Source organism: Pseudomonas sp. PvP027 (assembly GCF_017833005.1).
Lineage (GTDB): Bacteria > Pseudomonadota > Gammaproteobacteria > Pseudomonadales > Pseudomonadaceae > Aquipseudomonas > Aquipseudomonas congelans.
In genome coordinates, this window is sequence record NZ_JAFIBK010000001.1 from 2,886,241 (window position 1) to 3,001,583 (window position 115,343).

Annotated in this window: 103 protein-coding genes and 1 other RNA gene (1 of these 104 running past the window's edge); 63 read left to right on the forward strand and 41 right to left on the reverse strand. The window is 60.2% G+C overall.

Translation table 11 applies throughout. The annotated features are described in order from the left end of the window. The first annotated feature begins 34 nt into the window (after positions 1-34). The 5 genes from argS (at position 35) to JOE33_RS12115 (ending at position 5,027) form a co-directional block, all read left to right on the forward strand. Entirely contained in the window at positions 35-1,771 is a 1,737-nt protein-coding gene (gene argS / locus JOE33_RS12095) for an arginine--tRNA ligase (RefSeq protein ID WP_054992532.1), read from the forward strand. 1 nt (position 1,772) lies between these two features. Continuing rightward, a complete protein-coding gene (locus tag JOE33_RS12100) occupies positions 1,773-2,468 on the forward strand; it encodes an SPOR domain-containing protein (RefSeq protein ID WP_002551645.1) in 696 nt (231 codons plus the stop codon). A 154-nt stretch (positions 2,469-2,622) separates the two neighbouring features. Continuing rightward, on the forward strand, positions 2,623-3,153 hold the full coding sequence (hslV, locus tag JOE33_RS12105) for an ATP-dependent protease subunit HslV (protein WP_003392345.1): 531 nt from the start codon (positions 2,623-2,625) through the stop codon (positions 3,151-3,153). Between the two features lie 66 nt (positions 3,154-3,219). Then, positions 3,220-4,557 carry an ATP-dependent protease ATPase subunit HslU gene (gene hslU / locus JOE33_RS12110; RefSeq protein ID WP_003316641.1) on the forward strand — a complete coding sequence of 446 codons (1,338 nt, stop codon included), beginning with the start codon at positions 3,220-3,222 and terminating at the stop codon, positions 4,555-4,557. Positions 4,558-4,649: 92 nt separating this feature from the next. Further along, positions 4,650-5,027 (forward strand): DUF971 domain-containing protein, encoded by a 378-nt coding sequence (locus JOE33_RS12115; protein ID WP_010437548.1) that lies wholly within the window; start codon positions 4,650-4,652, stop codon positions 5,025-5,027. Between the two features lie 1,038 nt (positions 5,028-6,065). Here JOE33_RS12115 and JOE33_RS12120 read toward each other — a convergent pair. Together JOE33_RS12120 and JOE33_RS12130 are read right to left on the reverse strand one after the other, a co-directional pair. After that, the gene (locus tag JOE33_RS12120; protein ID WP_010435827.1) at positions 6,066-6,752 is read right to left on the reverse strand and encodes a phasin family protein; all 687 of its coding nucleotides are present in this window, start codon (positions 6,750-6,752) and stop codon (positions 6,066-6,068) included. Positions 6,753-7,026: 274 nt separating this feature from the next. Next, positions 7,027-7,305: a polyhydroxyalkanoic acid system family protein gene (locus tag JOE33_RS12130; RefSeq protein WP_010435829.1), complete on the reverse strand. Its 279-nt coding sequence runs from the start codon at positions 7,303-7,305 to the stop codon at positions 7,027-7,029. 144 nt (positions 7,306-7,449) lie between these two features. Here JOE33_RS12130 and ubiE point away from each other — a divergent pair, with 144 nt between their 5' ends. The 11 genes from ubiE (at position 7,450) to JOE33_RS12185 (ending at position 17,707) form a co-directional block, all read left to right on the forward strand. After that, a complete protein-coding gene (gene ubiE / locus JOE33_RS12135) occupies positions 7,450-8,220 on the forward strand; it encodes a bifunctional demethylmenaquinone methyltransferase/2-methoxy-6-polyprenyl-1,4-benzoquinol methylase UbiE (protein ID WP_002551635.1) in 771 nt (256 codons plus the stop codon). After that, positions 8,220-8,843, forward strand: a complete 624-nt coding sequence (locus JOE33_RS12140) for an SCP2 sterol-binding domain-containing protein (protein WP_010435834.1) — start codon at positions 8,220-8,222, stop codon at positions 8,841-8,843. Before ubiE ends, JOE33_RS12140 begins: the two co-directional genes overlap by 1 nt. Continuing rightward, entirely contained in the window at positions 8,840-10,459 is a 1,620-nt protein-coding gene (gene ubiB / locus JOE33_RS12145) for a ubiquinone biosynthesis regulatory protein kinase UbiB (protein ID WP_010435836.1), read from the forward strand. Before JOE33_RS12140 ends, ubiB begins: the two co-directional genes overlap by 4 nt. A gap of 67 nt (positions 10,460-10,526) precedes the next feature. Next, positions 10,527-10,919, forward strand: a complete 393-nt coding sequence (gene hisI, locus JOE33_RS12150) for a phosphoribosyl-AMP cyclohydrolase (protein ID WP_003414224.1) — start codon at positions 10,527-10,529, stop codon at positions 10,917-10,919. A 2-nt stretch (positions 10,920-10,921) separates the two neighbouring features. Further along, complete coding sequence (locus JOE33_RS12155; RefSeq protein WP_187625006.1) at positions 10,922-11,254, forward strand: phosphoribosyl-ATP diphosphatase; 333 nt, start codon at positions 10,922-10,924, stop codon at positions 11,252-11,254. A 44-nt stretch (positions 11,255-11,298) separates the two neighbouring features. Continuing rightward, entirely contained in the window at positions 11,299-11,574 is a 276-nt protein-coding gene (locus JOE33_RS12160) for a twin-arginine translocase TatA/TatE family subunit (protein ID WP_003316632.1), read from the forward strand. Positions 11,575-11,578: 4 nt separating this feature from the next. Continuing rightward, positions 11,579-12,055, forward strand: a complete 477-nt coding sequence (tatB, locus tag JOE33_RS12165) for a Sec-independent protein translocase protein TatB (protein ID WP_010435973.1) — start codon at positions 11,579-11,581, stop codon at positions 12,053-12,055. Further along, entirely contained in the window at positions 12,052-12,852 is an 801-nt protein-coding gene (gene tatC, locus JOE33_RS12170; RefSeq protein ID WP_010435976.1) for a twin-arginine translocase subunit TatC, read from the forward strand. The genes tatB and tatC overlap by 4 nt, the downstream gene beginning before the upstream one ends. Then, a complete protein-coding gene (locus JOE33_RS12175; protein WP_010435978.1) occupies positions 12,849-13,556 on the forward strand; it encodes a 16S rRNA (uracil(1498)-N(3))-methyltransferase in 708 nt (235 codons plus the stop codon). Before tatC ends, JOE33_RS12175 begins: the two co-directional genes overlap by 4 nt. An 89-nt stretch (positions 13,557-13,645) precedes the next feature. Then, positions 13,646-15,562, forward strand: a complete 1,917-nt coding sequence (locus JOE33_RS12180; RefSeq protein WP_010435981.1) for a methyl-accepting chemotaxis protein — start codon at positions 13,646-13,648, stop codon at positions 15,560-15,562. A 201-nt stretch (positions 15,563-15,763) separates the two neighbouring features. Continuing rightward, positions 15,764-17,707, forward strand: coding sequence for a methyl-accepting chemotaxis protein (locus JOE33_RS12185; RefSeq protein WP_187625005.1), 1,944 nt, complete (start codon positions 15,764-15,766; stop codon positions 17,705-17,707). A gap of 857 nt (positions 17,708-18,564) precedes the next feature. Here the strand turns inward: JOE33_RS12185 and mdoH are convergent. From mdoH to pip, 4 genes are all read right to left on the reverse strand, one after another. Continuing rightward, complete coding sequence (gene mdoH / locus JOE33_RS12190; protein WP_025991069.1) at positions 18,565-21,147, reverse strand: glucans biosynthesis glucosyltransferase MdoH; 2,583 nt, start codon at positions 21,145-21,147, stop codon at positions 18,565-18,567. Continuing rightward, positions 21,140-23,068: a glucan biosynthesis protein G gene (locus tag JOE33_RS12195; protein ID WP_209924075.1), complete on the reverse strand. Its 1,929-nt coding sequence runs from the start codon at positions 23,066-23,068 to the stop codon at positions 21,140-21,142. The genes mdoH and JOE33_RS12195 overlap by 8 nt, the downstream gene beginning before the upstream one ends. A 263-nt stretch (positions 23,069-23,331) precedes the next feature. Next, positions 23,332-23,769, reverse strand: coding sequence for a D-aminoacyl-tRNA deacylase (gene dtd / locus JOE33_RS12200; protein ID WP_010435991.1), 438 nt, complete (start codon positions 23,767-23,769; stop codon positions 23,332-23,334). Between the two features lie 39 nt (positions 23,770-23,808). Then, complete coding sequence (gene pip / locus JOE33_RS12205; RefSeq protein ID WP_187625003.1) at positions 23,809-24,780, reverse strand: prolyl aminopeptidase; 972 nt, start codon at positions 24,778-24,780, stop codon at positions 23,809-23,811. Positions 24,781-24,857: 77 nt separating this feature from the next. On the opposite strand from pip, the gene JOE33_RS12210 reads away from it, so the two are divergent. The 7 genes from JOE33_RS12210 (at position 24,858) to JOE33_RS12240 (ending at position 34,320) form a co-directional block, all read left to right on the forward strand. Next, on the forward strand, positions 24,858-24,995 hold the full coding sequence (locus tag JOE33_RS12210) for a hypothetical protein (protein WP_157769325.1): 138 nt from the start codon (positions 24,858-24,860) through the stop codon (positions 24,993-24,995). A gap of 65 nt (positions 24,996-25,060) precedes the next feature. Continuing rightward, a complete protein-coding gene (locus JOE33_RS12215; protein ID WP_010435994.1) occupies positions 25,061-27,511 on the forward strand; it encodes a glycogen/starch/alpha-glucan phosphorylase in 2,451 nt (816 codons plus the stop codon). 386 nt (positions 27,512-27,897) lie between these two features. Then, positions 27,898-30,711: a DUF2339 domain-containing protein gene (locus JOE33_RS12220; RefSeq protein WP_187625002.1), complete on the forward strand. Its 2,814-nt coding sequence runs from the start codon at positions 27,898-27,900 to the stop codon at positions 30,709-30,711. A 26-nt stretch (positions 30,712-30,737) separates the two neighbouring features. Further along, positions 30,738-32,087, forward strand: a complete 1,350-nt coding sequence (locus JOE33_RS12225; RefSeq protein WP_032613579.1) for a DUF3999 domain-containing protein — start codon at positions 30,738-30,740, stop codon at positions 32,085-32,087. A 134-nt stretch (positions 32,088-32,221) separates the two neighbouring features. Continuing rightward, the gene (locus JOE33_RS12230) at positions 32,222-33,232 is read left to right on the forward strand and encodes a class 1 fructose-bisphosphatase (RefSeq protein ID WP_010436010.1); all 1,011 of its coding nucleotides are present in this window, start codon (positions 32,222-32,224) and stop codon (positions 33,230-33,232) included. Between the two features lie 251 nt (positions 33,233-33,483). After that, positions 33,484-33,738 carry an outer membrane protein assembly factor BamE gene (gene bamE, locus JOE33_RS12235; protein ID WP_003403102.1) on the forward strand — a complete coding sequence of 85 codons (255 nt, stop codon included), beginning with the start codon at positions 33,484-33,486 and terminating at the stop codon, positions 33,736-33,738. 3 nt (positions 33,739-33,741) lie between these two features. Then, positions 33,742-34,320 (forward strand): lipocalin family protein, encoded by a 579-nt coding sequence (locus JOE33_RS12240; protein ID WP_010436016.1) that lies wholly within the window; start codon positions 33,742-33,744, stop codon positions 34,318-34,320. A gap of 523 nt (positions 34,321-34,843) precedes the next feature. On the opposite strand, the gene JOE33_RS12245 is transcribed toward JOE33_RS12240, so the two are convergent. After that, positions 34,844-36,208 (reverse strand): formimidoylglutamate deiminase, encoded by a 1,365-nt coding sequence (locus JOE33_RS12245; protein WP_187625001.1) that lies wholly within the window; start codon positions 36,206-36,208, stop codon positions 34,844-34,846. Between the two features lie 204 nt (positions 36,209-36,412). Here JOE33_RS12245 and hutC point away from each other — a divergent pair, with 204 nt between their 5' ends. The 6 genes from hutC (at position 36,413) to JOE33_RS12275 (ending at position 40,953) form a co-directional block, all read left to right on the forward strand. Next, complete coding sequence (hutC, locus tag JOE33_RS12250; RefSeq protein WP_161420743.1) at positions 36,413-37,123, forward strand: histidine utilization repressor; 711 nt, start codon at positions 36,413-36,415, stop codon at positions 37,121-37,123. Continuing rightward, positions 37,120-37,716: a HutD family protein gene (locus JOE33_RS12255; RefSeq protein ID WP_054994450.1), complete on the forward strand. Its 597-nt coding sequence runs from the start codon at positions 37,120-37,122 to the stop codon at positions 37,714-37,716. Before hutC ends, JOE33_RS12255 begins: the two co-directional genes overlap by 4 nt. Positions 37,717-37,764: 48 nt before the next feature. Continuing rightward, entirely contained in the window at positions 37,765-38,940 is a 1,176-nt protein-coding gene (gene nhaA / locus JOE33_RS12260) for a Na+/H+ antiporter NhaA (protein ID WP_187625000.1), read from the forward strand. A 105-nt stretch (positions 38,941-39,045) separates the two neighbouring features. Beyond that, positions 39,046-39,579: a DUF3455 domain-containing protein gene (locus JOE33_RS12265; RefSeq protein ID WP_096125840.1), complete on the forward strand. Its 534-nt coding sequence runs from the start codon at positions 39,046-39,048 to the stop codon at positions 39,577-39,579. 103 nt (positions 39,580-39,682) lie between these two features. Next, the gene (locus JOE33_RS12270; protein WP_096101864.1) at positions 39,683-40,249 is read left to right on the forward strand and encodes a sigma-70 family RNA polymerase sigma factor; all 567 of its coding nucleotides are present in this window, start codon (positions 39,683-39,685) and stop codon (positions 40,247-40,249) included. Beyond that, positions 40,246-40,953 (forward strand): anti-sigma factor, encoded by a 708-nt coding sequence (locus tag JOE33_RS12275; protein ID WP_187624999.1) that lies wholly within the window; start codon positions 40,246-40,248, stop codon positions 40,951-40,953. The genes JOE33_RS12270 and JOE33_RS12275 overlap by 4 nt, the downstream gene beginning before the upstream one ends. Positions 40,954-40,964: 11 nt before the next feature. Here the strand turns inward: JOE33_RS12275 and epsC are convergent, their stop codons facing one another. Then, positions 40,965-41,918, reverse strand: coding sequence for a serine O-acetyltransferase EpsC (gene epsC, locus JOE33_RS12280; protein ID WP_032613592.1), 954 nt, complete (start codon positions 41,916-41,918; stop codon positions 40,965-40,967). 197 nt (positions 41,919-42,115) lie between these two features. On the opposite strand from epsC, the gene JOE33_RS12285 reads away from it, so the two are divergent. From JOE33_RS12285 to JOE33_RS12340, 12 genes are all read left to right on the forward strand, one after another. Beyond that, positions 42,116-43,114, forward strand: coding sequence for a D-cysteine desulfhydrase (locus JOE33_RS12285; protein ID WP_010429774.1), 999 nt, complete (start codon positions 42,116-42,118; stop codon positions 43,112-43,114). A gap of 220 nt (positions 43,115-43,334) precedes the next feature. Continuing rightward, on the forward strand, positions 43,335-44,132 hold the full coding sequence (tcyJ, locus tag JOE33_RS12290; protein ID WP_010429771.1) for a cystine ABC transporter substrate-binding protein: 798 nt from the start codon (positions 43,335-43,337) through the stop codon (positions 44,130-44,132). Then, positions 44,129-44,797, forward strand: coding sequence for a cystine ABC transporter permease (tcyL, locus tag JOE33_RS12295; RefSeq protein WP_003341471.1), 669 nt, complete (start codon positions 44,129-44,131; stop codon positions 44,795-44,797). The genes tcyJ and tcyL overlap by 4 nt, the downstream gene beginning before the upstream one ends. Positions 44,798-44,800: 3 nt before the next feature. Then, positions 44,801-45,544, forward strand: a complete 744-nt coding sequence (gene tcyN, locus JOE33_RS12300) for an L-cystine ABC transporter ATP-binding protein TcyN (protein ID WP_187624998.1) — start codon at positions 44,801-44,803, stop codon at positions 45,542-45,544. A gap of 597 nt (positions 45,545-46,141) precedes the next feature. Further along, entirely contained in the window at positions 46,142-46,870 is a 729-nt protein-coding gene (locus JOE33_RS12305; protein ID WP_096140734.1) for a hypothetical protein, read from the forward strand. 527 nt (positions 46,871-47,397) lie between these two features. After that, positions 47,398-48,570, forward strand: coding sequence for an SfnB family sulfur acquisition oxidoreductase (locus JOE33_RS12310; RefSeq protein ID WP_240034081.1), 1,173 nt, complete (start codon positions 47,398-47,400; stop codon positions 48,568-48,570). Positions 48,571-48,596: 26 nt separating this feature from the next. After that, positions 48,597-49,802, forward strand: coding sequence for an SfnB family sulfur acquisition oxidoreductase (locus tag JOE33_RS12315; RefSeq protein WP_187624997.1), 1,206 nt, complete (start codon positions 48,597-48,599; stop codon positions 49,800-49,802). Further along, a complete protein-coding gene (locus tag JOE33_RS12320; protein ID WP_187624996.1) occupies positions 49,802-51,157 on the forward strand; it encodes an LLM class flavin-dependent oxidoreductase in 1,356 nt (451 codons plus the stop codon). Before JOE33_RS12315 ends, JOE33_RS12320 begins: the two co-directional genes overlap by 1 nt. Positions 51,158-51,249: 92 nt before the next feature. Continuing rightward, positions 51,250-52,038, forward strand: coding sequence for a MetQ/NlpA family ABC transporter substrate-binding protein (locus JOE33_RS12325; protein WP_187624995.1), 789 nt, complete (start codon positions 51,250-51,252; stop codon positions 52,036-52,038). Beyond that, complete coding sequence (locus JOE33_RS12330; RefSeq protein ID WP_209924076.1) at positions 52,035-53,165, forward strand: methionine ABC transporter ATP-binding protein; 1,131 nt, start codon at positions 52,035-52,037, stop codon at positions 53,163-53,165. Before JOE33_RS12325 ends, JOE33_RS12330 begins: the two co-directional genes overlap by 4 nt. Further along, entirely contained in the window at positions 53,155-53,799 is a 645-nt protein-coding gene (locus tag JOE33_RS12335) for a methionine ABC transporter permease (protein WP_010429748.1), read from the forward strand. The genes JOE33_RS12330 and JOE33_RS12335 overlap by 11 nt, the downstream gene beginning before the upstream one ends. 56 nt (positions 53,800-53,855) lie before the next feature. Further along, positions 53,856-54,479, forward strand: a complete 624-nt coding sequence (locus JOE33_RS12340; protein WP_010429746.1) for a class I SAM-dependent methyltransferase — start codon at positions 53,856-53,858, stop codon at positions 54,477-54,479. Positions 54,480-54,548: 69 nt separating this feature from the next. On the opposite strand, the gene JOE33_RS12345 is transcribed toward JOE33_RS12340, so the two are convergent. The 9 genes from JOE33_RS12345 to JOE33_RS12385 all read right to left on the reverse strand — a co-directional run bounded on the left by JOE33_RS12345 (position 54,549) and on the right by JOE33_RS12385 (position 65,833). Continuing rightward, positions 54,549-57,650 (reverse strand): efflux RND transporter permease subunit, encoded by a 3,102-nt coding sequence (locus JOE33_RS12345; RefSeq protein ID WP_010429743.1) that lies wholly within the window; start codon positions 57,648-57,650, stop codon positions 54,549-54,551. After that, positions 57,647-58,732: an efflux RND transporter periplasmic adaptor subunit gene (locus tag JOE33_RS12350; RefSeq protein ID WP_122694586.1), complete on the reverse strand. Its 1,086-nt coding sequence runs from the start codon at positions 58,730-58,732 to the stop codon at positions 57,647-57,649. Before JOE33_RS12350 ends, JOE33_RS12345 begins: the two co-directional genes overlap by 4 nt. Further along, complete coding sequence (locus JOE33_RS12355; RefSeq protein ID WP_010429737.1) at positions 58,729-59,847, reverse strand: efflux RND transporter periplasmic adaptor subunit; 1,119 nt, start codon at positions 59,845-59,847, stop codon at positions 58,729-58,731. The genes JOE33_RS12350 and JOE33_RS12355 overlap by 4 nt, the downstream gene beginning before the upstream one ends. Positions 59,848-60,292: 445 nt before the next feature. Beyond that, entirely contained in the window at positions 60,293-61,240 is a 948-nt protein-coding gene (locus tag JOE33_RS12360; protein ID WP_187624993.1) for an RHS repeat-associated core domain-containing protein, read from the reverse strand. A gap of 105 nt (positions 61,241-61,345) precedes the next feature. Further along, a complete protein-coding gene (locus JOE33_RS12365; protein ID WP_025990892.1) occupies positions 61,346-61,561 on the reverse strand; it encodes a hypothetical protein in 216 nt (71 codons plus the stop codon). A 479-nt stretch (positions 61,562-62,040) separates the two neighbouring features. Then, positions 62,041-63,060: an ABC transporter substrate-binding protein gene (locus JOE33_RS12370; RefSeq protein WP_010437565.1), complete on the reverse strand. Its 1,020-nt coding sequence runs from the start codon at positions 63,058-63,060 to the stop codon at positions 62,041-62,043. Between the two features lie 38 nt (positions 63,061-63,098). After that, on the reverse strand, positions 63,099-63,965 hold the full coding sequence (locus tag JOE33_RS12375; RefSeq protein WP_010437567.1) for an ABC transporter permease: 867 nt from the start codon (positions 63,963-63,965) through the stop codon (positions 63,099-63,101). 91 nt (positions 63,966-64,056) lie between these two features. Further along, on the reverse strand, positions 64,057-64,920 hold the full coding sequence (locus JOE33_RS12380) for an ABC transporter ATP-binding protein (RefSeq protein ID WP_187624992.1): 864 nt from the start codon (positions 64,918-64,920) through the stop codon (positions 64,057-64,059). A 16-nt stretch (positions 64,921-64,936) separates the two neighbouring features. Then, the gene (locus JOE33_RS12385; protein ID WP_010437570.1) at positions 64,937-65,833 is read right to left on the reverse strand and encodes a TauD/TfdA family dioxygenase; all 897 of its coding nucleotides are present in this window, start codon (positions 65,831-65,833) and stop codon (positions 64,937-64,939) included. Between the two features lie 218 nt (positions 65,834-66,051). Between JOE33_RS12385 and JOE33_RS12390 the strand changes: the two genes are divergently transcribed. Continuing rightward, on the forward strand, positions 66,052-69,150 hold the full coding sequence (locus JOE33_RS12390) for an autotransporter domain-containing protein (protein ID WP_187624991.1): 3,099 nt from the start codon (positions 66,052-66,054) through the stop codon (positions 69,148-69,150). A gap of 101 nt (positions 69,151-69,251) precedes the next feature. On the opposite strand, the gene JOE33_RS12395 is transcribed toward JOE33_RS12390, so the two are convergent. The 5 genes from JOE33_RS12395 to JOE33_RS12415 form a co-directional block, all read right to left on the reverse strand. Then, positions 69,252-70,499 (reverse strand): MFS transporter, encoded by a 1,248-nt coding sequence (locus tag JOE33_RS12395; RefSeq protein ID WP_187624990.1) that lies wholly within the window; start codon positions 70,497-70,499, stop codon positions 69,252-69,254. Between the two features lie 311 nt (positions 70,500-70,810). Continuing rightward, the gene (locus JOE33_RS12400) at positions 70,811-71,593 is read right to left on the reverse strand and encodes a MetQ/NlpA family ABC transporter substrate-binding protein (RefSeq protein ID WP_003403204.1); all 783 of its coding nucleotides are present in this window, start codon (positions 71,591-71,593) and stop codon (positions 70,811-70,813) included. 202 nt (positions 71,594-71,795) lie between these two features. Then, entirely contained in the window at positions 71,796-72,746 is a 951-nt protein-coding gene (locus JOE33_RS12405; protein ID WP_054994434.1) for a sigma 54-interacting transcriptional regulator, read from the reverse strand. 83 nt (positions 72,747-72,829) lie between these two features. After that, positions 72,830-73,411 (reverse strand): alpha/beta hydrolase, encoded by a 582-nt coding sequence (locus JOE33_RS12410; RefSeq protein WP_054994433.1) that lies wholly within the window; start codon positions 73,409-73,411, stop codon positions 72,830-72,832. A gap of 213 nt (positions 73,412-73,624) precedes the next feature. After that, on the reverse strand, positions 73,625-74,908 hold the full coding sequence (locus JOE33_RS12415) for an MFS transporter (protein WP_187625093.1): 1,284 nt from the start codon (positions 74,906-74,908) through the stop codon (positions 73,625-73,627). Between the two features lie 626 nt (positions 74,909-75,534). Between JOE33_RS12415 and JOE33_RS12420 the strand changes: the two genes are divergently transcribed. Continuing rightward, positions 75,535-76,527: an AraC family transcriptional regulator gene (locus JOE33_RS12420; protein WP_010437586.1), complete on the forward strand. Its 993-nt coding sequence runs from the start codon at positions 75,535-75,537 to the stop codon at positions 76,525-76,527. Positions 76,528-77,169: 642 nt separating this feature from the next. On the opposite strand, the gene JOE33_RS12425 is transcribed toward JOE33_RS12420, so the two are convergent. From JOE33_RS12425 to JOE33_RS12440, 4 genes are all read right to left on the reverse strand, one after another. Further along, the gene (locus tag JOE33_RS12425; RefSeq protein ID WP_010431213.1) at positions 77,170-78,399 is read right to left on the reverse strand and encodes a 2-octaprenyl-3-methyl-6-methoxy-1,4-benzoquinol hydroxylase; all 1,230 of its coding nucleotides are present in this window, start codon (positions 78,397-78,399) and stop codon (positions 77,170-77,172) included. Between the two features lie 51 nt (positions 78,400-78,450). Next, positions 78,451-79,638 (reverse strand): 2-octaprenyl-6-methoxyphenyl hydroxylase, encoded by a 1,188-nt coding sequence (gene ubiH / locus JOE33_RS12430; RefSeq protein WP_096124756.1) that lies wholly within the window; start codon positions 79,636-79,638, stop codon positions 78,451-78,453. Further along, positions 79,635-80,969 carry a Xaa-Pro aminopeptidase gene (gene pepP, locus JOE33_RS12435; protein ID WP_010431220.1) on the reverse strand — a complete coding sequence of 445 codons (1,335 nt, stop codon included), beginning with the start codon at positions 80,967-80,969 and terminating at the stop codon, positions 79,635-79,637. The genes ubiH and pepP overlap by 4 nt, the downstream gene beginning before the upstream one ends. A gap of 75 nt (positions 80,970-81,044) precedes the next feature. Continuing rightward, the gene (locus tag JOE33_RS12440; RefSeq protein WP_032614328.1) at positions 81,045-81,599 is read right to left on the reverse strand and encodes a YecA family protein; all 555 of its coding nucleotides are present in this window, start codon (positions 81,597-81,599) and stop codon (positions 81,045-81,047) included. Positions 81,600-81,749: 150 nt separating this feature from the next. Here JOE33_RS12440 and JOE33_RS12445 point away from each other — a divergent pair, with 150 nt between their 5' ends. The 4 genes from JOE33_RS12445 to JOE33_RS12460 all read left to right on the forward strand — a co-directional run bounded on the left by JOE33_RS12445 (position 81,750) and on the right by JOE33_RS12460 (position 83,200). Continuing rightward, positions 81,750-81,959 (forward strand): TIGR02449 family protein, encoded by a 210-nt coding sequence (locus JOE33_RS12445; RefSeq protein WP_002551573.1) that lies wholly within the window; start codon positions 81,750-81,752, stop codon positions 81,957-81,959. After that, positions 81,956-82,285 (forward strand): cell division protein ZapA, encoded by a 330-nt coding sequence (locus JOE33_RS12450; RefSeq protein WP_003317331.1) that lies wholly within the window; start codon positions 81,956-81,958, stop codon positions 82,283-82,285. Before JOE33_RS12445 ends, JOE33_RS12450 begins: the two co-directional genes overlap by 4 nt. A gap of 30 nt (positions 82,286-82,315) precedes the next feature. Then, positions 82,316-82,494: non-coding RNA, 6S RNA (ssrS, locus tag JOE33_RS12455), on the forward strand. Positions 82,495-82,588: 94 nt separating this feature from the next. Beyond that, positions 82,589-83,200, forward strand: a complete 612-nt coding sequence (locus JOE33_RS12460; protein ID WP_187624989.1) for a 5-formyltetrahydrofolate cyclo-ligase — start codon at positions 82,589-82,591, stop codon at positions 83,198-83,200. 45 nt (positions 83,201-83,245) lie between these two features. Here JOE33_RS12460 and JOE33_RS12465 read toward each other — a convergent pair whose 3' ends face one another. Next, positions 83,246-83,398 carry a hypothetical protein gene (locus tag JOE33_RS12465; RefSeq protein ID WP_003317333.1) on the reverse strand — a complete coding sequence of 51 codons (153 nt, stop codon included), beginning with the start codon at positions 83,396-83,398 and terminating at the stop codon, positions 83,246-83,248. 193 nt (positions 83,399-83,591) lie between these two features. On the opposite strand from JOE33_RS12465, the gene JOE33_RS12470 reads away from it, so the two are divergent. Beyond that, on the forward strand, positions 83,592-84,041 hold the full coding sequence (locus JOE33_RS12470; RefSeq protein ID WP_096244338.1) for an EVE domain-containing protein: 450 nt from the start codon (positions 83,592-83,594) through the stop codon (positions 84,039-84,041). Between the two features lie 6 nt (positions 84,042-84,047). Here the strand turns inward: JOE33_RS12470 and JOE33_RS12475 are convergent, their stop codons facing one another. Then, on the reverse strand, positions 84,048-84,455 hold the full coding sequence (locus tag JOE33_RS12475; protein ID WP_003403230.1) for a flagellar basal body-associated protein FliL: 408 nt from the start codon (positions 84,453-84,455) through the stop codon (positions 84,048-84,050). Between the two features lie 130 nt (positions 84,456-84,585). On the opposite strand from JOE33_RS12475, the gene JOE33_RS12480 reads away from it, so the two are divergent. Next, positions 84,586-85,569 carry an NADPH:quinone oxidoreductase family protein gene (locus JOE33_RS12480; RefSeq protein ID WP_187625092.1) on the forward strand — a complete coding sequence of 328 codons (984 nt, stop codon included), beginning with the start codon at positions 84,586-84,588 and terminating at the stop codon, positions 85,567-85,569. A 396-nt stretch (positions 85,570-85,965) separates the two neighbouring features. Here the strand turns inward: JOE33_RS12480 and JOE33_RS12485 are convergent, their stop codons facing one another. Beyond that, the gene (locus JOE33_RS12485; protein ID WP_122529271.1) at positions 85,966-86,613 is read right to left on the reverse strand and encodes an energy transducer TonB; all 648 of its coding nucleotides are present in this window, start codon (positions 86,611-86,613) and stop codon (positions 85,966-85,968) included. 292 nt (positions 86,614-86,905) lie between these two features. Between JOE33_RS12485 and glpT the strand changes: the two genes are divergently transcribed. Next, positions 86,906-88,255 carry a glycerol-3-phosphate transporter gene (gene glpT, locus JOE33_RS12490; protein ID WP_187624988.1) on the forward strand — a complete coding sequence of 450 codons (1,350 nt, stop codon included), beginning with the start codon at positions 86,906-86,908 and terminating at the stop codon, positions 88,253-88,255. Here glpT and JOE33_RS12495 read toward each other — a convergent pair whose 3' ends face one another. The 6 genes from JOE33_RS12495 to JOE33_RS12520 all read right to left on the reverse strand — a co-directional run bounded on the left by JOE33_RS12495 (position 88,256) and on the right by JOE33_RS12520 (position 94,338). After that, positions 88,256-88,924: a gamma-glutamylcyclotransferase gene (locus JOE33_RS12495; protein ID WP_003317342.1), complete on the reverse strand. Its 669-nt coding sequence runs from the start codon at positions 88,922-88,924 to the stop codon at positions 88,256-88,258. It lies immediately after the preceding gene. A 206-nt stretch (positions 88,925-89,130) separates the two neighbouring features. Next, positions 89,131-90,099, reverse strand: a complete 969-nt coding sequence (locus JOE33_RS12500) for a CDP-6-deoxy-delta-3,4-glucoseen reductase (RefSeq protein ID WP_054994425.1) — start codon at positions 90,097-90,099, stop codon at positions 89,131-89,133. After that, positions 90,099-91,565, reverse strand: a complete 1,467-nt coding sequence (gene ubiD / locus JOE33_RS12505) for a 4-hydroxy-3-polyprenylbenzoate decarboxylase (protein ID WP_010431263.1) — start codon at positions 91,563-91,565, stop codon at positions 90,099-90,101. The genes JOE33_RS12500 and ubiD overlap by 1 nt, the downstream gene beginning before the upstream one ends. A gap of 127 nt (positions 91,566-91,692) precedes the next feature. Further along, positions 91,693-92,952, reverse strand: a complete 1,260-nt coding sequence (gene rho, locus JOE33_RS12510; RefSeq protein ID WP_002551560.1) for a transcription termination factor Rho — start codon at positions 92,950-92,952, stop codon at positions 91,693-91,695. Between the two features lie 231 nt (positions 92,953-93,183). Continuing rightward, positions 93,184-93,513 carry a thioredoxin TrxA gene (gene trxA, locus JOE33_RS12515; RefSeq protein WP_010431266.1) on the reverse strand — a complete coding sequence of 110 codons (330 nt, stop codon included), beginning with the start codon at positions 93,511-93,513 and terminating at the stop codon, positions 93,184-93,186. Between the two features lie 120 nt (positions 93,514-93,633). After that, positions 93,634-94,338: a FadR/GntR family transcriptional regulator gene (locus tag JOE33_RS12520; RefSeq protein ID WP_004409077.1), complete on the reverse strand. Its 705-nt coding sequence runs from the start codon at positions 94,336-94,338 to the stop codon at positions 93,634-93,636. A gap of 250 nt (positions 94,339-94,588) precedes the next feature. Here JOE33_RS12520 and JOE33_RS12525 point away from each other — a divergent pair, with 250 nt between their 5' ends. The 5 genes from JOE33_RS12525 to ppx all read left to right on the forward strand — a co-directional run bounded on the left by JOE33_RS12525 (position 94,589) and on the right by ppx (position 99,229). After that, positions 94,589-95,374 carry a transporter substrate-binding domain-containing protein gene (locus JOE33_RS12525; protein WP_010431270.1) on the forward strand — a complete coding sequence of 262 codons (786 nt, stop codon included), beginning with the start codon at positions 94,589-94,591 and terminating at the stop codon, positions 95,372-95,374. Between the two features lie 29 nt (positions 95,375-95,403). Beyond that, complete coding sequence (locus tag JOE33_RS12530) at positions 95,404-96,069, forward strand: amino acid ABC transporter permease (RefSeq protein WP_003317350.1); 666 nt, start codon at positions 95,404-95,406, stop codon at positions 96,067-96,069. Further along, positions 96,066-96,716: an amino acid ABC transporter permease gene (locus tag JOE33_RS12535; protein WP_032619528.1), complete on the forward strand. Its 651-nt coding sequence runs from the start codon at positions 96,066-96,068 to the stop codon at positions 96,714-96,716. Before JOE33_RS12530 ends, JOE33_RS12535 begins: the two co-directional genes overlap by 4 nt. Next, positions 96,703-97,437, forward strand: a complete 735-nt coding sequence (locus tag JOE33_RS12540; RefSeq protein ID WP_003432251.1) for an amino acid ABC transporter ATP-binding protein — start codon at positions 96,703-96,705, stop codon at positions 97,435-97,437. The genes JOE33_RS12535 and JOE33_RS12540 overlap by 14 nt, the downstream gene beginning before the upstream one ends. Positions 97,438-97,726: 289 nt before the next feature. Beyond that, on the forward strand, positions 97,727-99,229 hold the full coding sequence (ppx, locus tag JOE33_RS12545; protein ID WP_122589640.1) for an exopolyphosphatase: 1,503 nt from the start codon (positions 97,727-97,729) through the stop codon (positions 99,227-99,229). Here the strand turns inward: ppx and ppk1 are convergent. Both ppk1 and hemB read right to left on the reverse strand, forming a co-directional pair. Beyond that, the gene (gene ppk1 / locus JOE33_RS12550; RefSeq protein WP_003392490.1) at positions 99,216-101,426 is read right to left on the reverse strand and encodes a polyphosphate kinase 1; all 2,211 of its coding nucleotides are present in this window, start codon (positions 101,424-101,426) and stop codon (positions 99,216-99,218) included. The two genes, ppx and ppk1, sit on opposite strands and share 14 nt — an antisense overlap. Before the next feature lie 16 nt (positions 101,427-101,442). Beyond that, positions 101,443-102,453, reverse strand: a complete 1,011-nt coding sequence (gene hemB / locus JOE33_RS12555) for a porphobilinogen synthase (protein WP_010431281.1) — start codon at positions 102,451-102,453, stop codon at positions 101,443-101,445. 231 nt (positions 102,454-102,684) lie between these two features. Between hemB and JOE33_RS12560 the strand changes: the two genes are divergently transcribed. From JOE33_RS12560 to JOE33_RS12580, 5 genes are all read left to right on the forward strand, one after another. Next, positions 102,685-103,347: a DedA family protein gene (locus JOE33_RS12560; protein WP_010431285.1), complete on the forward strand. Its 663-nt coding sequence runs from the start codon at positions 102,685-102,687 to the stop codon at positions 103,345-103,347. A gap of 225 nt (positions 103,348-103,572) precedes the next feature. Beyond that, positions 103,573-104,241: an isoprenoid biosynthesis glyoxalase ElbB gene (gene elbB / locus JOE33_RS12565; RefSeq protein ID WP_122578882.1), complete on the forward strand. Its 669-nt coding sequence runs from the start codon at positions 103,573-103,575 to the stop codon at positions 104,239-104,241. Positions 104,242-104,360: 119 nt separating this feature from the next. Further along, positions 104,361-105,419 carry a PA0069 family radical SAM protein gene (locus JOE33_RS12570; protein ID WP_187624987.1) on the forward strand — a complete coding sequence of 353 codons (1,059 nt, stop codon included), beginning with the start codon at positions 104,361-104,363 and terminating at the stop codon, positions 105,417-105,419. Positions 105,420-105,626: 207 nt separating this feature from the next. Next, complete coding sequence (locus JOE33_RS12575; RefSeq protein WP_003432243.1) at positions 105,627-106,367, forward strand: carbonic anhydrase; 741 nt, start codon at positions 105,627-105,629, stop codon at positions 106,365-106,367. 104 nt (positions 106,368-106,471) lie between these two features. Continuing rightward, positions 106,472-108,001 (forward strand): SulP family inorganic anion transporter, encoded by a 1,530-nt coding sequence (locus JOE33_RS12580; RefSeq protein WP_096103177.1) that lies wholly within the window; start codon positions 106,472-106,474, stop codon positions 107,999-108,001. Positions 108,002-108,121: 120 nt separating this feature from the next. Here the strand turns inward: JOE33_RS12580 and JOE33_RS12585 are convergent, their stop codons facing one another. After that, positions 108,122-108,772: a hypothetical protein gene (locus tag JOE33_RS12585; protein WP_010431296.1), complete on the reverse strand. Its 651-nt coding sequence runs from the start codon at positions 108,770-108,772 to the stop codon at positions 108,122-108,124. A 278-nt stretch (positions 108,773-109,050) separates the two neighbouring features. Between JOE33_RS12585 and JOE33_RS12590 the strand changes: the two genes are divergently transcribed. After that, a complete protein-coding gene (locus JOE33_RS12590; protein WP_032614344.1) occupies positions 109,051-109,545 on the forward strand; it encodes a cytochrome c oxidase assembly protein in 495 nt (164 codons plus the stop codon). Between the two features lie 63 nt (positions 109,546-109,608). Beyond that, entirely contained in the window at positions 109,609-110,241 is a 633-nt protein-coding gene (locus tag JOE33_RS12595; protein ID WP_054992829.1) for an SCO family protein, read from the forward strand. A 172-nt stretch (positions 110,242-110,413) separates the two neighbouring features. Here the strand turns inward: JOE33_RS12595 and JOE33_RS12600 are convergent, their stop codons facing one another. The 3 genes from JOE33_RS12600 to JOE33_RS12610 are packed head-to-tail and all read right to left on the reverse strand — an operon-like array spanning position 110,414 to position 112,920. After that, positions 110,414-111,187, reverse strand: coding sequence for a MetQ/NlpA family ABC transporter substrate-binding protein (locus JOE33_RS12600; RefSeq protein ID WP_010431304.1), 774 nt, complete (start codon positions 111,185-111,187; stop codon positions 110,414-110,416). Positions 111,188-111,238: 51 nt separating this feature from the next. Further along, positions 111,239-111,913 (reverse strand): methionine ABC transporter permease, encoded by a 675-nt coding sequence (locus JOE33_RS12605; RefSeq protein WP_003317371.1) that lies wholly within the window; start codon positions 111,911-111,913, stop codon positions 111,239-111,241. Beyond that, positions 111,913-112,920, reverse strand: a complete 1,008-nt coding sequence (locus JOE33_RS12610; RefSeq protein WP_010431307.1) for a methionine ABC transporter ATP-binding protein — start codon at positions 112,918-112,920, stop codon at positions 111,913-111,915. The genes JOE33_RS12605 and JOE33_RS12610 overlap by 1 nt, the downstream gene beginning before the upstream one ends. 307 nt (positions 112,921-113,227) lie before the next feature. Between JOE33_RS12610 and katE the strand changes: the two genes are divergently transcribed. Further along, positions 113,228-115,343, forward strand: the 5' portion of a protein-coding gene (gene katE, locus JOE33_RS12615) for a catalase HPII (RefSeq protein WP_187624986.1). It continues 35 nt past the right edge of the window; the window shows 2,116 of its 2,151 coding nt (coding positions 1-2,116); the start codon lies at positions 113,228-113,230; its stop codon lies off the right edge, out of view.

Genomic DNA, 115,343 nt, shown 5'->3' on the forward strand with positions numbered 1-115,343 from the left:
AAGCGCCACCGCGCTTGCGGTCGAAGAGAGCACCATGAAAGACACGATTCGCCAGCTGATTCAACAAGCCCTGACCCGTCTCGTCACCGAGGGCGTCTTGCCAGAAGGGCTGACGCCGGCGATTCAGGTGGAAAACGCCCGCGACAAGACGCACGGCGACTTCGCCAGCAATATCGCGATGATGCTCGCCAAGCCTGCCGGCATGAAACCACGCGATCTGGCTGAAAAGCTGATCGCCGCGCTGCCGGCCGACGAGCAGGTCAGCAAGGTCGAAATTGCCGGGCCGGGCTTCCTGAACTTCTTCCAGAATACTGCCGCGCTGGCCGCGCGCCTCGACGCTGCACTGGCCGACGCGCACCTGTCAGTCCGCAAGGCGGGCGCTGCACAGCGCGTGGTCGTCGATCTGTCGGCACCGAATCTGGCCAAGGAAATGCACGTTGGCCATTTGCGCTCGACCATCATTGGCGACGGCGTGGCGAACGTCCTGACGTTTCTCGGCGACACGGTCATTCGTCAGAACCACGTGGGCGACTGGGGCACCCAGTTCGGCATGCTGCTGGCCTATCTGCAGGAAAAGCCGGCGACCAGCGACGAGCTGTCCGACCTGGAAAACTTCTACCGCGCCGCCAAGCAGCGCTTTGACGAATCCGAAGAGTTCGCCGAGCGCGCCCGTGGCCTGGTGGTCAAGCTGCAGGCCGGCGATGCCGAGTGCCTGGCGCTGTGGACGCGCTTCAAGGACATCTCGCTGTCGCACTGCCAGGAAACCTACGAGCGCCTCAACGTCAAGCTGACCCCGGCCGATGTGATGGGCGAAAGTGCCTATAACGATGACCTGGCCAATGTGGTCAACGACCTGAAAGCCGCGGGCCTGCTGGTCGAGAGCAATGGCGCGCAATGCGTGTTCCTCGAAGAATTCCGCACCGCCGATGACACGCCGTTGCCGGTCATCGTGCAGAAGGCCGGTGGCGGTTATCTGTATGCCACCACCGATCTGGCCGCGATCCGCTATCGCAGCAAGGTGCTCAAGGCCGACCGCGTGCTGTATTTCGTCGACCAGCGTCAGGCCCTGCACTTCCAGCAGGTGTTCGAAGTGGCTCGCCGCGCCGGTTTCGTGCATGACGGCATGCAGCTGGAGCACATGGGTTTTGGCACCATGAACGGCGCCGATGGCCGCCCGTTCAAGACCCGCGATGGCGGCACGGTCAAGCTCATAGACCTGCTCGATGAAGCCGAAGAGCGCGCCTACACGCTGGTCAAGGAAAAGAACCCGGAAGTGGCCGAAGCGGAATTGCGCAGCATTGCCAAGGCCGTGGGCATCAGTGCGGTGAAATACGCCGACCTGTCCAAGCACCGCGCCAGCGATTACAGCTTCAACTTCGATCAGATGCTCAGTTTCGAAGGCAACACCGCGCCCTATCTGCTGTACGCCTACACCCGTGTGGCAGGCGTGTTCCGCAAGCTGGGCACACCTTTCGACGCCAGCAAGGGGCAGATCGTCCTCGAGGCGCCGCAGGAGCAGGAACTGGCCGCACGCTTGGCGCAGTTCACCGAAACACTGAACAACGTCGCAGAAAAAGGCACACCGCACGTACTTTGTGCTTACCTGTATGACCTTGCGGGTCTGTTTTCGAGCTTTTACGAAAACTGCCCGATCCTTGGTGCGGAAAACCCCGATCAGCAACAGAGCCGTCTGCGTCTGGCTGCACTGACCGGCCGCACCCTCAAGCAAGGCCTGGACCTGTTGGGTCTGGAAACTCTGGAGCGTATGTAAGTTGGCAGTTGCGAAGAAGAAACCGGCACCCAAGCGGGGCGCCAGCCGTTATCAGGCACCCGCGAAGAAGCCGATTCCAGGATGGTTATGGCTGGCGATTGGCTTGACCGTGGGCGCATTCGTGGTCTTTTTGATGAAGCTCGAACCCGGTGGCGAAGACGTCAAACGGGTCAAGGCAGACGCCAAGGCTGCAAAGATCGCCGAAGCGAACAAGACACCGCCGAGCCCTACGGCGCCGGTCAAACCCAAGTACGACTTCTATACATTGCTGCCGGAATCGGAAGTGATCGTGCCGAACGAAGCCGTGCCGGAGAAGACCCCGCCGCCCGTGGCACCGACAGCACCGGTCTCGCCGGAACAGGCAGCCAAGATCGACACGGCACGTGCCCAGGCGGCCCTCAGCGGTCTGACGCCACCACCGGCGCCGCCGGTTGCGACGACCAAGCCGGCCGCGGTGACGACGTTCTTCCTGCAGGCGGGCTCGTTCCGCAAACAGGCTGACGCCGAGAAAGTCCGTGCGCAAATCATCCTGCTGGGCCAGACCTCTACCGTCGAGTCGGGCACCGTCAAGGATGAAACCTGGTATCGCGTACTGGTCGGCCCGTTCAGCAACCGCGAACAACTGACCACGGCCCAAAAACAACTGGCAAGCGGCGGCTTTAGTAACCTGTTGTTGCAACAGCGTCAGAGCCGGTAATACGTACCCCTTGAGACGACCTCGTGCCCATGCTCCGTGCTGGCACGAGGGTCATCTCGACCCCGCTCTTCACCCCCAAGGTTGAAATACTCACCCACACCCCCATATGAGTTTGCATCAGGGCATTTTCGCCCCGCAGTGTGGAGACTCTCCCTTGACCACCATCGTTTCAGTGCGCCGCCACGGTAAAGTCGTCATGGCTGGCGACGGCCAGGTTTCTCTGGGCAACACCGTCATGAAAGGCAACGCCAAGAAGGTACGCCGCCTGTATCACGGTGAAGTGATCGCCGGATTCGCTGGCGCCACCGCCGATGCATTCACGCTGTTCGAACGTTTCGAGGCCCAACTGGAAAAACACCAGGGGCATCTGGTTCGTGCAGCTGTCGAACTGGCCAAGGACTGGCGCACCGACCGCTCGCTTAGCCGTCTGGAAGCAATGCTGGCCGTCGCCAACAAGGACGCCTCGCTGATCATCACCGGCAACGGTGACGTGGTCGAGCCCGAGGACGGCCTGATCGCCATGGGCTCCGGCGGCGCATTCGCCCAGGCCGCAGCCCGCGCCCTGCTGCTCAAGACCGACCTGTCGGCCCGCGAAATTGCCGAGACTTCCCTGCATATCGCCGGCGACATTTGCGTGTTCACCAACCACAACATCACCATTGAGGAGCAGGACCTCGCCGGCTAAGCCGCTGCCGGGCCGCACAGCCTGCGGCCCCAGCGACTTGCCCGCAACAGAGGACCGTGAATAACCATGTCAATGACTCCCCGCGAAATCGTCCATGAACTCAACCGCCATATCATCGGCCAGGACGATGCCAAGCGCGCCGTGGCCATTGCCCTGCGCAATCGCTGGCGCCGCATGCAGTTGCCTGAAGAACTGCGTGTCGAAGTAACCCCCAAGAACATTCTGATGATCGGCCCGACCGGTGTCGGCAAGACCGAAATCGCCCGTCGCCTGGCCAAGCTCGCCAACGCACCGTTCATCAAGGTCGAAGCCACCAAATTCACCGAGGTGGGTTATGTGGGCCGCGATGTAGAGTCGATCATCCGCGATCTGGCCGATGCCGCGATCAAGCTGCTGCGCGAACAGGAAATCGTCAAGGTGCGTCACCGCGCCGAAGATGCTGCCGAAGAGCGCATCCTCGACGCCCTGCTGCCACCTGCCCGGGTGGGCTTCAACGAAGACCCGGCGCAGAGCAGCGATTCCAACACCCGTCAGCTGTTCCGCAAGCGCCTGCGCGAAGGCCAGCTGGATGACAAGGAAATCGAGATCGAGATCAACGAAGCGGTTGGTGTCGATATCTCCGCGCCGCCCGGCATGGAGGAAATGACCAATCAGCTGCAGAGCCTGTTTGCCAACATGGGCAAGGGCAAGACCAAGAGCCGCAAGCTCAAGGTCAAGGAAGCACTCAAACTGGTGCGCGAAGAAGAAGCTGGCCGTCTGGTCAACGAAGAAGAGCTGAAAGCCAAGGCGCTGGAAGCGGTCGAGCAACACGGCATCGTGTTCATCGACGAAATCGACAAGGTTGCCAAGCGCGGTAATTCGGGCGGTGTCGACGTGTCACGCGAAGGCGTGCAACGCGATTTGCTGCCGCTGATCGAAGGTTGCACCGTGAACACCAAACTGGGCATGGTCAAGACCGACCACATCCTGTTTATCGCGTCGGGTGCGTTCCATTTGAGCAAACCGAGTGATCTGGTCCCCGAGCTGCAAGGCCGTCTGCCGATCCGCGTTGAACTCAAGGCGCTGTCGCCACAGGACTTCGAACGCATCCTCAGCGAGCCGCATGCGTCGCTGACCGAACAGTACCGTGAGCTGCTCAAGACCGAAGGCCTGAAGATCGAGTTCAAGCCTGAAGGTATCAAGCGTCTGGCCGAGATTGCCTGGCAGGTCAACGAGAAGACCGAGAACATCGGTGCCCGCCGCCTGCATACGCTGCTTGAGCGCCTGCTCGAGGAAGTCTCGTTCAGCGCCGGTGACCTGGCCATCAGCCCTGACGCAGCGCCGATCGAGATCGACGCGGAATACGTCAACAGCCACCTCGGTGATCTGGCGGAAAACGAAGACCTGTCGCGCTATATTCTCTAAGCCACAAGCGGTTGGCATTTCAGGCTGCAAGAGGTTGTTCACTCTTGCAGCTTTTTGCTTCTGCCCGAAGCTTAAAACCCGAGACTGCAGCCATGCCCGCTCTGCCCACTGCCATCCAGTTGCACAAGGCCTCCAAGACCCTGACGCTGAAATACGCGCCGGATGAGGAATACCATTTGCCCGCCGAATTTCTGCGGGTGCACTCCCCTTCTGCCGAGGTTCAGGGCCACGGCCGGCCGATCCTGCAATTCGGCAAACTGGGCGTCGGCCTGACCAAGGTCGAGCCCGCCGGTCAATATGCGCTGAAACTGACCTTCGATGACGGCCATGACAGCGGCCTGTTTACCTGGGAATACCTGTACGAACTGGCCACACGCCAGGCGTCGCTTTGGGAAGACTATGTGCAGGAGCTCGAGAAAGCCGGCAAATCCCGCGACCCTTCCGAGCACGTAGTCAAACTGATGCTCTGATCCGTCTTGCAGGTGCCGGCAAGAACCCCTTCGTGCCCATCGTCATATACAAGTCCGCGTTTGATTCTGGCCGGAGGCCGTGGGAGCGAACTTGTTCGCGAAAGGGGCTGCCTGATCGCCGAAAATGCATCCAATGAAACGTCATCTTCGTGAAAAACCCCTCTATTCCTATTGGTACTCCGTGGGGTATGCCGGTCTGGAAGCTCTGCGTCCGATCCAGAGGGTGAGGTGCAGCGTAGATTTGTGACGCAGAGCGTCACGAAAGGCATTCCCACGCTGGAGCGTGAGGAACGATAGTCGTCAGGTGGACCACTATCGTGCCCATGCTCCGCGTGGGCATGCCGTTCTGGACGCTCCGCGTCCGGTCCAGAGGGTGAGGTGCAGCGCAGATTTGTGACGCAGAGCGTCACGAAAGGCATTCCCACGCTGGAGCGTGAGGAACGATAGCCGTCAGGGAGACCACCATCGTGCCCATGCTCCGCGTGGGCATGCCGTTCTGGACGCTCTGCGTCCGGTCCAGAGGGTGAGGTGCAGCGTAGATGTGTGACGCAGAGCGTCACGAAAGGCATTCCCACGCTGGAGCGTGAGGAACGATAGTAGTCAGGGAGACCACCATCGTGCCCATGCTCCGCGTGGGCATGCCATTCTGGACGCTCCGCGTCTGGTCCCGAGGGTGCGGTGCGGCGTAGATTTGTGACGCGGAGCGTCACGAAAGGCATTCCCACGCTGGAGCGTGAGGAACGATAGTCGTCAGGTAGATCACTATCGCGCCCATGCTCCGCGTGGGCATGCCGTTCTGGACGCTCTGCGTCCGATCCAGAGGGTGAGGTGCGGCGTAGATTTGTGACGCAGAGCGTCACGAAAGGCATTCCCACGCTGGAGCGTGAGGAACGATAGCCGTCAGGTAGATCACTATCGTGCCCATGCTCCGCGTGGGCATGCCGTTCTGGACGCTCTGCGTCCGGTCTTCTTTGTGCCGTTTAGCGACAAAAAGCCCGACCTGTGTGGCAGGGCGGGCTTTTTGTTGCAGCCGGGTTATCAGGACTGGCTGGCGGGCTTTTCCGATGCGGTCGACGCTGAGGTAGCTGCAGTCGAATTGCTGGCCGACTTGGAGGGTTTGGCAGCCGGCTTTCTTGCCGCTGGTTTTTTCGCTGCTGCAGGCTTGGTCGCGGTGCTGGTTTTGCTGGTGCTCGCAGCCGCAGGCTTTTTGCTAGCCTCGACGGGCCTGGCCGCTGCTTTCTTCACAGTCGGCTTGGCCGCGGCCTTGACCAACGGTTTCGCCGCCACAGTGCGCGAGGCTGCCGGTTTGGCTTTCGCGCGCGCCAATAGCTCGATCTGCCGTGTCAGCTGATCGACCTTGCTGTGCAGCGCCTGTACTTCACTGCGACTCGGCACACCCAGGCGCGAAATCGCGCTGTTCAGACGCTTGTCGACAGCCTCTTCCAGCTCGTTCCACTTGCCAACCGCGAGGTCTTTCACGTCGTCCACACGGGACTTGGCCGACTTGCTGGTGTTCTTGACGTCATCGAGCTGCTTCTGCGCTTCGACCTTGGTCAGCTTCTCGGCTTTTTCGCCGTCCTTCACCAGCGTCTCGAAAAGCTTGCTGCCGTCATTGCTTATCTTGGAATAGGCGCCCAAACCCGCCAGCCAGATCTGACGAGAGTACTTCTCGACCTCGCCCATCCAGGAGCTGCCATCTTTGTCGGTTTTTTTCTTGCCAGCCATCCTGTTCTCCTTATCGTCCAGACTTGGAACGCCCGAGTCGTTTCGGCACGCAGCGTTCGAGCTTTTTGTCGGCACGACACGTTCAAGCAATACCGGCAGCTCATCGAGCCTGGCAAAGAGCGTGTCTACATCATGTTTAGACGGGATACCGATCCGGTTCAAGGTCTTTGCGACTCGAAGGTCGAACGCGCGCTCGATTCTGTCGATTTGCGCTCATAAAAGAGCGCATGGACATACGGCGGCAAAGAAAAATCAGCAGGACTGCGTACTGCGCTCAGGCAGCGAGCGCCTTGTCCAGAACGCGCTCGACTTCTGTCTTGATCGAACCGCTCATGGCCGACAGGATGAAGTTCAGCTCGATGTTGACGCGGATCAAAGCCTCTTCGACCTCGACCTCGCCCTTGGCCCCCTTGCCCTCCAGTTTTACGGTATCGCCAGCCCATTCGTGAGCCAGTCCGTATCGGGTGGAAAGCTTCTCGACCAGTTGCTCGGCCTTTTCGCGAGCCTTCTCCCGGCCCAGGGCGTGCGGGCGTTCAACGGTTATCTTGGCCATCGGAGGCTTCCTTGATCGTCATGTGAAATGCGGCGCAACTATATACACCCGCCCGCATCCAAGAAAGCGTTGCTGGTGAGCCTTGTCAAGACAAAGCCGGCCTTGGCGATTAGAATGACCCGCACTCTATTCCGGTGAAGCGATATGAACGATCAGCGCAAAGGCAGCGATGCCGAACCTACGACTCACTTCGGTTACAAAAATGTACCGGAAAGCCAGAAGGCAGAAAAAGTCGCTGAGGTTTTCCATTCGGTGGCGGCCAAGTACGACCTGATGAACGACCTGCTGTCCGGCGGCATGCATCGCCTGTGGAAGCGTTTCGCAATCGAGCTGTCCGGCGTCCGCACCGGCAACCGCGTGCTGGACATTGCTGGCGGCACGGGCGACCTGACCCGCAAATTCTCCAACCTGGTCGGTCCGACTGGCCAGGTGGTACTGGCTGACATCAACGCCTCCATGCTCAAGGTCGGCCGTGACCGCCTGCTGGACCTGGGCGTGTCGGGCAACGTCGAGTTCGTCCAGGCAGACGCCGAGAAGCTGCCGTTTCCGGACAACCATTTCGACTGCGTGACCATCGCCTTCGGCCTGCGCAACGTGACGCACAAGGAAGACGCCCTGCGCTCCATGCTGCGCGTGCTCAAGCCCGGTGGTCGCCTGCTGGTGCTGGAGTTCTCCAAGCCGACCAACAAGCTGATGTCCAAGGCCTACGACGCTTACTCGTTCGCATTCATGCCGTTGATGGGCAAGCTGGTCACCAATGACTCGGAAAGCTACCGCTACCTGGCCGAATCGATCCGCATGCACCCCAACCAGGAAACCCTCAAGTCGATGATGGTAGAAGCCGGTTTCGACCGCGTGACCTATCACAACATGACAGCGGGCGTCGTGGCCCTGCATCGCGGTATCAAACCCTGATGTTGCTCAGGGGGCTGCTCGCCAGCATCGAGCACGGCATCAATCGGGTGCTGCGCCTGGACAGCACTGCGCTGCCACGCATGGCACGTCTGTCCGGACGTGTCATTGCGGTGGACTGTCGCGATCCGTCCCTGAAGCTCTTCATCCTGCCCAGCGACGAAGGTTTGCTGCTGGCAGCTGAATGGGCTGCCGACGCTGACTGCACGCTGCGCGCGCCGGCTTCCAGCCTGGTGCGTCTGGCCCTGAGCAAGGACAAGACCGCCGTGCTGCACGGCCCGGATGTCGAACTCGACGGTGACAGCGGCGCACTGCTGGAACTGGTCGGCATTCTTCAGGATCTGGAGCTGGACTGGGAGCACGAACTGTCCAACTGGATCGGCCCGGTGGCCAGCCAGTTGTTCAGCAGCCACCTGCGCAACAGTGGGCGCTGGACGCGGGAAAGCTTCAACAGCCTCAGCCAGAACGTTGCCGACTACCTCAGCGAAGAATCGCGCACGCTGGTGGGCAAACACGAAGCCGAAGCACGATTCGCCGAACTCGATCAGATCAAGCTCGATCTGGAACGCCTCGAGGCGCGCTTTGCCCGCCTTGCCCACTCCCTCAATACCAGCGATAACGCATGAAGCTGCTTGCCGTCCGCCGTCTGTTTCGCATTCAACGTGTCGTTATCCGCTATCGCCTTGATGACCTGTTGTTCGCCCTGCCCCTGCCGTGGTGGATGCTCGCGCTGCGTTTCGTGCTGCCCTGGCGCTGGCTGCCACGGCGCAAATCCGAGCTGAGCCGTGGCGTACGCTTTCGTCTGGCGCTCCAGGACCTGGGGCCGATTTTCATCAAGTTCGGTCAATTGCTGTCCACCCGGCGCGACTTGCTGCCCGAGGACATCGCCGACGAACTGATGCTGCTGCAGGACCGCGTACCGCCGTTCGATCAGCAGTTGGCAATCAAGCTGATCGAAGAACAGCTCGGCGCACGTATCTGTGACGTTTTCAGCCGCTTCGACGAGACGCCGTTGGCATCCGCTTCGGTCGCACAGGTACATGCCGCCTGCCTGAAGACCGGCGAAGAAGTCGTGGTCAAAGTGGTACGCCCCGGCCTCAAGCCGATCATTGGCCAGGATCTGGCGTGGCTGTTCATTCTCGCCCGCACCGCCGAGCGCGTGTCTGCCGATGCGCGCCTGCTGCATCCAGTGCAGGTGGTGATGGATTATGAAAAGACCATCTACGACGAACTCGACCTGCTGCGTGAAGCGGCCAACTCCAGCCAGCTGCGGCGCAACTTCGAAGGCTCGGACCTGCTTTACGTGCCACAAGTCTACTGGGACTGGTGCCGCCCGAAAGTGCTGGTCATGGAGCGTATCTACGGCCTTCAGGTAACCGATCTGGCCGCTCTGGCCGATCAGCGCACCGACATGAAACTGCTTGCCGAGCGCGGTGTGGAGATCTTCTTCACGCAGATATTTCGCGACAGCTTCTTCCACGCCGACATGCACCCCGGCAACATTTTCGTCAGCACGGTCAATCCGTGGGCGCCGAAGTACATTGCCATCGACTGCGGCATCGTCGGCAGCCTGACCCCGGAAGATCAGGATTATCTGGCGCGTAACCTGTTTGCCTTTTTCAAACGTGATTATCGTCGCGTTGCGCAACTGCACATCGATTCGGGCTGGGTGCCGGCAGAGACCAAGCTCAATGAGTTCGAAGCGGCCATCCGCACGGTCTGCGAGCCGATTTTCGAGAAGCCGCTCAAGGATATTTCCTTTGGCCAGGTGCTGATGCGCCTGTTCCAGACCGCACGCCGCTTCAATATGGAAGTCCAGCCGCAACTGGTTCTGCTGCAAAAGACCCTGCTCAACATCGAAGGGCTGGGTCGTCAGTTGTACCCTGATCTGGACCTGTGGAGCACCGCGCAGCCTTATCTGGAGCGCTGGATGCGTGAACGGGTCAGCCCGAAGACCCTGCTGAGCAATCTGCAATCACAGGTCGAGCAACTGCCGCACATCGCAGGCATGACCCGTGATCTGCTGGAGCGCATGTCCCGCCCGCACGCCTCGGATCCGCCGCGCCCGTGGCACGATCGCAAGGACGAGCCGGTCCTGCGGCTGATCGGTGCAGCATTGCTGGTGGGCGGCGCGATACAGGGCTGGGTGATGAGCGAGGCCGCCACCCAGTTGCTGACGCTCACCGCGTGGCCGGCAGCGATCATGCTGATCGCCGGACTGTATCTGATCGTTCGCCGATAGCCAGCAGCGAGTGGCGCTGGCACACTGTTCAATCCGCCGGGCATGAAAGCCGGCTGCCGGAGTAGATATGAAAGACTGGCTGGACGAGATTCACTGGAACAGCGACGGTCTGGTGCCTGCAATCGCTCAGGATCACAAGACCGGCCGGGTATTGATGATGGCCTGGATGAACCGCGAGGCCCTGAGCCTGACGGCATCCGAGAACCGTGCCATCTATTGGTCGCGTTCGCGTGGCAAACTCTGGCGCAAAGGTGAAGAATCGGGTCATGTGCAAAAGCTGCATGAACTGCGCCTGGACTGTGATGCCGACGTCATTATCCTGATGGTCGAGCAGATCGGTGGCATCGCTTGCCATACTGGCCGCGAAAGTTGCTTCTACCGAGTGTATGAAAATTCAGGCTGGAAGACCGTAGACCCGGTTTTGAAAGATCCTGATGCTATTTACCATGCAGGCCATTGAACATGACTGATACGTTGTCCCGTCTGGCCGAAGTGCTGGAATCCCGCAAGGACGCCGCTGCCGACAGTTCCTATGTCGCAAGCCTGTATCACAAGGGCCTGAACAAGATTCTGGAAAAGCTCGGCGAAGAGTTGATCGAAACCATCATCGCGGCCAAGGACGCTGCGGTCAGCGGTGATTGCAGTGACGTGATTTACGAAACCGCTGACCTGTGGTTCCACAGCATGGTGATGCTCGCCGCGCTGGGTCAGCATCCACAGGCCGTGCTCGATGAACTGGACCGCCGATTCGGCTTGTCCGGCCACGCGGAAAAAGCCGCTCGCACGGCAGAGTAACGCTCTCCCCTTTCAAGCTTGAAATCTTTTACGAGGACTGTTTCATGGGTATTTTTGACTGGAAACACTGGATCGTCATCCTGATCGTCGTTGTACTGGTTTTCGGGACCAAGAAACTCAAGGGCCTGGGCAGCGACGTCGGCGAATCGATCAAAGGCTTTCGCAAGGCAATGAATGATGACGACAAGCCAGCCGAACAGCCTGCGCCTCAACCCCAGCAGGCCCAGCCAGCCCCACAGGGCTCGCCGCTGAATCAGCCACACACCATCGACGCTCAGGCGCACAAAGTCGACGAGCCGATCCGCAAAGACCAGGTTTAAGCCCATGTTCGGTATCAGCTTCTCTGAACTGCTGCTCGTTGGCCTGGTTGCCTTGCTGGTACTGGGTCCCGAGCGCCTGCCGGGTGCTGCACGCACCGCAGGCTTATGGATCGGCCGGTTGAAGCGCAGCTTCAATGCGATCAAACAGGAAGTTGAACGTGAAATCGGGGCTGACGAGATTCGTCGGCAGCTGCACAACGAGCACATTCTTTCGCTGGAAGACGAAGCGCGCAAAATGTTCGCGCCCAATCAGCCGCCCGAGAACAGCTCCGAGCAGGCGAACCCGTCGCCAGCACCGGCAGCGGCCGAAGCTGCAAGCCCGGCGCACGATGACGCCGCACACCACGAAATAGGCCCTGCACAACCTGCGGCACCGAAGACCGAGCTGTCGCTGGAGAAAACCGCGAAACCGGCTGACGCCGGCACACCGGTCCCGACGCCTTCCGCCCACGATTCGTCATTGCCACCGCGAGCACCATGAGCGCTGATATCCCGGAAAACGATCAGCAAATGCCGCTGATCTCGCACCTCACCGAGTTGCGTACACGTCTGTTGCGCTGTGTTGCGGCAGTCTTCCTGATTTTCGCCGGCCTGTTCTACTTTACGCAGAAGATATACACACTGGTTTCGGCTCCGCTGCGCGTCTATCTGCCTGAAGGCGCAACGATGATTGCCACCGATGTGGCTTCGCCGTTCATCACGCCGTTCAAGCTGACCATGATGGTCGCGCTGTTTCTGTCCATGCCGGTCATCCTGCATCAGATATGGGGCTTCATCGCGCCGGGTCTGTACAAGCATGAAAAGCGCGTTGCGGTGCCCTTGCTGGTGTCGAGCATCATCCTGTTCTACGCAGGCATGGCGTTTGCCTACTTCCTGGTCTTCCCGCTGATTTTCCACTTCTTCGCCAGCGTGACGCCGGAGGGCGTTTCGATGATGACCGACATCGCCAGCTACCTGGACTTCGTGATGACGTTGTTCTTCGCCTTTGGCGTGGCCTTCGAAATCCCGGTGGCGGTGGTGTTGCTGGTGTGGATCGGCATCGTCGACGTCAAGTACCTGAAGAAGATCCGCCCTTACGTGATTATCGCCTGCTTCGTGGTCGGCATGATCCTGACGCCGCCGGACATCTTCTCGCAAACGCTGCTGGCGGTGCCGATGTGGCTGCTTTTCGAGCTGGGCGTACTGTGCAGCACGATGATCAAGAAGCGTGGCGAACATCCGGACGATGAGGCCGAGGACGCTGACAAGCAGGACCAGCCGCCCGCGACCACACCTTGAACCTGCTGCTGCTTGAGGAAGCCGACTTCATTGCGGCTGACAGGGTGGTCCTGCGTGACCGCCGCCTGAAGCACATGCAGGAGGTGCACCGCGCAGAGGTCGGTGACACTGTGCGGGTGGGCCGTGTCAACGGCCTGCTGGGCAATGCCGAACTGCTGCGCCTTGAAGCCCATGAAGCAGAGCTGCGTGTCGAGCTGCAGAGTGCGCCTCCGGCAAAACTGCCGCTTACCCTGTTGCTGGCGTTGCCACGCCCCAAGATGTTACGCCGGGTGTTTCAGACCGTTGCGACCATGGGCGTGCCCAAAGTCATCCTGCTGAACAGTTACAGAGTGGAAAAAAGCTTCTGGCAAACGCCGTTTCTGGAGCCTGACGCCATCCGCGAGCAACTGATTCTGGGCCTGGAACAGGCGCGCGATTCGGTGCTGCCTGAAATCGTGATCGAAAAGCGCTTCAAGCCTTTCGTTGAAGATCGCTTGCCGCAGATCGCGCTCGATACCCTGGGCCTGGTCGGCCATCCCGGTGATTTCCCCGCCTGTCCCCGTGCGGTCACCCAATCGGTCACGCTGGCCATCGGCCCCGAAGGTGGCTGGATACCCTACGAAATCGATCTGTTGCGTCAGTCGGGTTTGCAGCCCGTGCAACTGGGCGAACGCATCCTGCGTGTCGAAACCGCTGTAACGGCCCTTCTTGCCCGTTTGTTCTAAGTTGTTAATGTCGACTCAATCGCTTCAGTTAACCGATAGCTGGCCGATGCAGTCGGATACTTAGGAACAAAAGCCGTCAAGGAGAGATCATGTCTGGTGCGTTATCCAAAAGCCTCGCCAATGCGAGTGTCAGCCTGAAATTGGCGATCGGCTTTGGCCTGGTGCTGTTGATGACGCTGATGATTTCAGCCACCGGCTGGTTCAGCAATCAAGCCCTGATCGATCGTGGTGACCGTGTCACTGCGATTGCAGAGGTCAGTGAGCTGACCCTTCAGTTGCGCATCAACCGTATGAGCTACGAGGTGTTGTACAACGCAGAGACCGCAGCGAAGGTCAGAAGTACACTCGATGAGCTCGACGCTGCACTGCAAACCGCCAAAAACCTGCTGCGATCCCCCGAGAACCTGCAGTTGCTGGACGTCCAGATTCAGGCAACGCGGGACTATCGGCAGTCGTTCGAGGACATGAGCAAGGCGATCGAAACCCGCGAAGCGAGCCGCAGCCAGATGGGCGAAAACGCCGACAAGGCAGTGGATCAGTCCAACAGGATCGAAGCCGAACTGCTCAAGGAAGATAACATTCTGGCCTTCAATGGCATCGTCGGCGTCAGCAAGCTGATTCAGCAGGCGCGCTTTCAGGTACGTGGCTACACCTACAGCGGCCGTCCCGATTTCGAAAAGGACGCCAATAAGGCCATCGATGATGCTGTGACCGGGATCAACACGCTGGCTGGCGACATTTCTTCCAGTTATTCGCCCATGCTGCAGCAGGCCATCGCCGGGCTGAATGGCTACCGCGCGGCTGTGGGCAAGTATCGCGATGCCCAGGCCGCCTCCAGGGCCGCACTGGATAAAATGACCACGCTGGGCGCCAGCATGCTCGCCACCAGCAACGACCTGATTACCCGACAGAACAAGAGCCGCGACGCAGACAGCGCCAAGTCGGTCCAGATGATCATCGCCGCGACCGCGCTGGCAATGGTGCTTGGCATTCTCGCGGCGTGGGTCATCACCCGCCAGATCACCACGCCGCTGCAAGAGACCCTCGAAGTGGTAGAGCGGGTGGCCTCGGGCGACCTGAGCCGCAACCTCAACGTGGACCGCAAGGACGAACTGGGCAAGCTGCAGGCCACGATTCAGCGCATGACGGTCAGCCTGCGGGAACTGGTTGGCGGGATTCGCGATGGCGTCACCCAGATTGCCAGCGCCGCGGAAGAGCTGTCGGCAGTTACCGAGCAGACCAGTGCCGGGGTCAACAGCCAGAAGGTAGAGACCGATCAGGTGGCCACCGCCATGCATGAAATGACGGCAACGGTTCAGGAGGTCGCGCGCAACGCCGAGGAAGCCTCGGAAGCTGCAGTGACGGCGGACCGTCAGGCCCGTGATGGCGAACGGGTGGTCAACGAGGCCATTTCGCAAATCGAACGCCTCGCCTCTGCGGTGAGTAATTCGAGCGAAGCCATGGGCGCGCTGAAACAGGAGAGCGACAAGATCGGCAGCGTGCTGGACGTTATCAAATCGGTCGCCGAACAGACCAACCTGCTGGCCCTCAACGCCGCTATCGAGGCCGCACGCGCCGGTGAGGCCGGTCGGGGCTTTGCGGTGGTTGCCGATGAAGTGCGCAGCCTGGCGCAGCGCACGCAAAAATCCACCGAAGAGATCGAAGCACTGATTGTCCGCCTGCAAAGCGGTACCCAACAGGCTACAACCGTCATGGACAGCAGCCGCGAGCTGAGCACCAGCAGCGTGGAACTGACCCGTCGGGCCGGTGGATCGCTGGAGAACATCACCAAAACCGTCTCGGCGATCCAGGCGATGAATCAGCAGATTGCGGCCGCCGCCGAAGAACAGAGCGCGACCGCGGAAGAGATCAATCGCAGCATCATCAATGTCCGTGACGTGTCCGAGCAGACGTCTGCGGCCAGTGAAGAAACCGCGGCTTCCAGCGTAGAACTGGCAAGACTGGGCAACCACCTTCAGGTGCTGGTGAGCCGCTTTACCGTCTGACCTGTCAGGACAAAGCCCGCGCGAGTAAACGGCGCGGGCCATTTCTTTCGACAAAATGTGACACCTTTCACCCCTCCTTGGTGCTCGGAAATCTCCTACGACCTTCTCAGGTCACGCAATGAATCGCCACGCCGATGCGCTCACAACGCACGTCCCGGCTGGCTGGAGCGTGCTTTTGTTCGCTCATTGCAGGAGATTCCAATGTTCCGACTGACCAATCAAGCGCTCGGCAATATGAACGTCAGGGTCAAACTTTCCCTGGGCTTCGGCCTGGTGCTGTTATTGACGCTTATCATCGCACTGACAGGCTGGCATGGCCTGAACACCATGATCGACCGCTCGGAGTCGCTCTCGGACATCGCCCAGCTCAACGGCCTGACCAAAGACCTGCGTGCCGAGCGAATCACCGACCGCGTCGAAAATACCGCGCAGAGCACAGCGCTGGTGACCGAAAAACTAAACGAAATGAAAACCCAGCTCACCCGGCTGCACAGGCTGAGTGATGAGCAGGCAACCGTCACACTGCTCAACGGGCAGTTCGAGACGCTCAACAGGATCGAAAAGGTCTTCGCCAACGTTCGCAGCAACAGACAAACGCGCGACCAGATCCGGACGCGCCTGGAGCAGACGTCCGAACAAGCCCTGCAAGCCATCGCGCAGGTTGAGGTAGAGGTGCTCAAGAGTGTCAGCCAGGAACAGGACAGCAGCGAGCGGATGGAGGAGTTCACCAATATTTCCCAACTGAGGCAGCAGGTCCAGACCGCTCGTTATCAGGTGCAGACGTATACCTTCACCACTAAGGACGCGGATGAAAGCGCAGCCATTGCAGCCATCGACGAAGCGCTCAAGGAAATCGGGCAGATCGCTCAGGACCAGGACGGCGAAAGCTTTCAGGGCCTGACACCGGCCACCGCTGCTCTGCAGAGTTATCGGGAACGACTTGGCGAGTTCAAGCAGATACAGACCAAGTCCGAAGCGGATCAGGAAATCATGGAAGGTCTTGGCGCAACGCTGCTGGACTCCGTCGCTGCGTTGAATCGCCTGCAGAACGCCCAGCGTGACAGCGAGGCAGCCAACTCCAGCGCCATGCTGGGCAGTGTGGCAGGCCTGGCGTTACTGTTCGGGTTGCTGGCTGCCTGGATCATGACCCGGCAGATCACCGTGCCCTTGCAGCAGACACTGAGCAGCGCAGCACGCATTGCTCAGGGGGATCTGAGCCATGACATACCGGTCACGCGGCGTGACGAGATGGGGCAGTTGCAAGGCAGCATGCAGACCATGACCGTCAGCCTGCGTCAACTGGTGGGCGGCATAAGCGAGGGGATATCACAGATCGCCAGCGCGGCCGAGCAGCTCTCGGCAGTGACCAAGCAGACCTGCACCGGGGTCAACAGCCAAAAAGACGAAACTGACCAAGTGGCCACGGCCATGAATGAAATGGCCGCGACGGTGCAAGAGGTCGCTCGCAATGCGCAAGCGGCTTCCCAGGCGGCCTTGCAGGCAGATCAACAGGCGCGCAGCGGCGATGAAGTGGTCGGGCAGGCAATCATTCAGATCGAACAACTGGCCCGCGAAGTCCTGAACTCTACCCAGTCGATGAATGCGCTCAAGCAGGAAAGCAACAAGATCGTCGGCGTTCTTGATGTGATCAAGTCCGTTTCCCAGCAAACCAACCTGCTGGCGCTCAATGCGGCCATTGAGGCAGCACGCGCCGGAGAGGCCGGACGCGGCTTCGCGGTGGTTGCCGATGAAGTTCGGGGTCTGGCGCAACGCACGCAAAAGTCCACCGAGGAAATCGAAGAGCTGATCGCCGCCCTGCAAACCGGGACACAACAGGTCGCAGCCACCCTGGATAGCAGCCGTACCCTGACTGACAACACGGTCGAACTGAGCCGCCGCGCGGGAGGCGCACTGGAGCAGATCACCCGGACCGTGGCGACGATCCAGCACATGAACGAACAGATCGCTACCGCCAGCGAGGAACAGAGCGTGGTCGCCGAACAGATCAACCGTAACGTCATCAGCGTGCGTGACATCTCCGAACAGACCGCTGCAGCCAGCGAGCAAACCGCCGCCTCCAGCGTCGAACTCGCGAGGCTGGGAACGCACCTGCAGACACTGGTGGGGAAATTCAGGGTGGGTTGAATCCATAACATCAGGCCCGTAGACGTCCGGAGAACGTCATCGTGCCCATGTTCCAGCGTGGGCATGCCGGTCTGGACGCTCCGCGCCCTCTTTCGACGCAGAGCGTCGTGAACTGCATTCCCACGCTGGAGCGTGCGGAACGAGTGGTGTTCTGGAGATCCCCCGTTTCCGCAGGTGGCCCGCAGAACACCATCGTGCCCATGCTCCGCGTGGGCATGCCGGTCTGGACGCTCCGCACCCTCTTTCGACGCAGAGCGTCGTGAACTGCATTCCCACGCTGGAGCGTGCGGAACGAGCGGTGTTCTGGAGATCCACCGTTTCCGCAGGTGGCCCGCAGAACACCATCGTGCCCATGCTCCGCGTGGGCATGCCGGTCTGGACGCTCCGCGCCCTCTTTCGACGCAGAGCGTCGTGAACTGCATTCCCACGCTGGAGCGTGCGGAACGAGCGGTGTTCTGGAGATCCACCGTTTCCGCAGGTGGCCCGCAAAACACCATCGTGCCCATGCTCCGCGTGGGCATGCCGGTCTGGACGCTCCGCACCCTCTTTCGACGCAGAGCGTCGTGAACTGCATTCCCACGCTGGAGCGTGCGGAACGAGCGGTGTTCTGGAGATCCCCCGTTTCCGCAGGTGGCCCGCAGAACACCATCGTGCCCATGCTCCGCGTGGGCATGCCGGTCTGGACGCTCCGCGTCCTCTTTCGACGCAGAGCGTCGTGAACTGCATTCCCACGGGAAGGAGCGGTGTTCTGGAGATACCGGCTTGCACATTCGCCCTTGTACTGATGCGCCATGAAGCCCAATAAAAAAGCCCCTGACGCCATAGACGTCAGGGGCTCTTTTCGTAGCCGGAAGGTCTTAGACCTGGACCGGCTCCGACGTTTTACCTACAGGCTGCAAAGGCAGCAAGGGCGCATGTGGGTCAGCTTCGATGGAAGCTCTCCACGCGGCCAGCCACTCTTCGTGACCTTCGCTCCAGACACGCTCATGCAAGCGGCCAAGGGCAACCGGGTCGCTCAGCAGCATCAGGCGTTCCTGATTGCCGAGTTTTGCCGGACCGACCTTGAGTGCCTGATCGACACGCTCCATACGCACCACTTCAATCGGCTGAGCCTGACGGTGACGCGACGTGGCAAGGGCGCAGGCCAAGGCGTTCTGTCGAGGGTCGACCACAGCCCGGATGAAGCCCTGTTTCAGGGCATGCCAGCGGTTCTCGTAGGTGTACTGATCCGTCGAGATCAGCTCTTGCGGCGGCTCGAACTCTTCAGGAATCAGGAAGAACTTCTCGTCACGCGCCTTGACGCCCAGATTGGTACGGCTGGAAATCACCGACACCGGAATCGACAGCATCAACGACACCACGATCGGTGCAAGCCACCACAGGAAGCTCGGGTTCAACCAGAACACCAGCAATGCCCAGCACGCGCCCAACAGGGTTTGCGGACCGTGGCGCTTCACAGCCTCGATCCACGGCGTGGAGTCATCGTCGCGTTGCGGCGAGTTCCAGGTCGCGGCCCAGCCCAGGAAAGCGGCCAGTACGAAGCGTGTGTGGAACAGCATGCGCACCGGAGCCAGCAGCACCGAGAAGAGCATTTCCAGCAGCATCGAAACGGTGACCTTGAACTTGCCACCGAAGCCTTTCGCGCCCTTGGCCCAGATCAGAATGACGCTGAGCAGTTTAGGCAGGAACAGCAGGACGATGGTGGTCGAGAACAACGCAACGGCTTTTTCCGGGTGCCATTGTGGCCACAGCGGATACAGCTGGCGCGGTTCAAGGAAGTAGGTCGGCTCCATCAGCGTGTTCACTGCCAGCAAGGCCGTGGACAGCACGAGGAAGAAGAACCACAACGGCGCCGACAGGTAAGACATCACACCGGTCAGGAACACCGCACGGTGAACCGGGTGCATGCCCTTGACCAGGAACAGCCTGAAGTTCATCAGGTTGCCGTGGCACCAGCGGCGGTCACGCTTGAGTTCGTCGAGCAGGTTGGGCGGCAACTCTTCATAGCTGCCTGGCAGGTCGTAGGCAATCCACACGCCCCAGCCGGCACGGCGCATCAGCGCAGCTTCGACGAAGTCATGGGAGAGAATCGCACCGGCGAACGCGCCTTTGCCGGGCAACGGCGCCAGGGCGCAGTGCTCGATGAAAGGCTTCATGCGGATGATCGCGTTGTGACCCCAGTAGTGGGATTCACCCAGCTGCCAGAAGTGCAGACCGGCGGTGAACAGCGGACCATAGACCCGGGTAGCGAACTGCTGCATGCGTGCATACAGCGTGTCCATGCCCGACGCACGTGGCGCGGTCTGGATGATACCGGCGTCCGGCGTGGCTTCCATCAGGCGAACCAGACTGGTCAGACACTCACCGCTCATGACGCTGTCGGCGTCCAGCACGACCATGTAGCGGTAGTCACCGCCCCAGCGCCGGCAGAAGTCGTCGAGGTTGCCGCTTTTGCGTTTTACGCGACGGCGACGGCGACGATAGAAGATCTTGCCGAAGCCTTTGGTCTCGCGGCACACGTCCAGCCACGCCTGTTGCTCGGCAACAGCGATGTCGGTTTCGTTGGTGTCACTGAGCACGAAGAAATCGAAACGATCCAGGTCACCCGTGGCAGCTACCGACTCGAACGTGGCGCGCAGACCGGCGAAAACCCGGGGCACGTCCTCGTTGCAGATCGGCATGACCAACGCAGTACGTGCGCCCTTTTCGATCGGCTCATTGCCAGCACTGGCACCCGAGATGCGGTATTTGTCACGACCGGTGAGCAGCTCCAGGAAGCCCATCAGCGCGGTCCAGAAACCGGCCGATACCCAGCAGAACAGAATCCCGAACAGCAACAGAATACTGGTCTGCAAGGCATAAGGCATGACCTGCAAGGCGGTCTGCACAAAGGTCTGACGGGTGATTTCGTCGAGCGAAACCAGCGACCAGCCCTGATACGGCAGGATACCCTTCATGTACCAGCCAGCCACGATCGTCTGACCCAGCATGAGGATCAGCAGGATGTAGCGACGGATCGAACCGACGGTGCGCCAGCGCGCCTTCGGCAGATCACGCGGCAGATCATCATGCTCGGGCTTGGGCGGGTTGCCCTTGCCGGTCAGGCGACGCCAGCCGCGCACCAGAATGTTGGTGCGCCATGGCTCTGGCACGACCTTGGTCCGGCGAATCGGCGGTGTAGCCTTCAGGCACAGGCGACCACTGGCGTCGACGCCGAGCATCTCGGCGTCCTCCAGCTGATCTGCGGTGGTCAGCGTCAGACGACGACCCACCGAAGCCTGAGCGGCCTCGGCAGGGTCATTGACCGGCTGCGCGGACAGTCGCTCATGCAACTCGGCGAAGGTCGTGCAGCCGGCAAGTTCTGCCCGCTGCTCGTCGCTCATCGGTAAATGCGCCAGGTACTCGTTCAGAGACATTGGCACCGGTAGAGAATTACTCATCGCTCGGCAACTGATAGCTCCAGGTCTCGGTCATGACTTGCAACGTCTTGGCCGGTTCCGGATGGGTGGGTGCTGCCTCGGTTTCAGGCTGCTGAATTTCCTTACCGTCCTTGTCCTTGGCTACGTCAGCCTTGGATGCGTCGGCTTTGCCTGCATCGGCCTTGGCGACTTCGCCTTTGCCTTTTGCTGCGTCGGCCTTGCCAGCTTCAGGCTTGGCGGTCTCCGGCTTGACAGCTTCCGGCTTCGGCGCGTCGGACTTGGCGATTTCTACCTGGTCGTTGGCGGACTCCTTGGCAACTGTCGGCTTGGCAGCTTCCTTGGCAGCGGCCTTTTTCTCTTCGGCTTTGTCAGCCACAAGCAGCGCAGGTTCCTTGCCCGGTTCGGCAGGGATTTCACGCAACAGGTAGGCACGCATTTCGGTCGGCTTGCTGGAGTCCTTGACCTTCACCCGCAGGGTCAGGCGGTAGCCTTTGGTGACCGGGTTGTAGCGCAGGTTGTTTTCCACCAGCTCGACGTTGTCGTCAGTGGTCACCTGGCTGCGAATGGTCTTGTCTTCCGGCAGTGCGGCCAGAACCGGGCCCACGAAGTCGACCAGGAAGGCAAGGCTGCCGTCCGGCTGACGGATCAGGTTGGACTGACGCACGTCACCGATGGAGCGTTGAGTCTGTTTGACCCAGCCCAGATCCGGCGAGTGAATCGAGTTTTCCTGCATGGTCCAGTGCAGACGGTAGTCGAACGCCATCTCCTGGCCAGGCTCTGCCAGCGTTTCAGGCTTCCAGTAGGCCACGATGTTGTCGTTGGTCTCGTCGGCAGTCGGAATTTCGACCAGCTCGACAGTCCCTTTACCCCAATCGCCCTTCGGCTCGATCCAGGCACTTGGGCGCTTGTCGTAACGGTCATCCAGGTCTTCGTACTGGCTGAAGTCGCGGCCACGTTGCAGCAGACCGAAACCACGCGGGTTCTCGACCGAGAAGCTGCTGATGGACAGATGTTTAGGGTTGTTCAGCGGACGCCACAGCCACTCACCATTGGCTGCCTGAATCGACAGACCGCTGGAATCGTGCAGTTCGCGACGGTAGTTAGGCACACGCGAAGGCTGGTTGGCGCCGAACAGGAACATGCTGGTCAGAGGAGCAACGCCCAGCTTGTTGACCTTGTCACGCAGGAACATGCGCGACTTCACGTCAACCAGGGTGTTGGTACCCGGACGCAGGGTCAGCTGATAGGCACCGGTGGCACGCGGCGAGTCGAGCAGTGCGAAGATCACCAGATGGTTGTCATCCGGGCCTGGCTTCTCGATCCAGAATTCCTTGAAGCGCGGAAATTCTTCACCGGACGGCGATGCAGTGTCGATCGCCATGCCGCGCGCGGAAAGGCCATAAACCTGACCCTTGCCGATCACGCGGAAGTAGCTCGCGCCCAGCATGGTCATGATTTCGTCCTGCTTGTCATCCTTGTTGATCGGATACAGGACACGGAAACCGGCATAACCCAGTTTCTCGGTGGATTTCGGGTCGATCTTCAGATCGCCGAAATCAAAACGATTCGGGTCGTACTTGATCTCGTCGACGCTGGTCGCGGTCACTTCGTTGATCTTGACCGGTGTATCGAAGTGCATGCCCTGGTGGTAGAAAGACACTTTGAACGGAGTCTTTTCACCCGCCCATTCGGCCTTGTCATCACGGAAGCGGATCTTCTGATAATCGGCGAACTTCATGTCGCGCAGCTCGTTCGGCAGATTGCTCCTCGGAGCCTCGAACTTCTGCCCGGCCATTTCTTTGGCCTTCGCCGCTACATCATCAAGGTTGAACGCCCATAGCTGACCTGCACTGAACAGGCATACAAGGGCCGAGCTTGCCAGAAGTGCACTACGCAACCGCTTGACAGGTGTCTTTGGAGCATCACAGGGACTAACAATCACGAGCAACCCTCGCCGAAAAACAGATGAAAAAACCAACGGCCAGCTATCAATGCCGGGTTGGCGAGCATTGTTCCGACTCCGAATGGGCTTAATGATTCCCCAACCAGGTGTCAGAACCGCTTTTGTCATACCAAATGGACCAACAGTGTCGATCCCAGTAGCGCGCGATTATCCAGTAGCGCGCGCCACAACGCATCAGGTATGACAAAGAAATTTATCCCCGCAAGACAGATGAATTCAGGGGAACAACATGAAATCGTAGCTTATGTATCAAACAAAAATGTCACCGGGCCATCATTTATCAGGTGCACCTGCATGTCTGCACCAAACTGGCCCGCAGCTACCGTGGGATGCGCGATTCTGGCCTGACTCAACAGATAGTCGAACAGCTCGGCACCCAGCGCTGGAGGTGCGGCTTTAGAAAAGCCCGCACGCAACCCGCTTTTGGTGTCCGCAGCCAGCGTGAACTGGGAAACCAGCAACAAGCCGCCCCCCACCTCGCGCAAAGACAGATTCATCTTGCCCTCGGCATCGCTGAACACTCGATAATTGAGCAACTTGTGCAGCAACTTATCGGCACTGGCGCGGGTGTCTTGAGGTTCTATTCCCACCAATACCAATATGCCCTGTTCAATAGCACCGACAACCTCGGTGCCCACCTCGACGCGCGCATTCCGCACGCGCTGCAACAAACCTTTCATAGATGCCTTTCCGGTTTCAAAACCAATACCGAATGACTGTCACGCCTCTTCGGGCGGCAGGTCGAGCAGGTTGCGCGCAACTTCTGCAGCAGCCCGCACCAGCGCGTCGGCGATACCCGGTTCGGCTGCCGAATGTCCGGCCTCGCGAATCACCTGCAGCTCACTGCCAGGCCAGTTCTGGTGCAGCTCCCACGCATTATCCAGCGGACAGATGACATCGTAACGACCGTGGACGATGATTGCCGGCAGGTGCGCGATCTTCGGCATGTTGCGAATCAGCTGGTTGTCTTCCAGAAAGGCGTTGTTCATGAAGTAATGGCATTCGATACGCGCGATAGACAGCGCACGGTGCGGCTCGGCGAAGCGATCGACCACTTGTGGATTGGGGCGCAAGGTTGCACAACGCCCTTCCCAGGTCGACCAGGCCTTGGCGGCGTGCATCTGGGCGATCTGATCCGGACCGGTGAGCCGCTTGTGGAAGGCGGCCAGAATGTTGTCACGCTCGTCCAGCGGGATCGGCGCGACATAATCCTGCCAATAGTCCGGGAACAGTCGGCTGGCGCCCGCCTGATAGAACCAGTCGATTTCCTGCTGACGGGCCAGGAATACGCCACGCAGGATCAGTGCGTGCACGCGATCGGGATGGGTCTGTGCATAGGCCAGGGCGAGGGTCGACCCCCACGAACCGCCGAACAACACCCATTTGTCGATCCCGAGGTGCTCGCGAATCGCTTCAAGGTCTTCCACCAGTTTCCAGGTGGTGTTGTTTTCAAGGCTCGCGTGCGGTGTGGAACGCCCGCAGCCGCGCTGGTCGAACGTGACGATGCGATACAGGTTGGGATCGAAATAGCAGCGACTGTGCGCATCGCATCCCGATCCCGGGCCGCCGTGGATGAACACCACCGGCAATCCTTCTGGCGAGCCACTTTCATCGACGTAAAGCACATGCGGTTGTTCCACGGCCAGATCGTGCCGGGCGTAGGGTTTGATCTGCGGGTACAAAGTCTGCATAAGTGCTCCATAAGTCCAGTTCAGAGGCTTCTATCATTCTGCCGTGGGGCATCATAAACCCGAAACGAAGAATCAGCATGCTGCACGTCATTGATCAGGATGGAACGAACGATGCAAGCGTTTTGCCAATTTCAACGGTCCGCGAACCAGAGCTGTTGCGCTGGGTCGAAGCGAGAGCTGCACCGGCAATTATTTCTCTTTTTTTCAGGAAATAATTGACGACACGCCTACAGTCTAAGAATCCCGTTTTCCATTCGTCAGACTACTTGAGGTTTTACCGATGTCTCAGGAACCACTTGTTCGTGACGCTGATGTGGCCGCTTTCCGCGCCGCTGTGCTCGCCAAACTCACCTATTCGGTGGGCAAGGACCCCGACCATGCGTTTGAGCATGACTGGTTTGAAGCTGTTGCCCTTGCCGCCCGCGACCACATGGTCGAACACTGGATGGACCATACGCGGCAGATCTATCGCAAGGTTCAGAAGCGCGTTTACTACCTGTCTCTCGAATTCCTGATAGGCAGGCTGCTGTACGACAGCCTCAGCAACCTCGGCCTGCTCGAAGTCGCTCGCGAGGCGCTGACCGAGCTGGGCGTGGACATCGAGCGTATCCGCCTGCTTGAGCCGGATGCGGCGCTGGGTAACGGCGGTCTGGGTCGCTTGGCCGCGTGCTTCATGGAAAGCATGTCTACTCTGGGCATCGCGGGTCACGGTTACGGCATTCGTTACGAGCACGGCCTGTTTCGTCAGGGCATCGTCGATGGCTGGCAGCAGGAGCAGACCGAGAACTGGCTGGACTTCGGTAACCCATGGGAATTCGAACGCCCTGAGGTGGTGTACTCCATCGGCTTCGGCGGCAGTGTCGACACCGTCCCGACCGAAGCCGGCGACTCGCGCCAGGTGTGGCGTCCGGGCGAGACCGTTCGGGCCATCGCCTATGACACCCCGGTAGTCGGCTGGCGCGGCAAGAGCGTCAACACGCTACGCTTGTGGCGCGCCCGTGCAGTAGAAGACCTGCACCTGGAACGCTTCAATGCCGGCGATCACTTCGGCGCCGTTGCCGAAGTGGTGCGCGCAGAAAGTATTTCCCGCGTGCTTTACCCGAACGATGCGACCGAAGCAGGTCAGGAACTGCGCCTGCGTCAGGAATACTTTTTCGTTTCCGCGTCGCTGCAGGACTTGCTGCGCCGCCATCTGAACCAGCACGCCACGCTGACGGACCTGTCCGAGCACGCGGCGATTCAGATGAACGATACGCACCCCTCGATCGCCGTGGCCGAGCTGATGCGTCAGTTGATCGACAACCACAACATCCCGTGGGACACCGCCTGGAAAATCACCGTCGGCACCCTCGGCTACACCAACCACACTCTGCTGCCTGAAGCACTGGAAACCTGGTCGGTCGGCCTGATGGAGCGGATGCTGCCGCGCCACATGCAGATCATCTACCTGATCAACGCACAGCACATCGACACACTGCGCGCCAAAGGCGTCGACGACGTCAACGTGCTGCGTGCCGTATCGCTGATCGAAGAAGACAACGGTCGCCGGGTACGCATGGGCAACCTGGCATTCCTCGGCTCGCACAGCGTGAACGGCGTTTCGGCGCTGCACACCCAACTGATGCGCAAGACAGTGTTCGCCGAGCTGCACAAGATCTATCCGGAGCGGATCAACAACAAGACCAACGGCATCACCTTCCGCCGCTGGCTGTTCCAGGCCAACCCGAAGCTGACCGAGATGCTTGTCGAGTCGCTTGGCGAGGATGTTCTGGACAACGCCGAGACGCGCCTAAAAGAGCTCGAGCCGTTCGCCGAGAAATCGTCGTTCCGCAAGCAGATGGCCGATCAACGCCTGCACAGCAAGCGCGCGCTGGCGGCGATCATTCACGAGCGCCTGGGCATTGCCGTCAACCCTGCCGCGATGTTCGACGTGCAGGTCAAGCGAATTCACGAATACAAGCGCCAGTTGCTGAACCTGTTCCACACCGTCGCCCTGTATCAGGCCATTCGGGCCGAGCCAGGTACCGATTGGGTGCCACGGGTGAAGATCTTCGCCGGCAAGGCGGCGGCCAGCTATCACTCGGCCAAACTGATCATCAAGCTGACCAACGACATCGCGCGGACCGTGAACAACGATCCGACCGTACGCGGTCTGCTGAAAGTGGTGTTCATGCCCAACTACAACGTCAGCCTGGCGGAGAGCATCATTCCGGCGGCCGACCTGTCCGAGCAGATTTCCACCGCAGGCCTGGAGGCATCCGGCACCAGCAACATGAAGTTCGGCCTCAACGGCGCACTGACCATCGGTACGCTGGACGGTGCCAACGTGGAAATGAGCGAGCAGGTCGGGCTTGAGCACATGTTCATCTTCGGCATGTCTTCGCAACAGGTCGAAGCCCGCAAGCAGGCAGGTGAGTTCAGCGCGCATGACGACGTGGCCGCCTCCGGACGTTTGAACGATGTGCTGCAGGCGATCCGTGGCGGTGTGTTCTCGCCGGATGATCCGAACCGTTATGTGGGCCTGATCGATCAGTTGCTGGCGTATGACCGCTTCCTGGTCTGCGCTGACTTCGACTCGTACTGGGCGGCCCAGGCCAAGGTCGAAGAGCGCTGGCACGACTCGAAGGAATGGTGGCGCTCGGCGGTCCTCAATACCGCACGCATGGGCTGGTTCTCCTCGGACCGGACCATCCGCGAGTACGCCGGAGACATCTGGAAGGCGCTGGACTGACCTCAGGGCCTGAACATACTCACAAACCCTGTGGCTCTCGTTACCACGCTCCGGCGTGGTAACGCAGTTCTGGACGTACCGCGTGCGATCTGAAATGCGCGGTGCGGCGCATATCTGTGACGCAGAGCGTCACCCAAGGCATTCCCATGCTGGAGCGTAAGGAACGACAGGCATCCAGTGACACACGACTATCGTGCCAATGCTCCGCGTTGGCATGCAGTTCGTGACGCTCTGCGTCACACATCTTCAGCACGCCTGAACCTCGTGAGCCCTGAGGCAGGCGTCCAGTGCCCCATTGCCCCTGCATAAAACATTACAAGCGATGTCCGCCAGCCCCTATATACTGCGCTTGATAAACCTTCACACATCGAAAAGGATGTCGTCGCGTGCTTTGGATTTGTCTGGTGGTGGGCGGTGCGGTATTGGGCTACTCGCTCAGTTATGACGAGTGGGCAGGCACGCTGATTGGTGCCGTCATGGGCTGGGTTTTCTGGGCTGGCATTCGCGTGCGTCTGCTTGGCAGGCAATCCGCTGATCAGCTGCAGCAACTGCTCGCCACCCGCGAATCCCTCGATCTCCTTCAGCAGCGCCTCAGTGTACTCGAACGTCAGTCCGCGCCCGGCGTGCCGCCTGCGCAGGACCCTGCACCGCTTCCCCTCGATGCGATCATTGTCGAAGCACCCACCGACGGCCCCGAACTGATCTGGGACCTGCCGGGCGAGGCGCCCCAGGCAGCAACGCCTGTCGAGCCCGCCCCGCAGATACACCAGCCAACCAGGACAGCAAAACCCAATCTGCTGGACAGCGCGATCAATGCCGCAAAAGACTGGCTGCTGGGCGGTAATACAGTGCTGCGCGTGGGTGTCGTGGTGCTGTTCCTCGGCCTGGCGTTTTTGCTGCGCTATGCCACCGAGGGCATGGTCGTGCCGCTTGAAGCGCGCTACGCCGCAGTCGCCGCCAGTGCGCTGGCCCTGCTCGGTCTGGGCTGGTGGCTGCGGATGCGCAACGGCCCTTACGCCCTGATGCTGCAAGGCGCTGGCGTGGGGGTGCTGTACCTGACCGTCTTCGCCGCGATGAAACTGCATACCCTGCTGGACCCGACGCCGGGATTTGCGCTGCTGGTGGCGATCACCAGCTTTTCAGCCATCCTGGCGCTGACGCAGAATTCACTGGCACTCGCCTGCGCCGCTGCGCTGGGCGGCTTCGCGGCGCCGTTGCTGGCCTCGACCGGACAAGGCAGCCATATCTCGCTGTTCAGTTACTTTGCGCTGCTCAATGCGGGCATCATCGCCATCGCCTGGTTCAAGGCCTGGCGCATTCTCAACCTGATCGGCTTCTTCGGCACCTTCGGCATCGGCTTTGCCTGGGGACTCCAGGCCTACACACCCGCCTTGTTCTGGAGCACCGAGCCCTTTCTGGTTGTGTTCTTCCTGATGTATCTGGCGATCGGCCTGCTGTTTGCCCGCCGCAAACTGCTGGATCTGGACAGCGCGCCGCCTGACCACACTCGCGAATCCCTGCTGCGCTGGGCTGCGCGCCAAGGCGATTACGTCGACGGCACGTTGTTGCTTGGCACGCCGATAGTCGGGTTCGGCCTGCAATATGCGCTGGTCGAGCATCTGGAATTCGGCGCTGCGTTCAGCGCGCTTGCGCTCGGCCTGATCTACATGGGGCTGGCACGCTGGCTGGCTGCACGTGCACCAGGCCAAACAGTCTTGCTGATGGAAACCTGCCTGGCGCTGGGCGTGGTATTTGCCACGCTGGCAATTCCCTTGGGCCTGGGCTCGCAGTGGACGACGAGCGCGTGGGCCGTGGAAGGCGCGGCGATTTTCTGGCTGGGTCTGCGTCAGCAGCGCAGGCTGGCACAGGCTTTCGGCCTGCTGCTGCAACTGGGCGCCAGCGCGATCCTGATCAGCGGCGGCACCGACAGCTCGGGGCAGGCCTTTGCCAATGATTACTGGACGCCGATGATCCTGGCGGTCGCAGCCATGGTCAGTGCCTGGTGCGTGTTCCGCCTCGATTCGCTGAGCCTCATCGATCAGCGCACCGCTCGAACGCTGCTGGTCATCTGGGGCGCGTTCTGGTGGATGGTCTCGCTGACCAGCGCTGTGATGCTGCACGCGCCAGAGGCCTATCTGGCTGCAGCGTTTTTGCTAGCCCTAGCACTAAGCGTGGCGCTCTGGGCCGCAATCGCCATCCGTTTGCGCTGGCCGGATCTGGCCGCGCTGTGCAGCGTACTGACGCCACTCAGCGCCGTTTTGCTGATGATCTCGGTGGACCTGCACAACCATCCCGCAGGCCGCCTGGGCTGGCTGGCCTGGTTGGTGGTGTTCGCCGTGCATCTGCTGACCCTGCGCTATCTGACCGGCATGCAATCCATCCTCGCCCGACGCGTCGCTCACACCGTGGGCTGCCTGCTGATCATCACCGTACTGGCACTGGAACTGCGCTTCGGCCTGCTGCAACTGTCCGAACATTACAACGCCTGGCGCTGGCTGGGCTGGGCGATTCTGCCGAGCCTGTTCCTGCTGGCGATGAGCTCGACGCGGCAATGGCCGTGGCCGGTCACAGCCTGCCCCGAGGCCTATCATCTCGGTGCCGCTGCGCCGCTGGCAGTGTTGATGCTGGCGTGGTTCTGGCTGGCGAATACCTTCAGCGACGGCGCGGCGGATCCGCTGCCGTACATCCCGCTGCTCAACCCGCTGGAAATCGGTTTGCTATTGTCACTGGCAGGTGTCTGCCTGTGGCTGCGCAGGCATGTCGTACGCCTTGGTAACGCAGTCTTGCTGGTCGCTGGCGCGTCCCTGTTCGCGCTGGTCACGGCCATGGTCATGCGCACAGCGCATCATTGGGCTGATGTACCGTGGAACACCGGGGCGCTGCTCGACTCGATGCGCGTCCAGGCCGGGTTGTCGATAGTCTGGACACTGATGGCACTGGCCTTGATGATCGGCGGTCACATGCGCTCCAACCGCCAGCTGTGGCTGGGCGGCGCAGCGTTGATCGGGGTGGTGGTGGTCAAGCTGTTCTTCGTCGAGCTGAGCAATCGCGGCGGCATGGAGCGCATTGTCTCGTTCATCGGTGTTGGCATTTTGCTATTGGTGGTGGGATATTTCGCACCCTTACCGCCGAAACTCTCTGTCACAGAGGTCGGCGAAGAACCCGGCCCAGGCTCGACTGCCGCGCCGGAAACGCTATGAGGAAACCGTTCTTGAGTCATCCTGCCATGAAGATCGCCGTGCTTGGCCTGGCCTTGTGCACGGCGATTACCGCCCTCGCTCAGGACAAACCGGCGGACTTTGCCAGCCAGACGCCCTTGAGCCTGAGCGGCGAAGGGCCGTGGTATCGCATCGAGTTGCCGCTTGCCGTCCAGTTGAATGCGCGGCAAACCGATCTGAGCGATGTACGCGTATTCAATGCCGAGGGCCAGCCGCAGGCTTACTCGATCAGGCCGCGCCAGCCCGCGCCCGAACAGGAGCCCGCGCCGATCGAGGTCAACTGGTTCGCGCTGTACAGCACCCAGGAGGCAGGCGACGCCGCGCCGGTCATCCGTATCGAACGCTCCAGCAACGGCAGCGTGATCGAGGTCCAGCCACAAAGTGATATCGAAGCGGGCGAAGAAGTGCTGCGCGGCTGGCTGCTGGACACCAGCGCAATCAAGGCGCCGCTGGAACAGTTGGTCATCGACTGGAGCACCGAGCGTGAGGGCTTCCAGAATTTCAGCATCGAAGCCAGTGACGACCTGCAGCACTGGCGCAACTGGGGCGAAGGCCAGGTTGCACGGCTGTCGTTTGCCGACGAAGTGGTCGAACAGCGTGAAGTCGGCCTGCCCGGCCAGAGCGCCCGCTATCTGCGCCTGCTGTGGCGCTCCCCGCACAGTGCGCCGCTGCTGATCTCCGCACACCTGCTGAGTGCCAGCAGCGACACTCCAGCCACGCCGCTGACCTGGTCGCCACCGGTCAAGGGCAGCGTCGAAAGCCCCAACGAGTATGTCTGGCAACTGCCGACCGGCTTGCCGATAGGCCGCGTCAAGGTCGACATTACCCAGCCCAACAGCCTGGCACCGGCGACACTCTACGGCCGGCTCGATGCCGGGCAGCCCTGGCAGCCGATCAGCAGCGGCCTGCTGTATCGGTTGTCGCAGAACAACAGCGACGTCTTGCAGGACCAGTTGCAACTGTCCGGGCGCATCGTTCAGCAGCTCAAGCTGGTGGTGGATGATCGCGGCGGCGGACTGGGTGGTGAAGCGCCGCAGTTGAGTGTGGCCGTGCCAGCCACGGAGGTGGTGTTCCTGGCACGCGGTAACGGGCCATTCACCCTGGCAATCGGCAACCCGACGGTCAAGGCTGCAAACCTGTCGCTGGCCACCCTGATTCCTGATCTGAGTCCGGAAAAGCTCGCCACCCTTGGCACAGCGAGCCCAGCCACGGCCAGCGTGGCCAACATGGCAGCGCCACCGATGGTCGTGTCACAAGGCACCGACTTCAAACGCCTGGGGCTATGGGCCGTGTTGCTGCTTGGCGTGGTGTTCCTCGGCTGGATGGCGTTCAGCACGCTGCGCGCTGCAAAACGCTGAAACAGGCGGCCTGTCAGGCACGGTTCGCCTGACATCTGAACTGAAACAGTCATAAGCCAGTCTCATAGCAGTATTACGTCGCCACTCGCGTTAAACTGCGCGGGTTTTCATACCCCCTATTTTCGGAGCTATCCATGTCCCGCGTCACACTAAGTCGTTACTTGATTGAGCAGACTCGCAGCAACAACACCCCTGCCGATCTGCGCTTCCTGATCGAAGTTGTGGCGCGCGCATGTAAGGAAATCAGCCACGCCGTCTCCAAAGGCGCGCTGGGCGGCGTACTGGGCAGCATGGGCACCGAAAACGTTCAGGGCGAAGTGCAGAAAAAACTCGATGTGATCTCCAACGAGATTCTGCTCGAAGCCAACGAGTGGGGCGGTCACCTGGCAGGCATGGCGTCCGAAGAAATGGACAACGCCTACCAGATCCCGGGCAAATACCCGAAGGGTGCGTACCTGCTGGTTTTCGACCCGCTGGACGGCTCGTCGAACATCGACATCAACGCACCGGTCGGCACGATCTTCTCGGTACTGCGCTGCCCGAACGAATACCTGAGCCAGAACGAAGCGCTGAATGAAAAGGCCTTCCTGCAGCCAGGCACCGAACAGGTCGCCGCCGGTTACGCCATCTACGGTCCGCAAACCATGCTGGTCCTGACCCTGGGCGATGGCGTGAAAGGCTTCACTCTGGACCGCGAGATGGGCAGCTTCGTGCTGACTCACGAAGACATCACCATCCCGGAGTCCACTCAGGAATTCGCGGTCAACATGTCCAACCAGCGCCACTGGGAAGCCCCGGTACAGCGCTACGTGAGCGAGCTGCTGGCCGGTGAAGAAGGTCCGCTGAAGAAGAACTACAACATGCGCTGGGTCGCGGCGATGGTTGCCGACGTGCACCGTATCCTGACCCGTGGCGGTCTGTTCATGTACCCGCGCGACAGCCGCGAGCCTTCCAAGCCGGGCAAGCTGCGCCTGATGTACGAAGCTAACCCGATGTCTTTCCTCGTCGAACAGGCTGGCGGCGCGTCCACTGACGGTCACCAGCGCATTCTCGACATTCAGCCCGAAGGCCTGCACCAGCGCGTCGCGGTGTACCTGGGTTCCAAGGAAGAAGTCGAGCGCGCCACCGCGTATCACAAGGCGTAAGACGTCTTCTGCACCGGTGGTGATGGGGCCATGCCCGATCACCACCGAGTGAGCCAATGCTCGGAAAAGCGAGCAGTCTGCCATTGCGCCAGCCCCTTCTGCGGGCTAACTGTCTGATCCACGGCACAAATCCTTGCGCCGTCCGGGAACCAGATTGCCTTTTTCTCTTCTAAGCTTGCGGTACTGCGCCAGCGCCAGACTGCACCGGCTTGCACTGCGACGCGACCCCCTTCCGTTCAGGAGCTACATCCATGTCCTTGCGTTCTGTCGCGTTACTCTCGTTCTGCGTCCTGCTGGCTGCCTGCAGCAAGATCACTCAGGAAAACTATTCCAAACTGTCCGCTGGCATGCCCAAGGCTCAAGTCGAGTCGTTGCTCGGCAGCCCGACCGAATGCTCCGGTGCGCTGGGCATGTCGAGCTGCACCTGGGGCGACCAGAACACCTTTATCAGCGTGCAGTATGCGGCGGACAAGGTTGTACTGTTCTCGGGTCAGGGTCTGAAATAAAACATGATCAAGGTACTGGTACGTTTTGGAATTTTTGTCATGGCCAGCTTCCTGGCCATTGGTTTTGCCCACTCGGCTGACAACCTCGAACCAAAGACTGTCGACAGCGTTGACCTCAAGCAGTATCAGGGCACCTGGTACGAGATCGCCCGGCTGCCGATGTTCTTCCAGCGCAAGTGTGCTCAGTCCGAGGCGCGTTACACGCTCAAGGATGACGGCAACATCGCGGTGACCAACCGCTGCCGTACGATTGAAGGCAAGTGGGAAGAAGCCACCGGGACCGCCTCGCCGCAGGTTCCGGGCAAGACCGACAAGCTGTGGGTCGTGTTCGACAACTGGTTCTCACGCCTGCTGCCGAGCGTTGCCAAAGGTGATTACTGGATCCTGGACGTCAGCGAAGGCTACCGTACCGCTGTGGTCGGCAACCCGGATCGCAAATACCTGTGGCTGTTGTCGCGTACACCGACCGTGTCTGCCTCGGTCAGGGAAGACATGCTGAGCAAGGCCCGCCAGCAAGGCTACGACACCTCACGCCTGATCTGGCGCGAGGATGACTCGAAGATCGGCCAGGGCGAGAAGTAAGCAGGCTTACAGATCTTAGTGTGCAGCGCGGCGAAGATTTGTGACGCGGAGCGTCACCCAAGGCATTCCCACGCTGGAGCGTGAGGAACGATAGGTGTCTGGGCTGGAACAGGCGCCCGCAAGAACACTCTCGTGCCCATGCTCCGCGTGGGCATGCCGTTCCGGACGCTCCGCGTCCAATCTTCAGAGGGCGTGACGGCGCAGATTTGTGACGCGGAGCGTCACCCAAGGCGTTCCCACGCTGGAGCGTGAGGAACGATAGGTGTCTGGACTGGAACAGGCGCCCGCAAGAACACTATCGTCCCCATGCTCCGCGTGGGCATGCAGTTCTGGACGCTCTGCGTCCAATCTTCAGAGGGCGTGACGGCGCAGATTTGTGACGCGGAGCGTCACCCAAGGCATTCCCACGCTGGAGCGTGAGGAACGATAGGTGTCTGGGCTGGAACAGGCGCCCGCAAGAACACTCTCGTGCCCATGCTCCGCGTGGGCATGCCATTCCGGACGCTCTGCGTCCTCTCTTGCATCAGCCCAGCAACTCCCTCAACACCTGCGCGAATTCGCGGTTGCTTTGTTCTTCTGCGGCGTGTCGCCCTTCACGTATGACCCATCGCCCGTTGACCGCCACGTCGCGGATCTGCCGGTCGCTGCCGGCGAACAGCCAGCGGTTGAGGATGGCGTCATCCGAGGCCGTGGCGATGTACGGGTCGTTGCCATCCAGCACCAGCCAGTCGGCGCGTTGCCCCACTTGCAGCGTGCCAATCTGCTGCCCGAGCGCCTGGGCGCCACCGGCGAGTGCAGCGTCGTATAGCGTGCGGCCGACCATGGGCTGATCGCTGCGATACAGCCGGTTGCGGCGCTGATCGCGCAGACGCTGGCCGTATTCCAGCCAGCGCAGTTCTTCGACCACGCTGAGCGAGACGTGACTGTCCGAACCGATCCCCCAGCGACCACCCTGAGCAATGTAGTCCACCGCCGGAAAGATCCCGTCGCCGAGGTTGGCTTCAGTGGTCAGACACAGCCCGGCCACTGCGCCGCTTTGCGCCATCAAGGCCACTTCATCCGCCTCGGCATGGGTCGCATGGACCAGGCACCAGCGGTTATCCACAGGGGCATTTTCGTACAGCCACTGCAGTGGGCGTCGACCGCTCCAGCTCAGGCAGTCATCGACTTCCTTCTGCTGCTCCGCGATATGAATGTGCACCGGACACTGCCGGTCGCTGGCCGCCAGCACCTCACTGATCTGCTGCGGCGTCACAGCACGCAGCGAGTGAAAACACAGCCCCAGCTGCTGCGCGGGCTGAGCCGCCAGAACCGGGCGCAGACGAGCCTGCACATCCAGATAGCTGTCGGTGCTGTGGATAAAACGCCGCTGGCCCTCGTTGGGCGCCTGCCCGCCAAAGCCGGAATGGCTGTACAGCACCGGCAGCAAGGTCAGACCGATACCCACCGAGCTGGCCGCCTGACTGATCTGCAAAGCGAGCTCGGCAGGGTCGGCATAAGGCTTGCCATCGCTGTCCTGGTGCACGTAATGAAATTCGGCAACCGAGGTGTAGCCACCCTTGAGCATCTCGATGTACAGCTGGCGAGCGATGACGCCCAGCTGCTGCGGGCTGATGCGCCCTACCAGGCGATACATGAGGTCGCGCCAGGTCCAGAAACTGTCGTTGGGGTTGCCCGCCACTTCCGCCAGCCCGGCCATTGCACGCTGGAAGGCGTGAGAGTGCAGGTTCGGCATGCCAGGCAGCAGAGGCCCGCCGACTTTCTCGGCGCCCTGCTGATCGGCATCGGCCTCGACGCGGGTCAAAATGCCGTCCTGGCTGACCTCCAGACGCACGTTGCTGGCCCAGCCGTCGGAGAGTAACGCGCGCTCGGCAAAGAAGGCTGACATTGACTTCACACCTCATCACTGTAATTTGTATATACATATACAGACGTTTAAGCGACCGGTAAACCTTCTGCACGCTTGCCGAGCCGCAGGTTAATGGTTAGCGTGAGCGCTTTGCAGCGCCTGAATGCTCTCGAAAACACCGTCTCGAACAACAAGGATTCCCACGTGTCGACTCCGCCCGCCGCTTCTTCCCTGGCAGCCCAGATGGGCGAAAGTCCCGCACCCTTGTACGCCCGCGTGAAACAGATGATCGCCTTGCAGATCCAGAACGGCACTTGGCCGCCGCACCATCGTGTGCCGTCGGAAAGCGAACTGGTGACGCAACTGGGCTTCAGCCGCATGACCATAAACCGGGCACTGCGTGAGCTGACGGCCGAGGGCCTGCTGGTGCGCATGCAGGGCGTCGGCACCTTTGTCGCCGAGCCCAAGAGCCAGTCGGCGCTGTTCGAAGTGCACAACATTGCAGACGAGATTGCTGCGCGCGGCCATCGCCACACCTGCAAGGTCATGGTCCTCAAGGAGGAAGCCGCCGGCTCCGAGCGCGCCCTGGCGCTGGACATGCGCGAAGGGCAGCGGGTCTTCCACTCGCTGATCGTGCATTACGAGAACGACATCCCGGTGCAGATCGAGGACCGCTTCGTGAACGCCCAGGTCGCGCCCGACTACCTCCGGCAGGACTTCACCCTGCAGACGCCTTATGCCTACCTATCGCAGGTTGCGCCGCTCACCGAAGGCGAGCATGTGGTCGAGGCGATTCTCGCCGAAGCCGATGAATGCAGGCTGTTGCAGATCGAGGCGGGAGAACCCTGCCTGCTGATTCGCCGCCGTACCTGGTCAGGCCGTCAGCCGGTCACCGCTGCGCGGCTGATCCACCCCGGCTCCCGTCATCGCCTGGAAGGACGCTTTACCAAATGAACCAGACCCGCATTTTGCGCGCCGCCGACTACCCGCGCATGCCATGGAAGAACGGCGCTGGCAGCACTGAAGAAATCGCTCGCGACGCAGGCCAGGAGCTGGACGGTTTCGGCTGGCGGCTGTCGATTGCCGACATCGAAACCTCGGGCGGCTTTTCAGTGTTCGCCGGCTATCAGCGCATCATCACCGTCCTGCAGGGTGCGGGCATGACGCTGGACGTGGATGGCCTCGACAGTCGCCCGCTGCTGCCATCGGACCCGTTTGCATTCAGCGGTGACAGCCAGGTCAATTGCACCTTGCTGGACGGGCCGATTCGCGATTTCAACCTGATCTATGCCCCACACCGTTACACTGCACGCCTGCACTGGATAGACGTGCGTCACCCGCAACGCCTGTTCAGTTCAGCCAGCACCCTCGTGCTGTTCAGCATGGCCGAGCAAGTGGCGATCAGCGTCGACAGCCAGCCTTGGGAAATCCTCGGCAAACACGATTGTGCTCAGGTCGACAACGCTGGCGGTCTGCTGGAAGTCGAACTGCAATCACCTGGCGCCAGCCGTTGCTGCCTGATCGAGCTTACTGCCACAGGCCAGTAAGCGCATCGCTGCCACCTGATATCAACAGCTTTTCGTTCAAGGACGACCATGACTCAAGTTCCGAACCGGGAAACGCCCAGAGGCATTGCCATCCTCGCCGGCTTCCTCGCCTCCGAATCAGCCGGCGGCATCGTGTTGATGGGCGCTGCACTGGCGGCATTGATTGTTGCCAACTCGCCTCTTTCTGCCGGTTATTTCTCGATCCTGCACAGCGTCTGGCTGGGCCTCTCGGTCGAGCTGTGGATCAACGACGGGCTGATGGCGATCTTCTTCCTGATGGTCGGCCTGGAGATCAAACGTGAAGTCCTCGCCGGTGGTCTGGCGACCTGGGGGCAACGTGCCCTGCCCGGCTTTGCAGCCGCGGGCGGCATGCTCGTGCCTGCGCTGATCTACATCGCGATCAATTGGGGCAATCCGCAGACCCTGAGCGGCTGGGCGATCCCGGCGGCCACCGACATCGCCTTCGCCCTCGGTGTGCTGTCGCTGCTCGGCAATCGGGTGCCGACCTCGCTGACGGTCTTTCTGGCCGCACTGGCGATCCTTGACGATCTGGGTGCCGTGACGATCATCGCCTTCTTCTACAGCTCCGGTCTGAACCTGCCGATGCTGGCCGCTGCCTTTGTGACACTGGCGGTGCTGATCGTCATGAACCGTTTGAACGTGCGCCGCTTACTGCCCTATCTGCTGCTCGGCGCGCTGCTGTGGTTTTTCGTCCTGCAGTCGGGTGTGCACGCCACGCTGGCCGGTGTCGCGCTGGCGCTGTGCATACCAATGGGCAAGCCCGAGGAGGAAGCCCGCTCGCCACTGCTGTTCCTCGAAGAAAAGATGCACTCCTGGGTGGCCTTCGCCGTGGTGCCGATCTTTGGTTTTGCCAATGCCGGCGTTTCGCTGTCCGGCATTACCCTGGGCAATCTGGTCGATCCTGTGCCGCTGGGCGTTGCCCTGGGCCTGTTCGTGGGCAAGCAGATCGGCGTGTTTCTCGCCGCTGTACTGGCCATACGGGCCGGGCTGGCGGTATTGCCGGAGGGCAGCAACTGGGCGCAACTGTATGGTGTGGCGATTCTGTGCGGCATCGGTTTCACCATGAGCCTGTTCATCGGCAACCTGGCGTTCCCCGGCTCGCAACACCTGATCGACGAGGTAAAAGTCGGCGTACTGATCGGCTCGGGGCTGGCCGCGATTGCCGGAATTGTGCTGCTGCGCAGCCGTTTCAGCCGGTCCTGAAAAAATATTTTCAAATCACTGCATCCAGATGGGTTTCTCGCGGGTAGTACATTCAGCAGCCACTTCGAGTTGCTGAGCGCGGTCAAACCTTCTGGAGATTTCTGCATGAACGCAAAACGCTTGCTCTGCCTTGCTGGTACTACTCTGGCCTTCACTTGCCTGTCGTCCGTGGCCATGGCTCAGACCGACCTCCCCGAAAGCGTCCGAGTGCCGGCCGGCAACAAGGTCAGCCTGCAAACCACCGGGGTGGGCGAGATCACCTACGAGTGCCGCGCCAAGGCCAACATGCCGAGCGAAATGGAGTGGGCGTTCGTCGGCCCCAAAGCGGTGCTCAACGACAAGAGCGGCAAGCAGGTCGGCACCTACTACGGCCCGCCTGCCACCTGGGAAGCCAAAGACGGTTCCAAAATAACCGGCACCCAGGTTGCCGTGGCCCCTTCGAGCACTGGCAACCTGCCGTACCAACTGGTCAAGGCCAACCCGGCCGAAGGCAAGGGCGCAATGACCGGCGTAACCTACATTCAGCGTGTGGCCCTGAAAGGCGGCGTTGCCCCGGCCAAAGCCTGCGCAGAGAGCAACAAGGGTGCGAAGGAAGTGGTCAAGTATCAGGCCGACTACCTGTTCTGGACCGCAAGCTGATAGCCATCACTAACCGGGTGACCGCGCGCCAGTGAGCTATGCTGCTGCGCGGGAGCCTCGTGATGTCAACGAGGCAGTAGTCTTCCATTGATGGCGGATCATTTTGTCCTCGCACGAATCTCTCTTTGATTACGAAGCCACGTTGCAGGCCTGCGCTCGCGGTGAAAAGCAGGCCTTGCAGCGTCTCTATCAACAGGAAAGCGCCCGACTGCTCGGCGTCGCTCAGCGATTGGTGCATGATCGCGCGCTGGCCGAAGACATCGTGCATGACGCGTTCCTGAAAATCTGGTCCCACGCGGCGAGCTTCGATGCCTCACGCGGTTCGGCACGTGGCTGGGTATTCAGCGTGACCCGCCACCTGGCGCTCAACACGTTGCGCAATACGGCTCGCGAGGTGCGTGTCGAAGACGACGGCAGTGAAGATCATCATCAACAGGCGACACTGGAAGGCTGGCAGGAAATCGGCGATGCCTTCGATTGGCGGGTCAATCCAGGACGGATTACTTCATGCATGGAGCAACTGGAACCAGTAAGACGCAACTGTATTTTTCACGCTTACGTAGACGGTTATTCGCATCAGGAAATCGCGCAGAAAATTGGCGCGCCATTGGGTACGGTCAAAGCCTGGATCAAGCGCAGCCTGACGGCTTTGCGGGAGTGCATGGGATGACCCGGCCTTTAGACGACAACATTCACGAGCTGGCTGGCGAGTATGTACTCGGCACCCTCTCGGGGCAAAAGCGGCTCGACGTACAGCGTCGCCTGGCGCGCGAGCCCGATCTGCAGGCCGCCGTCGATGCGTGGGAGCAGCGGCTGCTGCCCCTGACCGAACTGGCCGAACCGGTGACGCCCTCTCCTGGCCTGTGGGATCGCATCGAACGTAGCCTGCTGGACATGACCACGCCTGCCAGCACGCCGCAAAGACCGCGCGTTCGCTGGTGGGACAGCCTGTCGATCTGGCGCGGTCTCGCCGGGGCAGGCCTGGCTGCCTCGCTGGTGCTGGGCATGACGCTGCTGACCCGCGCACCGGCGCAACCGTCTTATCTGGTGGTTCTCGTAGGACCGCAGGACAAGGCTCCCGGCTGGGTGGTGCAGGCCAGTAACTCGCAGGAGATACAGCTTATCCCGCTGGGTGTGTTCGAGGTGCCGAACGACAAGGCGCTGGAGTTCTGGACCAAGGGTGACGACTGGCAAGGCCCGGTTTCGCTTGGCCTGGTCAAACCGGGAGAGAGCCTGCATGTGCCGCTGGATAAACTGCCGCCGCTGCAACCCAACCAGTTGTTCGAGCTGACACTGGAAAAATCCACCGGCTCGCCAATCGGCAAACCCACCGGGCCGATTCAGTTCATCGGCCGGGCGGTGAAGGTGATCTGACGCGCAGCAGCCTACTTGCGGCTGCAGTCGTCCTGCTGCAGCAGGTTGGCCTGGGTCAGGTTGCAGTCTGCCGGTACGCTGCGCGTCAGCCAGACATTGCCGCCGATGGTCGAACCCTTACCGATGGTGATACGGCCCAGAATCGTCGCGCCAGCGTAGATCACCACGTCGTCTTCAACGATTGGATGACGTGCATGGCCTTTCTGCAACTGGCCGTCCTCGTCCGCCGGGAAGCGCTTGGCGCCCAGGGTCACGGCCTGATAGATCCGCACCCGCTCGCCGATGATCGCGGTTTCGCCAATCACCACGCCTGTTCCGTGATCGATAAAAAAGCTCGGGCCGATCTGCGCGCCCGGATGAATATCGATACCGGTCGCAGAATGGGCGATCTCCGAGCTGATACGCGCCAGCAACGGCAAACCGGCGCGATACAGGTAATGCGCCAGCCGATGGTGGATCACCGCCAGAATGCCGGGATAGCACAGCAGCACTTCATCGACACTGCGCGCCGCAGGGTCGCCGTGATAGGCGGCCAGCACGTCGGTGTCCAGCAACAGACGAATACCCGGCAGTGCCATGGCGAAACCCTGAATCAGCTCGAGCGCTCGCGCGTCGATGCTCTTGAGGTCAGCGCCCTGCTGATGGGCGACATAGCGCAATTCAAGCCGGGCCTGGGCCAGCAAAGCGTTGAGCGCCACATCCAGCGTATGGCCGACATAGAAGTCCTCGCTTTCCTCGCGCAGGTCCACCGGGCCGAGGCGCATCGGGAACAGTGCGCCGCTCAAGGCCTCTAGAATCTCGCCCATGGCCGCACGCGAAGGCAGTTCACGTCCACCGTGCTCACCGCTCACTCGCCTGTTGCGAGCCCGCCAGTCTTCACGCGCGCTGCGCAACTGGCTGACGATCCGCTGCAACTGCCAGTGGCTGGAGCGGCCATCGGCGGACGCTTCTGGAATATCGCTCACGCTTGACTCTCCTTGATGTGAAGGGTGGCGGCCGACAGTGCTGGCCGCTGCTATGGCCACTCTACGGCAAACATTCAGACGAAAAAAATAACAATTTCTGTCGGAATACGCGAAGAGAGCCGGGCGCACAGATAAGTTGCCGTGCGAGAAACGTCTGCCTATAGTCCGGTGACTCTTCACACGGCTTATCGACCACCATGATCAAAAATCAGCTTGCCCGCTTCAATCGCCTGGACCTGATCAGCGCGCCAACGGCGCTGGAAAAGCTCGAGCGCCTGTCGATCTGGGCAGATCGTGATATCTACATCAAGCGGGATGACACCACAACGCTGGCGCTGGGCGGCAATAAAGTGCGCAAACTCGAGTACCTGGCCGCCGATGCGCTGGCCCAGGGTGCCGACACACTGATCACCGCCGGTGCCATTCAGTCCAACCATGTCCGCCAGACCGCTGCATTGGCCGCGCGCCTGGGCCTTGGCTGTGTGGCGCTGCTGGAAAACCCTATCGGCACCGAAGACCCCAGTTACCTGAAAAACGGCAATCGCCTGCTGCTGGAGCTGTTCGATGCTAAGGTAGAGCTGGTGGAAAACCTCGACAACGCCGACGAGCAACTCCAGGCCTTGGCTGCGCGCCTGAGTTCCAGCGGCAAAAAGCCTTATCTGGTCCCCATCGGTGGCTCAAGCCCGGTGGGTGCGCTGGGCTATGTGCGCGCCGGGCTGGAACTGGCCGAGCAGATCAAGCAGACCGGTATCGATTTTGCGGCCGTCGTTCTGGCCTCCGGCAGTGCCGGCACGCACAGCGGTCTGGCGTTGGCACTGGCTCACGAACTGCCGCAATTGCCGGTCATCGGCGTGACCGTATCGCGCAGTGAAGAAGCACAGCTGCCCAAGGTGCAGGGCCTGGCCGAGCGCACCGCAGAGTTGCTCGGCGTTGCGCTGCCTGACCACTTCAAGGTCGAACTGTGGGATGAGTATTTCGCCCCACGGTACGGCGAACCGAACGCCGGCACGCTGTCAGCGATCAAGCTGGTGGCCAGCCACGAAGGGCTGTTGCTCGACCCAGTCTATACCGGCAAGGCCATGTCCGGTCTGCTCGATGGCATCGGCCGTCAACGCTTCAACGACGGCCCGCTGATCTTCCTGCACACCGGCGGTGCGCCGGCACTGTTTGCATATCCGGATGCATTTGACCAGTGACGTTTCAGCCGACGGGTCCTTTATGCTTTCGTGGAGGAAAAATAACTTTTTTTGTTATTTTTCCTCATAAGCAGATGGCTATATAGTCGCGCCCGGCAGACCACAACGCTTAACCTCACACCTGACGTAACTGCCTGAAAAAAAGCTGAATAATCAGCACGAAGTTGCTTGAGTCGGGTCAGAAAATGGCCAGACACTTTCATACCAACAAGGGGCTCGCATGAACATTTCCGCTATTCGTCGTACGTTTCTTTTCTCGGCAATGGGCTTGATGCTCAGTGCCGGTATCGCCGGGCAAGCCATGGCTGGCGAGCAACTGCAGAAAATCAAGGAAAGCGGTACGCTCAATGTCGGCCTGGAAGGCACTTACCCACCGTTCAGCTTTGTGGATGAGAGCGGCAAGCTCACCGGCTTCGAAGTCGAGTTTTCCGAAGCGCTGGCCAAGGAGCTGGGGGTGAAGGCCAAGATCCAGCCTTCGAAGTGGGACGGCATCCTGGCCGCTCTGGACTCCAAGCGTCTGGACGTGGTGATCAACCAGGTGACCATCTCCGACGAGCGCAAGAAGAAGTACGACTTCTCTGAACCCTACACCGTCTCCGGTATTCAGGCGCTGGTTCTGAAGAAGAACGAAGACGCGATCAAGACGGCCAAAGACCTGACCGGCAAGAAGGTTGGCGTGGGCCTGGGCACCAACTACGAGGAATGGCTCAAGGCGAACGTTCCGGGCGCGATCGTCAAAACCTATGACGATGACCCGAGCAAGATCCAGGACCTGAGCGTAGGTCGTATCGATGCGATCCTCGTTGACCGCCTGGCCGCTCTGGAAATGGCTGCCAAGACGAAAAACAAACTCGTCCCTGCAGGCGACGCATTCTCCCGCCAGGAGTCGGGCATTGCCCTGCGTAAAGGCGAGCCTGAATTGCTGGCGGCCATCGACAAGGCAATCGATAAAATGCGTGCCGACGGTACGCTGAAGAAATTGTCGGAAAAGTACTTCAACGCTGATGTCACCAAATGATTGAAGAGAGCCTTCAGCTCGCGCTGGACTCCGCGCCCTTCCTGCTCAAGGGCGCGTACTACACCGTCTTCCTCAGTATTGGCGGGATGTTTTTCGGTTTGCTGCTGGGCTTCGGCCTGGCATTGATGCGCCTCTCGCGCATCAAACCGGTGAACTGGATAGCACGCATCTACGTGTCGTTCTTTCGCGGCACGCCCTTGCTGGTGCAGCTGTTCGTGATCTATTACGGCCTGCCGGAGCTGGGTATCCAGCTCGAACCGCTGAGCGCTGCGCTGATCGGTTTTTCCCTGAACATGGCCGCCTATGCCTGCGAAATCCTGCGCGCGGCCATCAGTTCCGTGGAGCGCGGCCAGTGGGAGGCGGCGGCCAGCATCGGCATGACCCGCTGGCAGACCATGCGTCGGGCGATCCTCCCGCAGGCAGCGCGCACCGCATTGCCGCCACTGGGTAACAGCTTCATCTCGCTGGTCAAGGATACGGCGCTGGCGGCTACCATTCAGGTGCCGGAGCTGTTCCGCCAGGCGCAGTTGATCACCGCACGCACCTTCGAAATTTTCACCATGTACCTGGCCGCTGCACTGATCTACTGGATCCTTGCCACGGCGCTCTCGCACCTGCAAAACAAGCTGGAAGCCAGGGTCAACCGGCACGATCTGGAGACCTGACACATGATAGTGGTTGAAAAACTCACCAAGGCATTCAAGGGCAATGAGGTGCTCAAGGGCATCGATCTGCGTATCGAAGCCGGGGAAGTCGTGGCCATCATCGGGCCCAGTGGCTCGGGCAAGACCACCCTGCTGCGCTGCCTGAATCTGCTTGAAACGCCTGACAGCGGCAGGATCAGGGTCGGTGACATCGAGATCGATGGCACCCGCTCCATGAACCAGCAACAGGGGTTGATCCGCCAGTTGCGTCAGCAGGTCGGGTTCGTGTTTCAGAACTTCAATCTGTTTCCGCATCGCACCGCACTGGAAAATGTCATCGAAGGCCCGGTGGTGGTCAAGAAGGTTGCCCGGGAAGCCGCCGAGGCGCTGGGCAGAAAGCTGCTCGCCAAGGTCGGCCTGAGTGGCAAGGAAGACGCTTACCCGCGACGCCTTTCCGGCGGGCAGCAACAGCGTGTGGCGATTGCACGGGCGCTGGCGATGGAGCCACAGGTGATCCTGTTCGACGAGCCGACCTCGGCGCTGGATCCGGAGCTGGTCGGCGAGGTGCTGACGACCATCCGGGCTCTGGCTGAAGAGAACCGCACCATGGTCATTGTCACTCACGAGATGAGCTTTGCCCGGGACGTTGCCAATCGGGTGATCTTCATCGACAAGGGCGTGATCGTGGAGCAAGGCGAAGCCAAGGCGCTGTTCGCCAACCCGAAGGAAGAACGTACCAGACATTTTCTTGAGCGCACTCGCTCCTGATCAGGCCGTTCAGCGTCAATCATGAGCAGCGCCCGTTCAGCGGCGCTGTTTTTTTCTTACATTTCAGGAGAGATTAATCGTTTCAGGGACGATTAATCGTTCCATATCCTTGCTGAATTCCTGCGTAATTCCTCGAAAAATCATCGAAATAATAAACTTGGCCTACATCTGCCGCGCTGCCTGATAGGTAGCCGAATGCCTCCGCCACGCGCCCGTCCCATCAGACATTTCCTTCGCTGCGCTTGCCTGTCGGTTATGGCCCATTGCAATGGGCAATTTGGAGTAGGACAGTTGTTTAGTGGAGGGTCAACGGTTACAAACATTCAGCGTAGGAAGCATCTGGTTTTCAAGTAAACAATCATTAAACGCAAACCGCATGTTGACAAGTGATCGCAAAGCCCATTAGCTCACCTACATCAATCAATTAGTGAAGCACCAAAAATTTCAAGTGCGCATTTCATACCATTTGTAATGTTTGCCATAACTTGGATATTTAAGGTACTTATCCCGCTGCCTGAACTGCACATTTTATTACGTCTACATGACAACTTATGACGATCCTTTACGTGAACTATTGATTCTCAGGAGCACACGAACATGAGTCAAACCACTTGCAAAGCCAGCCCCATGAGCTTGCCAACCCCTTCTGTACCGCTGTCCAGCCGCCACGGCATAGGCGTGAGAAGCGCCTCTCAACTTGCCGTTCATGTCGCCCCCTACGAGCGCATGGAAGAGGGCGACCTGATCGAACTGTTTTGGGACGGCTGTTACGTCGCGTCAACAATTTTGAAGGCATCCGACGTAGGCAACACCGTTGTCTTACGTGTGCCGGAGAGCTTTCTGCAGAATGGCAAGGCAAGAACCTACTACCGGGTCATGAAGATAGGCGGCATGCCCGTGACCTCGCCCTGCCGCAAGCTGTGGGTCAAGCTGGACGCACCGGGCGGGCAACTGGTCAGCGCCAGCACCGAAGAAAACCAGGGCCTGGCGCCGCTCCATGTGGTGCCGTCGGTTATACAACACGGTCTCTCGCGCAGGCACCTGGAAGGAGGTTTGCCGATGACCATCGAACCTTATCTGAACATGGCTGTTCACGACGAAATCACCGTGCGCTGGGGCGACTTGCGCATGGACCTGCCGCCGCTTACTGCAGACGATGTGGGTGAGCCGGTCGACCTGGTCGTACCGCCTGCGCTGATACGCGAAGGCGGCGACGAACAACAACTGGAAGTGAGTTACTGCGTGATTGACCGGGTAGGCAACAACTCGCTCTGGGCACCGCCCAGAATATTAAGAATCCAGACGACGGTATTGAATGATCAGTGACAGAAAGTTGAACAACCCGCAGTACTCAACCCTATCGCTTAATAGCTCGTGCCCTGTGAATAACCTGAAAGACAAAGTGTTATTCACCCAGCCTCAATGAGGCTATTAAACAGTGGTCGGGAGTGCCAGAAAGTGCAACATCATTCAAACGTGTGCACCGGTCTTATTCCTACCGGGTTGTGCAGGAGATCTGACGTCTCGCGTTGTATAGAGTGAGAACATTAACCAGCATTGGCGACCGACCATAACTGTCTATGCTTATTCCAAAAATCAAGTTTTAAAAAATTTTATACAAGCTTAGGGTATATGAACCGGACCACCGGACATCGTGATGTTTTCCAGCCGCACCTGATGCGGCCTACTGCTACGAGGTTCCGATGGTCCCTTTCACAACTACCCCTGTGGATAAAGCCAGGGTCGTATCGATTGACGGTGAGCGACGCGAGTCTGATCCGGCGACACTGTCGACCCACCGTGTCGAGGCCCCACAAGAGCCTGACACCGCCCCCCGCCTGCTAACGGCTGTCGTGTTGCAAAACGACACGCAAGCCATTGCGGCCGCCCACGATCTGGCAACGGCGGCACGGCTCAACGCCGCCGGTCGCGACAGGCAACGCGCCTTGCCGTGGGCTGAAATCGAACAGTTCACCCGCAGCGGACTGGGCAGTATTTCCATCCCGCGCGCGTACGGCGGCCCGCAAGTGTCGTTCGTCACGGTAGCCGAAGTCTTCAGGATCATTTCCGCTGCCGACCCGGCACTGGGACAAATTCCGCAGAACCAGTTCGGCATTCTGCACCTGCTGCAGAGCAGTGCCACCGAGCAGCAGAAGAAAACGTTGTTCCGCAGCGTGCTGGATGGCTGGCGCATCGGCAACGCCGGACCCGAGCGTGGCACCAAAAACACACTGGAACTCAAGGCTCGGATCACCGCCCATGGCGACCGCCTGACCATCACCGGGCAGAAGTTCTACTCCACCGGCGCGTTGTTCGCGCATTGGGTCGCTGTCAAGGCGCTGGATGATCAGGGCCGGCAGATCATGGCCTTCGTCAAACGTGGCACACCGGGCCTGCGCATCGTTGATGACTGGTCGGGCTTTGGCCAGCGCACCACCGCCAGCGGCACGGTACTGCTCGACAACGTGCCGGTGGACGCCGCGCTGGTGGTCGATAACTGGCGCCTGTCACTGACGCCGAACATTCAGGGCGCGGTTTCGCAACTGATCCAGGCCGCGATCGACGCAGGCATTGCACGCGGCGCCATTGACGATGCGATTGCCTTTGTCCGCGAGAAATCCCGTCCGTGGATCGATGCCAACGTCGAGCGCGCCAGCGATGACCTTTACGTGATCGCCGACATCGGTAAGTTGAAACTCGAACTGCACGCGGCAGAAGCGCTGTTGCGCAAGGCGGGCCAGGAGCTCGACGAAATCAGCGCTGCGCCTATCGATGAGCACTCGGCAGCACGCGCCTCCATCGCGGTCGCGCGGGCCAAGGTACTGACCACCGAAATCTCGCTGCTGGCCAGCGAGAAGCTGTTCGAACTGGCCGGTAGCCGCGCGACGTTGGCCGAGTTCAATCTCGACCGCCACTGGCGCAACGCGCGCGTCCACACCCTGCATGACCCGGTGCGCTGGAAATACCACGCGGTCGGCACCTGGCATTTGAACGGCACCCTGCCTGCTCGCCATTCCTGGATCTGAACCAGACCACTGGAGAACGCCCCTTCATGAGTTCCAATCCAAAAGCGCGCGAAAACGCAGCGCTGATCACCCATGACGCTCAGGCCCTGCAAACAGCCCGCGAGCTGGCCCTGCACTTCAAGACCGACAGCGCGCACCGCGACCGCGAGCGCCGTTTGCCGCATGCCGAACTCGACCTGTTCAGCCAGTCCGGCCTGTGGGGCATCAGTGTTCCGCAAGCCTTCGGCGGCGCGGGCGTTTCCAATGTCACGCTGGCCAAGGTGATCCAGCTGATTTCCGCAGCTGATGGCTCGCTGGGCCAGATTCCACAAAACCATTTTTACGCCCTGGAAGTGCTGCGTGTGAACGGCAGTCCGCAACAACAGGAGCGCTTGTACGCCGAGGCACTCGCGGGCGTTCGGTTCGGCAATGCACTGGCCGAACTGGGGACCAGAACCGCACATGACCGCACCACTCGCCTGAGCCGCGACGGGGACGGCTATCGCATCAACGGCCGCAAGTTCTACGCCACCGGCGCGCTGTATGCGCAACGTATTCCCACCTCGGTCATTGACGACGAGGGTATGCAGCAACTGGTGTTCGTGCCGCACGACAGCGAGGGGCTGAGCGTCATCGACGATTGGAGCGGTTTCGGGCAGCGCACGACGGGCAGCGGCTCGGTGGTGTTCGACAATGTGTATGTCAGCGCCAGCGATGTCGTGCCGTTCCAGAGCGCTTTCCAGCGCCCCACCACGGTCGGGCCGCTGGCGCAGATTCTCCATGCAGCCATCGACACCGGCATCGCCCGCGCCGCATTCGAGGACGCGCTGACCTTCGTTCGTACCCGCACCCGGCCATGGATCGACTCGGGTATCGAAAAGGCCGTGGATGACCCGTTGACGCTGCACAGCTTCGGCAAGCTGGGTATTCGCCTGCATGCCGCCGAAGCACTGCTCGAGCGCGCCGGTGAGTTTCTGGATGTCGCTCAGGCCGACAGCAATGCCGAGACCGTCGCCGCCGCCTCGATAGCCGTGGCAGAAGCGCGCGCGATCAGCACGGAGATTTCCCTGGCAGCCGGCAGCACGCTGTTTGAACTGGCGGGCAGTCAAGCGACGCTGGCTGAACACGGCCTGGATCGCCACTGGCGCAATGCGCGCGTTCATACGCTGCACGACCCGGTACGCTGGAAGTTTCATGCCATCGGCAATTACTACCTCAACGACACTCATCCTCCCCTGCGGGGGACGATCTGATGGCGCGTAAAAAGATCCTCCTCAATGCGTTCAACATGAACTGCATCGGCCACATCAACCATGGTCTGTGGACCCATCCACGCGACACATCGACGCAATTCAACAGCCTGGAATACTGGACTGAGCTGGCGAAGCTGCTGGAGCGCGGGCTGTTCGACGGCCTGTTCATCGCCGACATCGTGGGCGTGTATGACGTCTATCAGAACTCGGTGGACGTCACCCTCAAGGAGGCGATCCAGTTGCCGGTCAACGACCCGCTGCTGCTGGTCTCGGCCATGGCCGGGGTCACCAGACACCTGGGCTTCGGCCTGACCGCCAACCTGACCTACGACGCGCCCTATCTGTTCGCCCGGCGCATGTCGACGCTGGATCACCTGAGTCGCGGGCGGGTGGGCTGGAACATCGTCACCGGCTACCTCGACAGCGCAGCACGAGCCATGGGCCTGAGCGAACAGAACGAACATGACCGCCGCTACGATCAGGCCGACGAGTACCTGGAGGTGCTGTACAAGCTCTGGGAAGGCAGTTGGGAAGACGATGCCGTGATCAACGACCGCGAGCAGCGCGTTTATGCCCAGCCGGGCAAGGTCCATAAAGTCCGGCACAAGGGCGAGTTCTATCAGGTCGAGGGGTATCACCTCTGCGAACCGTCGCCGCAACGCACGCCGGTACTGTTTCAGGCTGGCAGCTCGGAGCGCGGTCTGCAGTTTGCCGGACAGAACGCCGAGTGCGTGTTCATCAGCGGGCAGAACAAGGCAGCGACCCGCGAGCAGGTCGACAAGGTGCGCGCCAGTGCCGTGCAGGCCGGGCGCAACCCGGACGACATCAAGGTGTTCATGGGCCTGAACGTGATTGTCGCGGCCACCGAAGCACTGGCTCGGGAGAAACACGCCGAATACCGCCGCCATGCCAGCGCCGAAGCCGGCGTGGCGCACTTCGCAGCGTCTACGGGCATCGATTTTTCTCAGTACGAACTGGACGAACCCATTCAGTACGTGAAAAACAACGCCATTCAATCGGCGACCAGAAACCTGAAAAACAACGACTGGACGCGCCAGAAACTGCTCGACCAGCACGCCCTGGGCGGCCGCTACATCACCTTGATCGGCTCGCCCGAACAGGTCGCCGACGAACTGGAGTCGTGGATCGAGGAAACCGGCCTGGACGGCTTCAACCTGACGCGCATCGTCACGCCTGAGAGTTACGCGGACTTCATCGACCTGGTGATTCCCGAGCTGCAACGCCGCGGGTCATACAAGACCGCTTACGAAGACGGCACCTTGCGCAAAAAGCTGTTCCCGGAGGGTACGAATCGTTTGCCGGAGCGGCATGCGGGGGCTGCTTTCAGAGCCTGACGCTCAGGCACCGCAGAATCAAGAGCGGACGCAGAGCGTCCAGAACGGCATTACCACGCAGAGCGTGGGAACGAGAATCAAAGGACCGCATCATGAGCAAAACCCTCGCTGCACTGGCCCTCGGCCTGTTGACCCTGACCGCTTACGCCGACGATAACCCCCTGAAAGTCGGCACCACGGCAGCCTTCGCCATACCACTGGAAGCCGCTGTCGAAGAAGCCGGCAAGCAGGGCCTGAAGGTCGAGCTGATCGAGTTCACCGACTGGATCGCGCCCAATGTCAGCCTCGCTGCTGGCGATATCGACGTGAACTACTTTCAGCACATCCCGTTCCTGACCAATGCCAACGAAGCCGCCGGTTTCGGTCTGGTGCCTTACGCGCCAGGCATCATCAACAACGTCGGGCTGTACTCGAAAAAGTACAAAAGCTTCGACGAGCTTCCGAGCGGAGCCACTGTGGCCATCGCCAATGACCCGATCAACAGCGGACGCGGCCTGCAACTGCTGGCCAAGGCCGGGCTGATCACCCTCAAGGAAGGTGTGGGCTACAAGGCCACCGAGGAAGACATCACGGCCAACCCGAAAAAACTCAAGCTCATTCAGGTCGAAGCCGTGCAATTGGTGCGGGCCTACGACGATGCCGATCTGGTACAGGGCTACCCCGCTTACATCCGTCTGGCCAAGACCTTTCCCGCCGACTCGGCGATCCTGTTCGACGGCCTGGACCACCCGGAATACGTGATTCAGTTCGTGATCAAGCCTGATCACAAGGATGACCTGCGCCTGGCGAAATTCGTCGATATCTACCAGCATTCGCCGGTCGTCCGCGCCTCACTGGACAAGGTCAACGGCAAGCTTTACCAGGCCGGGTGGAAAGAATGACCGCAACCGCGCAACGCCAACTGCCACTCGACACATCGGGCGCAGGCCAACGGGCGCAACAGGCCGAGTTGCACCCGGAGCTGAATCGCGCTCATGTGCGCTTCATCAACCTGGGCAAGACCTATCACGGCAAGCAAGGCCCGGTGGAGGCGTTGGGCAATATCGATCTGGCCGTACAGCGCGGCGAGATCTTCGGCATCATCGGCCGCAGCGGCGCAGGCAAATCCTCGTTGATCCGCACCATCAACCGCCTGGAACAACCCAGCAGCGGTCGCGTGTTGATCGATCAGGTGGACATCGGCGAGTTCGACGAAGACAAGCTGGTAGAGCTGCGCCGACGCATCGGCATGATCTTCCAGCATTTCAACCTGATGTCGGCCAAGACCGTCTGGCAGAACGTCGAACTGCCGCTCAAGGTCGCCGGCGTGCCCAAGGAGCAACGCGCGCGCAAGGTCGCACAGTTGCTGGAACTGGTGGGTTTGCAGGACAAGCACAAGGCCTATCCCGCGCAGCTGTCCGGCGGGCAGAAACAGCGTGTCGGCATCGCCCGCGCGCTGGTGCACGATCCGGCGATTCTGCTGTGCGACGAAGCCACTTCGGCGCTGGACCCGGAAACCACTCAGTCGATCCTCGGCCTGCTGCGCGAGATCAACCAGCGCCTGGGCCTGACCATCGTGCTGATCACCCATGAAATGGCGGTTATCCGAGATGTCTGCCACCGCGTCGTGGTGCTGGAACAGGGGCGAATCGTCGAGCAGGGGCCGGTATGGCAAGTGTTTGGCGACCCGCAGCACGACGTCAGCAAAACCTTGCTGGCGCCGCTGCAAACCGGGCTGCCGAACGAATGGGCCGAACGCCTGAGCGATCAGCCGCAACGACCCGATGCGGCGCTGCTGCTGGACGTGCATTTTACCGGTGTCAGTGACGAAGGGCCGGACCTGGCCGCGCTGTTCGCCGCGCTGGGCGGCCGTGTGCAATTGCTGCAGGGCGGGGTCGAGCGGATTCAGGAGCGGGCCATCGGGCATCTCATTTTGTCGGTTGCCGGCTCGCCCTACAGTCGGGACGAGCTGCTGGTACGCGCTCGCACACTGGCGCCACGCGTGGAGGTATTGGGTTATGTGGGTTGATCGCTTGCTGCAAGGCACCCTCGACACGTTTCTGATGGTCGGTGTGTCGTCATTGATCGCACTGCTGCTGGGCATCCCGCTGGCAGTGATTCTGGTGACCAGTTCCAAAGGCGGCATCTACGAAGCAGCGGGGATCAACCGGGTGCTGGGCGGCTTCGTGAACCTGTTTCGCTCGATTCCGTTTCTGATCCTGATGGTCGCGCTGATTCCGTTCACCCGGATGATCGTCGGCACCACCTATGGCGTATGGGCAGCCGTCGTACCGCTGACCATTGCCGCCACGCCGTTCTTTGCGCGGATTGCCGAAGTGAGCCTGCGCGAGGTCGATCACGGCCTGGTCGAGGCCGCGCAAGCGATGGGCTGTCGTCGCTGGCACATCATCTGGCATGTGCTGCTGCCGGAAGCGCGCCCCGGTATCGTCGGCGGCTTCACCATCACCTTGGTGACCATGATCAACTCATCGGCCATGGCCGGTGCTATCGGAGCAGGCGGGTTGGGCGATATTGCCTATCGCTATGGCTATCAGCGCTTCGACACACAGGTGATGTTGACGGTGATCGTCTTGCTGGTAGCGGTCGTAGCGCTGGTGCAACTGGGCGGCGACCGATTGGCACGCAGCTTCGACAGGCGCTGAGCAGCCGCAACGCTGCGAGGGTATATTGGCGGTCTTCCCTTACCGGACCGCCCTTGATGAAACTCGATCCACAGACTCTTGCGCAGATCACTTCCGCGACCCTCGGCAATTACAACAGCGTGGCCGACGATTTCCGCGAAGGCACCCGCGACCACGACGTCAGCCAGAATATCGACGCCCTGCTGCGACATATCGAAGGACCGGCACCGTGGCAGATTCTCGACTTCGGCTGCGGGCCGGGCCGCGACCTGAAAACGTTTACCGCGATGGGCCATGTGGCGGTCGGGCTCGACGGCTCCGAGCGTTTTGCCGAGATGGCCCGCGCCGAGACCGGTTGCGAAGTGCTGCAGCAAAACTTCCTCGAACTCGACCTGCCGCAAGGCCGCTTCGATGGCGTCTTTGCCAACGCAGTGCTGTTCCACATCCCCAAACAGGAGCTGCCACGCGTCCTGCGCCAACTGCATGCCACGCTCAAACCGGGCGGCGTGCTGTTCAGCTCCAACCCGCGTGGTGAGAATCAGGAAGGCTGGAACGGCGAGCGTTACGGCGCATACCACGACCTGGAATCATGGCGTGAATTGCTGACTGAAGCCGGCTTTGTCGAACTGGAGCACTACTATCGTCCCGCAGGATTGCCGAGAGACCAGCAGCCGTGGCTGGCGAGCGTCTGGCGGCGCTAGAGCGTCGAGAAATGCATCCCCACGCAGAGCGTGGGGATGATCATCAAAAGCGGAGCGTTGGAACGATCATCAATGCGCAGGCTGCGCGTTTTCATCCTCGTTCTTGTCTTCGGCTTCCTGACGCTGTTCGTCGGTCGGCTCCTTGATGCGGTACCAGGCCACGTATAGCGCTGGCAGGAACAGCAAGGTCAGCAGCGTGGCGATGATGATACCGCCGATCATGGCGTAGGCCATCGGCCCCCAGAACACCTCACGGGCGATTGGAATCATGCCCAGGCTGGCCGCTGCCGCCGTCAACAAAATCGGACGACGGCGATGCTCGGTGGCTTCGACCACGGCATCCCACGGCAGGTAGCCGCTTTTTTCATAGGCATCGATCTGGGTCACCAGAATCACCGAGTTGCGGATGATGATGCCGATCAGCGCCAGCACCCCGAGAATCGCCACGAACCCCAATGGCGTCCCCGTCGGGATAAGCGCCAGCACCACTCCGATAAGCCCCAGAGGCGCGACACTGGCCACCAGGAACATCTTCTGAATGCTGTGCAACTGAATCATCAGGAACGTCGCCATGAGGAACAGCATCAGCGGCGCAACGCTGGCAATCGGCCCCTGCGCCTTGCTGCTTTCTTCGACCGTACCGCCGGTTGCCACCTTGTAGCCGACCGGCAGACCCGCGGAAAACTTGTCGATTTCCGGTTGCAGCTGCTTGACCAGATCAGTCGGCTGAATCGCGTCGCGGACGGCGCCTTTCACTGTGATGGTCGGCTTGCGGTCGCGGCGCCACACCAATGGCTGCTCCAGCTCGTAACCGACAGTAGCGAACGCCAGAAGCGGGATCGACGTACCGGTCGGTGTCACAATTTGCAGGTTCTGCAGGGTTTCCGGTGTGCCGCGCTCGGCATCTTCGGCACGTCCGATCACATTGATCAGGTAGATATCATCGCGCACCTGGGTCACGGTAGAACCGCTGACAACGCTGTTCATCAGCTTGGCGACGTCTTCCGACGACAGGCCCAACTGCCGGGCCTTGTCCTGATTGATGTCGATGCGCAGGACCTTGCCCGGCTCGTTCCAGTCGTAGATCACTTCGCCCACATGCGGGTTGTGATCAAGCAGCGTGGCCAGTTCGATGGCGTGCTGACGCACCTTGTCGATGTTCTCGCCGCTGACGCGATACTGCAACGGACGCCCCACCGGCGGGCCCATTTCCAGTGCCTGCACATACGACCCGATGCCGACGAACTCGTCACGCAGGCGTTTTTGCAGACGGGCAGTCAATGCGCCACGTTCTTCCAGGCCTTTGCTGACAATGACCAGCTGGGCGTAGAACGGATTTTCCAGTTGCTGATCGAGTGGCAGGTAGAAACGCAACGCGCCCTGGCCGATGTAGGTGCTCCAGCGCTCGATGTCCGGATCGTCCTTGAGGCTTGCTTCAAACCGATCCACCACCTTGCGCGTCTCGTTGATCGAGGCGTTCTGCGGCAGATTCAGATCAACGAGAATTTCCGGGCGGTCCGAAGACGGGAAGAACTGGTTCTGCACAAACTGCATGGAGAACAGCGACGCGGCGAACAACCCTACCGTGATGGCAATCGCCAGCCAGCGATGACGCATGGCCCAGAGCATGCTGCCGTTGAATGCCCGGCCTATGCGGCCTGGCTCTTCGGATTTCGGTTTGATGTTGGCGCTCAGAATGTGCACGCCGATCACCGGCGCAAACAGAACGGCAACCACCCACGACACCAGCATCGCCACGGCAATCACGGCAAACAGCGTGAATGTGTACTCCCCCGCCGAGCTGTTGTTCAGACCGATCGGCACAAAGCCGGCCACGGTCACCAGCGTACCGGTGAGCATCGGGAACGCCGTCGAGGTATAGGCGTACGTCGCGGCCTGCTCCTTGGTTTCACCCATTTCCAGCCGTGTGACCATCATTTCCACGGTAATCATGGCGTCATCCACCAGCAGGCCGAGGGCAATGATCAGCGCGCCGAGGGAAATCCGTTGCATGGTGATGCCGCTGTATTCCATGAACACAAACACCATCGCCAGCACCAGCGGAATCGAACACGCGACCACCAACCCTGCGCGAAACCCGAGGCTGACGAAGCTGACCAGCAGCACGATGATCACCGCCTCGAACAACGCGCTGGTGAAGCCGCCCACGGCCTTGTTCACCACCTCGGCCTGATCCGACACCTTGTGCACGCCAATGCCGACTGGCAGCTCCGCCGTTGTAGCGTCCATACGCTCATGCAGCGCCTTGCCGAACGACTGGATATTGCCGCCCTTCTGCATCGCGATGGCCAGGCCGATCGCCGGTTTGCCATCGAAGCGGAACAGCGGCTTGGGCGGATCGGTGTAGCCACGGGTGATGTCAGCAATGTCGCTCAGACGGTAAAAACGGTCATTGATGCGCAGATTGACTGCAGCCAGATCCTTCTCGGAAGCGAACTGCCCGGAGGTGCGTACCGAAATCCGCTCCGGCCCGGCTTCGATCACCCCGGCAGGTGTCACCGCGTTCTGCGATTGCAGGCTTTGCACCACCTGGCTCTGGTCGATGCCCAACGCAGCGAGTTTGCGTGTCGAGAAATTCAGGTACAGCACTTCGTCCTGCTGACCGATCATCTCGACCTTGCCCAGCCCGGGCACTTCGCGGATGTCGGCGCGGACCTTCTCGACATAGTCACGCAACTGACGCATCGAGAAACCGTCTGCGGTAAACGCGTAGATCGAGCCGTACACATCGCCGAACTCGTCGTTGAACGACGGGCCTTGCAGCCCCTGCGGAAACTGGCCACGGATGTCATCGACTTTCTTGCGCACCTGATACCAGATTTCCGGTATCGCCTTGGCGCTGGTGGTGTCACGCAGGTACACAAAGACCGTGGATTCGCCCGGTCGGGTATAGCTCTTGACGTAGTCCAGCGAGTCCAGCTCTTCGAGCTTCTTCTCGATGCGGTCGGTGACCTGCTCCAGGGTCTCGTCCACCGTCGCGCCCGGCCAGCGGGTCTGGATAATCATGGTCTTGATGGTGAAGGACGGGTCTTCCTCGCGCCCCAGCTTCATGTAGGAAAACACGCCCATCAACAGCGCGACGAACATCAGGTACCAGACAAACGACTGATGCTTGATGGCCCACTCGGATAAATTGAAATTCCCTTTCATCGCGGGCTTTCCTCATCGACTTTGACTTTCTGGCCCGGCTTGAGGCTGTTGACGCCCGCGCTCACCACTTTTTCACCCGCTTTGACGCCATCGTTCAGCACGAAGGAATCGCGGTCACGGCTGGCAATAGTCACCGCTCTGGGGTTCACCGTCTGGCTTTGCGGGTCGACGATCCATATCTGGCGTTTGCCATCGACTTCCTGCAGGGCATTGATCGGCAGACGCATGCGCGGCGTGATGGTCGAGCTGAGCGTCACGCTGATCGCCGTGCCAAGCCGGAACGCCGGTGGTGTTTGCGCCAGCGACAGACGCGCACGGCGAGTACGTGTCGTGCGGTCAGCCTGGGGTTCGATTTCGCGAATGGTGGCGGTGGTGTTCACTTCCGGATTCAGTTGACTGGCGACGGTGAATACCACGTCGGCAGGCAACTGGTCGGCCAGTGTATCGGGCAGGTCGATCACCGCTTCCTTGATGTCCGGCCGCGCCAGGGTCACGACTTCCTGACCGGCTGTCACCACCTGTCCGGCTTCGACCTTCCATTCGGTGACCACGGCGTCGTGATCACTGCGCAGCTCGCTGTAACTCAATTGATCGCGGGCCTGTTGAGCCGCGGCCTTGGCCTGTTCCTGCGACGAGCTGGCGGTCTTCAGATCGGTCAGGGCGATGTCCAGTTGCGCCTGGGCACCGACACCGCGATCGAACAGCTCCTGCTGGCGGCGAGCATTGGCCTGGGCGTTGATGAACTGCGCCTGAACATTGGCCAGGTCGCCCTGCCGGGCACGCACGGCGTTCTGCTGATCGGTCGGGTCGAGGGTTGCGAGCAAATCGCCTTTCTTGACCTCAGCGCCTACGTCAACGTCGCGCCGGGCGATGCGACCCGCGACACGAAAGCCCAGCACACTCTGATAACGCGCCTGGATATTACCGGCGAAACGCCCGAAATCCTGATTCGACTCAGGCTTTGCTTCGACGAAGACGACGGGGCGCACCGGTTCCGGAGGTGTTTCATCCTTGCCACAGCCACTCAATAGAAAACCGCTCAACAGCAGGCCGCCCAGCGGCAGGCATGACATACGCTTCATGGCTGCACCTGTGCGTTCTGTTGTTTGGGCTGTTCGGCAATTTCGACCTGCATGTCCGGGTGTAACAACTGTCCGCCTGCCACCACGACTTTCTCTCCACTCTTGAGCCCGTCGCCAATGATGACTTTGGCGGTCAGGTAACGGGTGACGGTGACCTTGCGCAGATTGACCTTACCCTGCTCGTCCACCACCCACACGGCAGGCTTGCCCAACTGCTCGCCAAGGTCCTTGGTCAGCGCCGCCCATGGCAACTCGACACTGGCGTTGGCCGGTGCACTCAGCGCCACACTGACCACCGAGCCCAGGTCCATGCCTTCAGGCAGCGGGTCCAGAGCGATCTTGATCTGCAAGGTGCCGGTTTGCGCCGACACCGCCGGGGTCACTTCGCGCACCTTGCCGCTGACTTTGATAGTCGGGTTATCGAGCAGCGTGACCTGCACGGCCTGATCGGTCGGTGGCTTGACGAACAGGGACTCGTAAACATTGAACACGGCATCGCGATCGCCGTCGCGCGCCAGATCGAAAATCGGCATGGTGGCCTGCACCACTTGCCCGACCTCAGCCTGACGCGCGGTGATCACACCCGGTGCATCGGCGACCAGCGCGGTATAACCCAGTTGTTCACGGGCATTGGCCAATTGCGCCTGAGCCGCCTTCAACGAGCTTTCGCTGCCGCGCAACGCAGCCTGTGCAGAGTCATATTCGCTGCGACTGGTGTAACCCTTGGGCAGCAGCTTTTGCTGACGGACAAACGCCGCGCGGGACTGGTTCACGCGGGCCTGTTCGGCAGCCACAGAGGCAGCAGCCGAGTCGACATTGATCTGCAGATCCTTGGGATCGAGCCGGGCCAGCACCTGCCGCGCAGTCACCCGGTCACCCACATCCACATTGCGCTGAATGATCTTGCCATTGACCCGGAATGAAAGACGGGTCTGCACGCGCGCCTGAACATCGCCGGTCAGGGCGACACTGGCAGCGAAGTCGGCACTTTTTACCGTTTGAACATAGACCCGGGGCAGCTCGGGCTCAGCCGGTTTTTCCTCGCCACAGCCCGCCAGCGCCGCCAGGGCAGCGGCCAGACCGAACGTAACCAGTCTTGAAATACGAACGGGCATGCAAACTCCTTGTGCGACTGCCGGGTGCGGGCGTGATCAGGGCGAGAGAATAGCGCGAGTATGCGACTGTATGCGAGAGGGAGGGTTCATTGAAACAGGGCAGAAAGCGGTTGCGCGGGAGAGGCGCGCAGCACCTTTCTTTTGAAGATGGTCAGTTCAAACTCCGGCAAAGACATTGTCTTGAGCATCTCTGCCGAACGTGAAAGTAGTGTACATATCAAACCACCGATTCATGCCCCTCACGGATTGAATGCAAGAGCTCTTCAGGTATCGGTGGCATCCTGTCGACTTCAGACACTAACGTTGGAAGGCGGGCTTTCTTAAATTCCGGTATTTTGGATAGCCCCGTCCAGGGATAACAGATGACTGCGTTTGTGCGACGTTTCGCTCTAATAGTAAGCACTCGGCTGAGTCAGGCTGGAGAAATCATGCACAGATAAACGTATCAATACAAAATAGCTGCACCAGTATTGTTTGGCTGATCACCCCCGACGGATGGTCTTCGAATTTCTATAGCGGCAGTAGCAACTTCACTGCTTGAACGCCTTTGCATAACCAGCTTTATATTGGTCCCTGCATCCTCCCAACGCTTGATGCGCGGGCTGACTGTCCGAACGGCTAGCACTGGAACCAACATGCCTATTGCCGTCGCGAGCAAAATATTCGCAGCAGGAGCGTCAGGATCGACCGCGTTGATTACCCGGCTTACCGTAAACACGGTGCTGGCTGCAAACTGGTCGACTGCTGAGGCCGCTGTCAGTTTCGTTGATAACGGTGCACCGCCCTTGTAGACAGCCTTTATCGCAGGAACAGCCGTTTTTACACCCAGGACAGCACCGAACAAACCGAGCCCTACCCACACAAATGAAAGTATCTGACCCTCATCTACCTTATGCCCGGTCGGATCAGACCGATTAACCGGATCCCCCACGCAGTACGCATACGCATTCATGCCGCCCTTGCCAAACGGACTCATACTGTCCGGGCTGTTGAAACGCATCAGTGCCGGGTTGTAGGCGCGATAACCGTTGCCCAACAAGTAGTGACCCGTAACAGGGTCAGGTTGCTCGCCATTGAATCCGGGCAGGTGATTGATTGAAGGTCGATGACCGTATGCCATATAGGCAATGGCAGCGCTTGATCCTGCCTGCACGGTGGCAAGCACACTATGTTGTTGGTCGGAGGCCATCAATGTCGCGCCGAGTGCGGATTGCCCGGCAAGCAGTTGGCGGTCGTGACCCAGGAAGCGCCAGTGTTCGGCGCCCTGAAGCTCGCTGACCAAGCGGTCTGACTGGTAGAACGTACGAGCGATTGCCTCGGACAGCGGCGTGCGCATTGCGAGCCGATCCAGGGCGTCGTAGCTGTAGCGGCATAAAACTCTTTTCTGAGGCATGAGAGGCCACCCGGATTGTGATCCTTGTTATCGAGATACGCGTTTTCAAGGACCACAATGAACGCCCGGAACCGCAACAGCTACTCGTAGAATTGCTAGGTAGTGTCAATGCTTATGAATGCACTCCAGCGAGCGCTCCAGCTCGGCCTTGGCCATATTGATCAGGTGCACCACCGAGAATGCCAGATCACGCTTCAGGCCATCGAGGTTGTCACCGGTTTCATACGCGGTGGCAGAGGCACAGCGCAGTATGTCGCTGACCTGTATCAGGGAGTCTTCAAGAGAGGTGGGGAGCGGCGGGGACGGGGTTGAGTTGATCATCATGTGTGCCTCTGCAAGTAGGGCCATCAGATGTTCGCTGCTAAACAAACAAGGGTGGCGACTTTAACGCGGGTTAGCAGACCGGTAGAGAACACAGACCCGGCGCACTCGAAAGTGCCCCACGCAAAGCCGCCATAAACGGTAATTGCGCTGCGTGTCTCTGGACAGGCTGCTAAACCCGGTCGCTGAAAAAATCAGCGACCGACGCAGCCTAGAGTGCAGATTTGGCAGGCGCAAGAGCACGGGATTTTCTCGGAAAGGTCATACGCAGGAAAGAGAAAAGACTGAAAGAAAGGTCCTGCAGGGCAGGTTTTTCGTGAGCGGAAGTAACCTGACTCTCTCAGAAGAGGACGCAGAGCGTCCAGAACGGCATTCCACGCGGAGCGTTGGAACGATAAGTTGAGAGCGCCTATCGTTCCTCACGCTCCAGCGTGGGAATGCCCTTCGTGACGCTCCGCGTCATCCTCAAGCCGCGCCGATCAACTGCCCTCGGTGCCCTGCGCCTCCTCGAAGAAATAATCCTTCCAGCTCGCCGCCTTGTTTTTCAGCACACCCAGTTCATGCAGTTTTTCAGCGTAAATGAAGGTGCGCTGCGGGGTGATAGTGAAGTCGATTTCAGGGTCGGAGACGATTTTCTCTACCAGCGGCAACGGCAGCTTCGATTGCTCGACGCGAATGTAAGTCTGCGCGGCAGCCGGTTTGTCGGCCTTGATGATCTTCTCGGCTTCGGCCAGTGCGTCGTAGAACGCCTTGTAGGTCTTGGGGTTTTCGTCGTGGAATTTTTCGGTGGTGTAGAGCACGTTGAACGTCGCCTGGCCGCCCAGCACGTCGTAGGAGCTGAGCACCTTGTGCACGTTGGGGTTTTCCAGCGCCTGGTACTGGAACGGAGGGCTGGAAAAGTGCGAGTTGATTTCCGAACCACCGGCAATCAGCGCGGAAGTCGCGTCCGGGTGCGCGAGGCTGACCGAGATGTTGTCGAATTTCTTGTAGTTGTCGTTACCGAACAGCTTGGCGGTTTCGATCTGCAAGGTGCGCGACTGAAAGCCCACACCGGCAGCAGGCACGGCGATACGGTCCTTGTCGGTGAAGTCCTTGAGGGTCTTGATGTTGGGGTTGTTGGTCAGCAGGTAATTGGGCATCGAACCCAGCGAGGCAATCGCCTTGACGTTCTGCTTGCCCTTGGTGCGATCCCAGACGGTCAGCATCGGCGGCACGCCTGCCGAGACCACGTCCAGCGCGCCGGCCAGCAGCGCTTCGTTCATCGCCGTGGCGCCGGAGATGCTGTTCCAGTCGACCTTGATGTCCAGGCCCTGTTCCTTGCCGTGTTTTTCGATCAATTTTTGATCGCGCACCACGTCGAGGATCAGGTAGCCGATGCCGAACTGCTGAGCGATGCTGATCTTGCCTTCAGCCTGAGCGCCGCCGCTGAGCAGCGCGCCAAACAAGCCGAGCGTCGCCGCCAATACAGTCAGTGCCGGGCGTTGAGATGCAGTGTTCATGTGGTTCTCACCCTGATTAGTCAAAAAAAGACGGCGTTTCAACGCTGCATGCCCCAGCGCTTGACGGTCAGGCGCTCAATGTTGGCAAACAGCAGGTTCTCGACCAGCAGGCCGATGAGGATCACCGCCGCCAGACCTGCAAAAACCTTGTCGGTATACAGCTCGTTACGGTTCTGGAAGATGTACCAGCCCAGACCGCCCTTGCCGGAGGACGCGCCAAACACCAGTTCGGCAGCGATCAGCGTGCGCCAGGCAAAGGCCCAGCCGATCTTCAGACCGGCGAGAATCGAGGGCAGCGCAGCAGGGATCAGGATGTGCCAGACAAAGCGCAGGCCTTTGAGACCATAGTTGCGCCCGGCCATGCGCTGGGTTTCCGAGACACCCAGAAAGCCCGCGTAAGTATTGAGCGCCAGCGCCCACAGCACCGAATGCACCAGCACGAAGATCAGGCTGTTCTGACCCAGGCCGAACCACAGCAGCGCCAGCGGCAGCAGGGCAATGGCCGGTAACGGGTTGAACATCGCAGTCAGCGTGCTGAGCAGGTCGCGGCCCAGTTGGGTGGACACTGCCAGGGTGGTCAGGGCGAAGGCCAGCACGATGCCGATCAGGTAGCCCTGGATCAGTACGGTCAGGGAGATCCACACCTTGCCCGGCAACTCACCGGAAATCAGCCCGTCATAAAAGGCGGCGGCCGTTTGCAGAAAGCTCGGCAACAGCAGGTCGTTGTTCTGCAGACGTGCGGCCAGCTCCCAGATCACCGCCAAAGCAATCATGATGACGCATTTGCGCACCCAACCCAGTTGCCAGATGCGCTGTGTCAGGGGCAGGTCGCGGGCCAGATCTTCCTGAGTGAAAGGCTCCAGCGTGATTTCATATTCTTCGCGAGCGGGAGGTGCGAGGCTCATGATTCGGGTTTCCCGGTATTCGTGTAGAGAGGACGCGGAGCGTCCTGAAAGGCATTACCACGCGGAGCGTGGGAACGATCAAGGCAGTCGCCTAGTAAGCAATCCGGATGTCCTGAAAATTCAGATCCTGCTCCACCGGCCCGGCCTCGCCCTCATCGAACAACAAACGATGAATACGCTGCGCGGTTTGCTGAAAGCCGACGCCGCCGAGGCTTTTCAGGTCGTATTGGTGGCTGTTGATTTCCGCCCGTACACGGCCTGGATGCGGGGACAGCAGCAGGATGCGGTTACCGACCACCAGCGCTTCCTCGATGGAGTGGGTGACGAACAGCAGCGTGAAGCGAACTTCATCCCACAGCTCGAGCAACTCTTCCTGCATCTTGCGGCGGGTCAGTGCATCCAGCGCGGCGAACGGTTCGTCCATCAGCAGGATTTTCGGTTGCATGGCCAGGGCTCGGGCAATCGCCACGCGGGCTTTCATGCCACCGGACAAGGTGTGCGGGTAGGCATCGGCAAACGCACTGAGGCCGACCTTTTCCAGGTAATAACGTGCACGCTCCAGCGCTTCGGGGCGCTTCAACGTGCGTGATGCCAGCAGCGGAAACATGACGTTCTCGATCACGGTTTTCCACGGCGGCAACTGGTCGAATTCCTGAAACACCACGATGCGGTCGGGGCCAGGTTCGGTGACCTGCTGTCCTGCCAGACGAATCTCGCCCTCACTGGGCTCGATGAAACCGGCCACCGCCTTGAGCAGGGTCGACTTGCCGCAACCGGACGGGCCGAGCAGCACGAAACGATCGGCCGGATCGACTTCGAAACTGACCTGATGCGTCGCCCGCACCACCCGTTCCGGGGTGCGGTATTCGAGGCTCACGCCGCGGACTTGCAACAAGGCTTCAGCGGTGGGCTGGGTGCTGGTGCTGGCCGTGTGGCCTTGCGCGACAGCATTCATGAACGGCTCTCCTGAATCAAAATGGCGCGGTGCCTTGAATGGTCGTGCGATGCAGTTTGCGGCGCAGATGTGCCGGGCAGCCGGCAGCCAGGTGGATCAGAGAGCGGTTGTCCCAGAACACCATGTCGTTGGCCCGCCACTGGTGCCGATAGATGTGCTCGGGCTTCACGCTGTGGGCGTAAATCTCGTTGAGAATCTGGCGGCTCTCGTCCTCCGGCAGACCGAGAATGCGCGTAGTGAAACCCTCGCTGACAAACAGCGCCTTGCGCCCGTTTTCAGGGTGAGTGCGAACGATCGGGTGGCTGACTTCCACCACCTGCGCCAGTTGCTCGGCGGTCAGGGTCGGACGCCAGTTGGCGGCGTTATGGCCCTCGGCGTAGCGTGCGGTGTAACTGTGCACCGCTGAACGCCCTTGGACTGCATCGCGCAGGTGTTGCGGCAACGTCTCCCACGCCAGATGCATGTCTGCAAACAGCGTATCGCCGCCTTCACTCGGCAGCTCCTGGGCGTAAAGCATCGAGCCCAGGCTCGGCAGCTCCTTGTAGGACAGGTCCGAATGCCAGTATTTACCGGCATCGCCCAGACCCACGGGCTTATCGTTCTCGACAATGTTGGAAACGATCAGGATTTCCGGGTGGTTGGCCAACAGAAACTGCTTGAGCACATGGATCTGCAGCACCCCGAAACGCCGACTGAAATCGATCTGCTGTTGCGGCGTGATCTGCTGATCGCGGAACACCACGACATGGTGATTCAGATGTGCCTGATGCACACGAGCGAAGTCGGCATCGTTCAACGGCCTGGACAGATCCAGCCCAACGATTTCCGCGCCCACCTTTTCGGTGAATGGACGCACTTCGAAGGATTGCGAAGCAGGTTGGGCGGACGATGAAGCGAGGGAGGCTGCTGGCATGAGAACTCCGACTCCAGAACAATGTTACTGAAAGACGAAACTCTATAGCTATAAGAAAGAGAATTTAAATACCGTTAAAGAATATCGATAGTGCTGAAATTTTTCACTGCCTCGCTGTGTAACGTCAGCCAGCATAAATGTGTCATGACAGTTACATCGAAGTGTCAGAACGGCTTGCTAGGGTCGGCGCCTTATTCGACCTGAGTGAAGCGCCCGCTATGCGATCCAATAAACCGGTTGTCCATGTCATGGTGTCGTCATTGATACTGTCGCTGCTTGCCGTCTCGGTTCAGGCAGCGAGCCGTTCCAGTGACAATCGTATAAACGGCGTCGACCTGCTCTCGGGGTTCAACACCCTGTGGACGACCGGCGCAACCTGGGACACCGGCACGCCGACGGCCCTCGGCCAGAGCCTGCTTCGGCGCAACCTGCAAATCGTGGTCGACCGAGCCAACTCGCGCACGCTGGCGCAGGAAACCGCCGCCTATTTCGATGACCGCCGTGACCAGAGCTATAGCGCCATCAGCGGTCTGGGCTCGCTGAGTGATGCCTATAAAGCAGGCGCGGGCGCTTTCACGACCATCACGCAATTCGACGACAGCAACAAAACCGTCAAGTACGACGACAAGGGCAACGGCGCAGGCAGTTCGTCCTCTGCGCTGGGCAAAGTGGTCGATCTGGTCGGTGCCGTACGCAACGATGCCTCCACGACCCCGGCCAAGTCCCACTATCTGTATCCACGACCATGGCGGCAGAGCCTGGACGGACAGAGCCTGGCATTCGTCGTCGCACCCTCCCTGCGCCCGGCCGAAAGCACCACACCGGCCAGTGACTCGGGTTTCCCCAGCGGTCACACCAACGCCGCCTACCTCTCAGCCTACGCATTGGCCTACGCGATCCCCGAGCGGTTCAGCGAGTTGATGCTGCGTGCTTCGGAGATCGGTGACAACCGCATAGAAGCCGGTATGCACTCGCCCTTCGACGTGATGGGCGGGCGTATCACGGCGACCTATTTCGCCATCGACAACCTGTCCAATTCCGCCAACACGCAATTGCGCGCCGATGCTCGCGCCCAGGCGCTGGCCTATTTCACCGCTCAGTGCGGCGGCAACGTCAACAATTGCATGACGGCCATCGATCCGGCCACCGACCGCACTTCCCAGCATGCACAGGACAAGGCGCTGTACACCGCGCGCATGACCTATGGCTTCGACCCGGTCGGCCCGACCAACCTCGCCCCGGTCGTGCCGACCAACGCTGAAGTGCTGCTGGAAACACGCTTCCCGTACCTCGACGCCAGCCAGCGTCGCGAGATTCTGGCGACCACCGAACTGTCGTCGGGCTATGCAGTGATCGATCAGTCAGGTGGCTACGGTCGCTTGAACCTGTATGCCGCAGGCGATGGTTACGGCGCGTTTAATTCCAACGTCACCGTCAACATGAACGCCAGCCTGGGCGGCTATAACGCCATCGACGCCTGGCGCAACGACATCAGCGGCAGCGGCGCACTGATCAAGAACGGTACGGGCAACCTGATCCTGACCGGCAACAACACCTACTCGGGCGGCACGCTGATCAACGGCGGCACCCTGACCGGTCATGCCCAGGCCTTCGGCAGCGGCACGATCACCGACAACGCAACGCTGGTGCTCGATCAGTCCACCAACGACACCCTCGCCAACACCCTGACCGGCAACGGTGCGCTGATCAAGCGCGGCGTCGGCTCACTGAACCTGACCGGCAACAGCAGCCTGTCCGGCGCGACGACCGTGCAGGCCGGTCGCCTGGCGGTAAATGGCAACCTCGGTAACTCCGTCGTCAGCGTGCAGCAAGGCGCGACGCTGGGTGGCAACGGCACCGTCGGCGGCATCAACGTCGCTCAGGGCGGCGTGGTCGCACCGGGTAATTCGGTCGGGCAACTGAACGTCAACGGTGACGTCAACCTGGCTCAGGGTTCGGTTTATCAAGTGGAATCGGACGCCAGTGGCAAAGCCGACCGCATCGTCGCCAGCGGCCGCGCGACGATCAATAACAGCACACTGTCACTGGTCGAAGGCGGTAACTGGCTGGCCGCCAGCCGTTACTCGATCATCTCCGCAGCCGGTGGCGTCAGCGGTGCATTTGCCGCCGTGCAAACCAACTTCGCGTTCCTTACCCCGACGTTGAACTACACCGCCACCGATGTCGGACTGACGCTGGATCGCAACGCACAAACCTTCGCCAGCCTGGCGACCACGCGCAACGCCAAGGCGGTCGCGCAGGGTCTGGACAGCGCGGGAGCAGGCAATGCGCTGTGGCGTCAGGTGGTGCAGGACGACGCCTCGACGGCCCAGGCCACGTTCAAGGCGCTGTCCAACGAGCTGCATGCATCGACACAATCTGCACTGATCGAAGACAGCCGGCTGGTGCGCAATGCCATGAACGGTCGCATGCAACAAGCGCAATCCGCACAGGCGTTCGGCAGCACCACGCAAACCCTGGCCGGTGATGCCTCGCGCGGCGTGGTGTGGACCCAGGCCATCGGTGCGACCGGCCAGACCGACAGCAGCCGCGACGCTTCGGGCCTCGAAACCCGCACCAGCGGCCTGCTGTTCGGCGCCGACGTACCGCTCGACGACACTTGGCGTGTGGGTGCATTGGCCGGCTTCAGCAACAGCAGCTTCGACCTGCGCCACGCATCCGGTTCGACCGACAGCGACAACTATCATCTGGGTGTCTATGGCGGCGCAAAATGGGGCCAACTGGGCCTGCGCCTCGGCGCGGTACGCACCTGGCACGAGCTGACCGCCAAGCGCACGCTGGACCTGCCGGGCTCGTCCGAGCACTTCAAGGAAGACTACAAGGCAGCGACCAATCAGGTCTTCGGCGAACTGGGCTACACCCTGGAAATGGGCAACGCACAACTTGAACCCTTCGCCAACCTGGCGCACGTACGCCTGGACACCGACGCCTTCGACGAGAACAGCAACGCCATCAGCCTGCAGAACAAGTCCCAGGACAACCACATCACCTTCAGCACCGTGGGCCTGCGTGCAGCGACCCGCCTGAACGCTGGCAGCGTCGTGATCAAACCCAACGCAATACTGGGCTGGCGCCGCGCCTACGGCGACGTCACCCCGGAAAGCCGCTCGGCCTTCAGCGGCGGTGACACCTTCGAACTCTCCGGCGCCCCCATCGCCCGCAGCGCAGCCGTGCTCGGCGCAGGTGTCGACCTGGGGTTGAGCGATACGCTGAGCGTGGGCCTGAGCTACGACGGACAGGTGAGCAACGACGCATCGGATCAGTCGCTGAATGCTCGGGTGACATTGGCGTTCTAAGGCTGAAGCAACGGCAATTGGGCTGCTCTCTGTAGGGACGGAGAGCAGCCTGTCGAATCGATCAGGGGGCTAATCACTCTTGCGTTGGCCCTCGATTCCATTCAACTCCAACCCTCGCCTTTTCGTTTCCCGGCCTCCCGATCAGCCTCAACAATAGCGGTCGGGAATGGGCTGCGTGCCTTTGCGAACCACCACAGGGCACCCGCCCCGATAACGCTCGTCAGCACGGCCAGCATCAGAATGACCTGGCGGATGCCCAAGGGCGCTGCGAGCAGGGCCACCAGCAAACCCGCCAGAGGCTGCGACAGGTTGTTGAGCAACGTGATCACGCCCACTGTCTTGCCGAAGTCCTGAGGCGGTATCACCCGCTGCCGGAGGGTGCGCATGTAGACGTTGAACATCTTGTCGAAGCCGACGATCAACAGAAACCCCAGCGCATAGCCAATCAGGTTCGGGCTCAGGGCGCTGATGAATGCCCCGGTCGCGATCATCGAAAAACCGACGCTACCCAGCACGCGCATAGGCAGAGCCACGCGGGCCAGGAAGAACAGGATCACGATGGTCGTCACCGCACCCGCCGCCTGCAGCCCGGCGTAGCTGTCTTTGCCGGCGCTGTACTCTCCGATCACCATGGCTGCCGAGGTCGCCAGCGTTACACCGACGATCAGGTTGACGCCTACTGCCAGCGTGATGATCTTTTTCAATTCCGCCAGGCTGCGGATATGCCCGAAGGCAATCCGCAATGGCTGCAGCCAGATGTCCTGATGCTGCTTGAACACCTCCAGCGTGATACGGCTGAGACGTTGCCACGCGAGCATGCTCAGGTCTGCCAGCAGGAACAGGCCAGCGGTCAACAGTACGACCCAGTGCCAGGCCCACACTTCAAGCATCAGTGCCGCGACCAAGGGCCCGAGAACCAGCCCTGACTGGTCGGCAATCTGGGAATAGGACAGCGTTCTGGTGTAGCTGTAATGCTGAAAGATATGCGGCATGAGCACTTCGCGCGCCATGATGCCTTGCGTGGTCAGCACCCCGCACAATGCCGACAGCGCCACCAGCCATCCGATACCGCCAAAGATGGCGTAGAGCACCATCGCCAGCACGCACAGCGATGCCCGGTAGACCTGACTGATATGCAGAATTTTGACTGGCGGGTATTTGTCGCAGAGGGCACCGCACAGCGGAAACGCAAGAAACCTCGGCAGCGATTCGACGAAAAACGCCAGCCCGGCCCATGAAGCGCTGTTGGTGGTCTGGAACACCACCAGCGGCACAATGAACAATAGAATCTGATCCGCCAGCCTGGACAGGAAAAGCGAGATGAAGAAAGCGAGGTAATCCTTACGCATGGAGAACTCCTGTATGCCGGGACGTGCGTCGCTATTGACCGAACCAGGCATTGGAGCTTATTGGATTTGCGTGCGTAATGCTCAGAAGAGGACGCAGAGCGTCCAGAACGGCATACCCACGCGGAGCATGGGTACGATGGTGTTCTCGCTGACGACTATCGTTCCTCACGCTCCAGCGTGGGAATGCCTTTCGTGACGCTCTGCGTCACAAATCTATGCCGCGCCGCACATTCAAGATCGGACGCGGAGCGTCCAGACCGGCATGCGACGCGGAGCGTCGCACGATAGTTGGGGGAACGAGAGTCAGTGGGTCAGAACGCAGGCAGTACCGCGCCGTCGTACTTCTTGTTGATGAAGTCTTTCACTTCCTGGCTGGTCAGCGCTTTCGACAGTTTCTCGATGGCGTCGGTGTGGGCGTTGTCTTCGCGGGTCACGAGGAAGTTCACGTAAGGCGAATCCGAACCTTCGATGATCAGCGCGTCTTTCTTCGGATTGAGCTTGGCTTCCAGCGCGTAGTTGGTATTGATCAGCGCGAGGTCAACCTGGCTCAAGGCGCGTGGCAGTACAGCCGATTCCAGTTCGCGGAACTTGAAATTCTTCGGGTTGCTGGCGATGTCTTTCGGCGTGGACAGTGCGTTTTTCGGATCCTTCAGGGTGATCAGGCCATTCTTGTCCAGCAGGATCAGCGCACGCCCGGCGTTGCTGCCTTCGTTTGGAATGGCAATGGTTGCGCCTTCAGGCAAATCTTTTACGCTCTTGTACTTTTTCGAGTAGCCGCCGAACGGTTCGACGTGTACGCCAACGCCGGTCACCAGGTTGGTGCCTTTACCCTTGTTGAAGCCATCCAGGTAAGGCTTGGTCTGGAAGTAGTTGGCGTCCAGACGCTTTTCGCTCAACTGGACGTTCGGCTGAACGTAGTCAGTGAAGACCTTGATTTCCAGGTCCACACCTTCCTTGGCCAGCGTCGGCTGGATCAACTTGAGGATTTCCGCATGCGGTACAGGCGTTGCGCCGACTACCAGCTTTTCACCTGCGTGAGCCAGGCCAATCGAGAACACAGCCGCCAGGGCGGTCAGCAAAAACGTCTTTTTCATGCAATGTCCTTAACGAAATCCGAGAGCGTCATCCAGAAATGACGCCTTATTATTCAATGGTTTGCCACAGCTGTCCGAGCCCTGCGACATCACGCTGACATTACCGGTGTTTTATATTCCGATAAAATACTTTTTAATCGAGTGCTTATGCTTTTTTGCATCGGCATCTACTGTACCTCATCACAACCGCTCTGGGGCGGGCTCAAGCGGGACGCCGATCCAGCTCCGAGGTGACTGTTTCAAGCAATTGCCTGAGCGCGGAAAGCTGCCGGCGATCACCACCTTTAAGCAATAGCTGCGTCTGACGCTCGATCAGAACCAACGGATCGGCGATGTCCGGCAGATTGATATCGTGTGCGCGAATTTCATCACCGCTGCTGACCAGCAAGGCAAAGTGAATGACATTCTCCAGTTCACGGGTATTGCCGGGCCAGCTATGGGCCTCCAGCGTGCGCTGCGCATCCTCGCTGATCAGTTGCACCGGCAGGTTCAGACGCTGGCTGTAGATCCCGACAAAATACTCGGCCAACGGCAGGATGTTGCCCGGCTGCTCGCGCAACGCAGGCAGATCGAGGCGGCCCTCGCTCAGGTAATGATAAAGCCGCTCGTGGAATTTCCCGGCAGCCACGGCCTGGGCCAGATCGATACTGGTGGCGGCGACCAGACGCACATCGACCGGGCTCGGCTGCTGCGCGCCCACTCGCGTGACTTCGTGATTTTCAAGGGCCGCGAGCAGCTTGACCTGGATCGGCAGCGGCAGGTCGCCGATCTCGTCCAGGTACAAGGTGCCGCCATTGGCCGAACCGAACCAGCCTGCGCGGCTGCTGACCGTTCCACTGTGGGCTCCGGCGGTATAGCCGAACAATTCGGCGTCGGCATACGTCGGGCTGATGGCACCGCAGTTCACCGAAACGAACAGACCCGAGCGATCACTGCCGCGATGAATATGCCTGGCCAGCAATTCCTTGCCGGTCCCGGACTCGCCACGGATCAGTACCGGTAGGGAACGGGGAGCCAGTTGCTCCATTTCTTCACGCAATTGGCGCGAGCGTGGGTCGATGAACACCAGCGCCTTGGCGCGAATGCTCAGTGGGCTTTTTTCCGCATCGGGAAAGGTCAGCAGCGGCTGACCGAAGTTTTCGTGAAGGCTCATGACACACTCCCGCCTGAGCCCTTGCAAAGGCTCAAGCGTTTAAAAAGACGGGACCCGGTGAGTCCGATAAACAAACTGCCCGGTCATGCGCGACGACGCGCGTGTTGCTCCAGACGATTCTGCAGGCGGTACAGGTAGGCGAAGCCCTGCTCCCAGCGTTGATGGCCGGACTTGACGTTGATATGCCCGGCCTGACTCAGAAAGCCGATCTCGGCACCCCAATGACGTGCCATCTCCATCGCACGCTGGGAGCTGACCGCAGGATCGTTGTCAGAGCTGACAATCTGTGTCGGAAACGGCAGCAGGTCGGCAGGGATCGGCGCAAAATTACGCAATGCAGGCGGGCAATTCGGACGCTCGACGTCGGCCGGTGCCACCAACAGTGCGCCCTGCACCTGACGCAAGGTGTCCAGCGGCGCGAGTCGGGCCCAGTGCGCGACCGTGACGCAGCCCAGGCTGTGCGCGATCAGGATCACGGGCGTGTCATGCGCGGCAATCGTGCGCTGCAACTCGCCGACCCAGTCTTCACGCCGTGGCTTGAGCCAGTCGGCCTGCTCCACACGTGTGCTGTTGGGCAGGCTGTTCTGCCAGTGGGTCTGCCAATGATCATCAGGAGACCCTTGCCAGCCTGGCACGATCAGATACCGGATCGACTCGTTATGCATGGATTCGCCTCCTGCATGTATGCGTTCATGAGGCGAGTATAGGGATGGAAGTTATATTCGCTAAGGAATAAGAAGCTATTTGTTAATTCCCAAAACGAATATCAGCTGATAGACAAAAAAAGAGACCACTCCCTGCCTTCGAGGAACGGCCTCTAATAAAAATCACTTTCAGGGCAAAGAATATCCACGCTTCATTACAGGATTACGACGGCCTCAGGTTGCAGGCACAGTACGCGGGCCCTGCTCGCCCGCAGTCAGCGGCACTGGCTCGTCATGCTGCGGGACTTCACGGGCAACGTTCCACACCACGATCGCCGCGATAATGTCGAAGATCGCCAGCACCACGAACAGCGGGCTGTAGCCGATTTTGGTGACCAGCACGCCGAAGACCATGGTGAACGCCGCCGCCCCGAAAAAGCCGAACATTCCGCCCATCCCGGTCGCTGTGGCCACCTCGTTTTTGCCGAATGAATCCGAGGTGATCGAATACAGCGCGCCCGACAGGGTCTGGTGGGCAAAGCCGCCGATGCACAGTAAGGCGATGGCGGTGTAGGGGCTCTCGACCAGCCCGATGCACGCGGGTCCGATCATGCATGAGCAGCCAAACAGCATGACCATCTTGCGCGAGGTGAACAACGACACCTTGCAGTACTTGTGGAACAACGGGCTAAGGTAGCCGCCCAGTACACAGCCGATATCAGCCGCCAGAAACGGCAGCCAGGCGAACATCGCGACTTCCTTGATGTTCATGTGGCGCTCGGTCATCAGGTACAGCGGAATCCACGCATTGAAGGTCTGCCAGGCAGGCTCGGAAAGGATTCGCGCCGAGGCAATCGCGTAGAAATTACGGTTTTTGAACAGTCGCTTCCAACTGCCTTTCTGGGCAGGTGCATCCTTCAGACGTGCTTCCTGGCCGCTGAGGATGTAGTCACGTTCGGCATCGCCAAGACGCTTCTGATCACGCGGGTGCTTGTACAGCAGCAGCCACAGGCCGCTCCAGACAATCCCCAGACCGCCGACAATCAGGAACGCCAGCTCCCAGCCACTCTGAAGGATGGCCCAGACCACCAGCGGGGGCGCAAGCAATGCGCCGAACGACGAACCGATATTGAACCAGCCGATGGCCACCGAGCGCTCTTTGGCCGGAAACCATTCGGTGGTCGCCTTGACGCCTGCCGGCAGCCCCGCCGCCTCGGTCAGGCCGAGCATGCCGCGGAAGATCGCCAGACTCTGCCAGCCGGTCGCGAATGCGGCGGCAGCGCAGGCAGCAGACCAGGCGATGGCGAAGATTGCAAAGCCCATCTTGGTGCCGATCGCGTCGATGATGTAGCCCGCCACGGGCTGCATGATGGCGTAGCACAGTTGCCAGGCGACAACGATGTGCGCGTACTGCTCGGTGGAAATGCTCAGCTCGCTCATGAGCGTCGGTGCTGCGACGGACAGCGTGTTGCGTGCCAGGTAGTTGACGACCAGGCCAGCTGTTACCAGCCCCACCATCCACCACCGAATGCCTTTTATCTTCATCTCTTCACCCTGTTTATTTTTAGATTGGCGATGAGCGTCCCGCGGCCAAGACCGTGAGGCGGCTGGTTTTATGTAACTTCAGATTACGGTTTCTGCAGAAGACTTTTAGGCGCTTTCCGCCGACGTTCATGCGTAAAAACAGACTTTTCGCACGAAAGGCACGCTTTTATGGCCTGAGAATTCAGACTGATCATCGGGTTGTTACTCTTTGAATTATTTTTGTGGTTGTAATTTTCTTCGAGTCTTATGTCGTCGTACAACATGATGCACTTATAGCCATTTGACATTCCGCTGTCAAATGACAGAAATGCTCTGACCTGCATCAGCGATGGGTTAGCGGAGCGTTGAGAACATCAAGGAGCTTTTACGTTATACGACGACTGCGCAATAGGCGCCTGCGGATAGCTCGTTTTGGCCTATCGGACACCGCTCAGTGTTCACAGCGCGGACTATTTTCGGGGTGATGACAAGAAACGTGTCCTGGCACTTGCACAACTGTCATAAATGCTCTCATTCTTGAAGCTGGCGTCAGGCCCGGTGAGACCTTGTCGACACGGGCCTGACGCTGAAGTCACCTCATGTCAGGAAGAGGCGTGCGCATGCCTGAGCCAAGCAGTCTCGCCAGCTGGACCCCCGCTCTGCGCAAGCAGCTCACTGCCTTGGGCATGGACAGCGATGCGTTGTGCCAGAGCGCGGGCATTGACCTGAACAGGCTGAGTGAACCCGATGCGCAATTCTCACCGGATGTCACCGCCACGCTCTGGCAACGTGCAGTGCAAGCCAGCCTTGACCCGGCCTTGGGTTTGCGCGTTTCACGCTTCGTCAGCCCGACGGCGTTTCATGCGCTGGGCTACACGCTGGTGGCCAGCGGATCACTGCGTGAAGTTTTCGAGCGCATTGTGCGTTACCGCTCGATGGCCGAGGACTCTCTGGAACTGGATTTCAGAACCGTCGGCGAACGTTATGAATTCCGCTTCGGTACACCGCCATCCTGTCAGTCACCGGTTCATGAGCTGCTGGATGCATTTGCCGCCATTTACGTGCGTACCTGCCGCAATCGGTTGGGACGGGGCTATGCGCCGCTCGCGGTGCATCTGCAACGTCCGGCACCCAAGGACCCGCGGCCTTGGTACGATTTGTTTCGGTCACCGGTCATGTTTGCGGCGCAGGAGAACTTGCTGGAGTTTGGCGGTGATCAATTCGACAGCCATCTGGATGACGGCCCGGTACAGCTGAACGGTCAGGAATCCCAAGGGGATCCGTTACCGTCACTGATCTGGGAACAGCGCGTACGCTCGGCCATAGAAACGCTGCTGCCGGACGGCGAACCCACCGTCAAGAGCATCGCCGAAGCCCTGCACCTGAGCACGCGCAGCCTGCAGCGCCATCTGGCCGACGAGGGCTGCTGCTATGACCTGCTGCTCAATCAGTGCCGCCAGAACCTGGCGCTGCTGCACATGAACGATCAGCAAAGCTCGCTGAACGAAATCGCTTATCTGCTGGGTTTTTCCGACACCGACTGCCTGAGCCGCGCCTTCAAACGCTGGACCGGGCTGACACCGGAACAGTACCGCAGCGCCGTGGTGCGCTGATGGGGGGCACACCCTCTTACCCATGCTCCGCGTCCGCTCTTGATTAAGCGGCGCGGCGCACATCCATGACGCGGAGCGTCACGAAAGGCATTCCCACGCTGGAGCGTGAGGAACGATAGTTGTCTGGTGGATCGCAAGCGTAACGTGCTAGGAAGAACGCTATCGTGCCCATGCTCCGCGTGGGTATGCCGTTCTGGACGCTCTGCGTCCTCTCCTGATTATGTGACTCAGAGCGTCACGGCAAGCATTCCCACGCAGGAGCGTGAGGAACGATAGTTGTCTGGTAGATCGCAAGCGTAACGTGCTCGGAAGAACGCTATCGTGCCCATGCTCAGCGTGGGTATGCCGTTCTGGACGCTCTGCATCCTCTCCTGATTATGTGACGCGGAGCGTCACGACAGGCATTCCCACGCTGGAGCGTGAGGAACGATAGTTGTCTGGTAGATCGCAAGCGTAACGTGCTCGGAAGAACGCTATCGTGCCCATGCTCAGCGTGGGTATGCCGTTCTGGACGCTCTGCGTCCTCTCCTGATTATGTGACGCAGAACGTCACGACAGGCATTCCCACGCTGGAGCGTGAGGAGCGATAGTGCTCTCAAGAACACCGTCGCGCCTGGGCTCCGCGCAGGTATGTGTTGGCTTCTAGCGTGCTTCGATCCGCGCCAGCTCAGGCAGATCCCCCGACAAACCCAGCGCTTCGCGCACGAACAGCGCCTTGGCTTCGGGCATGCGGTTGACCATTTTCAAGCCGGTGTTGCGCAACCAGCGCAAGGGCAGCGGGTCGGCCTGGAACAGGCGTTCGAAGCCTTCCATTGCAGCCATCAGCGCGAGGTTGTGCGGCATGCGGCGGCGCTCGTAGCGGCCCAGCACGCGCAGGTCAGACCAGCGCTCGCCGCGCCTTGCGGCATGGGTCAGCACTTCTGCCAGTACTGCAGCGTCGAGAAAGCCGAGGTTCACGCCCTGCCCGGCCAGTGGGTGAATGGTGTGCGCCGCATCGCCAATCAGTGCCAATCCCCTGGCAACGTAACGCTTGGCGTGACGCTGACGCAGCGGCACGCACAGGCGGCTATCGGCAGACAGCACCTGACCCAGTCGTCCTTCGAACGCCTGCTCCAGTTCGCGACAGAACAGATCATCCTCCAGCACCATCAGGCGCTCGGCTTCGGCAGGTGTGACTGACCAGACGATGGAGCACCAGTGCTCGCCCTCACGCTCCAGCGGCAGAAAGGCCAGCGGCCCGTCGTCGGTGAAACGCTGCCAGGCGGTTTTTCTGTGGGGATCGGCTGTGCGCACGCTGGTGACAATGGCGTGATGCAGGTAATCCCATTCACGCGTCGGCGTTTCAGTCAGGCGGCGCACGGCGGAATTGGCACCGTCGGCGGCCACCACCAGCGGCGCGCGCAACTGACGACCATCGGCCAGGGTCAGCAGCCAGTCATCGCCGGAGTGACGCATCTGTTCAAGCCGCGCGTTGGCCAGCAAGCCGATGTCGCTGGCGTGCAGTCGGTCGAGCAGCGCGTCCTGCACCACACGATTCTCGATGATGTGACCGAGCACGTCGGCATGCACACTGGAGGCTGAGAAGTGAATCTGCCCGGTGCCGCTGCCATCCCAGACCTGCATATGCGCATACGGGCTGATGCGGCGCGCAGCGATGCCTTCCCACACACCCAGCCGCTGGAGGATTCGCTGGCTGGCCGCCGACAAAGCACTGACCCGCGGCTCGAAGCTCGACTGTTGATCAAACGGCTCGACGCTCAGCGGTCCTCCGTCGACCACCAGCACATCAAGGCCGCTGTCCTGCAATGCCAGAGCAAGGGCACTGCCGACCATTCCGGCTCCGACAATCAGCACATCTGCGCGCGTTTCCATGGTCAAACCGTTCTCGCTTGCGGCCGAAGCCCTGTGTTTAAAGTGTCTGATTCACACATCGGATCGAGTCCCCAAACCCATGGCCTGACGAGCAAACCAGCGCTTGGCGGCCGGCAGCAGGTCCAGGCCGAGCAACCCGACGTTACGCCCGGTGGCAACGGCCGACCGGGAGCTGCCGAACAGGCGCGTCACCTTGTCGGAGAAGCCCACGGTCAATTGCTGATCCTGGCGCTGACGCTCACGGTAGAGCTGCAGCGTCGGCAGCTCACCGGGCGGCGCGTCGCTGTCCAGCAGCGTCTCGGCCAGTGCATCGGCGTCACGCAAGGACAGATTGAAACCCTGCCCGGCAACCGGATGCAGGCTGTGCGCCGCGTTGCCCAGGATCACCAGATGCGAGCGCACCTGCTCTTCGGCTTCGATCAGTGCCAAGGGGTAGACATGCCGAGCACCGACCTGACGCAGCGTGCCCAGACGATAGCCAAACACACCTTGCAGCTCTTCCAGAAAACTGCGGTCGTCCAGTTCGGCCAGACGCTGGGTATCGTTGCCCGGACGTGTCCAGACCAGCGCACAGCGGTTATCCGGCAATGGCAGCAGCGCCATCGGCCCGTCCTCGGTAAAACGTTCGAACGCCTGCCCGCAGTGAGCTTCACTCGGCGTGATATTGGCAATCAGCGCATGCTGGTCGTAGGGCCGTTGCCGCACCCCGATGCCCAGTTGCTCGCGCAGGCTGGAACGGCCGCCGTCGGCCAGCACGGCCAGGTCGCAGTCCAGTTCGCTGTCATCACTGAGGCTCAGGCGATAACCGTCGGCCATCGGCTGCATGTGTTTGACCTCGGCCGGCACACGCCAACTGACCACATCACGATCCAGCCCGGCCCACAGAGCCTGACCAAGCCAGGCGTTTTCAACCACATAGCCGAGCGCCGGAACGCCCTCTTCGATCGCAGACAGGCGAGTGGCACCGAAGCGACCACGGTCCGACACCTGGATTTGCAGGATCGGCTCGGCGCGTCGGGAAATCTGCTGCCAGAGGCCAAGCCGTTCATAGATGCGTCGCGAGCCGAACGACAGTGCCGAAGAACGCGCATCGTAGCTCGGCTGCCAGGCTTCACCCGGCGCGAAGGGTTCGATGAGCACGATTTTCCAGCCGCGCGCCTTGGCACCGGCCTGCAGCGACAACGCAAGGCTTGCACCGACCAGTCCGCCGCCGACGATGGCGATATTGAAGCGGCTCATGCGACCTGTTCCTGTGCAGCCGCCATCAGCGCCTCGATCTCGGCGACGGTCTTGGGCACGCCGCCGGACAGAATTTCACACCCCTGCCTGGTCACAACCACGTCATCCTCGATTCGCACACCAATACCTCGCCATTTCTTCGCGACTTCCAGGTTGTCGGGGGATATGTAAATCCCGGGTTCAACGGTCAGCGTCATGCCGACCTCCAGTACGCGCCACTCGCCGCCGACCTTGTATTCGCCGACGTCATGCACATCCATGCCCAGCCAGTGCCCGGCACGGTGCATGTAAAACATCTTGTAGGCCTCGCTTTCGATCAGCTCGCCGACGTCGCCGCGCAGCAGGCCCAGTTCAACCAGCCCGGCGGTAATCACCTTGACCGTCGCCTCGTGCGCCTGGTTCCAGTGCTTATCGGGGCCAATGGCCTCGAAGGCGGCATGCTGGGCCTTGAGCACCAGCTCGTAAATGGCTTTCTGTTCGGGGGAAAACCTGCCATTCACCGGAAAGGTGCGGGTGATGTCGCTGGCGTAGCAGTCGATTTCGCAGCCTGCGTCGATCAACACCAGATCACCGTCCCTGAGCACCGCGTCGTTCTGCTGGTAGTGCAGGATGCAACCGTTGCGACCCGAGGCGACGATCGAGCCATAGGCAGGCATCTTCGAACCGCCCTTGCGGAACTCGTAGTCCAGCTCGGCCTCCAGGCTGAACTCATGCAGCCCTGCGCGGCAGGCCTGCATCGCACGCACATGGGCACGCGCCGAGATATCCGCTGCGCAACGCATGACTTTGATTTCCGCTGCGGACTTGTACAGGCGCATGTCGTGCAGCAGATGGTCCAGGGCCACGAATTCCTTGGGCGGCTGGGCACCGAGGTGCGCCTTGGAGCGAATCACGTTGATCCAGTCCATCAGGTGCCGGTCGAATTCGGGATTGCTGCCCATCGCCGAATACACCCGATCCCGGCCTTCGATCAGGCCGGGCAGGATTTCATCAATGTCATTGATGGGGAACGCATCGTCCGCACCATACTCACGGATCGCGCCTTCCTGTCCTGCGCGCAGGCCTTCCCACAGCTCGCGCTCGGGATTGCGCTCGCGGCAGAACAATACGTACTCGCCGTACTCACGACCGGGGATCAGGACCACCACCGCTTCCGGCTCGGGAAAGCCGCTCAGGTACTGAAAGTCGCTGTCCTGCCGGTAGACGTGCTCGACGTCACGATTGCGAATGGCAACCGCAGCGGCAGGCAGGATGGCAATGCTGTCCGGCTCCATCTGAGCCATCAGAGCCTTGCGGCGGCGGGCGTACTCGGACTTCGGGATCTGAATCATGGGCAGCAGGCGTCCTGATGGAGTCCACCGGCTCGCGCTATGGCAAGCGCAGGCCGGTGTCGCAGTGATCGGCTATCAGTGCAGTGAAGGCTTGGGTTGCGGCGCGGACGGCTCGTTGAATTCAGTGAACAGCAGCAACGGCGCTACGCGCATGTACTCCATGACTTCCATGTAGTCGGTTTCGCCGTCTTCGGACTCTTCCAGCGCGTCCTGAACCTGGGCAATCGCCGCCAGATCCTCCAGAACAGCCTTGGCTTCAGTGCCCAGCGACTTGTCGCCAATGGCCAGACCGAAACCTGCCAGGAACCCCTGACACCACTGGCCCAGCGCAGCAGCACGCTCGGTCAGCGGTTCGTCGTCGCCTGGCAGCAACAGCACGACGGTCATGTCGTCACCGGTGAGCTCGCCCTTGACCATCTCTTGCAAGCCGACGAGCGCCTGACGGATATTGTCCTGCGGCTCGGTTTCCAGCAGGACCGACGCGTCGGCAAACCAGCCTTCGTTGTCGAAACCGGCACCTGCGCAACTGCGGCCCAGCAACAGGCCATGCAGCTCGGCAGGAGATACCTGGTGACCGCCACTGTTGAGCAGAGTGGCGAACGCTTTGTACGGAGAATTCTGAATGGGCATGGGTAGCTAGTCGCCAAACGGCGCAATGTCTAGAATGAAGGCCTTGTATCCTAGACTATCCGCGCGACAAGATCACCCGGACGGCGGTTCGAGCTTGAGCACAAGCATCGCTCCCCCTGCCATTCATCAGAAAGTATTCAGTGGAAAACAATGGAAGACACCGACCTGCAAGCGCTGATGAAACGTGTGGAGCTGCTCCTGAAGTATGCCGAGCAACTTAAAGGCCAAAACGCACTCTTATTAGCTCAGGAAAAGACCTGGCGCGAGGAACGTGCCCAACTGATTGAAAAAAACGAAATCGCCCGGCAGAAGGTCGAGTCAATGATTTCGCGCCTTAAAGCCCTGGAGCAAGACTCATGAGCAATGGCAACAGCGTTACCGTTCAGATCCTGGACAAGGAATATTCGATCATCTGCCCTCAGGAAGAGCGCACCAACCTGGTCAGCGCCGCCCGCTACCTGGATGGCAAGATGCGTGAGATCCGCAGCAGCGGCAAAGTCATCGGTGCCGATCGCATCGCCGTAATGGCTGCTCTGAACATCACTCACGACCTGCTGCACAAGGAACATCTGCCTGACGTACAGACCAGCGGTTCGACCCGCGAACAGGTCCGCGACCTGCTCGACAAGGTCGATCTGGTGCTGGCGACAGACACGCCCGGCACACCGGATTCAACTCGGGGCTGATTATTGCGGGGCATTTCTGTATACTCGCGCTGCTCCCTGGAGTGCTTGCCAGTCGGTCATGTCCCTGAGCCGATACGCACAACCACGGGGGTTGCACGTTGGGGTTGGTGTGCATGTCCGCTCGACGGAAAGCCTTAAAACCTCCTGCAATCTCCACCTTGAACTTTCGGGTTCAAGGGCTAAACCGACAGCGGTTCGTCGGGGAGTCCATATTCAGTCCGTTGCCAGCCCTGTTGTCTGGCAACGACTACCCCGCTCCGGCTTCAACCTCCTTTCCGGATCAGCCTGCATGACCTTCTGCTCATGATCAGCGCCCAATCACTTACCCGTCCGCAATTACGCCGCCAGCTACGCAAGGCACGCAAAGCCTTGAGTCAAAGCCAGCAACGCGCAGCCGCACGGGATATTTATCGTCAACTGGCGCAGCACCCGCTGTTTCGGCGTGCCCGGCATGTTTCGCTGTACCTGCCGATGGATGGCGAGATCGACCCGCGGCTGTTACTGCGTGAAGCACAGCGCCGTGGCAAGGCAACCTATCTGCCGGTGCTCAACGCATGGCCACGCACGCGCATGGTTTTTCAGCGTGTGCGTCCCGGCGAAAAATTCATCCCCAATCGTTTTCGCATCCCCGAGCCGCGCATCGACCGGGCAAGGCAACGCCCTATATGGGCGCTCGACCTGATTCTGATGCCATTGGTAGGTTTCGATGACGAAGGCGGCCGCCTGGGCATGGGCGGTGGTTTCTACGACCGCAGCCTGGCGTACCTGGCGCGCAGAAAGACCTGGCGCAAGCCGGTGTTACTGGGGCTGGCTCACGAGTGTCAGAAAGTCGATCGCCTGGCGCAGGCCAGTTGGGATGTACCGCTGCAAGGCACGGTATCGGATAAAGGCTGGTATGTGACGCAGGCACTCTGATCGCTCAGCCAACAAGGCAATCAACGATCAGAGTACAAGCAGGGCTCAATGCCTGCCGGGGACTTTTTGCTGCTGCTGAGTGATCTCGACTGGAGCATCATCCTTGGTGGACCACAAGCTCTGTGCATAACCGGTTGTCACGACACCCAAGCCAAACAGAATAACCAGAATCCAGAGTAAATCAGGCTTGCGTTTCATTGACTGCCCTCCTTAGGCAAATCAATACGATGTCAGCATCGGTTTTGTGTAGGCCGTGCAACAGCGTGGAACTTTGAAGGGCGGCATTTTGCGGTAACGTGAACCAGTACGCAAATAGTGGCGCGAACCGATTGTCGGTTTGTCATCAAACTGTTCGTAATACCGTGAACCTTTTGTCTGTGGAGTGAGCACAATGGCCTATTGGCTAATGAAGTCCGAGCCTGATGAATTCTCGATCAGCGACCTGCAACGACTGGGCAACGCTCGCTGGGACGGGGTACGCAACTATCAGGCACGTAATTTTCTGAGGGCCATGACAGAGGGCGACGAGTTCTTTTTCTATCACTCCAGTTGCCCGGAGCCGGGAATCGCCGGCATCGGCAAAATCGCCAGGTCAGCCTATCCGGACCCCACTGCTCTGGACCCCGAGAGCCACTACCACGACGCCAAGGCCACTACGGAGAAAAACCCGTGGAGTGCCATCGATATCGGGTTTGTGGATATCTTCAAGAACGTACTGGGGCTGGGTTATCTCAAGCAGCAAAGCCAACTTGAGCAACTGCCTCTGGTACAGAAAGGCAGCCGGCTCTCGGTCATGCCGGTCACCGCCGAACAATGGGCGGCGATCCTGGCACTGCGCTGACGAACGTTATTGAACGATGAAGTTATTGAACAGCAAGTCTTCAACAATCGGCTTGCCTTCTTCATCGTTCATGACGCGCTGAACCTGTTTGAGTGCTTCCTGACGAATGTTTTCCTTCGCTTCGGCGCTGCTCATGGAATCGACGGTCTGCTGAGTAAACAAAGACACCAGTTGATTGCGGATCAGTGCATCATTGCGCTTCACGGCGGCCTCGGCGTCGGCACCTGTTACACGCAAGGCAATGTCGGCCTTGTAGACACGCAGCTTCGGGCCACCATCCAGCGCGTAATTACCCACGAACGGAGGCGTCAGCGAGACATACGCCGCCTTTGGCGGGCCGCCCTCTTCCTTGGCTTCCTCTTGCGCCATGACAGGCAATGACAAGGCCAGCAACATCAGAATCCACGCTTTCACAGTCCACTCCTTAATACGGTTTGCCACGTAGCTTACAGCTTATGTGTGCTTATCAGGCAGGGCCATGCTTGTTGACCCGGGAACCCGCTTAACTGACTTTATCGGCCATTACCGGAAAAGGAATAGCCCGATGAAAGCCCTGTTATGCAAAGCCTTTGGTCCTGCCAGCACACTGGTGCTCGAAGACATCCCCGGCCCCGCGATCAAAAAGAACGAAATTCTGCTCGACGTGCACGCCGCCGGGGTCAACTTTCCCGACACCTTGATCATCGAGGGTAAATACCAGTTCAAACCACCCTTCCCGTTCTCACCGGGTGGTGAGGCCGCAGGCGTGATAACGGCGGTAGGAGAAAACGTCAGCCACCTGAAACCCGGCGACCGCGTCATGGCGCTTACCGGCTGGGGCAGCTTTGCCGAGCAGGTCGCCGTTCCCCACTACAACGTGCTGCCGATTCCGCCGGGCATGGACTTCACCACGGCGGCCGCATTCAGCATGACCTATGGCACTTCCATGCACGCCCTCACACAACGCGCCCGCCTGCAACCCGGCGAAACCCTGCTGGTACTCGGCGCATCCGGCGGCGTCGGCCTGGCCGCCGTAGAAATCGGCAAAGCCCTCGGCGCCCGCGTCATCGCCGCCGCCAGCAGCGCAGAAAAACTCGAAGTCGCCAGAAACGCAGGCGCGGACGAACTGATCAACTACAGCGAAACCAGCCTCAAGGACGAAGTCAAACGCCTCACCCAAGGCAACGGCGCCGACGTGATCTACGACCCGGTCGGCGGCGACCTCTTCGACCAGGCCATCCGCAGCATCGCCTGGAACGGCCGCTTGCTGGTCGTCGGCTTCGCCAGCGGCCGCATCCCCGACCTGCCCGTCAATCTGACCCTGCTCAAGGGCGCTTCGGTGGTCGGCGTGTTCTGGGGCTCGTTTGCGCAGCGGCAACCGCAGGACAATGCGGCGAACTTCAAGCATCTGTTTGCGTGGTTTGAAGAAGGAAAATTGAAGCCGCTGGTGTCGACGGTTTATCCGCTGGAAAGAGCCGGGGAGGCGATTGATTTGTTGGGGGGACGCAGGGCTGTGGGGAAGGTGGTGGTTTTGGCTGGCAAGACCTGAAGCTCACGCAAAAGCAGAGGGATTGCCTCAAATGTGGGAGCGAGCTTGCTCGCGGAAGGGCCGATATATTCTCCAAAAACGCATTGTCTGAACCGTCTTCGCAAACAAGCGAAGCGTCGCACAGTACGTGCCTACCGCCTTCGGCCAGAATCAAAAGCAGACTTGTATATACCCATGAGCGCTGGAGCGTAGGGAACGATTATCTCAACTATCGTGCGACGCTCCGCGTCCTCTTTGCGGCGCAGAGCGTCAAGAAATGAATCCCACTGAAGCCTGTAGAACGAGAAAGCTCCGTGAGAATTTTCACTAACTGTACCGACCTCTTCGTGAGCAAGCTCACTCCCACAAGTACGCGGCGCTCACGACGACCATGATCAATACCGCCCAGCACACGGCTCATTCGCTGCCCTCCGCTTGCTCAGCCAACCCCACCATCAACGTCTTGATCGGCGCTGGCAGATAGTCGCCATACAGACGATCGGGATTGCTTCGGCAATTGCTGACCATCATCGGTATCGCGGCGCCCAGTTGCTCAAGCAGCACCTGGCGTTGGGGCTCGCTACGCAGGTGGGCAACGTGGCTGCCGAACAGCGCCTGCGTGGTGTACCAGAACACGTCGACTTTACTCAGCGGTTCATTGGGATAGTCCTGGCGGGCGGCTTTCACTTCGTCGTTCAGGTAGCCACAGCGGATATTGCCCAGGCCCACGGTCACCTCGGTGTTGAAGCGCCGATAGCCGTGGGAACCAAAAATCACCGGCACGGTGATCGTGGTCATGGGCGGCGCGCCGACTGTTCCGACCCAAGGTTTATAGCGCCATTGGCGCAGTGCTTGCTCCACCGCTTCGGCGAGTTGCGGGTGGCCGCTCTCGATGGCCCTGACTTCACGAACCTGGCCGTCGGATTTGATCCACATCTGGGCGCGGACCTTGCCCGCATAGCGGGTCTTGACCAGCTCAGGCGGAAAAACCGGTGCCGGCGTGTATATCGGCACCAGAAATGGCTCTGCAGCGCCGGCGTGAGGGGCCAGTGCTGCGGCAATCATGAACGCGGTCATTCTCATTGTTGTAGGGGCTCATCGTCGTGGTGCACCTCCGGGGCGCAGTGATGACGATGGTAAGAGCCTGCCGACATCTCAGTTAGCGCACGACTTCCGATACGCCTGTAGGACCAATCCCAAACACTTGAAACGCCTGCAAACATTTACGCAATGTTCGTAAAACAACAGCTGATTGCCTGCAATTCCTACAAAGAATCAGCCCGAAGGCACTGCTTTTTTCTGTAATGAAAATGTAATATTCGCATTCGCAAAAACAACAATAATCAGGAGCTTCTCCATGTTTGGGTTTTTCCGCCCCGCCAGGCATCAGGCACCCCTTCCCGAAGAAAAGGTCGACAGCACCTATCGTCGTCTGCGCTGGCAGATCTTCGCAGGCATCTTTATCGGCTATGCGGGTTACTACCTGTTACGCAAGAATTTCTCGTTGGCGATGCCGTATCTGATTGACGAAGGCTATACGCGTGGCCAGCTGGGCGTGGCGATGTCGGCCATTGCGATTGCCTACGGCTTGTCGAAATTCCTCATGGGCATCGTTTCGGATCGCTCCAACCCGCGTTACTTTCTGCCGTTCGGCCTGCTGGTGTCTGCCGGGATCATGTTCATCTTTAGCTTCGCGCCGTGGGCGACGTCCAGTGTCACGATCATGTTCGTGCTGCTGTTCATCAATGGCTGGGCGCAGGGCATGGGCTGGCCGCCGAGCGGGCGGACGATGGTCCACTGGTGGTCGCAGAAAGAGCGCGGCGGTGTGGTGTCGGTGTGGAACGTAGCGCACAACGTCGGCGGTGGCCTGATCGGCCCGCTGTTCCTGCTCGGCATGGGCTGGACCAACGACTGGCATGCGGCGTTCTACGTACCAGCGGCGGTTGCGTTGCTGGTCGCGGTGTTCGCCTTCGCGACCATGCGTGACACCCCGCAATCGGTCGGCCTGCCGCCTATCGAGCACTATAAGAACGATTATCCGGAAGGCTACGATGCCAGCCACGAAGAAGAATTCAGCGCCCGGGAAATCTTCGTCAAGTACGTGCTGCGCAACAAATTCCTGTGGTACATCGCCATGGCCAACGTGTTCGTTTACCTGCTGCGCTACGGCGTGCTGGACTGGGCACCTACCTATCTGAAAGAAGCCAAGCACTTCACGGTCGACAAGACCTCCTGGGCTTACTTTCTGTACGAGTGGGCAGGCATTCCGGGCACGCTGCTGTGCGGCTGGATGTCGGACAAGATCTTCAAGGGCAATCGCGGCCTGACCGGCATGGTGTTCATGTTTCTGGTGACCATCGCCACGCTGGTGTACTGGCTCAACCCTGAAGGCAATCCGACCGTCGACATGATCGCGCTGGTGTCCATCGGCTTCCTGATCTACGGCCCGGTAATGCTGATCGGCCTGCAGGCGCTGGAACTGGCACCGAAGAAGGCAGCAGGCACGGCCGCTGGTTTTACCGGGCTGTTCGGCTATCTGGGCGGGTCGGTTGCGGCCAGCGCGGCGATGGGCTACACGGTTGACCACTTCGGCTGGGATGGTGGTTTCGTGCTGTTGATCGGCGCGTGCATTCTGGCGATGGTGTTCCTTGCGCCGACGCTGCGGCACAAACAGGTCGCCAGCACGTCCCGCGACATCAAAGGCTGATCAGGCAGTCTCCGACTTGCAGCGCTTGAGCCGCGCCTCCAGATTCAGGTCTGGCATGGCGTGGCTACGCAGGGCCTTGGCGGTCTGCTCCACGTACTCGCGGGTGGTTCCATAGCGCCCTCTGGCGCTGGCGAGCACCTGGCTCAGCACGCTGTCCGGCAGGTTGCCTGCGTAGCTGGGCAGATGCCGCTCGAGCACGAAGCCCAGGGCCTGCACCTTCCTGCCATCTTCAAGGCGGCAATTGAGCCAGTGCGGGCGATACGAGGGGTACGGCATCTCGCGCTCCCACAAGGCCAGCAGCGATTTCTCCAGGCATTCATCCGGCAGACGATAGGCGAAGCCGGTGCATGAGCCGCCACGGTCCAGACCGAATACCAGCCCCGGTACTTCCGGCGTGCCTCGGTGTTCGTGCGACCAGAGGTAAAGCCCGCGGTGATAACCGTGCACTCGGGCGCGCTGGCTCTCCACGGCGGTGCACTCGGGACGCCAGATCAGTGAGCCGTAAGCGAACAGCCAGACCGGGCCGCCCTTGTGACGACGCATGGTGGTGTTCATGGATGCGAGCAGTTGCTCGCGGGTAAGCTGTGGGCCCATATCGATAACAGGCGGATACGTCAGGCCAAGGCCGTCATGCACCGCAGCGGCCAACTCGTTGATTGGATTCTCCATTTGCCTCCCTGACAGTCTGACTGTCAGTTTTTACCGAGCCCCGCCGACTCGCTCGTGGGTGAGCGGCATCAGGGTGTCGTGGTTCGGTTGTTGCCACAGGCCAACGGCCTGCCTCTACTAAAGTTGCCTGGCGACGACCATGCATCGCCATCGGTTGTAATCAATAAAGCAATTTACACTCCACTCATGCAGCCGTCAGTCCGGCATTAAGGACGCGGTGCGTAAGCGAACACATCTGCGCGCATCTGATGCGCGTCCATTCCGGCGTCGACCAGGGCGTCCAGGGTTCCATAGATCATCGCTGGCGAGCCGCTGGCGTAGACGTGGACGGCCGACAGGTCCTTGATGTCCTCGCAAACCGCCTCGTGCAGCAGACCGCAACGTCCTTCCCAGCCGCACAGGTCACTGACGACCTTGTGCAGGAACAGGTTCGGCAGTTTCGCCCACTCATCCCAATGGCTGACCTGGTAGAAATCCTCAGGACGACGCACGCCCCAGTAAAGGTGTACAGGATGACTGAAGCCTGTGGAGCGACAGTGTTCCAGCAAACTGTTCATTTGCGCCATGCCCGTACCGGCTGCGATCAGCACCAGCGGCCCGTCCGGCAGCTCGGCAAGGTGAGTGTCGCCAAAGGGCAGCTCGACCCGTGCCATGCGGTTGCGTTGCAGTTGCTCGATCAGGCTGCGCGCACTGTCTTCACGAGCCAGCACGTGCAGCTCCAGGTCGCGACCGCTGTGCGGCGCCGATGCGATGGAAAACGCCGACTTCTCGCCGTTCTCACGCTCGATCATCAGGTACTGCCCGGCGTGATAACGCGGTGGCTTGCCAGCCGGCGCGCGCAGGCCGACCCGCCAGACATCACCACCTACTTCGACGCACTCGCTCAGCTGGCAGGCAAAACTGCGCACCGGCAGTTCACCCTTGGCCAGCACGCCATCCCACAGCACTACGCAGTCCGTCAGCGGCACGGCCACACAGGTATGAATTTCGCCGTGATCAAGCGTCTGCCCCGACTGCATCACCCGGCCCTCGACCAACAGGGCCGAACAGACATGGCAGTTGCCATTGCGACAGCTCTGCGGGCACTCGTAACCCAGACGCTGTGCAGCATCGAGTATCCGCTCGCCCGGCAGGGTTTCCAGCACCGCACCTGATGGCTGCAAGGTTACGCGCATCAATCTATTCCCAACTGAGTCCAGATTTCGTCCACCCGGCGTGTAGTGGCTTCGTCCTTGACGATCGCCCTGCCCCACTCGCGGCTGGTCTCTCCTGGCCATTTGTTCGTGGCATCCAACCCCATTTTCGATCCCAGGCCGGACACCGGCGAGGCGAAATCGAGGTAATCGATGGGCGTGTTGTCGATCATGACCGTGTCGCGCTTGGGGTCCATACGCGTGGTAATGGCCCAGATCACGTCGTTCCAGTCCCGCGCATTGATATCGTCGTCGGTGACGATCACGAACTTGGTGTACATGAACTGGCGCAAGAACGACCAGACACCCAGCATCACGCGCTTGGCATGGCCGGGATACTGTTTCTTGATGGTCACCACCGCCATGCGGTACGAGCAACCCTCGGGCGGCAGGTAGAAATCGACGATTTCCGGAAACTGCTTTTGCAGAATCGGCACGAACACTTCGTTCAGCGCGACGCCCAGAATGGCCGGCTCATCAGGCGGACGACCGGTGTAGGTGCTGTGGTAGATCGGCTTGATACGGTGCGTGATGCGCTCGACGGTGAGCACCGGGAAGCTGTCGACTTCGTTGTAATAGCCGGTGTGGTCGCCGTAAGGCCCTTCGTCGGCCATCTCGCCCGGGTGAATCACACCCTCGAGCACGATCTCGGCGCTGGCCGGAACCTGCAGATTGCTGCCACGGCACTTGATCAGCTCGGTGCGCGAGCCACGCAGCAGACCGGCAAAGGCATATTCGGAGAGGCTGTCCGGTACCGGCGTCACGGCACCGAGAATGGTCGCCGGGTCCGCGCCCAGTGCGACGGCCACCGGATAAGGCTCGCCAGGGTGCTTGACGCACCAGTCGCGGAAGTCCAGCGCGCCACCGCGATGGCTGAGCCAGCGCATGATGATCTTGTTGCGACCGATGACCTGCTGGCGATAGATGCCGAGGTTCTGGCGCTCCTTGTTCGGGCCTTTGGTGACCGTCAGGCCCCAGGTGATCAGCGGCGCAACATCGCCCGGCCAGCAGGTCTGTACCGGCAGCATGCCGAGGTCGACGTCGTCGCCTTCGATGACGATCTCCTGGCAGGGCGCATCCTTGACAACCTTCGGCGCCATGGCGATGACCTTGCGGAAGATCGGCAGTTTGGACCAGGCGTCCTTCAGGCCCTTGGGTGGCTCGGGCTCTTTGAGAAACGCCAGCAGCTTGCCAATTTCACGCAGCTCGCTGACCGCTTCGGCGCCCATGCCCATGGCGACGCGCTCCGGTGTGCCGAACAGGTTGCCGAGCACCGGGATATCAAAACCGACCGGTTTTTCGAATAGCAGGGCCGGGCCCTTGGCACGCAAGGTACGGTCACAGATTTCAGTCATTTCCAGCACAGGCGAGATCGGCATCTGGATGCGTTTCAACTCTCCGCGCTGCTCAAGCTGCTGCACGAAATCCCTAAGATCTTTGAATTTCATTAACCCGGCCATTTATCCAATAGACGCACATCGTACCTGCTCCAGCCCTTCAAGGCAGCTAATCGGCGGCATGCAGGCAAAAAAAATGGTGCCCCGAAGGACACCATTTTTTGTTTCAGCCTGCCGGTTACTTGCGTTTCATGGACAGGAAGAACTCGTCGTTGGTCTTGGTCTGCTTGAGCTTGTCGATCAGAAACTCGATAGCTGCGACTTCGTCCATCGGGTGCAGCAGCTTGCGCAGGATCCACATGCGCTGCAGTTCGTCATCAGCGGTCAACAGCTCTTCACGGCGTGTGCCGGAGCGGTTGATGTTGATGGCCGGGAACACGCGCTTCTCTGCAATCTTGCGATCCAGAGGCAGCTCCATGTTGCCGGTACCCTTGAACTCTTCGTAGATCACTTCATCCATCTTCGAACCGGTTTCAACCAGTGCGGTGGCGATGATGGTCAACGAGCCGCCTTCTTCGATGTTACGCGCAGCACCGAAGAAACGCTTTGGCTTCTCGAGTGCATGAGCGTCGACACCACCGGTCAATACCTTGCCGGAGCTCGGGATGACGGTGTTGTAGGCACGTGCCAGACGGGTGATGGAGTCGAGCAGGATAACGACGTCTTTCTTGTGCTCGACCAGGCGTTTGGCCTTCTCGATCACCATTTCGGCAACCTGTACGTGACGGGTTGGCGGTTCGTCGAACGTCGAAGCGACCACTTCGCCGCGCACGGTGCGCTGCATCTCGGTCACTTCTTCCGGGCGCTCGTCGATCAGCAGAACGATCAGATGCACTTCCGGGTTGTTACGCGTGATGTTCGACGCGATGTTCTGCAGCATGATGGTCTTGCCCGCCTTCGGCGGAGCAACGATCAGACCACGCTGACCTTTACCGATCGGTGCGCACAGATCGATCACACGACCGGTCAGGTCTTCGGTGGAACCGTTACCGGCTTCCATCTTCATGCGGATCGTCGGGAACAACGGCGTCAGGTTTTCGAACAGAATCTTGTTCTTGGCGTTTTCCGGACGGTCGTAGTTGATCGTGTCGACCTTGAGCAGAGCGAAATAACGCTCGCCTTCCTTGGGTGGACGGATCTTGCCAACGATGGTGTCGCCGGTACGCAGGTTGAAGCGGCGGATCTGGCTGGGGGAGACATAGATGTCATCCGGGCCGGCCAGGTAGGAAGCGTCTGCAGAGCGCAGGAAACCGAAGCCGTCCTGGAGAATCTCCAGCACGCCATCACCGGATATTTCCTCGCCACTTTTGGCGTGCCGTTTGAGCAGGGAGAAAATGACGTCCTGCTTGCGCGAACGGGCCATATTTTCTATGCCAGCCTGTTCGGCCATTTCGAGCAATTCGGTAATCGGCTTTTGCTTGAGTTCAGTCAGGTTCATATGGGGAATGACGTAATCATGTATGGAGGGGGAAATTAAGCTTTTGGCTTAATGAGGCCGCGCCGCAGAGAAGGCGACAGGATCGCGTACTAAATCGAAAGGAGAGCGTCGGCGACGGCTAGCAGGGGGCAACGGAGAAGCCGTTGCGGGGCCGAATGTACCACCTGATTTTCAAGGCGTCTAGTACGACACCCGAAAAAAACCCCGCGATTTGCGGGGCTTTGAAACGCCTCAGATGTTGGCGTCGAGGAACGCAGCCAGCTGCGACTTCGACAGAGCGCCGACTTTGGTCGCTTCAACGTTACCGTTCTTGAACAGCATCAGCGTAGGAATGCCACGAACACCATGCTTGGCAGGCGTGTCCTGGTTTTCATCGATGTTCAACTTGGCAACCGTCAGTTTGCCTTGATAGGTACTGGCGATTTCGTCCAGAACCGGGGCAATCATTTTGCACGGGCCACACCATTCAGCCCAGTAGTCAACAAGCACAGGACCCTGAGCCTGGAGCACTTCGGCTTCAAAGGTGGCGTCGGTGACGTGTTTGATAAGGTCGCTGCTCATGGAAGTCTCCGAGGTCATAGGCTAAAACGACGCCCATCATAGCGGGCCTCAGGTGATTCAGGAAGCGAAGGATCATTGAGTCTGACTATGATGCTCCATGACTGGAGTTATGGCAGGCGTTCAGTTGGCGGGCGAAACGAACACGATACCGGTGCGCAGTGCCGCGCCACGAATATGGTCCTGCATGGCCTTTTGCGCAGGCCCTGAAGCATGTCGGGCCAGTGCGCGAAGGATCTTGCGATGCTCCTGCCAGGTTTCCATGACCCTGGCCGCGCGGATGAACGGCATCTTCTGACTCTCAAGGAAGATGTCGGCCCCGGCAGTCACGATACCCAGCATCGCCTGATTGCCGCTGGCGACCAGAATGTGTCGATGAAACTCGAAGTCCAGCCGCGCCGCCGCCTCGAAGTCACCGGCACGCAACTCCAGGCGCATGGCCTCGACGTTGTCCTCCAGCACATCCCGCTCATCGGCGGTCAGGGTCACGGCTGCCATGCCTGCAGCGAAACCTTCCAGGGCATAGCGCAACTGAAAAGTGTCAGCCGGGGAAACCTGAGCTTCATAAGGCCAGGAAAAACCACTCGTGCGCTGTTCTGGTTCAGAAATCGACTGCACGAAGACGCCTTTGCCGGGCTGGACACTGACCACTCCGAGTGCACTGAGCGACGACAAGGCTTCACGCAAAGACGCCCGACTGACCCCCAGCAGAACCGCCAGATCGCGTTGCGACGGCAGGCTCTCGCCGGGCTTGTAGCCTTGCTCGGCGATCAATTTGCGAATGGCCCTGAGGGCTGATTCGGGTACTGCGAGTGAAGTGTGCGGCATCACTGTTCAGGCCAGTCAGTCCAGTAAAAATCCCTTTTATCCCCATCTTGAAAATTCGGCAAGCGACGCCCAGCACTGGGGCGGCAAGGCTTTAAAGCGCGCCAAAGCAGGGCGCACTGCCCTCAGACTGGTCAGACCAGTAAGACCATAAACACGCTGCAAACCTTGATTCATGGCCGGTAACCGGCGGATGGCATGCGCTGTGCACTGGAGACAGGCCAACACCTTTCGTTTCGCCCGGAGATTTCATATGACCAAGCGTTACAGCGCCCTGCTTACTGCATTGTTTGCCAGTCTGATGCTGAGCCAGACACCCGCCCACGCGAACGGCCTGGACGACGTTGTAGCGCGCGGCACCCTGAAGGTGGCCGTTCCGCAGGACTTCCCGCCGTTCGGCTCGGTCGGCCCTGACATGAAGCCCCGCGGCCTGGACATCGACACCGCACAGCTGCTGGCCGACAGGTTGAAGGTCAAGCTGGAACTGACCCCGGTCAACAGCACCAACCGCATTCCGTTCCTGACCACCGGCAAGGTCGACCTGGTGATCTCCAGCCTGGGCAAGAACCCGGACCGCGAGAAAGTCATCGACTTCTCGCGCGCTTACGCACCGTTCTACCTGGCGGTATTCGGTCCACCTGATTCGCCGGTCAAGGACATCGCTGACCTTAAAGGCAAGACCATCAGCGTCACCCGTGGCGCGATCGAGGACATCGAGCTGTCGAAAGTGGCTCCGGAAGGCGCGGTCATCAAGCGCTTCGAAGACAACAACTCGACCATCGCAGCCTATCTGGCCGGTCAGACCGACCTGATCGCCAGCGGCAACGTGGTGATGGTCGCGATCAGCGAGCGCAACCCCAAGCGCATCCCGGCGCTGAAAGTGAAACTCAAGGATTCGCCGGTCTACGTCGGCGTGAACAAGGGTCAGCCGGAACTGCTGGGCAAGGTCGATGAGATTCTGAACGCCGCCAAGGCTGACGGCACGCTGGAAAAAGCTTCCCAGACCTGGCTGAAGCAACCGCTGCCTGCCGATCTCTGATCACTGCTTTCCGGTAACAGGATTCACCAATGGCTTATCACTTCGACTTTACACCGGTCCTGCAGAGCATCGATCTGCTGTTGCGCGGGGCTTTGTTCACGCTGGAACTGACGGCCATTGGCACCCTGCTGGGCGTCAGTCTCGGTATTGTCGGTGCCGTCGTGAGGGCCTGGAAGATTCAGCCCTTTGCGACGATCTTTGCCATCTATGTCGAGCTGATCCGCAATACGCCGTTTCTGGTTCAGCTGTTCTTCATTTTCTTCGGTCTGCCGTCGCTGGGCGTGCAGATCACGGAATGGCAGGCAGCGGTGCTGGCGATGGTCATCAACCTGGGTGCCTACTCGACCGAAATCGTGCGGGCAGGTATACAGGCGATTCCCAAGGGTCAGCTTGAAGCATCGGCGGCGCTGGCGATGAGTCGCTATGAAGCCTTTCGCCACGTGGTACTGGTTCCGGCGCTGGGCAAGGTCTGGCCGGCACTGAGCAGCCAGATCATCATCGTCATGCTCGGCTCGTCTGTCTGCTCGCAGATTGCCACTGAAGAACTGAGCTTCTATGCCAACTTCATTCAGTCACGCAACTTCCGCTCGTTCGAAACCTACATTGTGACCACGCTGATCTACCTGGCCATGGCGCTGCTGATCCGGCAATTGCTGGCCTGGATCGGGCGACGCTACATCTCGAGGAACCGCTGATGGATTTCACCCTCTGGGACATCGTGCGCAATCTGCTGATCGGCCTGCAATGGACCCTGGCCTTGTCGCTGGTGGCCTTCATCGGCGGCGGGCTGATCGGCTTGCTGATCATGGGCATGCGCACCTCGGAAAAATCCGGCCCGCGCGTGACCGCGAAACTCTATATAGAACTGTTTCAGGGCACACCGCTGTTGATGCAGTTGTTTCTGGTGTTCTTCGGTGTCGCGCTGATGGGCCTGAACATTTCGCCCTGGGCTGCGGCGGCACTGGCCTTGACGCTGTTTACCAGCGCTTACCTTGCAGAGATCTGGCGCGGCTGCGTCGAATCGATCTCCAAGGGCCAGTGGGAAGCATCCGCGAGCCTGGCGCTGACCCCGTTCGAGCAGATGCGCTATGTGATTCTGCCGCAAGCGTTGCGCATCGCGGTCGCGCCGACGGTCGGCTTTTCCGTGCAGGTGGTCAAAGGCACTGCGGTGACGTCGATCATCGGTTTCACCGAATTGACCAAGACCGGCAGCATGCTGGCCAACGCCACGTTCGAACCTTTCATGGTCTATGGCTTCGTTGCCCTGGGCTACTTCATCCTGTGCTACCCCTTGTCGCTGTGCGCGCGCCATCTGGAAAGGAGACTGCATGCCTCTGCTTAGAATTTCCGCCCTGCATAAATACTATGGCGATCATCACGTGCTCAAAGGCATCGATCTGTCGGTCGAAGAGGGCCAGGTCGTGGCGATCATCGGTCGCAGCGGCTCGGGCAAAAGCACCCTGTTGCGCACGCTCAACGGCCTGGAGTCGATCAACGATGGCGTGATCGAGGTCGATGGCGAATACCTCGACGCCGCACGCGCCGACCTGCGCACACTGCGCCAGAAGGTCGGTATGGTGTTCCAGCAGTTCAACCTGTTCCCGCACCTGAGCGTGGGCGAGAACGTCATGCTTGCGCCGCAGGTCGTGCAGAAAGTACCGAAGGCCGAGGCCGCCAAACTGGCGAGGAAGATGCTCGAACGCGTCGGCCTCGGCGAGAAGTTCGACGCTTTCCCGGATCGCCTGTCCGGTGGTCAGCAGCAACGCGTGGCAATTGCCCGCGCACTGGCGATGTCGCCCAAGGTATTGCTGTGCGACGAAATCACCTCGGCGCTGGACCCGGAACTGGTCAACGAAGTGCTCAGCGTGGTGCGCCAGCTGGCAGCCGATGGCATGACCCTGATCATGGTCACCCACGAAATGCGCTTCGCGCGTGAAGTGGGCGACAAGCTGGTGTTCATGCACCAAGGCAAGGTGCATGAAGTGGGCGATCCGAAAGAGCTCTTCGCCAACCCGAAAACCCCGGAACTGGCGAACTTCATCGGCACAGTGGAGCACGCCTGACAGGGCCGAATACATACGCCTTGAAGAACCGTTAAGGCGAGACGTTCAGGTATCTGTAGGAGCGAACTTGTTCGCGAACAAGTTCGCTCCTACAGCCTGCGGCCAGAATCAACGAGCTTATGCATCACGATCCAGGCTTTCTGATAAAACGTTGCTCCCACACATCAGATAGCCATGCGCCATGTCCCACGAGTAATACCGGGTATTTCCGGTGCCTGAACAGCTTCGCGTTGGCGGCAAGCATGGATCGTGGCACGATGGTCCGGTTATCGAACCGGATTTTCTGACCATGCCGCACTCAACACCCAAGAATTTTTCACTGATCGCCGCTATCGACCTGGGCTCCAACAGCTTTCATATGGTTGTGGCGAAAGCCAATCAGGGCGAGATTCGCATTCTTGAGCGCCTGGGCGAGAAGGTGCAGTTGGCCGCTGGCATCGACGAAGAGCGCCAGCTGACCGAAGAATCCATGCAGCGCGGTCTCGACTGCCTGAAACGCTTCGCCCAACTGATCAACGGGCTGCCGCTAGGTGCGGTGCGCATCGTGGGCACCAATGCCCTGCGCGAGGCGCGTAACCGCAACGACTTCATTCACCGCGCCGAAGAAATCCTCGGCCATCCGGTGGAAGTGATTTCCGGCCGCGAAGAAGCGCGCCTCATTTATCTGGGCGTTTCCCACACGCTGGCCGACACCCCGGGCAAACGTCTGGTCGCCGACATCGGCGGCGGCAGTACCGAATTCATCATCGGCCAGCGCTTCGAGCCGCTGCTGCGTGAAAGCCTGCAGATGGGCTGCGTGAGTTTTACCCAGCGCTACTTCCGCGACGGCAAGGTGACACCGGCCCGATACGCCCAGGCCTACACCGCTGCCCGTCTGGAAATCATGAGCATCGAACACGCGCTGCATCGCCTCAAGTGGGATGAAGCGATCGGTTCGTCAGGTACCATTCGTGCTATCGGCCTGGCGCTCAAGGCCAATGGTTACGGCGCAGGCGAGGTCAACGCCGAAGGGCTGGCCTGGCTCAAGCGCAAGCTGTTCAAAATGGGTGACGTGGAGAAGATCGACTTCGATGGCATCAAGCCCGACCGTCGCGCCATTTTCCCCGCAGGCCTGGCGATTCTGGAAGCCATCTTCGACGCCCTCGAACTCAATCGCATGGATCACTGCGAAGGCGCCCTGCGTGAAGGCGTGCTGTATGACCTGATGGGCCGCCATCATCATGAAGACGTGCGTGAGCGTACGCTCAGCTCGCTGATGGAGCGTTATCACGTCGACCTGGAACAGGCCGCACGCGTCGAAGCCAAGGCACTGCATGCGCTGGAGCAGGTTGCCGAGAGCTGGGAATTGCAGCACGAGAGCTACGCCGAACTGCTGAGCTGGGCAGCCAAGGTGCACGAGATCGGCCTGGACATCGCCCACTATCACTACCACAAGCACGGCGCGTACCTGATCGAGCACTCCGACCTGGCCGGCTTCTCACGCGAAGACCAGCAAATGCTCGCACTGCTGGTGCGCGGTCATCGCCGTAATATTCCCAAGGACAAGTTCGCCGAGTTCGGCGATGAAGGCATCAAGCTGATTCGCCTGTGCGTGCTGTTGCGCTTTGCGATTCTGTTTCACCACATTCGTGGCACCCAGGAGATGCCACGTGTGACGTTGCGTGCCGACGGCCCGAATCTGGACGCCGAATTCCCGAAAGGCTGGCTGGAAAACAACCAGCTGACTCAGGCCGACTTCGCGCTGGAAGCGGAGTGGCTGACCCGAGTCGGCATCGTCTTCAGCGTACGCTGAGGACCGGGTTGCTCAGGCGCTCCAAAAGGGTCGCCTGGGCGCTTCGCGGGTTCTGATTACCGGTCGGCGTGCTGCGCACGTAACGCCCGTCCGACTGCAACAGCCAGCTGTGGGTGTTGTCGGTCAGGTAGCTTTCCAGCTCCTTCTTCACACGCAGAATCAACTTCTTGCCTTCCACCGGGAAGCAGGTCTCGACGCGCTTGTCGAGGTTGCGCTCCATCCAGTCGGCGCTCGACAGGAACATCTGCTCGTCTCCGCCGTTGAGGAAGTAGAACACCCGCGTGTGCTCCAGGAAGCGGCCGATGATCGAGCGCACGTGGATATTGTGCGAAACCCCGGCGATGCCCGGACGCAGGCAGCACATGCCGCGCACCACCAGATCGATACGCACGCCTGACTGGCTGGCCTTGTACAACGCACGGATGATCTTCGGATCGGTCAGCGAGTTGAACTTGGCGATGATGTGCGCGGGCTTGCCGTCGAGCGCAAATTGCGTCTCGCGGGCGATCATGTCGAGCATGCCTTTCTTGAGCGTGAACGGCGCATGCAGCAGCTTCTTCATGCGCAGCGTCTTGCCCATGCCGATCAACTGGCTGAACAGTTTGCCGACGTCTTCGCACAATGCGTCATCGGAGGTCAGCAGGCTGTAATCGGTATACAGACGCGCGTTACCGGCGTGGTAGTTGCCGGTCCCGAGATGCGCATAGCGCACGATCTCGCCCGCTTCGCGACGCAGGATCAGCATCATCTTGGCGTGGGTCTTGAAGCCGACCACGCCGTAGATCACCACCGCACCGGCGGCTTGCAGACGGCTGGCCAGTTGCAGGTTGGACTCTTCGTCGAAACGCGCACGCAACTCGATCACCGCAGTGACTTCCTTGCCGTTACGCGCGGCATCGACCAGCGCATCGACGATTTCCGAGTTGGCGCCACTGCGATACAGCGTCTGGCGCACCGCCAGAACGTGTGGGTCTTTTGCCGCCTGGCGCAGCAGGTCGACCACCGGCGTGAACGACTCGAAAGGGTGCAGCAACAGGATGTCCTGCTTGCTGACCACGCTGAAAACGTTTTCGCTGTTCTGCAGCAGCTTGGGAATGGCTGGCGTGAACGGCGGGTATTGCAATTCGGGGTGGCTGTCCAGGCCGGTGATGCTGAACAGACGCGTCAGGTTGACCGGGCCATTCACCTGATACAGCTCGGACTCGTTCAGGTTGAACTGCTTGAGCAGGTAGTCCGACAGGTGTTTCGGGCAGGTATCCGCCACTTCCAGACGTACCGCATCACCGTAGCGACGCGAGAACAGCTCGCCACGCAGTGCCCGCGCCAGGTCTTCCACATCTTCGGAGTCCAGCGCCAGGTCGGCGTTGCGGGTCAGGCGGAACTGGTAGCAGCCCTTGACCTTCATGCCCTGAAACAGATCGTCGGCGTGGGCGTGGATCATCGACGACAGGAACACGAAGTTGTCGCCAGGCCCGCAGACATCTTCCGGCACCTTGATCACGCGCGGCAGCAGACGCGGCGCGGGAATGATCGCAAGACCGGAGTCGCGCCCGAAGGCATCGATGCCTTCAAGCTCGACGATGAAGTTCAGGCTCTTGTTGACCAGCAACGGGAACGGGTGCGTCGGATCGAGACCGATCGGGGTGATGATCGGCGCGATCTCGTCGCGGAAGTAGCGTCGTACCCAGGCCTTGAGCTTGGCCGTCCAGTGACGGCGGCGAATGAAGCGGACCTGATGTTTCTCCAGCTCCGGCAGCAGAATGTCGTTGAGGATCGCGTACTGACGATCTACATGACCGTGTACCAGTTCACTGATCCTGGCCAGCGCCTGATGCGGCTGCAGACCGTCGGCGCCCGCCTGTTCGCGGGCAAAGGTGATCTGCTTCTTCAGGCCTGCAACACGAATCTCGAAGAACTCATCGAGGTTGCTGGAGAAGATCAGCAGAAACTTCAGCCGCTCCAGCAATGGGTAGGACTCATCGAGCGCCTGTTCCAGAACCCGGATATTGAACTGCAGTTGCGACAGCTCACGGTGGATATACAGGCTGCTGTCGTCCAGGTTCGGGGCGACGATAGCGGGCACCGCAGCGGCGGGTGCCTCGATGGCCGGGATTACTTCGATGTCAGGTTCGACCACGGGCGTTGCCTCCGGGACATCGACTTGAACAGCGGCTTCGATGAGTGCTTCGGTATTCATGAATGTTCCTGTGAGGCTATTGCCCCTTCAACAGTTGAGCGGCGCGAACAGCAAAGTAGGTAAGGATGCCGTCGGCGCCGGCGCGTTTGAAGGCAGTGAGGGATTCGAGAATCACCCCTTCACTCAGCCAACCGTTCTGGATTGCGGCCATGTGCATCGCGTATTCACCGCTGACCTGATAAACAAAGGTCGGCACTTTGAACTCATCCTTGACCCTGTACAGAATGTCCAGATAAGGCATGCCAGGCTTGACCATGACCATGTCGGCGCCTTCGGCAAGGTCGGCTGCCACTTCGTGCAGTGCCTCGTTGCTGTTGGCCGGGTCCATCTGATAGGAAGCCTTGTTGGCCTTGCCCAGATTCAGGGAGGAACCCACCGCATCACGGAACGGACCGTAGTAGGCACTGGCGTACTTGGCCGAATAGGCCATGATCCTGACATTCACATGCCCGGCCAGCTCCAGAGACTCGCGGATGGCCTGAATGCGACCGTCCATCATGTCCGACGGCGCGACCACCTGAGCACCAGCATCGGCGTGCGACAGCGCCTGCTTTACCAGCGCATCGACAGTGATGTCGTTCTGAACATAGCCCTCTTCGTCGAGGATGCCGTCCTGACCGTGTGTGGTGAACGGGTCCAGCGCCACATCAGTGATGACGCCCAGCTCCGGAAAGCGGTCACGCAGGGCGCGGGTCGCGCGCTGGGCAATGCCGTCCGGGTTCCAGGCTTCGGCACCGTCGAGGGATTTCTTTTCCGGCGGTGTCACCGGGAACAGCGCCAGCGCAGGGATCCCCAGCGCGACCCAGTGCTCGGCTTCCTTGAGCAACAGATCAACGCTCAAGCGCTCGACGCCAGGCATCGAGGCGATGGTTTCACGACGGTTTTCACCATCGAGAACAAATACGGGAAGAATCAGATCGTCGACAGTGACAACGTTTTCACGCACCAGCCGACGGGAAAAGTCGTCGCGGCGATTACGGCGCAGACGAGTGAGAGGAAACAGGCGGTTAGCGGGGGTAAAGCTCACGGCGAGACTCCTGAGCCCGCTTACGCGGGCAAGCGCGACAGTTATAAGCCGCCATTATGACCAATGTGTGACAGTCATGGTTCGACCTGCGACTGCACGTCGCGGTCACGGCCTTAAAGGGGATACGACCATTGTGGTTGCAAGAATCTTTAACGTCGAGACACATATGGACACTTTCATGATTGCCTTGGGCGCGTTAGGCTGCGCGTTCATTTCGCCAGCATCCAGACAATGCTCCAGAATTTCTTGAATGAATTCGGCTACTTTGCCCTGTTCCTCGGCACCTTTTTTGAAGGCGAGACCATTCTGGTTCTTGCCGGATTCCTGGCGTTTCGCGGATACATGGACCTCAATATCGTCATCCTCGTGGCCTTTTGTGGCAGTTATGCGGGCGACCAGTTGTGGTATTTCATGGGGCGCAAGCATGGCCGCAAGCTTTTGGCGCGCAAGCCTCGCTGGCAACTCATGGGCGACAAGGCGCTGCGGCTGGTCCGCAAGCACCCGGACATCTGGGTATTGAGCTTCCGCTTCGTGTACGGGCTGCGAACGGTCATGCCCGTGGCCATCGGCCTGTCGGGCTATCCACCCGGACGTTATCTTCTGCTGAACGGTATCGGCGCGGCTGTCTGGGCCGCAGCGCTGGGTTCGGCTGCCTATCATTTCGGCGCGGTTCTCGAGGGCTTGCTGGGTAACGTCAAGAAATATGAACTCTGGGTACTGGGCGCGCTGGTACTGCTGGGACTGGCCCTGTGGATACGCAGACGCATCAAGAACGCCCGCATCGCCCGTGAAGAGCGTGAAGAAAAGAGCCGCTTCTGCGCATCGGCGGCAGCCTCCGATCTGGAAACGCCGGTTACCGTGCCCGTCGATCTGACGAAAAAGTCCGACGAATAAAACTCTCCGCTCCCTTCCCCGCCGAGCAGCAGGCTGACAGGCCTCGCTCGGCGACAGCGCGCAGCAGCGCAGACCTCGCGACCGCCGCCCTCCCCGCACACCTTTGCTCACCCGGCTTTGCACAACCAACAATGCCTCAACTGAACACTCGGCCCTTAAAGCGATCAACTGAACAGACAAATTAAAAGAAGCCTCAGGTTGATCGAGCACAAGGAGCCGAAATCGATGCAGAAAAAAGTGGCTGTAATCCTCTCTGGCTGTGGTGTCTACGACGGTGCCGAAATCCACGAAAGCGTCCTGACCCTGTTGCGTCTGGATCAGCGCGGTGCGCAGGTTCAGTGCTTCGCGCCCGACATCACTCAGCATCACGTCATCAATCACCTGACCGGTGAGGAAATGCCCGAGTCGCGTAATGTGCTGGTCGAGGCTGCGCGCATTGCACGGGGCGAAGTGAAGGACATCCGCGAAGCAAATGCCGAAGACTTTGACGCGCTGATCATCCCGGGCGGTTTCGGCTCGGCAAAGAATCTTTCCGATCTTGCCCTGCAAGGTCCGGCCTGCGAGGTCGAAGCGGGGTTGCTGGAACTCGCCGAGGCGTTTGCCGAAGCAGGCAAACCGGTCGGGCTGATCTGCATCACCCCGGCGCTCGCGGCCAAGATCTACGGCCCCGGCGTTACCTGCACCATCGGCAACGACCCTGAAACCGCTGCGGCCATCACCAAAATGGGCGGCAGCCATGCGGAATGCGCGGTTGATGACATCGTCGAAGACGAAGCACGAAAACTGGTCAGCACACCTGCCTATATGGTCGCCAAGAGCATCAGCGAGGCAGCCTCGGGCATCAACAAGCTGGTTGACCGCGTGCTGGAACTGACTCACGAGGGCGATGCCTGACGTTGCGCTGCCAGCAAAACACCGCCTGTCAGACGGGCGGTGTTTTGCAGGCCGGCCATGGCGATCCATCCGGGCTTTATGCTGTACTGTATGCATGAACAGTATAAGAGTAATGCCAGATGTCCAGCCCCTATCCGGTTCGTGGCCGAGGTACTGCAAGCAATCCGCATAACCGCTTCGCACCCAGTCAGTCGGTGGCTGAAGACGATGGCTGGTATCAGGAAGTGCCGCTCACGCAAGGCACCCAGGTCACCAGCGAAACAGCCAAAAGCATCATTACCCGCAACAGCTCGCCGGATATCCCCTTTGACAGGTCGATCAATCCTTACCGGGGCTGCGAGCACGGCTGCATCTATTGTTTCGCCAGACCCAGCCACGCCTACTGGGACATGTCGCCCGGCCTGGATTTCGAGACCAAGCTGATCGCCAAGACCAACGCGGCAGCGCTGCTGGAGCAACAGCTCTCCAAACCCGGTTACCGCTGCGCGCCCATCACCCTCGGGGCCAACACCGACCCCTACCAGCCGATCGAACGTGAATACCGCATCACCCGCGCGACGCTTGAGGTGTTACTGCGCTATCGGCATCCGGTCAGCATCATCACCAAAGGCTCGCTGATCCTGCGCGACCTGGATCTGCTGGCAGAAATGGCCAGGCTGCGGCTGGTGTCGGTCTTCATCAGCCTGACGACGCTGGATGACGAACTCAAATGCATCCTCGAACCCAGGGCCGCAGCGCCCAAGGCCCGCCTGCGGGCGATTCGGGTATTGCGTCAGGCAGGTGTCCCGGTCGGAGTGCTGTGTGCGCCGATCATCCCGATGATCAATGACAGCGAACTGGAGGCACTGCTGAGCGAAGCCAAGGCTGCGGGCGCCCTGAGCGCCAGCTACGTGATGCTGCGCCTGCCACTGGAAGTCGCGCCGCTGTTCGACGAGTGGCTGAAGACGCATTACCCGCAACGCGCCGATCATGTGATGAGTCTGATTCGTCAAAGTCGCGGCGGAGCCCTTTACGACAGCACGTTTGGCTCTCGAATGCATGGCGAAGGACCGTTTGCCGACCTGCTGGCTCAACGCTATGCCCTGGCAATCAAACGACTCGGATTGAACAAACGTGGTGGATTTGCACTCGATTGCGATGCGTTTTGTCCGCCGGGAGGGCAAATGTCGTTGCTGTGACGAACTTGGTACTATCGTGCAAACCCGCGTCCCAGAGCCATCGCATTCAGTTTCGTTTAAGCTTCGGCGATTAGTCTGTTACTCGGAGTGTCATCAGCGATAGCGCTCAAGGGATTTGTTCGTGATGCCTTTTAGAGAGGGATCACATCCGGCTCTGGTCAAACAGGCATGAAGAATCCACATCAATTCGTCAGAGAGGATGAAGACATGACAGACATCGGTAAACAGCATTCGGCTACGTCGTCCAGCACATCAAGCCATTCAGACAGCGCCGACGTAGCGTTGAAACATATCGTCGATGGCTTTGTACATTTCCGTAACGAGGTCTTCCCCCAGCAGGAAGAGCTGTTCAAGAAGTTGGCGACCGCCCAATCGCCACGGGCCATGTTCATCACCTGCGCCGACTCGCGCATCGTGCCCGAATTGATCACCCAAAGTTCGCCAGGCGACCTGTTCGTGACGCGTAACGTCGGCAACGTCGTGCCACCGTATGGCCAGATGAACGGCGGCGTGTCCACCGCTCTGGAATACGCAGTGGTTGCACTGGGCGTGCAGCACATCATCGTTTGCGGACACTCTGACTGCGGCGCCATGCGCGCAGTGCTCAACCCTGACAGCCTGGACAAGATGCCTACCGTAAAGGCCTGGTTGCGCCATGCCGAGGTTGCCCGCACCGTAGTCGAGCAGAACTGCAGCTGCAGCGGCGAACTGGAAACCATGCAGGTCCTGACTCAGGAAAACGTGATTTCCCAGCTGCAACACCTGCGCACCCATCCTTCGGTCGCAGCGAAGATGGCCAGCGGCCAATTGTTCATTCACGGCTGGGTCTACAGCATCGAAACCAGCGAAATCCTGGCTTATGACGCCGAGCTCGATCGTTTCATACCGCTCGACGGTTCTGGACCGACGCCGATGGCTTCACCGAAAGCACGCTTTTCAGCCGACTGATCACCAGTCCGACTGACGGCAAGCCCTTCTTTATCAGCTGATGGCGACTGCGCAGGATGCGCGTCGCCCGTCTTGCCTCGTCTGAAGAATCCCGGAGAAGCGTCATGGGTATTACAGCATTGAAAACAGCTTTACCACGGGAGCTGCTCGCTTCCGTGGTCGTGTTCCTGGTCGCCCTGCCGCTGTGCATGGGGATCGCCATTGCCTCCGGCATGCCTCCGGCCAAAGGTCTGATCACCGGCATCGTGGGCGGCCTGATAGTCGGCTGGATAGCCGGTTCGCCGTTGCAGGTCAGCGGTCCCGCAGCAGGTCTGGCAGTACTGGTTTTTGAAGTGGTGCGCGAGCACGGCATGGCCATGCTGGGTCCTATCCTGGTACTCGCCGGATTGCTTCAGCTGCTGGCAGGTCGATTCAAGCTTGGCTGCTGGTTCCGGGTCACGGCACCTGCGGTGGTCTATGGCATGCTTGCCGGTATCGGTGTGCTGATCGTACTGTCACAGGTACACGTGATGTTTGACAGCGGTCCCAAACCCTCCGGGCTGGACAATCTGATCGCCTTCCCTTCCACGCTGATCCAGGCTTTCGGGCCAGGCACCGGCATGCAGGCCGGCATGCTCGGTCTGGGCACCATGCTGATCATGTGGGGCTGGGAAAAACTCCGTCCGCAGTCGCTGCGCTTCGTACCCGGCGCGCTGCTGGGCGTGGGTATCGCAACCGGCATCAGCCTTTTCATGGCCTTGCAGGTCAAGCGTGTCGAAGTGCCTGACAACCTGGCCGACGCCATCGACTGGCTTCGCCCTGCCGACCTGATGAACCTGGCCGATCCGGCCATTCTGGTGGCGGCTATCGTCGTAGCGTTCATCGCCAGTGCCGAAACGCTGCTTTCCGCATCAGCGGTTGACCGCATGCACAGTGGCCAGCGTTCGGACTTCGACAAGGAGCTCAGTGCTCAGGGCGTGGGCAACATGCTCTGCGGCCTGCTCGGTGCGCTGCCGATGACCGGCGTTATCGTGCGCAGCTCGGCCAACGTCCAGGCCGGTGCCACCACGCGCTACTCGACGATCTTCCACGGCCTGTGGCTGCTGGCGTTCGTGTTGCTGCTGTCGAGCGTACTGCAGAGCATTCCGGTCGCGAGTCTGGCTGGCGTGCTGGTCTACACCGGCCTGAAACTGGTCGATCTGAAGGCGTTTCGCGGTCTGGGCCGCTATGGCCGGATGCCGATGTTCACGTACGCGGCGACTGCCGTGGCGATCATCTTCACCGACCTGCTGACCGGTGTACTGGTCGGTTTCGGCCTGACCCTGGTGAAGCTGGCGTTCAAGGCTTCGCGCCTGAAGATCAATGTGGTCGGACTGGGCGAGAAGGAATTCGAGCTGCGTCTGGTCGGTGCCGCAACCTTCCTCAAGGTGCCGGCGCTGACTCAGGCACTGGGCACTATCCCGCAGGGCAGCACGGTGCATGTGCCGCTGGGCAATCTGTCCTACATCGACCACTCGTGTCTGGAACTGCTGGAAGAATGGGGTCGTTCCAATGCCGCTCATGGCACCCGGTTGCTGATCGAATCGCGTGGCCTGAAGCGTCGTCTTGAAGGGCGGGTCTACACGACAACGGGGATCGGCTCGGCCGCCACCTGATAGTCGCTACCCTGTTATCACAGCTCTGGACACCTGGGAGCCGGATGGGTCTTCGCGTAGCAGCGGAGCGATATCCGGCTCCTTCCATTGCCGGCGAAGACAGTGATTCGGGCTTCTGAATCAGACCGCGGAGTGCTCCAGCTCCAGGCCGACGCCCAATTGCCGTGACAGGCTTGGCCAGCGCTGCCAGGCCGCGTCCGTTTCAGGGCTGATCAGCTTTTCGCGGTAGGCCTCGACCGAGTCCAGCGCGAAACTCTCCTCATCAAGCAGTTCATCGACAGCATGGTGCACCGCTTCGTCCAGCTGGTTGGCAAATTGCTCGCCGATCAACTGGTGGGCAATCACGCTGGCAACCGTGGTATTCGACGGTATCAGCGGCTGACCGAAATGCTTGATGTACAGGTCATTCACCTCCTCGACCAGCCGATGGGCCAGATAAGCCTCGTCCAACAGGCTTTCCAGGCCTTCATGTCCATCCATGATGGACGGTGGAGCCGCAAAAAAATGCTCGGCGATTTTCAGCACCGGCTTTATCTGCCCTTCGATCCCGGCTTCCAGCGCGACCTCATGGGCAGCGTCCAGCAGATCGGGTACCAGATCGATGTAGACCGTGACGAAACGCGCCAGCACGTCTTTCGCGTCGACCTCCGGCAGGTGGATGGCGGGATGGAGATGTGGGAGCTTTTGTTCCAACTGTTGCAGCAAGTGGCCGGTCCGGGCCTCATGTTGATGGGCTAGTTGTATCTGCTCGCGCAATGCGGCGGTGTTCATGGCTGCTGGGACTCCTTGAGGCGTCAGACCTCTTGGCTCGTTCATGGAGAGTCATACGTTAGCTTGCATAACTAAATGCCTAAGACGGTTTTGCTATATGCGGCTCACATTTAGATACATTTGCTCTATCAAGACATTTTTCGCTCAGTTTCTAAGCGAAAATGACTGCCATACCGGCTATGCGGCTGCCAGGCAGCTCGCGTTTTGGATAAGCAGGCTACTCTGAAGTCGCCCGCAGCTATTTCGACACGCTGTCCGATATAAAAAGTGAGCCACGCATGGGCCAGCCTCTTTTGTCCAAACCGCTCGTTCTGCGTTTGACGTGTTTAGTAGTGATGATGTTGATCTGCGGATCGGCATTGCCGTCGCTCTATGGCTTGCTGACCGGACATGACAATAACGGCATGCCGGGTCAGGACGCTTCGCGCCAGGTCGAGGTGCAGTTCACCGCTGGCAACGCTGCCGGGATGACCTGGGCGTTCTACCCGCAGTCCCGCCAGATGCAGGTCCACCCCGGTGCGGTCAACGAGATGATCTTCATCGCGCAGAACCCGACCGACAGACCCATGAAAGCCCAAGCCATACCGGGTATTTCGCCCGGAAAGGCCGCAACGTGGTTTCACAAGACCGAATGCTTCTGCTTCACCCAGCAGACGTTGCAGCCGGGCGAGCGCATCGAGATGCCGGTGCGCTTCATCGTCGACCGTGACATGCCCGACGATGTAAAACGTCTGACGCTGGCCTATACGCTGTTCGACGTCACCACGCACTAGGCTCGGTACGCAATATAGGCCATCATCCCCGGCCGCACGCCGATCACTACTCGCGCTGACACCATGACCCGTACTCAGAAAACCGTTTTCATTGCTGCCGCTATTGTCGCCCTGCTTCTGGGCGTGATCCTCAGTCAGGTGCTGCCTGGCCGCAGCTCGCCGGATCAGGCAGCGCTTAACGACGCCGGTATTGTCCTGCTCCCCAAAAGCCGCCAATTGCCGGCCCTGAGCGTGACCGACCAGAACGGCGCGGCCGTGGCCCTTGATGGCTTGAAAGACCAATGGACGCTGATGTTCTTTGGTTATACCTTCTGCCCGGATATCTGCCCCACGACGCTGGCGCAGATAAAGCAGATCAGGACCGAACTGCCCGAAGAGACGGTCAAGCGCATGCGGGTGGTACTGGTCAGCGTCGATCCGAACCGCGACACACCGCAGCAGCTCAAGCAATACCTGGGCTACTTCGACAAGCAGTACATCGGCCTGACGGCACCTGTCGCGGATATCCAGACACTGGCCAATGCCGTGAGCATTCCGTTTATTCCGGCCGATACCCGTAAACCGAACTACTTCGTCGACCACAGCGGTAACCTGGCCCTGATCGGCCCGGACGGCACGCAACGAGGTTTTATCCGCGCACCGCTGAACAACCAGAAACTGGTGAAGCAGTTGCCGGGTTTGCTGGAAAGGGATTAGTCAGTGCACTGACACTAAATCGCTAGGAACGCGGGGCGTCCTGAAGGGCGCTATCACGCAGAGCGTGGGAGCGATAGGGCCATGCGCAGCGTGGGAAAGCAGTTCTCGACGCTCTGCGTCGCAAGGGACGCAGAACACTGGCACGAGAACCGCGAGGTGCGATCAGATCAGATCAGAACGCCGGGACTACAGCGCCTTTGTACTTCTCGGCCAGGAATGTTTTCACTTCCGGGCTCTGCAAGGCGGCAACCAGCTTCTTCATCGCATCCGAATCCTTGTTGTCCGGGCGGGCCACCAGAATGTTCGCGTAGGGCGAATCGGCACCTTCGATGATCAGCGCATCCTTGGTCGGATCGAGCTTGGCGCTCAGGGCATAGTTGGTGTTGATCAGCGCCAGATCGACCTGAGTCAGCACGCGGGGCAGCGTAGCGGCTTCCAGTTCACGGAATTTCAGGTCTTTCGGGTTATTCACGACATCCGAAGGCTTGGACAGGATGTTGCCCGGATCCTTCAGGGTGATCAGACCTGCCTTGGCCAACAACAGCAAGGCGCGGCCTTCATTGGTGGCGTCATTGGGCAGGGCGACATTGGCGCCAGTGGGCAGCTCTTCCAGCGTCTTGAACTTGTCCGAGTAAGCGCCGAAAGGCTCGATGTGAACCTTGGCCACGGCTACCAGATCAGTGCCTTTACCCTTGTTGAACTCATCCAGATACGGCTGGTGCTGGAAGAAATTCGCGTCCATACGGTTCTGCGACACCTGCACGTTAGGCTGGATGTAGTCATTGAACACCTTGATGTTCAAATCCACGCCTTCTTTGGCCAGGGTCGGTTTGACGAACTCCAGGATCTCGGCGTGCGGCACGGCAGAGGCCGCGACGGTCAGGGTTTCGTTGGCCTGCGCGGACAAGGCGGTGACAGCGGCGAATATGGCCAATAGTTTTTTCATGCAACAACTCCTTTGGGCCCGTACGAGACAGGCCAATACCAACGGATTCGATCAACGATGTGTGAAATGCGCGACCAGTCTGTCGCCGATGGTCTGCAGAATCTGCACCAGCACCAGCAACAATACGACCGTCACGAACATCACATCGTTCTGGAAGCGTTGATAACCGTAACGGATCGCCAGGTCGCCCAGCCCGCCAGCGCCCACCGCACCGGCCATGGCCGTGAACGACACCAGCGCAATGGCAGTCACCGTGATCGCCGCCAGAATGCCGGGGCGCGCCTCGGGCAGCAGCGCCTTGACGATGATCTGCCGAGTCGTCGCGCCCATGGCCTGTGTGGCTTCGATGATGCCGCGATCCACTTCGCGCAAGGCTGTTTCTACCAGACGCGCAAAGAACGGCGTGGCGCCGGCGATCAGCGGCGGCAACGTACCGAGGATGCCCAGCGACGTACCGGTAATGATCTCGGTCAACGGCATCATCACGATCAGCAGGATGATGAACGGCAGCGCGCGCAGCATGTTGACGATCACCCCGACCGTCGCATACAGCTGCTTGTGCTCCAGCAACTGACGCGGCGAGGTGAGGAACATCAGCACACCCAGCGGCAGGCCGAGCAGGATGGTGAAACCGAGCGATACACCGAGCATGATCAGCGTGTCGCCAGTGGCCACCCAGATCTCGTACCAGTCGACATTGGAAAACAGGTTCAAAAAAGCGTCCATCAGCGCAGCACCTCCATATGAACATCAGCGGCGGTGAAGCGCGCAAAGGCGGCGTCCATGTCGCCGCCGGTGATGGCCAGCGTCAACTGCCCGTAAGGGGTGTCCTTGATGCGGTCGATGCGACCGGCAAGGATGCTGTAATCGACGCCGGTTTCCCGCGCCACCGTGCCGAGCAGCGGCGCGTAAGTGGCCTCGCCCTGAAACGTCAGACGCACGATACGGCCTTGAACGTGAGCGAAGTCGTCACGCTGCTCGTTCTCGTCGATCTGCTCGTCTTCCTGCACAAAGCGCTTGGTCGTCGGGTGTTGTGGATGCAAAAACACATCGGCGACCTTGCCGTGCTCGACAATCACCCCGGCGTCCATCACGGCCACCTGATCGCAGACGCGACGAATCACGTCCATCTCATGGGTGATGAGCACGATGGTCAGCTTCAGCTCACGATTGATCTCGGCAAGCAGTTGCAAGACCGACGCAGTGGTCTGCGGGTCCAGCGCGCTGGTGGCTTCATCGCACAGCAGGATTTTTGGTTTGGTGGCCAGTGCGCGGGCGATGCCGACGCGCTGCTTCTGGCCGCCCGACAGTTGTGCCGGGTACTTTTTAGCGTGATCGGACAAGCCGACCCGCTCCAGCAACTCGGCCACGCGCTGGTCGATCTGCTTGCGCGGCATATCGCCTGCCAGGGTCAGCGGCATGGCGACGTTGTCGGCCACGGTTTTCGACGCCAGCAGATTGAAGTGCTGGAAAATCATCCCGACCTGTTGGCGGAAGCGGCGCAGGCCGTTGGCATCAAGCGCAGTGACGTCTTCTCCATCGACCACAATCTGTCCACCACTCGGGGTTTCCAGGCGGTTGATCAGGCGCAGCAGGGTACTTTTGCCCGCGCCGGAGTGGCCGATGATGCCGAACACCTGGCCGCTGTCGACGCGCAGGCTGGTGGGGTGCAGGGCCGGTATTTCCTTGCCTGCCACCCGATAGGTTTTGTGGACGTTATGAAACTCGATCACGGAGCGAACCTTGTGGGGCGCGTTAAAAAATCAGCGCAGTGGCTAGGGCGCCACCTGCTTCGTTACCTCGGCCGGATAAAGCCGGGCGCGCATTTTAGCCTGTCCGGCCCGCTGTGCTTAGCATTTATTTACCGGCTGTCCTGCGCAATGGGCATAACACGACCGTTGGTGATCGTATGCCGAAAATAAAAGGAACGGCTGTTTTTTGCTCCGGTCACTTCTTCGATACCGTGATTTCCCGCTTACGCCAGGGAAGTCGTAATCAGCGAACCCAACTCAATGATTGGGGCGAGATAAGGAGTCTCTGATGGCTAGCAAGAACGCACCACCTGTAACCGAAACGCCCAAGAGCGAAATGGCAGGCACCGACACCCTGGACCGTGGCAATACCAACGAGAAGCTGGAAAGTCTTGAGCAGTTTCGCTCGGACGCCACCCAGCAGGCCCTGCGCACCAACCACGGCGTCAAGATTTCCGATAACCAGAACACCCTGAAAGTCGGCAGCCGCGGCCCATCGCTGCTCGAAGACTTCATCATGCGTGAAAAGATCACGCACTTTGACCATGAGCGTATTCCGGAGCGTATCGTCCACGCCCGCGGTACTGCAGCGCATGGCTATTTCCAGACTTACGAAGACCACGGCGCGCTGAGTAAAGCAGGCTTCCTGCGTGATCCGGGCAAGAAGACCCCGGTGTTTGTGCGTTTCTCCACCGTTCAGGGCCCACGTGGCTCGGGCGACACCGTGCGTGACGTGCGTGGCTTTGCCGTCAAGCTCTACACCGACGAAGGCAACTTCGACCTGGTGGGCAACAACATGCCGGTGTTCTTCATTCAGGACGCCATCAAGTTTCCTGACTTCGTGCACGCGGTGAAACCCGAGCCGCACAACGAAATCCCGACTGGCGGCTCGGCTCACGACACCTTCTGGGACTTCGTCTCGCTGGTGCCGGAATCCGCGCACATGGTGCTGTGGACCATGTCCGACCGTGCTATCCCGAAAAGCCTGCGCACCATGCAGGGCTTTGGTATCCATACCTTCCGCTTCATCAACACTGAAGGTAAGTCGAGCTTCGTGAAGTTCCACTGGAAGCCCAAGTTCGGCGTCTGCTCGCTGGTCTGGGACGAAGCGCAGAAGCTCGCCGGCAAGGACACCGATTTCCACCGCCGCGACCTGTGGGAGTCCATCGAGATGGGCGACTACCCGGAATGGGAACTGGGTGTACAGATCGTTGCCGAGGAAGACGAGCACAAGTTCGACTTCGACCTGCTCGATCCGACCAAGATCATCCCGGAAGAACTGGTGCCGGTCACCCCGCTGGGCAAGATGGTCTTGAACCGTAACCCGGACAACTATTTCGCCGAGACCGAGCAGGTTGCCTTCTGCCCGGGACACATCGTGCCGGGTATCGACTTCTCCAACGATCCGCTGCTGCAAGGTCGTCTGTTTTCCTACACAGACACGCAGATCAGCCGTCTGGGTGGGCCGAACTTCCACGAAATCCCGATCAACCGTCCGATCGCGCCGAACCACAACGGTCAGCGTGACGCACAGCATCGCACCACTATCGACAAGGGCCGCGCTTCCTACGAGCCTAACTCGATCGATGGCGGCTGGCCGAAAGAAACCCCTGCCGGCCCGGTAGATGGCGGCTTCGAGACCTACCCTGAGCGCGTTGAAGCGCACAAGGTGCGTGAGCGCAGCGAATCGTTCGGCGATCACTTCTCGCAGGCCACCCTGTTCTTCCAGAGCATGAGCCACCACGAGAAAGAGCACATCATCGCGGCCTACAGCTTTGAGTTGGGCAAGGTCGAGCGCGAGTACATTCGTGCCCGTCAGGTCAACGAGATTCTGGCCAACATCGATCTGGAGCTGGCCAAGCGTGTAGCTGCCAACCTCGGCTTGCCAGCACCGACTGCCGGTACCGTACCTGCGCGTCAGACTTCGGTTAAAGAGTCGCCGGCACTGAGCCAGGTCAACCTGCTGTCTGGCGACATCGTTTCGCGCAAGGTTGCCATTCTCGTGGCTGACGGCGTCGACGGTAAAGCGGTCGAAGCCATGAAGGCTGCACTGACTGCCGAAGGCGCACACGCCAAGGTATTGGGCCCGACCTCCGCACCGGTCAAGACCGCTGATGGCCAGAGCCTGCCAGTGGACGCATCGGCTGAAGGCCTGCCTTCGGTAGCGTTCGACGCAGTCTTCGTGCCGGGTGGCAAGGCTTCGATCGAAGCGCTACAAGGCGACGGTGTGGCATTGCACTTCATCCTGGAAGCCTACAAGCACCTCAAGGCCATCTCCTTTGCCGGGGAAGCCAAAGAGCTGTTGAAACTGCTACGCCTGGAAGAAGATGCGGGTCTGCTGGAGGTATCCGATAGCAAATCGTTCAAAGCGTTCTTCAACGTGATTGCTCAGCACCGTGTGTGGG

What these genes read in the sequence shown, in the direction of transcription:
- argS (WP_054992532.1), top strand. Translation starts at nt 35, where the DNA reads ATGAAAGACACGATTCGCCAGCTGATTCAACAAGCCCTGACCCGTCTC.
- hslU (WP_003316641.1), top strand. Translation starts at nt 3,220, where the DNA reads ATGTCAATGACTCCCCGCGAAATCGTCCATGAACTCAACCGCCATATC.
- JOE33_RS12115 (WP_010437548.1), top strand. Translation starts at nt 4,650, where the DNA reads ATGCCCGCTCTGCCCACTGCCATCCAGTTGCACAAGGCCTCCAAGACC.
- JOE33_RS12120 (WP_010435827.1), bottom strand. Translation starts at nt 6,752, where the DNA reads ATGGCTGGCAAGAAAAAAACCGACAAAGATGGCAGCTCCTGGATGGGC.
- JOE33_RS12130 (WP_010435829.1), bottom strand. Translation starts at nt 7,305, where the DNA reads ATGGCCAAGATAACCGTTGAACGCCCGCACGCCCTGGGCCGGGAGAAG.
- ubiE (WP_002551635.1), top strand. Translation starts at nt 7,450, where the DNA reads ATGAACGATCAGCGCAAAGGCAGCGATGCCGAACCTACGACTCACTTC.
- JOE33_RS12140 (WP_010435834.1), top strand. Translation starts at nt 8,220, where the DNA reads ATGTTGCTCAGGGGGCTGCTCGCCAGCATCGAGCACGGCATCAATCGG.
- ubiB (WP_010435836.1), top strand. Translation starts at nt 8,840, where the DNA reads ATGAAGCTGCTTGCCGTCCGCCGTCTGTTTCGCATTCAACGTGTCGTT.
- hisI (WP_003414224.1), top strand. Translation starts at nt 10,527, where the DNA reads ATGAAAGACTGGCTGGACGAGATTCACTGGAACAGCGACGGTCTGGTG.
- JOE33_RS12155 (WP_187625006.1), top strand. Translation starts at nt 10,922, where the DNA reads ATGACTGATACGTTGTCCCGTCTGGCCGAAGTGCTGGAATCCCGCAAG.
- JOE33_RS12160 (WP_003316632.1), top strand. Translation starts at nt 11,299, where the DNA reads ATGGGTATTTTTGACTGGAAACACTGGATCGTCATCCTGATCGTCGTT.
- tatB (WP_010435973.1), top strand. Translation starts at nt 11,579, where the DNA reads ATGTTCGGTATCAGCTTCTCTGAACTGCTGCTCGTTGGCCTGGTTGCC.
- tatC (WP_010435976.1), top strand. Translation starts at nt 12,052, where the DNA reads ATGAGCGCTGATATCCCGGAAAACGATCAGCAAATGCCGCTGATCTCG.
- JOE33_RS12180 (WP_010435981.1), top strand. Translation starts at nt 13,646, where the DNA reads ATGTCTGGTGCGTTATCCAAAAGCCTCGCCAATGCGAGTGTCAGCCTG.
- JOE33_RS12185 (WP_187625005.1), top strand. Translation starts at nt 15,764, where the DNA reads ATGTTCCGACTGACCAATCAAGCGCTCGGCAATATGAACGTCAGGGTC.
- mdoH (WP_025991069.1), bottom strand. Translation starts at nt 21,147, where the DNA reads ATGAGTAATTCTCTACCGGTGCCAATGTCTCTGAACGAGTACCTGGCG.
- dtd (WP_010435991.1), bottom strand. Translation starts at nt 23,769, where the DNA reads ATGAAAGGTTTGTTGCAGCGCGTGCGGAATGCGCGCGTCGAGGTGGGC.
- pip (WP_187625003.1), bottom strand. Translation starts at nt 24,780, where the DNA reads ATGCAGACTTTGTACCCGCAGATCAAACCCTACGCCCGGCACGATCTG.
- JOE33_RS12210 (WP_157769325.1), top strand. Translation starts at nt 24,858, where the DNA reads ATGCTGCACGTCATTGATCAGGATGGAACGAACGATGCAAGCGTTTTG.
- JOE33_RS12215 (WP_010435994.1), top strand. Translation starts at nt 25,061, where the DNA reads ATGTCTCAGGAACCACTTGTTCGTGACGCTGATGTGGCCGCTTTCCGC.
- JOE33_RS12225 (WP_032613579.1), top strand. Translation starts at nt 30,738, where the DNA reads ATGAAGATCGCCGTGCTTGGCCTGGCCTTGTGCACGGCGATTACCGCC.
- JOE33_RS12230 (WP_010436010.1), top strand. Translation starts at nt 32,222, where the DNA reads ATGTCCCGCGTCACACTAAGTCGTTACTTGATTGAGCAGACTCGCAGC.
- bamE (WP_003403102.1), top strand. Translation starts at nt 33,484, where the DNA reads ATGTCCTTGCGTTCTGTCGCGTTACTCTCGTTCTGCGTCCTGCTGGCT.
- JOE33_RS12240 (WP_010436016.1), top strand. Translation starts at nt 33,742, where the DNA reads ATGATCAAGGTACTGGTACGTTTTGGAATTTTTGTCATGGCCAGCTTC.
- JOE33_RS12245 (WP_187625001.1), bottom strand. Translation starts at nt 36,208, where the DNA reads ATGTCAGCCTTCTTTGCCGAGCGCGCGTTACTCTCCGACGGCTGGGCC.
- hutC (WP_161420743.1), top strand. Translation starts at nt 36,413, where the DNA reads ATGGGCGAAAGTCCCGCACCCTTGTACGCCCGCGTGAAACAGATGATC.
- JOE33_RS12255 (WP_054994450.1), top strand. Translation starts at nt 37,120, where the DNA reads ATGAACCAGACCCGCATTTTGCGCGCCGCCGACTACCCGCGCATGCCA.
- nhaA (WP_187625000.1), top strand. Translation starts at nt 37,765, where the DNA reads ATGACTCAAGTTCCGAACCGGGAAACGCCCAGAGGCATTGCCATCCTC.
- JOE33_RS12265 (WP_096125840.1), top strand. Translation starts at nt 39,046, where the DNA reads ATGAACGCAAAACGCTTGCTCTGCCTTGCTGGTACTACTCTGGCCTTC.
- JOE33_RS12275 (WP_187624999.1), top strand. Translation starts at nt 40,246, where the DNA reads ATGACCCGGCCTTTAGACGACAACATTCACGAGCTGGCTGGCGAGTAT.
- JOE33_RS12285 (WP_010429774.1), top strand. Translation starts at nt 42,116, where the DNA reads ATGATCAAAAATCAGCTTGCCCGCTTCAATCGCCTGGACCTGATCAGC.
- tcyJ (WP_010429771.1), top strand. Translation starts at nt 43,335, where the DNA reads ATGAACATTTCCGCTATTCGTCGTACGTTTCTTTTCTCGGCAATGGGC.
- tcyL (WP_003341471.1), top strand. Translation starts at nt 44,129, where the DNA reads ATGATTGAAGAGAGCCTTCAGCTCGCGCTGGACTCCGCGCCCTTCCTG.
- tcyN (WP_187624998.1), top strand. Translation starts at nt 44,801, where the DNA reads ATGATAGTGGTTGAAAAACTCACCAAGGCATTCAAGGGCAATGAGGTG.
- JOE33_RS12305 (WP_096140734.1), top strand. Translation starts at nt 46,142, where the DNA reads ATGAGTCAAACCACTTGCAAAGCCAGCCCCATGAGCTTGCCAACCCCT.
- JOE33_RS12315 (WP_187624997.1), top strand. Translation starts at nt 48,597, where the DNA reads ATGAGTTCCAATCCAAAAGCGCGCGAAAACGCAGCGCTGATCACCCAT.
- JOE33_RS12320 (WP_187624996.1), top strand. Translation starts at nt 49,802, where the DNA reads ATGGCGCGTAAAAAGATCCTCCTCAATGCGTTCAACATGAACTGCATC.
- JOE33_RS12325 (WP_187624995.1), top strand. Translation starts at nt 51,250, where the DNA reads ATGAGCAAAACCCTCGCTGCACTGGCCCTCGGCCTGTTGACCCTGACC.
- JOE33_RS12330 (WP_209924076.1), top strand. Translation starts at nt 52,035, where the DNA reads ATGACCGCAACCGCGCAACGCCAACTGCCACTCGACACATCGGGCGCA.
- JOE33_RS12335 (WP_010429748.1), top strand. Translation starts at nt 53,155, where the DNA reads ATGTGGGTTGATCGCTTGCTGCAAGGCACCCTCGACACGTTTCTGATG.
- JOE33_RS12340 (WP_010429746.1), top strand. Translation starts at nt 53,856, where the DNA reads ATGAAACTCGATCCACAGACTCTTGCGCAGATCACTTCCGCGACCCTC.
- JOE33_RS12345 (WP_010429743.1), bottom strand. Translation starts at nt 57,650, where the DNA reads ATGAAAGGGAATTTCAATTTATCCGAGTGGGCCATCAAGCATCAGTCG.
- JOE33_RS12350 (WP_122694586.1), bottom strand. Translation starts at nt 58,732, where the DNA reads ATGAAGCGTATGTCATGCCTGCCGCTGGGCGGCCTGCTGTTGAGCGGT.
- JOE33_RS12355 (WP_010429737.1), bottom strand. Translation starts at nt 59,847, where the DNA reads ATGCCCGTTCGTATTTCAAGACTGGTTACGTTCGGTCTGGCCGCTGCC.
- JOE33_RS12360 (WP_187624993.1), bottom strand. Translation starts at nt 61,240, where the DNA reads ATGCCTCAGAAAAGAGTTTTATGCCGCTACAGCTACGACGCCCTGGAT.
- JOE33_RS12365 (WP_025990892.1), bottom strand. Translation starts at nt 61,561, where the DNA reads ATGATCAACTCAACCCCGTCCCCGCCGCTCCCCACCTCTCTTGAAGAC.
- JOE33_RS12370 (WP_010437565.1), bottom strand. Translation starts at nt 63,060, where the DNA reads ATGAACACTGCATCTCAACGCCCGGCACTGACTGTATTGGCGGCGACG.
- JOE33_RS12375 (WP_010437567.1), bottom strand. Translation starts at nt 63,965, where the DNA reads ATGAGCCTCGCACCTCCCGCTCGCGAAGAATATGAAATCACGCTGGAG.
- JOE33_RS12380 (WP_187624992.1), bottom strand. Translation starts at nt 64,920, where the DNA reads ATGAATGCTGTCGCGCAAGGCCACACGGCCAGCACCAGCACCCAGCCC.
- JOE33_RS12385 (WP_010437570.1), bottom strand. Translation starts at nt 65,833, where the DNA reads ATGCCAGCAGCCTCCCTCGCTTCATCGTCCGCCCAACCTGCTTCGCAA.
- JOE33_RS12390 (WP_187624991.1), top strand. Translation starts at nt 66,052, where the DNA reads ATGCGATCCAATAAACCGGTTGTCCATGTCATGGTGTCGTCATTGATA.
- JOE33_RS12395 (WP_187624990.1), bottom strand. Translation starts at nt 70,499, where the DNA reads ATGCGTAAGGATTACCTCGCTTTCTTCATCTCGCTTTTCCTGTCCAGG.
- JOE33_RS12400 (WP_003403204.1), bottom strand. Translation starts at nt 71,593, where the DNA reads ATGAAAAAGACGTTTTTGCTGACCGCCCTGGCGGCTGTGTTCTCGATT.
- JOE33_RS12405 (WP_054994434.1), bottom strand. Translation starts at nt 72,746, where the DNA reads ATGAGCCTTCACGAAAACTTCGGTCAGCCGCTGCTGACCTTTCCCGAT.
- JOE33_RS12410 (WP_054994433.1), bottom strand. Translation starts at nt 73,411, where the DNA reads ATGCATAACGAGTCGATCCGGTATCTGATCGTGCCAGGCTGGCAAGGG.
- JOE33_RS12415 (WP_187625093.1), bottom strand. Translation starts at nt 74,908, where the DNA reads ATGGTGGGGCTGGTAACAGCTGGCCTGGTCGTCAACTACCTGGCACGC.
- JOE33_RS12420 (WP_010437586.1), top strand. Translation starts at nt 75,535, where the DNA reads ATGCCTGAGCCAAGCAGTCTCGCCAGCTGGACCCCCGCTCTGCGCAAG.
- JOE33_RS12425 (WP_010431213.1), bottom strand. Translation starts at nt 78,399, where the DNA reads ATGGAAACGCGCGCAGATGTGCTGATTGTCGGAGCCGGAATGGTCGGC.
- ubiH (WP_096124756.1), bottom strand. Translation starts at nt 79,638, where the DNA reads ATGAGCCGCTTCAATATCGCCATCGTCGGCGGCGGACTGGTCGGTGCA.
- pepP (WP_010431220.1), bottom strand. Translation starts at nt 80,969, where the DNA reads ATGATTCAGATCCCGAAGTCCGAGTACGCCCGCCGCCGCAAGGCTCTG.
- JOE33_RS12440 (WP_032614328.1), bottom strand. Translation starts at nt 81,599, where the DNA reads ATGCCCATTCAGAATTCTCCGTACAAAGCGTTCGCCACTCTGCTCAAC.
- JOE33_RS12445 (WP_002551573.1), top strand. Translation starts at nt 81,750, where the DNA reads ATGGAAGACACCGACCTGCAAGCGCTGATGAAACGTGTGGAGCTGCTC.
- JOE33_RS12450 (WP_003317331.1), top strand. Translation starts at nt 81,956, where the DNA reads ATGAGCAATGGCAACAGCGTTACCGTTCAGATCCTGGACAAGGAATAT.
- JOE33_RS12460 (WP_187624989.1), top strand. Translation starts at nt 82,589, where the DNA reads ATGATCAGCGCCCAATCACTTACCCGTCCGCAATTACGCCGCCAGCTA.
- JOE33_RS12465 (WP_003317333.1), bottom strand. Translation starts at nt 83,398, where the DNA reads ATGAAACGCAAGCCTGATTTACTCTGGATTCTGGTTATTCTGTTTGGC.
- JOE33_RS12470 (WP_096244338.1), top strand. Translation starts at nt 83,592, where the DNA reads ATGGCCTATTGGCTAATGAAGTCCGAGCCTGATGAATTCTCGATCAGC.
- JOE33_RS12480 (WP_187625092.1), top strand. Translation starts at nt 84,586, where the DNA reads ATGAAAGCCCTGTTATGCAAAGCCTTTGGTCCTGCCAGCACACTGGTG.
- JOE33_RS12485 (WP_122529271.1), bottom strand. Translation starts at nt 86,613, where the DNA reads ATGATTGCCGCAGCACTGGCCCCTCACGCCGGCGCTGCAGAGCCATTT.
- glpT (WP_187624988.1), top strand. Translation starts at nt 86,906, where the DNA reads ATGTTTGGGTTTTTCCGCCCCGCCAGGCATCAGGCACCCCTTCCCGAA.
- JOE33_RS12495 (WP_003317342.1), bottom strand. Translation starts at nt 88,924, where the DNA reads ATGGAGAATCCAATCAACGAGTTGGCCGCTGCGGTGCATGACGGCCTT.
- JOE33_RS12500 (WP_054994425.1), bottom strand. Translation starts at nt 90,099, where the DNA reads ATGCGCGTAACCTTGCAGCCATCAGGTGCGGTGCTGGAAACCCTGCCG.
- ubiD (WP_010431263.1), bottom strand. Translation starts at nt 91,565, where the DNA reads ATGAAATTCAAAGATCTTAGGGATTTCGTGCAGCAGCTTGAGCAGCGC.
- rho (WP_002551560.1), bottom strand. Translation starts at nt 92,952, where the DNA reads ATGAACCTGACTGAACTCAAGCAAAAGCCGATTACCGAATTGCTCGAA.
- trxA (WP_010431266.1), bottom strand. Translation starts at nt 93,513, where the DNA reads ATGAGCAGCGACCTTATCAAACACGTCACCGACGCCACCTTTGAAGCC.
- JOE33_RS12520 (WP_004409077.1), bottom strand. Translation starts at nt 94,338, where the DNA reads ATGCCGCACACTTCACTCGCAGTACCCGAATCAGCCCTCAGGGCCATT.
- JOE33_RS12525 (WP_010431270.1), top strand. Translation starts at nt 94,589, where the DNA reads ATGACCAAGCGTTACAGCGCCCTGCTTACTGCATTGTTTGCCAGTCTG.
- JOE33_RS12530 (WP_003317350.1), top strand. Translation starts at nt 95,404, where the DNA reads ATGGCTTATCACTTCGACTTTACACCGGTCCTGCAGAGCATCGATCTG.
- JOE33_RS12540 (WP_003432251.1), top strand. Translation starts at nt 96,703, where the DNA reads ATGCCTCTGCTTAGAATTTCCGCCCTGCATAAATACTATGGCGATCAT.
- ppx (WP_122589640.1), top strand. Translation starts at nt 97,727, where the DNA reads ATGCCGCACTCAACACCCAAGAATTTTTCACTGATCGCCGCTATCGAC.
- ppk1 (WP_003392490.1), bottom strand. Translation starts at nt 101,426, where the DNA reads ATGAATACCGAAGCACTCATCGAAGCCGCTGTTCAAGTCGATGTCCCG.
- JOE33_RS12560 (WP_010431285.1), top strand. Translation starts at nt 102,685, where the DNA reads ATGCTCCAGAATTTCTTGAATGAATTCGGCTACTTTGCCCTGTTCCTC.
- elbB (WP_122578882.1), top strand. Translation starts at nt 103,573, where the DNA reads ATGCAGAAAAAAGTGGCTGTAATCCTCTCTGGCTGTGGTGTCTACGAC.
- JOE33_RS12570 (WP_187624987.1), top strand. Translation starts at nt 104,361, where the DNA reads ATGTCCAGCCCCTATCCGGTTCGTGGCCGAGGTACTGCAAGCAATCCG.
- JOE33_RS12575 (WP_003432243.1), top strand. Translation starts at nt 105,627, where the DNA reads ATGACAGACATCGGTAAACAGCATTCGGCTACGTCGTCCAGCACATCA.
- JOE33_RS12580 (WP_096103177.1), top strand. Translation starts at nt 106,472, where the DNA reads ATGGGTATTACAGCATTGAAAACAGCTTTACCACGGGAGCTGCTCGCT.
- JOE33_RS12585 (WP_010431296.1), bottom strand. Translation starts at nt 108,772, where the DNA reads ATGAACACCGCCGCATTGCGCGAGCAGATACAACTAGCCCATCAACAT.
- JOE33_RS12590 (WP_032614344.1), top strand. Translation starts at nt 109,051, where the DNA reads ATGGGCCAGCCTCTTTTGTCCAAACCGCTCGTTCTGCGTTTGACGTGT.
- JOE33_RS12595 (WP_054992829.1), top strand. Translation starts at nt 109,609, where the DNA reads ATGACCCGTACTCAGAAAACCGTTTTCATTGCTGCCGCTATTGTCGCC.
- JOE33_RS12600 (WP_010431304.1), bottom strand. Translation starts at nt 111,187, where the DNA reads ATGAAAAAACTATTGGCCATATTCGCCGCTGTCACCGCCTTGTCCGCG.
- JOE33_RS12605 (WP_003317371.1), bottom strand. Translation starts at nt 111,913, where the DNA reads ATGGACGCTTTTTTGAACCTGTTTTCCAATGTCGACTGGTACGAGATC.